Source organism: Agrobacterium sp. NPDC090273, assembly GCF_044772305.1.
GTDB lineage: Bacteria > Pseudomonadota > Alphaproteobacteria > Rhizobiales > Rhizobiaceae > Agrobacterium.
This window is the reverse complement of record NZ_JBIVYN010000007.1, coordinates 228,777-343,019: the sequence shown is the minus strand read 5'-3', so window position 1 is coordinate 343,019 and position 114,243 is coordinate 228,777. Positions and strand designations below refer to the sequence as shown.

The following is a 114,243-nucleotide window of genomic DNA, read 5'->3' as shown; positions in this document are numbered from 1 at the left end:
CCGCCTGTTGCGTATGCTGGAAGCCACCCAGGCTGCTCTGGTGTTGGCAGAGCGGCTGATCGGCGACTTCGAGGATCTGAAAAAGCAACGAAGTCAGCTCGATTTCGAGGATCTGATCGAAAGGGCCGCCAATCTCCTGAACCGGGATACGGCTGGCGCCTGGGTTCACTACAAGCTGGATCAGGGCATTGACCATATTCTCGTCGACGAGGCGCAGGACACCAGCCCGGTGCAATGGTCCATCATTCAGTCGCTTGCGGCAGATTTCTTTAGCGGCGAGAGTGCCCGCAAGGGCCAGCGCACCCTGTTTGCAGTGGGTGACGAGAAGCAGTCGATCTACTCGTTTCAGGGGGCGCGGCCGGAGCGTTTCTCGCAGGAGCGCGAAGAGACCAAACGACGCGTGGATGCCGTGGAACAGCAGTTTCATCGTATCCGGCTACCGCTCTCCTTCCGATCCACCGAAGATGTCTTGGCTGCTGTCGACCAGGTATTTGCCAACCCCGACAACGCCAGCGGTTTGAGTGCCGACAAGGAGCCGGTCGAACACCGATCCAACCGGGCCGGACAGCCTGGAACGGTTGAAGTCTGGGACATGGTGGTGCCAGAAATCACCGAAAACGAAGAGGATTGGACTGCGCCCTTTGATGCGCTGCGAGAGAGCGCTCCCCCTGCGATCGTCGCACGCCGGATAGCTGCGCGCATCGCGGAGATGATCGGCAAGGAGACGATTGCCGAGAAAGGTGTCGAGCGGGCAATCGAGCCGGGTGACATTCTCGTGCTGGTGCGAAAACGCCATGCCTTCGTTAATGCGCTGACCCGCGAGTTGAAGCAGCGCAAGAACATTCCTGTTGCCGGTGCCGACCGTCTTCGGCTGACCGATCACATCGCCGTCCAGGATCTGCTGGCACTTGGCCGGTTCGTGGTGCTGCCGCAGGACGATCTTTCGCTTGCTGCACTGCTGAAAAGCCCACTTTTCAACCTGACCGAGGACGATGTTTTCGCGGTCTGTGCCGAACGCGTAGATACCGAAAGTGCCTGGCAACGGCTGATACACCTTGCCGAAAACGACAGCCGTCTCGGGATGGTTCGGCAGAAACTGCAAAGTTTCATCTCGCTTTCCAAGACAGCAACGGTGCATGATTTCTTCGCTGCCGTTCTGACCCTGTTTGATGGTCGAAAACAGTTTCTCGGCCGATTGGGCAACGAGGCCAGTGACGTTCTGGACGAGTTTCTTTCTTTCGCGCTGGATCACGAAAAGGCCGGCATGCCCGGCCTTCAGGCATTCATATCGGTTCTGGAAACCGATTCTCCTGAGGTGAAGCGCGAGCAGGACAAGGATCGTGGCGAAGTACGCATCATGACTGTGCATGCTTCAAAGGGGCTTGAGGCGCCGGTCGTGTTTGTCGTTGATGGCGGTTCAAAGGCTTTCAACCACAGCCATCTGCCAAGCCTGCGTTTTATTGAAAAGCCCGACACCGCCTTCCCGGTCTGGTTACCCGGCAGTGGTTTTTCCAACAGTCTGGTGGAAGCGGATAAAGACAGGTTGAAGGATGCGGCCGAAGAAGAATACCGGCGCCTGCTTTATGTGGCAATGACGCGCGCCGCCGACCACCTGATTGTTTGCGGGTATCGAGGCCCGACGGAAAACCCTGAATGCTGGCACGCAATTGTCAAAACCGCCCTCTCCGACCATCCAGAGCGTTCGAAGCCACAACAGTTCTCTGCCGGAGGCGAGGAGTGGGACGGCGTGCTGTGGCGATCCTCGGACGTGCGTTCGGTCCAACACACGCAGGCAACGGCGGACATCGCGGATGAGCAGGAAATCCATCTTCCTGCCGGGCTGCTGACGCCTTTGCCACCGCTGCCTTCACTTCCGCGACCCCTTAGCCCCTCGGGCGTCGGTATGATCGTCGACGACGGGGCCGACGACCTGATCGTATCCTCGCGGCTTTTTACGCAGAAGACGGTGGGGTCGACGCTAGCCCTCCAACGCGGAAGGCTAGTGCATCGCATGTTGCAAACCTTGCCGGATTTTCCTGATGATGCGCGCGAAGCGGCAGCCCGGCGTTATGCCGATCGCGCAACGCAATTCTGGCCTTCGTCCGAGCGTGAATCATTGATCGATGCGGTGTTGCGCGTGATTTCAGAGCCCGCCATTCAATGCGCTTTTTCACCGAACAGCAGGGCAGAAGTTTCTGTCATGGGTACCATGACACTCGGCAGGCAGGATTATGCCGTTTCCGGCCGCATCGACCGACTGGCGGTCGATGGCGACCGCGTTATTCTGGTCGATTACAAGACCAACCGGGCTCCGCCTCGCGCCGCCAATGAAATTCCTTTTGCGCATATTGCGCAGCTTGCCATCTATCGGGAAATCCTGACCCCGCTATATCCGGACAAGACCTTTGTCTGCGCACTGGTTTATACGGAAAACGCGTCTTTCGTGACGCTTGGAAACGATGCGATGACGCAGGCCCTTGCCGCAATAAAAACAAAGTGAGATACCGGGGCATTGAAATTCTCCCCTGCCCGCATCACATCGATAGCGGAAAAAGATTCACTGAAAGGAGAGCCAGATATGGCTACCGTAAAAGTCGATGCCGCCAACTTCCAGTCCGAAGTTCTCGAATCCGCTGAACCCGTTGTCGTGGACTTCTGGGCTGAATGGTGCGGCCCGTGCAAGATGATCGCCCCCAGCCTTGAAGAAATCTCTTCTGAGCTTGCTGGCAAGGTCAAGGTTGCCAAGCTGAACATCGACGAAAACCCCGAACTGGCCGCCCAGTTTGGCGTTCGCTCCATTCCGACCCTTGCTATGTTCAAGGGTGGCGAAGTGGCAGACATCAAGGTTGGTGCAGCTCCCAAGACTGCGCTTTCCGCCTGGATTTCCGGCGCTGCCTGAGATTATAGAATGTTGAGATGAAAAAAGCCCCGGTCAACCGGGGCTTTTTTTATTGAGGTATTGTTCCGTTCAGAGCCAACGCGTTGCCGGCGAGATAGAGCGAACCGCCGATCAGAATACGCGGCGGCGGCGCCTCAGGATCGAGATGGCGGACCAACTCTTCCAATGCCTCGGAGATGGAAGATGTGGGAGCAGCCACCAGACCTGCATCAAAAGCCGCATGGGCAAGCACCACCGGATCAATCGCCGCATCGGTACCCGTTATCGGAACGGTGAAGACATATTCGGCGATATCAGCGAACGCCTTGAAATAACCGACGGGATCTTTGGTGTTGATCATTCCCGCGATGATAAACAGTGGTCGGGGTTTCTTTTCCTCGAAACCAGCCATGGCTTCAGCGATGACTTCGCCGGCGCCAGGATTGTGGCCACCGTCGACCCAGATTTCTGAACCCTCGGGCGCCAGATCGGCGATATTGCCGTCCTGAATGCGCTGTAGTCGACCAGGCCATTCGACGGACGCCATCGCCTTTTCAACCATACGCTCCGTCACCTCGAAACCGGCAGCCTTGACGGCGCGGATAGCAGCGGCAGCATTGGCCAGTTGATGACGGCCGGGAAGTCTGGGAAGCGGCGCATCCGTCAACCCGAACTCGTCCTGATAGACCATTCGGCCAAATTCTTCATGCGCAGCAAAATCCTGTCCGTAGACAGTGACCGGACAGCCGAGCCGCTCCGCTGTGTTGACCAGAACATCAAGCGCGGCATCGTATTCCTGGTGACCAATCACCACCGGGAAACCGCTCTTCATGATGCCCGCCTTTTCCGCGGCAATCAGCTCGACACGATCGCCCAGATAGGCCTGATGATCGAGCGATATGGGCATGATGACGGATACGGCAGGGTTGTTGATGACGTTGGTCGCATCGAAGCGGCCACCAAGCCCAACCTCGACAATGGCTGCATCAGCGGGCTGTTCCGAAAACAGCAGGAACATCACCGCTGTCAAAATCTCGAAAACCGTAATCATCTGCCCGTCGTTGGCATCTGCCACGCGCCGCAAAGCATCGGCGAACAGGCCATCTTCGACATAGCGGCCCTTGGCGCCGGAGACGCCAATACGGTAGCGCTCATGCCAGTTGACCAGATGCGGCGACGTATGCACGTGTACGGAAAGGCCTGCCGCTTCGAGCAAGGCGCGACAGAAGGCCGTAACAGACCCTTTGCCGTTCGTGCCGGCAACATGGATAACAGGCGGCAATCGCTTCTGCGGATTACCGAGTTTTTCAAGAAGGCGGGAAATTCTGTCGAGCGAGAGATCGAAGCCTTTCGGATGCAATTGCATCAGCTCTTCGATGATCTGCTCGGCCTCGCTTATTGCGGGCTTCGTCATGTCTTCTAACCGCCTTTCAGGCGCTGATCCGGTCATCTGTCCGCCGCATTGGAGGGTGTTGTCCTGCGTCGGTGTATCATCGTCCCGAAGCCGGCGCGCGGCCTCGGGCGACATTCTTTGTTCTTCAGGCCGATGCTGCGAGCGCAACCGGGTTCTGTTCAGCGACATCAGCCGGAGCCTTCGTCATGATCTTCAGGAGATTGGCCAGCGTATCGGGGATATCGTGGCGATCGACCACCATGTCCACCATGCCATGCTCCAGCAGATATTCCGACGTCTGGAAGCCCTCGGGGAGCTTTTCACGGATGGTCTGCTCGATAACGCGCTTGCCCGCGAAGCAGATTTCTGCACCCGGCTCGGCAATGTGGACGTCACCCAGCATTGCATAGGATGCCGTGACGCCGCCTGTGGTCGGGTTCGTCAGAACCACGATGTAAGGCATGCCGGCTTCTTTTAGCATGTTGACGGCAACGGTCGTACGCGGCAACTGCATCAGCGAAAGAATGCCTTCCTGCATGCGGGCGCCACCGGAAGCCGGGAACATGACCAGCGGGCAACGCTCGGAAATGGCACGTTCGAATGCCTTGACGATTGCCTCACCGGCCGCAATGCCCAGCGAACCGCCCATGAACTGGAATTCATGCACGACGGCAACGATCTTCAAGCCTTTGAGGTTGCCCACACCGGCAAGGATCGTGTCTTCCTGATCCGTCTTGATGCGACTGTCGCGCAGACGGTCGGTGTATTTTTTTGAATCGCGGAACTTCAGAGGGTCCTGAGCAACCTTCGGCTGCGGAAGCGCTTCGAACACGCCGCCATCAAAAAGGGTCGCAAGCCGGGCTTTCGCCGGCATCTTCATATGGTAGCCGGAGGCCGGGATCACCCACAGGTTCTCCTCGAGATCCTTGTGGAAGACCATTTCGCCAGTTTCCGGGCATTTGATCCAGAGGTTTTCCGGAACATCGTTGCGACGGCCGAGCATGGAATTGATCCGCGGCCGAACATAGTTGGTAATCCAGTTCACTTGAATACTCCTGTGACTGACTGCGCTTAACCGAACAAGATTATTCGGCAGCAGCAAGGCGCGATGCACGCACGCCCGTTGAAAGTCCCTTTACCAGTGTCGTGACAGACGAAACGGTGTCGGCTGTCGCTTTTCCATCTGCGCTAAGGCTGCCTGCAACCTGCGCAACAATTGCCGAACCGACCACAACACCATCAGCCATGGCGCCAATCGTCCGGGCGTGATCTGCAGTCTTTACGCCAAAACCGACGCATACCGGAAGATCGGTGTGGGCCTTAATACGTCCGACAGCCTTGGAGATCAATGCGGGATCTGGCAGAGCCGAACCGGTAATACCGTTCATCGACACGTAATAAACGAAGCCGGACGTATGGTTGAGAACGGTTGGCAAGCGTTTTTCATCTGTCGTCGGCGTGGTCAGACGAATGAAGTTAATGCCGTACTTGAGCGCGGGAATGCAAAGCTCATCATCCATCTCCGCCGGCAGATCAACAACGATCAGTCCATCGATCCCTGCATCGAGTGCATCGGCCAGGAACTTTTCAACGCCGTAGATATAGATGGGATTGTAGTAACCCATCAGAACGATCGGGGTTGCGTCGTCATCCTTGCGGAATTCTCGGGCGATATCGAGTGTGCCCTTCAGCGTCTGACCGCTCTTCAATGCGCGCTGACCGGCCATCTGGATTGCCGGGCCATCGGCCATAGGATCAGAAAACGGCATGCCGAGTTCGATCACGTCCGCACCAGCTTCCGGCAAGGCCTTCATGATGGCAAGCGATGTGTCAAAATCCGGATCGCCGCCCATGAAGTAGGTAATCAGGGCCGGGCGATTTTGGGCGCGCAGATCGGCGAAGCGTTTGTCCATACGTGCGGTCATGATCTTATACATCCATTCCAAGGAACTTGCTGACGGTGTGGACATCCTTGTCGCCACGTCCGGAGAGGTTCATCAGGATGATCTCGTCCTTACCCATTTTCGGCGCGCGCTTGATGACTTCAGCCAGAGCATGGCTCGGTTCGAGAGCGGGAATGATGCCTTCGAGACGCGTCAGCATCTGGAACGCGTCGAGCGCTTCATGGTCCATGATCGGCACATATTCCACGCGGCCGATATCGTTCAGCCAGGAATGCTCCGGACCGATACCAGGATAATCGAGGCCGGCGGAGATCGAGTGGCCTTCCTTGATCTGACCGTCTTCGTCCTGAAGCAGATACGTGCGGTTGCCGTGCAGAACGCCAGGCGATCCCGCTGTGATGGATGCGCAATGCTCATCGCCGGAAAGGCCCTTGCCACCCGCTTCAACGCCAACAATCTTGACGCTCTCGTCATCGAGGAACGGATGGAAAATACCGATCGCGTTAGATCCGCCACCAACGGCAGCGATAACGACGTCAGGCAAGCGGCCTTCAGCCTCCAGCATCTGCGCCTTTGCTTCCTGACCGATCACAGCCTGAAAATCGCGAACCATTTCGGGATAGGGATGCGGACCAGCAGCGGTGCCAATCAGGTAATAGGTGTCGTCGACATTGGTGACCCAGTCGCGCAGCGCTTCGTTCATGGCATCCTTGAGGGTACCATGGCCGGCCGACACCGGCTTCACTTCGGCGCCCAGCAGCTTCATGCGAAATACGTTCGGCGCCTGACGGGCAACGTCGGTCGCGCCCATGTAAACGACACAAGGCAGGCCGAAGCGCGCCGCAACCGTTGCGGATGCAACGCCATGCTGACCGGCACCGGTCTCGGCGATGATGCGGGTCTTGCCCATGCGCTTGGCGAGAAGGATTTGGCCAAGGCAGTTGTTGATCTTGTGCGAGCCGGTATGGTTCAGCTCTTCGCGTTTGAAATAGATCTTGGCGCCACCAAGTTCAGCCGTCAGACGCTCAGCGAAATACAACGGGCTCGGGCGGCCGGTGTAGTGAGCACCGAGGTGCTTCAGTTCAGCCTGAAACTCCGGATCGGTCTTCGCCTTCTCCCATTCAGCCTGCAAATCCAGAATAAGCGGCATCAGCGTTTCGGCAACGAAGCGGCCTCCGTAAATGCCGAAGCGTCCGTCCTCATCGGGACCAGCGCGGAAAGAATTGGGTTTTGGCGTGTCGTTCACTTCAAGCTCCCTTTGGGCCAGTCGACCGATTGTTCACGGCATCGAAAAATGTATCGATCATGACCGGATCTTTCACTCCCGGCGCACTTTCCACGCCGGACGATATATCTATTCCCCTCGCCCCGGTCTCAGCCAGAGCGCCTGCGACGTTATCCTTGTTCAGCCCTCCGGAAAGCATGTAATCAATGCTGCCGTCAAGAGAGCGAAGAAGCGTCCAGTCAAAGGACACACCATTGCCACCAGGCAAGTCCGATCCAGCCGGCGGCTTGGCGTCGAGCAGGAAGCGGTCAACGATGCCAACATAAGGGTCAATTTTGGCAAGATCAGCGGCGTCCCGAATGGAAACTGCCTTCATCACAGGCAGACCATACAGCGCCTTGACGTTCAGCACACGTTCCGGCGTTTCATTGCCGTGCAACTGAAGGATATCGGGTTTCAGAAGATCGACGATCTCGTCCAGTTCGTCATTGTCAGCGTTGACGGTGACGGCAACGACCTTCACGCTGCCACGAACGGTGTCAGCCAGCTTGCCGGCAATATCGGGTTCGATATTGCGCGGGCTTTTTTCAAAGAAGATGAAGCCGATATGGGACGCGCCTCGTCTGACCGCGCGTTCCACCGCTTCCGGCGTCTTCAATCCGCAAATCTTGATATCCGGTTTCATACCTGCGACCTGACACGAAATGTCGAAAGAGTCGAGTATAAAGCGCAGGGAATGCCGCCTATCCGCCACTGCGTTTGGGGCCAACGATGCGCTTTAGTATCGATTGTTTCACGTGAATCCAGAAATAGTCATTAACTGTACCGTCTTCAATCGAAGTCGACGGCGTGAAGCTGTGAACCGTGACGCTTCAGCCAGGCTTTCGCTTCCTCAGTGTGCGGGCAAAGCTTTTCACACAGCGCCCAGAATTTCGGGCCATGATTCATCTCCGCCAGATGGGCCACTTCGTGAGCTGCAAGATAATCGATGACCTTTTCGGGCGCCATGACGATCCGCCACGAAAAGCTCAAATTGCCGTCGTGCGAACATGAACCCCAACGGCTGCGCGTATCCTTCATGGTGATCGAACGAACCGGCCGCCCTACGCTTCTCGCGTGGTGCATCACCAGTTTTTCGAGATCCGCCTTGGCTTCTTTTTTCAAGAATGCCGAAATCCGTCGCCCGAGATGTTCGGGGAGACCACTGACGGAGAGAATTGCCACTCCATCCGCACCTTCGGACATACGGGTTATACCGCGCACACTCCCAGTGTGTTCTATCCGGTGTGGCACACCACGGATCTCGATCGTTGCTCCGGGGCGCAGGCCGTTATCGGGACCAATCTTGCCAAGCTTGCCTTCAAGCCAGCCGTGGTGCCGTTCCAGAAAATCGTCCACCTGCCCGTGATGCAGCCCGAACGGTATCGTGAGCTTCAAAGCTCTTCCACCGGGTTCTATCCGCAAAGTGATGCGCGTCGCGCGTGGATTTTCCTTCACGGTAATCGGCAGACTACGGCCAGCCACTTCGACTGTGCGCTGGCTTTGCACGGCCCTTTTGGGCGCCGTTGACTTCACGGATTTTCTGAGAAGCGAAAACATGCCGTTTTCATAGCCGATTCGAACCCCGATTGACCATGAAAATACGGTGCTAGCGCCCCCGTCTCCCTAGGCTTTTGCGTGTTGATGCATGAACGCGAGCATGCGCGGCACGATCTCCTTGCGGAACCGCGAACCGTTGAACACGCCGTAATGGCCGACATCCGGCTGCATGTAATGTGCGCGTTTATCCTCGGAAATGTTGCGGCAGATATCGTGAGCCGCCTTTGTCTGGCCCACACCTGAAATATCGTCGTTTTCACCTTCCACGGTGAAAAGAGCAACATTGCGGATGGCGGACGGATCAACCGCGCGGCTCCGATGCATCATCGTACCTTTCGGCAGCGCATGTTCGATGAACACGGCCTCAACCGTCTGGAGATAAAATTCAGCGGTCAGATCCATGACAGCCAGGTACTCATCGTAAAAATCGCGATGCTTTTCGGCGGAATCCCCGTCGTTCTTCACGAGGTTCAGATAAAAATCCTTGTGCGCCGTCATATGTTTGTCGAGGTTCATCGACATGAATCCGGACAATTGCAGAAAACCTGGATAGACGGAGCGGCCGAAAGCTGGCTGCGGCCAGGGAACGTCCATGATGACATTGTCGCGGAACCACTCGATCGGCTTTGCCTTGGCAAGTCCGTTGACGGCAGTGGGATTGATACGCGTATCGATCGGCCCACCCATCAGGGTCATGGATGCGGGAGCAAAACGATCTTGCTCTGCTTCCATCAGCGAAACGGCAGCGAGAACCGGCACGGAGGGTTGGCAGACAGCAACCACATGCGCTCCCTCCCCTATATGTTGCAACATTTCGGTGACGTAGCTGATGTAATCATCCAGATCGAATTTCCCGTCAGTTACGGGAACCATGCGGGCGTCGATCCAGTCGGTAATGTAGAGGTCGGCCGATGGCAGTAGCGCCTCGACCGTTCCCCGCAACAGTGTCGCATAGTGCCCGGACATCGGGGCGACAAGCAGGACCTTGGGATCGGGTCGATCTTTCGTTTCAGCAGCCCGCGCGAAATGAATGAGATTGCAGAATGGCCGCGACCAGACAATCTCCTGCGTCACCTCAACGCTATTTCCACCAATAACAGTTTCGGAAAGGCCGAATTCAGGTTTGCCGTAGCGACGTGTCAGACGCTCGAAGACCTCAAAACCGGCATCAAGGCTTCTGCCGAACGCTGTGCTTGAAAGCGGATTAAACGGGTTATTGCATGCCTGACGCATCATATCAGCACCGGCGCGCAACGGCACCATCGCAGCATGGTTCATTTCATAAAGGTGGTAGAACACTGATTACGCCTCCCTCGCAAATCACGCTCTTTTTTTCACCATAGCAGCTTTTCGCAGTTGCACAAATTTGAAGGCGCCAGCGGTTTCCCGCCGGCGCCTTCTCATTTCCAGGTGAAAAACAGATCAGATGTCGGCGACGAAGGTCTGCTTCTGGGAACCGAGGCCTTCAATGCCGAGTTCAACGACGTCACCAGCCTTAAGGTAGCGCGGCGGCTTCAGGCCCATGCCAACGCCGGGCGGCGTGCCAGTGGAAATGACATCGCCCGGCTGAAGCGACATGAACTGGCTGAGATAGGAAACAACGTGAGCCACGCCGTAAACCATCGTCTTGCTGGAGCCGTCCTGCATCGTCTGGCCGTTGACCTTCAGCCACATGCCGAGATTCTGCGGATCGGTGATCTCGTCCTTCGTGACCAGCCATGGACCAATCGGGCCAAAGGTGTCGCAGGACTTACCCTTGGTCCACTGTCCCGCACGCTCCGTCTGGAAAGCACGCTCGGAGACATCATGCGAAACGCAGTAGCCGGCCACATAGTCCAGAGCATCGGCTTCCGAGACGTATTTCGCAGTCTTGCCAATAACCACGCCAAGTTCGACTTCCCAGTCGGTCTTTTCAGAACCGCGTGGAATGACAACGTTGTCGTTCGGTCCAACTATGGCGGAGGTCGCCTTCATGAAGATGACGGGTTCCGGCGGTACGGTTGCACCGGTTTCAGCCGCATGGTCCGAGAAATTCAGGCCGATGCAGATGAACTTGCCAGTGCCCGCAACGCAAGCGCCAATACGATCCTCATTGAGAACAGGGAGCGTCGTAACATCGATCGCAGCGATCTTTTTCAGACCTTCTGGCGAAATGGCGTCACCGCCAATGTCCTTCACATGAGCGGACAGATCGCGGACTTTACCCTCAGCGTCGAGGATTGCGGGTTTTTCCTGGCCGGGCTTTCCGACGCGCATCAATTTCATGGAACTCTCTCCCAGTTGTCAGACAAGGTGATGCATATATGAACGATGCATTTATACTTGTCACCCCTTGACCGACCTAAGTTTTGAAAAATACCTTTTCCACTCCGTCAACCACAAGGATCCGATCGTGACGAACAGCAATACAAGACAATCCGAATTTCCCGTCGATCCGCTTTTTCTTGATCGCTGGTCGCCGCGCGCTTTTGATGGAAAGGCGATGCCGCACGAAGACCTGCTGACGATCCTGGATGCGGCCCATTGGGCTCCATCCGCTTCCAATCAACAACCCTGGCGATTTGTCTATGCTCAACGAGACAGCAAGGATTGGCCACTCTTCCTGGAACTGCTGATGGAGGGAAACCAACGCTGGGCGAAGAAAGCGTCGGCGCTGCTGTTCGTCATTTCCCGAAGCTACAACCTATCGCGCGAAGGAGAGAAAAAGCCATCCGCTACTCACGCCTTTGACGCGGGCGCAGCCTGGTTCTCACTGGCAATGCAGTCCCATCTGCTTGGATATCACGCGCATGGCATGGCGGGTATCTTCAAGGACCAGATCGTCGAGAAACTCAATGTTCCCGAAGGTTATGTCGTCAATGCGGCCGTGGCTATCGGCACTTTGACGGACAAAAATACCTTGCCTGATGATCTGGCGGAACGTGAGGTTCCGAGCAAACGTCTTCCCCTCACCGAGGTGGCTTTTGAGGGGAAATTTACCGGAAAGGCCGACTAAGTAGCAATAAGCAAAAGGCCCGACAATCACTGCCGGGCCTTTTGTTAATTTTCTGTTTCACGTGAATCGTGGATGCAGACGCGTCCGCAGATCAGATATCGAGGTTGGCAACGCTCAGCGCATTTTCCTGAATGAAGTCGCGACGAGGCTCAACCTCATCCCCCATCAGGCGAGCAAACAGGCCATCTGCATCTGTTGCGTCGCTGATCTTCACCTGCAACAGAGAGCGGACATTGGCGTCCAGCGTGGTTTCCCAGAGCTGCTCGGCATTCATTTCGCCCAGGCCCTTATAACGCTGCATGGACAGGCCCTTGCGCCCCGCTGCAAAAATCGCATCGAGAAGCGCACGCGGACCAGAGAGTTCCAGCGTCCCTTCCTTGCGCTGCAGGGTCGGAGGCGTCGCATAGACATCGCGGGTACGCACAGCGAGCTGGTCGATATGACGCGCATCGGCCGAACCAAGCAGACCCATATCGAGTGTCGAGACTTCCTTGACGCCGCGCACCATGCGCTCAAACCGTAGTCCGCCGTCTTCGAGAACCGTGCCGATCCAACCGCGTTCGGTCTCTTCGGCAATCATGTCCAGACGACGCGCAACCTCTGCAACGGTTTCTGCAGCACGCGAGGCATTCGCCGAAAGTTCGGGGTTGAGCGCGCCGGCAATGGCAGCTTGTTCGACAACCGAGCGGTTATAACGGGAATGAAGGCCATCGATCATCGAACGCATGCGTACCGCGTCGAGAATAACCTCGCGCAGATCCTCACCCACACGAACCTCACCGGAGCCCAGCGTCAGCGACGCTTCTTCGATACCCATCGAAATCAGGTAATCTTCCAGTGCCTTTTCGTCCTTGAGGTACTGGATCGACTTGCCGCGCGTGACCTTATAAAGCGGCGGCTGGGCGATATAAAGGTGCCCTCGTTCGATCAGTTCCGGCATCTGACGGAAGAAGAAAGTCAAAAGCAGCGTACGGATGTGGGCGCCGTCGACGTCAGCATCCGTCATGATAATGATCTTGTGATAACGCAGCTTGTCCGCGTTGAACTCGTCCTTGCCGATGGACGTGCCAAGCGCCGTAATCAGCGTACCGATTTCCTGGCTGGACAGCATCTTGTCGAAACGGGCGCGCTCGACGTTCAGAATCTTACCGCGCAACGGCAGAATGGCCTGGGTCTCGCGCGAACGGCCCTGCTTGGCAGAACCACCTGCAGAGTCACCCTCGACGAGGAACAGTTCGGACTTGGCCGGATCGCGTTCAGAGCAATCTGCGAGCTTGCCGGGCAACGACGCGATATCAAGCGCACCCTTGCGGCGCGTCAGTTCACGTGCCTTGCGTGCTGCTTCGCGGGCAACAGCCGCTTCAACAACCTTGCCAACCAGGATTTTTGCTTCGGTCGGATGTTCCTCGAACCATGTGCTCAAGGCCTCGTTGACGAGGTTTTCGACAACCGGGCGAACTTCGGACGAAACAAGCTTGTCCTTGGTCTGCGACGAGAACTTCGGATCGGGAACCTTCACCGAAAGAACGGCTGTCAGGCCTTCGCGGCAATCTTCACCCTGAAGGCTGACTTTTTCCTTCTTGGTAATGCCGGAGCTGTCCGCATAGGAGGTAACCTGGCGCGTCAATGCCGCGCGGAAACCGGCCATATGCGTGCCGCCATCGCGCTGTGGGATGTTGTTGGTGAAGCAAAGTACGTTTTCGTGGTAGCTGTCGTTCCACCACATTGCGACTTCAACGGTAATACCGTCCTTTTCACCACGAATGGCAACCGGCTTGTCAACCAGTGGCTTCTTTGAGCGGTCCAGATAACGCACGAACGCCTCGAGGCCGCCGTCATAAAGCAGTTCTTCCTGCTTGACGTCGGAATGACGCTTGTCGGTCAGCAAAATACGAACACCGGAATTCAGGAACGCCAGTTCGCGCAAACGGTGTTCGAGCGTGTTGTAATCGTATTCGGTCATCGTGAAGGTTTCAGGGCTCGCCAGGAAGGTCACTTCCGTGCCGGAGCGTCCTTCATACTCGCCGATAACCGAAAGCGGCGCATCTGCAACGCCGTGCGTAAAACCGATTTCATGCAGCTTGCCACTGCGACGAATGCGCAGTTTCAGCCAGACCGAAAGTGCGTTTACGACCGACACGCCCACGCCATGCAGACCGCCCGAGACCTTGTAGGAGTTCTGGTCGAACTTTCCACCAGCGTGCAGCTGCGTCATGATCACTTCCGCAGCCGATACACCTTCGGAGGAATGGATATCGGTCGGGATGCCGCGACCGTTGTCCGTTACCGTGACGGAGCCATCGGCATTCAACGTCACTGTCACCAGATCGGCATGGCCGGCCAGCGCTTCATCGATGGCGTTGTCCACCACCTCATAGACCATATGGTGCAGACCGGAACCGTCATCGGTATCACCGATATACATGCCGGGCCGCTTACGCACGGCATCAAGGCCCTTGAGAACCTTGATCGAATCGGCTCCATATTCCGTGTTCGTGCCGACTTCGCTTGACGATGTTTCGGTCATAAGTACTCTTTCCAAAGTTTTCCCGGCCAAGTTTTTCTGAGAGGCTTAAGCCAGCGAATCACTCAAATTCCGACATACGACTATAGAAATTCCCAGCCAATATCCAAAGGCCGCATGTCCCAACCGCTGCATAAAGCAGGGGATATAAGGCTTTCAATCGCAAGAACGGCTTTTTTGCAGCACCGCCGTCAGTTCTTCTATCATAGTCGGCGACAGCTTGCGTATATCACGCGCGAGCTGATTGGCCAAAGCGGTATATTGTGGCGGCAAACCGGCCGTGTCGATGACAATGCGGGGATGCGACGATCCGGCCAGAAAAAACAGATCCTCCGCCTCGTCCCAAATGATATTGAAGTAACCGGCGATGCGCTGAAGAAGATCGAAGCTCGGTCGGCCGCGTTTTCCATGTTCCAATGCAGAAAGATAAGCAGGCGAAACGCCGATGGCTGCCGCCATCTCCTTCTGCGTCACACCCTTGCGTTCCCGAAGCATGCGAACGGCTTCTGCAAAGGGCGTCATGATCTCTCACCGCGGCGTCTTGCCAACCGGACGTACAGGGCACCTTCTCCACCGTGGTTGATCGAGGCATCCTCGTAGGATGAAATCAAATAGCGGTATTCCGGTTTCGAGAACCACATGGGGACAGCACGCTTCAAGGCGCCATCGCTGCCCATTGAACGCCCCTTCCCGGTGATAACGAGAACATGACGCAGGCCGCGTTCATGCGCCTGCATCAGAAAATCCAAGAGAACGGCATGTGCTTCGCTCTGTATCATGCCGTGCAGATCGATACGTCCTTCCAACGGCAATCGTCCGCGCGTCAGCTTGCGCTTGACGGGCTTTTCGAGCGGGTGATGAATTCTCTGCTTTGCCGGTGCTGCATTGGGCGGAGTTTCAGCATTTTCCACCAGCATGCGGGGGAAACCGAGCTTGCTCTTTTCCACCACAACAGGCTTAGGCGCCTCCTCCTCGATATCATCAAAAGCCAGCAAATCTTCGAGCTTTCCTGAGATAGGCCGAGTGGTTTTTGCCACTCTCCCCCACAGAATCCGCTCATCCTTGCCGAGCTTCCGACTGCCTTTCATCCCCGATACCTCTCCGCTGCCGCGCGTGGCATCAATATATAAAAATCGGCGTCGTTACGCACCGTTCCAGCCAGCTCACCCGCATCAAAGCCGGAACCCGTGAAAATATCCCCGCGGGCCGGACCGACAATTGCCGATCCCGTATCGAGCGCCAGCATTAGCCGCGCAAAGGGTTTCTCAGCATCGAGGTGCGTCAACGTGGGCGCATGAATGTAAAACGGAAACCCGAACGTATGGATTAGCCGGTCGACAGCGAGCGAGCGGCCAGCAACGAGTGGAACCTTTGCAGCAGCAACCGGCCCCAGATCGACGTCGGTCACATCGGCTTCGCGGAAGAAGATGTAGGACCGGTTATGCCATAGCACCTCGTCAACCTGATCAGGATGATCGGCGAGCCATGCCCGGATTGTCTGCATCGAGATGGTTTTCGGATCCAGCTCTCCCCGATCGAGGAGAAGTCTTCCGATCGGCGAGAACGGATGTCCGGCCTTTGCGGCATAGGTCACGCGCCTTATCTGTCCGTCGGGATATACCAGCCGTGCAGCGCCCTGGACGTGGACAAAAAAAAGGTCGACCTTGGATTTCGCCCAGGCAATCTCAAGTCCCCGCCCCTCAAGACACCCTTCATCGATCGCCCGGCGATCGGCAAAATAGGAAATACCGCCGCCATCCTGATGCCCGAAGGCGTAATAAGGATCGAAACCTTCCGGGCGATTTTTGTCGTCAATGTCAATGAGATCGGCCGGTCTGCGATATACCGGATATTTCCAGACGTCATCCGGGACAGCCGAAACCTGCAGCTCGGGCTCGTAAAATGCAGTTACGAACCCTGTCTTTCCGCCGTTTTGCGAAATGCGAAACGGTCGACAATTGTCTTCGAAAAACCGGCGCGCTTCACTGGCATCTTTTGGATCAGCATCTTCGGCTGTTTCCAATAAAGCAATGAGGTCATCAGCCGAAAGGCCAAGTTCTCCCGTCCGGTAAGGTTTCGCGGTCCGCAGGTACCCGAGAATTCTGCGCATCGCAGAAAAAAGTTCGCGCGGATCGTCATTCTGCCATTGCGGCAGATCGCCGAAAGAGACCTCCTCGACGGAAAACTCGGCCGATGGCGTTTTCATTGTTCGGATTCAGTCGCGATGAGTTTCCAGTTCGGGTCACGAGAACGCGTGTCGCGCGAGAACGTCCAGATGTCATCCACCTCGGCAACACTTTCCGGATCACCGTCCGTCAGCTTTCCATCCTTGTCATAGGTGGCCGAAATAAGCTGGCTGACGATACGAATGGTGATCTGTGCCTCGGAATCACGAACAAGAGCCTGCGTGATATCAGCTTTCTCAATGCCGACGAAGGTAGACTTGACCACCTCTCCGCGTGCTTCCCGTTCGGAGATGGCGGCATCGAAGCCTTCGAACACCTCTTTCGACAGCAAGTTTTTCAGAGTCTTGCGATCGCCATCGGCAAAAGCCATGACAATCATCTCATAGGCCATACGCGCCCCGTTGAGGAACTCCTTGGGGCTGAAGGATGCATCCTTGCCCATCAAGTCACGCAAAGCCGAATTCAGCGCAGATCCAGCCGGCGCCATGGCGTCCACTTCGGAGAAGCGGGTTTCCTCATCACCTTCTCCGCGCTTCGGCAAGGTCACGACCTTGTTATCGTCGGAAGTAGCGCCCTTTGCGACATCACGCGGGCTATAGGGGTCGAACGGTGGCTTTTCATTGCCTGTCCGGCGACCAAGAACGCTGCGCAACTGAAGAAAGATCAGCACCGCTGCCACGAGGAAAAACAAAGTGATAAAGTCGCTAAAGTTCATCTTTTACCGAGGCCGCCATTTAAATCCGAAATCTTGAACATCATATAGTCTGCATCTTATCATCATTCAAACATGCAGATTCAATCATCGGTGTCCTTAAGGCACACAATCTGCCCAAGACGCACACGCAAGGCTAGAATATGCGTTTTTCCTTCCTCCCCGTCATCGTTCTGATGATGCCGATCCTTGAGATTGCCGGTTTTATTATCGTCGGCAAGGCCATCGGCCTTTGGCTCACTTTGGCGCTTATCGTTTTTACGTCATTTCTCGGCTTGCTTATCCTGCGTCTGGGCGGGCTCAGCATGGTCAGAAACCTTCAAGATGCCGGACGCGCTGGTCGGCAGCCGGCCGATGAACTGGTGAATGGTGCCATGCGCGTCATCGCTGGCATATTGCTTTTCCTTCCCGGTTTCATCACCGACATTATCGGCTTGCTTCTTCTGTCTCCCGCAATCAGACGGTTTTTCTGGAAGACGTTTGGACCGCGCGTCGTTGTCGCCGGATCTTTTCGTCAATCCGGTTTTGAAGCAGGAGCACAATCCGGTTTCCGCAATGAGCCGAGAGACGCGGGCGGCTCGAAGGTCGTCGATCTGGGCGAAGAGGAATTTCATCGCGATGGCCCGAACAATTCTCCCTGGTCAAACAAACCCGATGATCGTGATCTGCCCAAACCTTAACAGACCGGGCAAATGGTAGGGTTGTAAGGCTCCGGGTGAAATGATAGACCGCCTCCCACAAATTCATGCCGCGAGGAAATAGCATGACCGCTGAAAATGGTGCACAGGGCGCAGCAAGCCCTTCTCTCAACATTCTTGCCCAGTACATCAAGGATCTCTCCTTCGAAAATCCGGGTGCTCCTCGTTCGCTTCAAGGTCGTGAAAATGCGCCCTCGATCAACATCAATGTCAACGTCAATGCAAACCCGATCTCCGGCTCGGACTTCGACGTTGTGCTGACGCTGAACGCAGAAGCGAAGGACGGCGATAAGGTATTGTTTGCTGCCGAGCTGGTTTATGGCGGTGTTTTCCGGATTGCAGGTTTCCCGCAGGAACACATGCTGCCGGTTCTCTTCATTGAGTGCCCACGTCTCCTCTTCCCGTTTGCACGCCAGATCATTGCCGACGTGACGCGCAATGGTGGCTTCCCGCCGCTGATGATCGATCCGATTGACTTCGCACAGATGTTTGCACAGCGCGTTGCCGAAGAGCAGGCCAGAGCCAAGGTTCAGGCTGTTCCGAACTGATCGAAATAAGACGCATAAAAGAACCGGGCTCTTCAGCCCGGTTTTTTGTTGGGATATTTTCGACAAACGCCGAGCGCTTTCCAGAAACTGTATCAGTTCTGATAGCGATTCCAGATTGCCTTGTCGCCCATTGCCAGAACAAGCTTTCCGTGAGCTGCCGCGGCATCTGCATCCAGCCTTTGAGGCAGGGGGTGAACGCGATGCATTGCCTCGATCGGTCCCTCTTCTTCGACAACCACCGTTTCTTCTTTGACGACAGATCCGAAACCGAGAGCGGTCTGGCGGCCGCCAATCATCTCGATGTAAACTTCGGCCAGCAGTTCGGAGTCGAGAAGAGCACCGTGTTTCGTTCGATGTGAATTGTCGATGCCGTAACGTCGGCAAAGAGCATCGAGCGAGTTTGGCCCCATCGGATTTTTTCGTCGTGCCAGTGATAACGTATCCGTCACCAGCTCCGGCGCGACCGGCGGGATGCCCAGGCGCGCAAATTCCGCGTTGATAAATCCCATATCGAATGTCGCATTGTGCGCGACCCAGCGGGCGCCTTCGAAGAAGTCGCGGATCTGATCGACGACCTCAGCGAATTTCGGCTTGTCCAGAAGAGACTCGTCGGTAATTCCGTGGACGGCCAAGGCGTCCGGGTGAACCTTGCGATCCTCCGGATTGATATAAAGATGCAGTGTCCTTCCCGTAGGGAAGTGATTGATAAGTTCGACGCCACCGATTTCAATCACGCGATCCAGCTTTGATTCCAGTCCAGTGGTTTCGGTATCGAAGATAATCTCACGCATCTTTTTTTCCCGCGTCTCTTTTTTCAGCCAAATCGCTCAGGATTTCTTTTACCCTGCCGTGTGCTGCTTCGATACCATGACCAGCGTCGATGATGAAATCAGCACGGCGGCGCTTTTCAGCATCTGGCATTTGTCTACTCAGGATCAGTTCAAACTTTTCTGGCGTCATGCCTGGTCGGGACAGCACGCGTTCTCGCTGGACATCAGCGTCACAGGTGGTAACGACGACGGTGTCGACCCTTCGCTCAGCCCCGGTTTCAAACAACAGGGGAATATCGAGAAGGGCAAATTCTCTGCCTTGATCTCGCGAGGACTGGAGAAACTCCTGCTGCTTCTTTTGAACAAGCGGATGTACGATGTTTTCCAGCTTCTTAAAATTAGCCGGATTCTCCTTTAATAATTCACCGAGTCTCACCCGATCAACTCCGCCCTCTCCCGTCGATCCCGGAAAGGCCGCCTCGATCAAAGCAACTGCTTCGTCTCGATAAAGATCGTGCACCACCCTATCGGAATCGAGAACTGCGACACCCTCTCTAGCAAAAAGGCCGGCGGTCGTTGTCTTGCCCATTCCGATAGAGCCGGTAAGACCGATAACCAACATCAATGTTTCTCCATATCCTCGATAATCATGGAGCGGAGCGTTTGATCAACCTCGGGTATTTTTCCGAACCATTTTTCAAAACCCGGCTTTGCCTGATGAAGAAGCATGCCCAAGCCATCTACAGTCGCAATTCCCTGCTCTTCGGCCATGCGCAGAATAGGTGTCTTCAACGGCACGTAAACAATATCGGTCACCACAGCACCGTCGGACAAGCGCGAGAAATCAAAATGCGGTGCTTCCGTCCCATCCATTCCCAACGACGTTGTGTTCACGAACAGGCCCGCGCCCTGCATCACTTCGCCCAAGGCAGACATGGAATGGGAAAAAACCTGTTTTCCGAAGCGGTCGGCAAGCTCCCGTGCCCGTTCCTCTGTTCGGTTGAGAACGTGTATTTCAGCAATGCCGCGATTTCTCAGGGACTGGATGATGGCGCGGCTTGCGCCGCCCGCTCCAAGGACAACAGCACTTTGTATTTTGTCCCAGCCAGAGTGGCGATCATCGAGATTGGAGACAAAGCCATACCCATCCGTGTTGGTCGCACAGAGTTTTCCGTTCTCGAACCAGAGCGTGTTGGCAGCGCCCAGTTCTTCGGCCAGCGTGTCCGGCCGGTCCGCCAGCTTAAAGGCGGCCTCCTTGTGAGGTATTGTGACGTTGCCGCCGACGAAACCGTCAGACCGTTGTTTCTTAAGATGGGATATGAAGGCCGCGAATGCGTCAGGCGAGACTTCCACCGAACGGTACGTACCGTCGATGCCGAATGTTTTCAGCCAATGAGAATGGATGATGGGTGATCGGGAGTGTTTGATTGGGTAGCCGACAACGAAGGCGTTCATGGTTAATGTTTCACGTGAATCAGCCATCGATGACACCAAGTTCCCTTAACTTTTCCAGAAGCGGCAGAAGCGAAAGACCGAGAATGGTGAAATAGTCACCTTCGATGGAGGTGAATAGCTGGATTCCCTCTCCCTCAAGCTGATAGGCACCCACGCTCGTAAGCGCCTTCGTCCCGACCTTTTCCAGATGCCTTGTCACAAAATCGTCCGTCAATGTGCGGACTGTCAAATCAGCGGTCGTGACGATCTGCCAGATCGTCTCGCCGTCTTTCATCAAGACGGCAGCACTGTTCAACCGGTGCGTCTTTCCCGAGAGAGACATCAGATGGGAATGTGCCTCATCCATGTCCTTCGGTTTATGATAAACCCTGCTGCCGAGCGCCATGGTCTGGTCGCAGCCAAGCACTATCGCGGCGGGGTGCAGTTTGCTGACAGCACATGCCTTGGCCTTCGCCAGTTCAAGTGCAACCTCTTGCGGAGAGACGCCGCTTTTTTCCAGCCTCTCGTCAATCGCTCTTTCATCGATGTCGGCCGGAATTGCCGAAAACACCAGTCCCGCGTTGCGCATCAACATTTGCCTGGGCGCACTGGACGAGGCAAGGATCAGGTCTTGTTTCATGGATCAACTGCTCCGAAAATCGAAAACCGAATTATCGTGTCCGTGGGCGAAGGGCAAGAATTGCCGCTGCCGTTTCCTCGATTGAGCGACGCGTGACATCGATCAGGGGCCAGTTGTTGCGAGCACAGAGCGCGCGGGCATATTTCAGTTCTTCCATAATCGTGGCGCGGTCGGTGTACCGCCCCTGGTCAAATCCGCCTGTTGCACCAAGTTCTCTGTTTTCACGAACCTGCGAGATGCGGTCTGATGTCGCGACCAGTCCCACGATGAGCGGACGTGTTGCCCTGTAAAGGCTTTCTGGTAGCGGCACGTTTGGCACCACGGGAATGTTGGCTGTTTTTATGCCACGGTTGGCGAGATAGATGCTCGTCGGCGTTTTCGATGTTCGGCTGATACCAATAATGACGATGTCGGCATCGTCGTAGGTCTCGGGCATCTGTCCGTCATCGTGGTCCATGGCGAAATTCAGCGCTTCGATCCGCGCAAAATAATCGGCATTCAACGCGTGTTGCGCTCCGACCCGTCGCCTCGATGGTGCACCGAGATAAGTTTGAAAAATGCCTATGATAGGTTCTAGGACGTTGACGCTTGGAACACCGATCGCATGGCAGCGCAGATCCAGAAACTCCGCCAACTGCTGGTCAACAATCGTGTAGAGGACAATGCCCGGCTCCTGATCGATCAGATCCAGAACACGCGCCAGCTGTTTCTGATTTCTGATCATCGGATAGACATGTTCCACAGGCATGGAAGCATGAAACTGCGCGGAGACGGCGCGGCCGGCGGACATGAGAGTCTCTCCCGTTGAGTCCGAAATCAAATGCAAATGGAAGAAACTTTTTTTGTTCTCCACGCTGTTTTTCTCCCGCTGTTGATAACGCTGGACAAACTCGGGAAATGTTCCCTGGCAGAACCGGCGGTGCGAATAAGGTTCCCTTTTTCCACAATCCGCAAGTGACTTTGTTTCGAAAAACCGGGCTTGTGAATTTCGTGAACAAGATTTCCATCGAGAGATTTTATCAACAGACTATCCACAACATGACGGGGCTTAACTGATAATTCAAGCTACTGATAAATATGGATTAAATTGGTTATCCCGCTCTCAGGGCGTACAGGGCACGTGTTTTATCCACGCCGACAGACAAATGTCCCGAGATGCGGCATTTCGACTGGAAAGATTTTAATCCTTGATACCCACCGACTCTAAGAAATAGAAAATCTTTTAAATCTCTTTGATTTTAGATTTGGAAAAGTAGGATGCCATGACAGAGCGTAAGGTGATGAGAGTGTTGAGCGGAGAGACGGTCACACCACCGCCCGTTTGGCTGATGCGACAAGCTGGTCGCTATCTCCCCGAGTATCGGGAAACGCGCAGGCAGGCAGGAAGTTTCCTTGATCTCTGTTATAACCCGGAACTGGCGACCGAAGTGACGTTGCAACCGATCCGTCGCTTTGGTCTCGATGCAGCCATTCTCTTTTCCGATATTCTGGTGATACCAGATGGCCTCAACCGGAATGTCACTTTCAGCGAAGGCAAGGGACCAGCAATGGACCCGATCGACGCGGCTGGCATTGACAAGCTGGATGCGGGGAATGTGCTCTCCCATCTTTCGCCGGTGTTTGAGACGGTGTCACGCTTGCGCAAGGCGCTCCCTGGCGAGACGACCCTTCTTGGCTTTTGCGGTGCTCCCTGGACAGTGGCAACCTACATGATCGCCGGCCACGGAACGCCAGACCAGGCCCCGGCGCGTCTCTTCGGCTATCAGGAGCGCGGGGCAATGGAAAAGCTGCTTGCCCTCCTCGCCGATATCTCTGCCGATTATCTCGTTGAGCAGATCGATGCAGGTGCAGACGCCGTCCAGATATTCGATTCCTGGGCCGGGGTTCTTGGCGAGAGGGAATTTGAGGAATATGCGATAAAACCCGTTGCGCGGATCGTCTCTTCGGTTCGGGCAAGACGCCCCTCGGCAAAGATTATCGCATTTGCCAAAGGTGCAGGCTATCTCCTCAAGGATTACCGGCAAAAAACCGGAGCTGATGCGATTGGACTAGATTGGTCAGTTCCCCTCAGCTTTGCTCGTGAGCTGCAGAAAGACGGTCCGGTGCAAGGCAACCTCGATCCGATGCTGATGATTGCCGGAGGCAAGTCACTGGATGACGGAATTGATGCTGTGTTGCAGGCGCTGGGCCAGGGACCACTGATTTTCAATCTTGGGCACGGGATCACACCACAGGCGGACCCGGAAAACGTTGGGCGTCTCGTGAAACGCGTTCACGGTTTTGGGGACAGGGGATGAGCGAGGAAAAACAGACTTCCGTTCGTGCCGGCAGCAGGGCGGCCTTTCGTGCCGCAACAGCCCTCTGTCTGTTCGGAATTGCCGTCGCTCTGATTTTCTTTTCGGACCCCGCCGATCTCTATCTGTGGATCAAGGCGCTGCACATCATCGCGGTGATTTCCTGGATGGCGGCGATTTTCTATCTGCCGCGCCTGTTCATCTACCATACGGATGCGCCTGTAGGTTCGCAGCAATCCGAAACGTTCAAGGTCATGGAGCAGCGGCTCGTCAAGATCATCATGAACCCTGCGATGATGATTTCGTGGGCGCTTGGACTTTACCTTGCCTGGTCGGTCTATGGATTTTCCGGTGGCTGGCTGCATGCCAAAATCGGATTGGTCGTGCTTCTGACGGTCACCCATGTTTATTTCACTCGCAGCGCCAAGCGCTTCTCCAGAGACGAGAACACCCGTTCGGCCCGTCACTGGCGGTTGATGAATGAAGTTCCGACCCTGTTGATGATTGCGATTGTCATACTTGTGGTTGTGAAACCCTTCGTGTAGGGAGCCATCGCGATAAATTTCGCGGAATTCGTGCTTCCCCCTTGCGGTGAAGAGGTTCACTCGCTATTTTCACCGCACTCATCTTCGTGGCATGTGAATTATTCAGTCACCTGGGGTATTTCCCACAGTATCTGATTCGCGAACACGCCCTCCCCCGACATAACATTACTAAACGGTCTTCTCTTCATGGCTGAAATGAAGCTTCAGGAACTCAAGAGCAAATCGCCTACCGACTTGCTGACTTTTGCCGAATCCCTGGAAGTTGAAAATGCGAGCACCATGCGCAAGCAGGAACTCATGTTCGCGATCCTCAAGGTTCTCGCAAGTCAGGACATCGAAATTATCGGTGAAGGCGTTGTCGAGGTCCTTCAGGATGGCTTCGGCTTCCTGCGCTCCGCCAATGCAAACTATCTGCCGGGCCCGGACGATATTTACATTTCGCCCTCGCAGATCCGCCGCTTTTCGCTGAAAACAGGTGATACGGTTGAAGGACCCATCCGTGGTCCGAAAGAAGGCGAGCGTTATTTCGCCCTTCTCAAAGTCAACACGATCAATTTCGACGATCCCGAAAAGATCCGTCACAAGGTTCACTTCGACAACCTGACGCCGCTTTATCCAAACGAGCGCTTCAAGATGGAACTTGATGTTCCGACCTCGAAGGATCTTTCCTCTCGTGTGATCGATCTGGTGGCGCCACTCGGTAAAGGTCAACGCGGTCTGATCGTTGCTCCACCGCGCACGGGTAAAACTGTTCTCCTGCAGAACATTGCCCATTCGATCACAGCGAATCACCCGGAATGTTACCTGATCGTTCTTCTGATCGACGAACGTCCCGAAGAAGTGACGGATATGCAGCGTTCGGTGAAGGGCGAAGTTGTTTCTTCCACCTTCGACGAACCGGCCGTTCGCCACGTTCAGGTTGCCGAGATGGTAATCGAAAAGGCCAAGCGTCTTGTTGAACACGGTCGTGACGTTGTGATCCTGCTCGACTCGATCACGCGTCTTGGCCGCGCATACAACACTGTCGTGCCGTCTTCGGGTAAGGTTTTGACGGGTGGTGTGGATGCGAACGCCCTGCAGCGCCCGAAGCGCTTCTTCGGTGCTGCGCGTAACATCGAAGAAGGCGGTTCTCTGACGATCATTGCAACGGCGCTGATCGACACCGGCAGCCGTATGGATGAAGTGATCTTCGAAGAATTCAAGGGTACAGGTAACTCGGAAATCGTTCTTGATCGCAAGGTCGCTGATAAGCGTATTTTCCCGGCACTGGATATCCTTAAGTCTGGTACCCGTAAGGAAGATCTCCTGGTTCCGCGTCAGGATCTCCAGAAGATCTTCGTTCTCCGCCGGATTCTTGCACCGATGGGAACGATGGACGCAATCGAGTTCCTGATCGACAAGCTCAAGCAGACAAAGAACAATTCGGATTTCTTCGAATCAATGAATACCTGATCCTTATCCGGATTCATTTCAGTATTACAAAAGCCGCGTCCGTTTCCAACGGGTGCGGCTTCCCTTTTTGGATCACAGGTGTGAAATGACCTCTTCCAATGACACGATCTTCGCTCTTTCCAGCGGTGCGCTTCCGGCTGGTGTGGCGGTGCTCAGAGTAAGCGGCTCGATTGCGTTCACTGCCCTTTCGGCATTGATTGGTGATTTATCTGTGCCGCCTAGAAAGGCCACGCTGCGTTCGATTCGTAACCGAAACGCTGACGTGATTGATCAGGCGCTGGTCATGGTCTTTCCTGGGCCGAACTCCTTCACGGGTGAGGATTGCGTCGAGATACAATGCCACGGCAGTCGCGCAGTCGTTGCTTCGATTTTTGAGGAACTGCAACGACACCAAGGCGTTCGCCCTGCAGAAGCGGGTGAATTCTCGCGGCGCGCCTTTGAGAACGGAAAGATGGATCTGGTCGAGGTAGAGGGTCTGGCCGATCTTCTGCAGGCCGAGACCGAAATGCAGCGTCGGCTCGCTGTGGAACAGAGCACAGGCCGTCTCTCCGCTCTCTATGATGGCTGGGCCATGCGCCTGACACGTGCTCGCGCATTCATCGAAGCGGAACTTGATTTTGCCGACGAGGAGGACGTGCCAGGTTCTGTTGCAGATCAGGTCTGGGTCAACGTCGCGCAGCTCAAACGTGAAATATCCGAACATCTCGAGCGTGGGCAAGGCAGCGAAATCATACGCGACGGATTTAGGATCGCTTTGGTTGGCGAGCCAAATGCTGGAAAGTCGACGCTTCTGAATGCATTGAGCGGACGAGACGTTGCTATTGTGACGGATATCGCTGGGACAACGCGTGACGTTCTGACGGTCGATATGAACATCGATGGTTATTTGGTCAAAATGTTCGATACGGCAGGATTGCGTGAAACCGCAGACGTTGTCGAACAGGAAGGTGTCCGGCGGGCTGTTTCCACGGCGGCATCCGCTGACCTTATCCTTGCATTGCATGACAACGATTCGGTATCGAAACAATTTGACGATCGGTTTAAGGATGTTCCGTGCCTGAATGTTCGAACGAAACTCGATCTTCTTACGCAGATAGACAAGAATGAATTTGACCTATCGATTTCTGCTAAAAATGGTCGCGGTCTGGATGACCTTCGGTCGCGAATTAAGTTTGAGATCGAAAAACGAACTGGATCATCGCATACGCTGGCGCCGGCAAGGGCGCGGCATAAAAAACGACTTGAAGAGACGCTGAACTATGTTAGTGATGCGCTCAATTCCGAAGCTGCGGACCTGGCGATCCGGTCCGAATACCTTAGGCTGGCGGCGACATCACTTGGGCGGATTACCGGACGAGTAGATGTCGAAGAATTGCTCGGCGTCATATTTTCGGAATTCTGCATCGGTAAATGATTCACGTGAAACATCGCAGACAAATTGTCTGTTGTTGGATATGAGGCTAAGTGCATGGATCAGTCTTTCGACGTCATCGTTATTGGTGGTGGCCACGCCGGCAGTGAGGCCGCCGCAGCGGCCGCCCGTTTTGGTGCTCGAACGGCGCTGGTCACGCACAAGCGTGATACGATCGGAGTGATGTCCTGTAACCCGGCGATTGGCGGTTTGGGAAAAGGTCACCTGGTACGCGAAGTTGACGCTTTGGACGGGCTGATGGGTCGTGTTGCCGACGCAGGTGGAATTCAGTTTCGCATGCTCAATCGCAAGAAGGGACCGGCCGTTCGTGGTCCGAGAACGCAAGCGGACCGCCGTCTATACAGAGAGGCGATGCAACGCGAAATCTCCGCTATTGCGAACCTGACCGTGATTGAAGGGGATGCTTTCGACATAGACATGACGGGTGGACGAGTGTCGGCCGTTGTCATGGCAAACGGTAGCCGGATTCTATGTGGCGCTGTTGTTCTGACCAGCGGAACGTTTTTGCGCGGCCTCATTCATATCGGTTCCGAAAAGATACCGGCCGGTCGCGTCGGTGAAAAGCCGTCTCTGGGACTCTCCCAGACCCTATCGCGGCTTGGTCTTAACATGGGGCGTTTGAAAACCGGTACTCCAGCCAGGCTCGATGGACGCAGCATCAATTGGGATGCAGTTGACCGTCAGGGCGCGGACGAGGAACCTGTTCCCTTTTCATTCATGACAGATCGAATCGTCAACCCACAGATCGAATGTGGCGTGACAAGAACGACGCCGGCAGGGCACAAGATCATTCAAGACAATATACATCTGTCAGCGATGTACTCGGGCCAGATCGAGGGCGTAGGTCCGCGTTACTGCCCGTCGATCGAGGACAAGATCACCCGTTTTGGAGAGAGAGATGGCCATCAAATCTTTCTCGAGCCGGAAGGGCTGGATGATCACACAATTTACCCGAATGGAATCTCGACATCCCTGCCCGCCTCGGTACAGGAACAGTTCATTCGTACCATTCCCGGCCTGGAAAACGTGACTATCCTTCAACCGGGTTACGCAATTGAGTATGACTATGTTGACCCGAGAGAACTGAAGCCATCTTTGGAATGCCGGAAAATCCCCGGTCTCTTCCTGGCTGGGCAGATTAACGGTACGACAGGATATGAAGAGGCTGCAGCGCAGGGACTTGTCGCTGGATTGAATGCTTCGCGCCTCGCAAGTGACGCTGAGCCAGTGTATTTCAGCCGCACGGAATCGTATATCGGTGTGATGATCGATGATCTCACATCGAAAGGCGTCACCGAACCCTACCGCATGTTCACGTCCAGAGCCGAGTACCGCTTATCCCTTCGCGTTGACAATGCGGATCTTCGGCTAACTCCTCAAGGCATGGCTGCCGGCATCGTTCAAAAAGAGCGTTCAGAGCGATACGCGCATTTCGTTGACGACCTTGATCGTGGGCGCGAGTTGATGAAGGAGCTGTCGATCAGCCCCTCGCAAGCTGCTAAGCAGGGATTGAAACTCAACCAGGACGGACAGCGTCGATCGGTTTATGAATTGCTCGCTTACCCCGATATCTCGCTCAGCGATCTCAAGCAGCATTGGCCTGAATTGAACAGCGTGTCGTCGAAAGCTGCCGAAATTCTGGAAATCGAGGCGAGCTACGCGGTTTATATGCAGCGTCAAAGCGCTGACATCATCGACATAAAACGCGACGAAGACAGAAAGATACCTGCAGATTTCGATTTTCAGTCTTTATCCGGCCTTTCTAACGAACTGAAACAAAAGCTGGAAAAAGCGCGCCCGGAGAATATTGCACAGGCGGCTCGTGTTGACGGAATGACGCCGGCTGCGATATCGCTGCTGCTCGCCCTTTTGCGGAAGTCCTCGGACGCGCAAAGCCAGAAGTTGCGTTTGCACCAATAGCGAGTCTGATGATGGAGATAAACGGCCAAAGTGTTTCACGTGAAACACAGGAGCGGCTTGAGCTTTTTATCGAGCTTTTCAAGAAATGGAACAAAACCACCAATCTTGTCGCCCCGTCGACCCTGACCGAGCTCTGGAGCCGGCACGTGGCGGACAGTGCTCAGATTTTCCAGTTGTCTCCTGAACCGAAAAGATGGGTAGACCTAGGAAGCGGCGGTGGCTTTCCCGGCGTTATCACTGCGATATTTCTTGCAGAGCTGAATGACGGCTGGGTCGATCTCGTTGAGAGCAACAACAAAAAAGCTGCCTTTCTGCGGATCGCTCTCAAAGAAACGGGTGCACGGGGCGCTGTTCATCCGGTTCGGATTGAAAAAGCTCCAGAAACCATTCAACGTTGCGACGTCATATCCGCGCGTGCACTCGCTGAGCTCGATCTGCTGTTTGATTATATTCATCCATGGGCGTCGCGGAATCCAAATTTACGCGCATATTTGAATAAAGGCCGGGATTACGATTCAGAAGTGCAGAAAGCGCGTAGTCGCTGGCAATTCGATCTGGTAAAACACCGTAGTGCCATTGAGGCAGATTCTGTTGTGCTTGAGATCAGCAACCTCGCTTTGAAGGGCTGACAACCAAGGCAGGTGCGGTATGATTTTCGATAAAAACCGGATTATTGCAGTCGCAAATCAGAAGGGTGGCGTTGGAAAAACAACCACTGCTATCAATCTCGCGACGGCATTGGCAGCCATCGGGGAACGAGTTCTGATTGTTGATCTCGATCCACAGGGAAACGCCAGCACGGGTCTCGGTATTGATCGTAAGGAGCGCAAACTATCCTCTTACGATCTTCTCGTTGGTGATAACTCCGTTGCCGAAGTTGCTGTTCCTACGGCTGTTCCCAATCTGGATATTATTCCATCAACGATGGACTTGCTTGGTTTTGAAATGCAGGTGGCGAATGCAGCAAACCGCGTTTTCCTTTTGCGGACCGCACTGGAAACGCAAGAGGCAAAAGGATACTCCTACATCCTTCTGGATTGCCCGCCTTCTTTCAACTTGCTGACAATGAACGCGATGTCCGCGGCGCATTCCGTGCTTGTGCCATTGCAATGCGAGTTCTTTGCCCTTGAGGGTCTCAGCCAGTTGCTCGACACTGTCAGTCAGATCCGCAGTTCGGTAAATCCGGGACTTGATATTCAGGGTATTGTGCTGACGATGTTTGATGCGCGCAACAATCTTGCTCAGCAGGTTGTGAGCGATGTCCGCACGCATCTCGGGGAAAAAGTCTACCATACGCTCATCCCCCGCAATGTCCGTGTGTCTGAGGCGCCGTCATATGGCAAGCCCGCGATCCTTTACGACCTCAAATGCGCTGGCAGCCAGGCTTATCTGCAGTTGGCGTCCGAGGTGATTCAGAGAGAGCGTTTGCGCAAGGCAGCGTAAGCTTTCGACGGAATGTATGGAGTAAGTTTCTATGAGTGATGATCTTTCCAAACGCCGCCTCGGCCGCGGCCTCGCCGCCTTGATCGGAGAAATGGATCAGCCGGTGCCGGTTGGCGAGCTGCAGCGTGCAGTGAGCGCCGATCGGACAATTCCGATCGAGTTTATCGCTCGTAGCCAGCGAAACCCGCGACGTCATTTCGATGAAAATGAACTGCAGGATCTGGCGTCGTCCATTCGCCAGCACGGTATTGTTCAGCCGGTCGTTGTTCGTACCGTTTCGGCCAACCGTTATGAAATCATCGCTGGTGAGCGCCGCTGGCGTGCCGCACAACTGGCTGGATTTACCGAAGTTCCGGTTATCATTCGCGATGTCGATGATCGTACTGCTCTTGAACTGGCGATTGTTGAAAACGTTCAGCGCTCAGACCTCAATCCGCTTGAAGAGGCGATGGGTTATGAGCAACTGATTGCGGAACATGGTTATACCCAGAACGATCTTGGCGAAATCATCGGCAAAAGCAGAAGCCATGTCGCCAATAGCCTTCGCCTTCTGAAGCTGCCTGACCCGGTTCGAGACATGCTTTCGGATGGATCGTTGTCCGCTGGCCACGCACGCGCGCTCGTTTCGACGTCGGACCCCGCAGCTTTGGCAAGAACGATTGTATCGAAAGGCCTTTCTGTTCGCGACGCGGAGCGTCTGGCGCAAAACGATATCAAGTCGCAAGGTGAGCCTCAGGAAAAACGTTCCTCGGGCGAGAAGGATTCCGATACGATTGCTCTTGAACGTAGCCTGTCGGATGCGCTTGGCCTGGATGTCAAGATCAACCACAAGGGAGGTGCAGGTCAAATTAAGATCAGCTACCGTACTCTTGAGCAGCTGGAAGCCGTGTGTCGGCTTCTCGAGCAGAAATAAGTCTAACTATATGATTTAAATGTTAAATCCCGCTTCTAGCGGGATTTTTTATTTGGTTCCGTTTTGGCGATCTCAGAAGTCGATTGCTCGGCCGTTGATTTCGTAGTCACCAAATCGAACGGGTTCAGCACCGCCGCGCCCTCCGGTTTCAGGAGGCAATTGCATTTCAGCCTGTTGCTTGCGTCGTTCCTCGGCTTCCTGGAGGGCTCGTTCTGCCGCGGGTGAAAGCTTCTTGCCCACGTGTGTGCTATTGTCGTTGTCGGCGCTCTGCATGGATTTCCTTCCCAATGACGGGATATTGAAATGCTTCGATTACCCACCAGATTATATAATGAAACGGGTTTGATAAACCCCGGTATGTCTTTGTTGCCTCAGAAGGAGAATTAAACGGATGAACATGATGCGCACGGCAATGCTTCTGGCGTTTATGACCGCGTTGTTCATGGGTGTCGGTTTTCTGATCGGTGGAAAAGGCGGCATGATGATCGCGCTGCTTATCGCTGCCGGTATGAACCTGTTTTCTTACTGGAACTCGGACAAGATGGTTCTTTCAGCCTATCGCGCCCAGGAGGTAGATGAGCGAAATGCGCCTGAATTTTTCCATATGATCCGCGACCTGTCGCACAACGCTGGCCTGCCCATGCCGAAGGTCTATATTTATGACAGCGCGCAGCCCAACGCCTTTGCAACAGGTCGAAATCCTGAAAATGCTGCCGTCGCCGCCTCGACGGGATTGCTGGAGCGTTTGACGCCAGAGGAAGTCGCCGGCGTGATGGCACATGAACTGGCCCACGTTCAAAACCGCGACACGTTGACGATGACGATTACCGCCACATTGGCCGGTGCTATTTCGATGCTTGGTAATTTTGCTTTCCTGTTTGGTGGAAATCGCGAGAACAACAACAATCCGTTGGGTTTCATCGGTGTAATCGTGGCGATGATCGTCGCGCCTTTGGCAGCCATGCTTGTTCAGATGGCGATCAGCCGTACACGCGAATATTCAGCTGATCGCCGGGGTGCAGAGATTTGCGGCAATCCGCTCTGGCTGGCATCTGCGCTACAGAAGATCGCGGGCATGGCCCAGCGCATTCATAACGACGATGCCGAACGTAATCCAGCAACAGCGCATATGTTCATCATCAATCCGTTATCCGGCGAAAGAATGGATAACCTTTTTTCGACCCACCCGAACACCGAAAACCGCGTTGCTGCCCTGAATGCGATGGCACAAGAGTTTGGTACGCGAGGATCGACTGCACCGGCGTCCAGTGATAAGCCGTTGCGCAAATCACGTTCTGTGCCGACCACAGGTTGGGGGCGCGGTAATGAAAACGAGCGTAAGGGACCCTGGTCTTGACATCTGACGTAGAAAAAAAGCCGGCGCGGCGTAACAAAGCAAGACCGGCAGGTTTCGGGGGCCGTGAAGACGGCCCTTCGTCTTTCCAGGATAAGCCGGGCCTTTCCGCTCGTATCGCAGCAACCCGTATCCTTGCAGCCGTTCTTGAAAAAAAGACATCGCTGGATGGAATGCTGGATTCTGAAAATGGCAATCCGGTCTATCGCTCTTTGTCCATAGCAGACCGCGCTCTGGTCCGTGCAATCGTCAACAGTGCTCTCCGTCACCTCCCGCGTATCGAGGCGGCTCTTTCCATGTTGCTGGACGGGCCACTCCCCCAGGGCGCTCGTTCCCTGCATCATGTGCTTGTGGTTGGGGCAGCGCAGATGCTTTATCTCGACGTACCGGATCATTCCGCCGTCGATCTCGCTGTCGAGCAAGCACACCGAGATCCCCGCAACAAGCGTTTCGTCAAGCTCGTGAATGCGGTCCTGAGACGGCTTGGCAGAGAGAAGTCGGAAATCATCGAAGCCATCTCCGAAGTCCCTGTCCTGCCGAAATGGTTCTTCCAGAGGCTTGTCGAGGCTTATGGTTCCGAAGTTGCGGCGCGGATCTCCGAGGCGCAATTGACGCCCTCCTCCATCGACCTGACGGTCAAGAGTGATCCTGCACTATGGGCGGAGAAGCTCGGTGGGACGGTCCTTCCCAATGGCAGCGTTCGCCTTGGCGAATTCGAGGGGCAGATACCGTCTCTCGAGGGATTTTCTGATGGTCAATGGTGGGTTCAGGACCTGGCAGCGAGCTTGCCCGTCAAGCTTATGGGGGACATTGCCGGTAAGCGCGTCGCCGATCTGTGTGCGGCGCCTGGTGGCAAGACTGCGCAACTGGCATTGGCGGGCGCGCACGTAACGGCGCTCGATCAATCCGCCAATCGCTTAAAGCGCCTGAAAGAAAATCTCACACGACTGGGCCTCACGGCCGAAACCGTAGAAGCCAACATGCTGAAGTTCAACCCGGAGGATCGCTTCGATGCGGTTCTGCTGGACGCTCCGTGCTCGTCGACTGGTACCTTGCGCAAACATCCTGACGTTTGCTGGACCAAGGATGAGGCCGATATTGCAAAACTGGCATCGCTTCAGGGGCAGATGCTTCGTCATGCGCTGACACTGGTAAATTCCGGCGGTCTCGTCGCCTTTTCAAACTGCTCTCTCGATCCTTCGGAGGGAGAGGCCATGGTTGAGGCGGTCCTTGCAGAAAATCCGGATTTTGAGCGTGTACCTGCGCGCAAGGAAGACTGGCCTGGAATGGAGCTGGCCATCACCGCCAATGGGGATTTGCGTACAACCCCAGATATGTTCGGTGGAGTAGACGGGTTTTTTAGCAGCGTCTTGCGTAAAAAGTAGAAACGCGCCAAGCTTTTGGCGAATCATTTTAAAATCGTAGATAGCGTTCCGGTCGTCGCGGTTCACTGACAAAAATAAAACATGTGAAACGGGAAACACAGCTTGTTAGGGTCTTTTGCAGGTGGCATGAGCGCCGCCGGTCTCGTTTCGCGCATGATATATCGTCGTGTGTGCATCGGTCTTGCGCCGTTGCATATCCACACATCGCGTCTGGCAAATGGCAGTCCTGATGGTCTTGTGGCGGCACCAACCGATCTTCGCGCAATTGATCCATATTTCGCCGAAGAGTTGTTGCATGGCCGGATTGGTCTTGCGGGACGTGTTCTGGAAACTGGCGGTGCCTCGCCCTTCCAGCTCGAGTGCCCCTCAATTGTTTTCGAAGAGCGGTTGAACGCTTTCAGTTGGTTGCGACACGTGCGGGCCAGTAAGTCTGGTGAAGCATGTGCAAGAGCGCGCCGGATCGTCTCTGACTGGATGTCGGTCAGCGGGAAGCGGACAAGTGGGATTGCCTGGTCACCGGATATTGCTGCACAGCGGTTGATCGCCTGGCTCTCGCATTCTCCTGTTGTCCTCAATGAGGCCGATGCCGGTTTTTATAGACGCTTTCTGAAAAGCCTGTCGTTCCACGTTCGATATCTCGATCGCATCGCCAAGCACGTGCCCGATGGCGAAATCAGGCTGCGAATAAGAATAGCTCTGGCCATGGCTTCGATCACCATTCCCACGCGAGCGTCGAAAATTGCGCGCAGTGGAAGGAAGCTCGCTCAGGAACTGGAGCGGCAGATCCTTCCCGATGGCGGACATGTTTCACGCAATCCGCGGGTGATGCTGGATCTGTTGCTCGACCTTCTGCCGCTTCGCCAAAGCTATATCAATCTGGGCCATGATCTGCCGCCCGGCCTGGTTCCTGCAGTGGATCGCATGTTTCCGGCTATCCGGTTCTTCCGCCATCAGGGCGGCGACCTTGCGCTGTTTAACGGAGCAACGGCGACACTCGCGAATGAACTTGTCTCTGTATTGCGCTATGACGAGACATCGGGAAAACCCTCAAAACTCCTCCCTGACGTCGCCTATCATCGGCTTGCAGAAGACGAGACGGTGATCATCGTCGATACCGGTTATCCCGGATCATCGGAGTTGTCACGCAATGCCCATGCCGGTTGTCTGTCGTTCGAGATGTCCTGCGGCCGGAACCGCTTTATCGTCAATTCAGGTTTTCCAAGGAACGCTGCACCCGAGTTTCAGGCCGCCAGCCGTTCGACTGCCGCCCATTCGACGGTCACACTCGCAGACACGTCATCGTGCCGCCTGTCACGGTCGCGTCTGCTTGGCCCCATCATGGTATCTGGCGTCAGCCATGTTGAAACGCTGCGCAGCAAGGCGAACGGCAATGACGTTCTACGGGCATCGCATGACGGATATCTGAAGTCCTTCGGACTGTTTCACGAGCGCGAAATTGAGCTCAACCCGACAGGTACAAAAATCAAAGGTCGGGATGCGCTGCGGCTTGAAGATGATGCGGCGAGAATGCCGAGCATCGCCGCCGTGTCGAGGTTCCATATTCATCCGCATATACAGCTTCATCAGGAAGACGAGGAATCCGTCTATATGCAGGCAGCGGATGGTACGACGTGGCTATTGACTGCTCCAGGTCTGGAGCTCTTCGTGTCTGGCGACATTTTCATGGCAGACGCGTCCGGTATCCGCCCCTCACAGCAGATTGAAATTGCCTTCAACCTTGCGAAAACCAGCGAAATTCGCTGGATCATCGAACGAAAGGCTTAGTGCTGTTTATTAATCCGGCAAGCTGTGTTAACGCGGCGGCAACCGCCGGATAATCGCCCTCCGGCCTGTCCTCCACCCATCACGGAGTAAGCCCGATGGCCGTCGCTTCCAAAAAAATCCCCGCCCCCGATAAGGTGAAAATTCGCACCGCACTTCTTTCCGTTTCGGACAAGACAGACATCATCGAACTGGCGGGCGCACTCGTCAAACTTGGTGTGAAGCTTTTGTCGACAGGCGGAACATCCAAAGCCATCGCTGAAGCTGGCCTGCCTGTCACGGATGTGTCGGATATTACCAAGTTCCCGGAGATCATGGACGGTCGCGTCAAGACGCTGCACCCGAATGTTCATGGTGGCCTTCTTGCCATTCGCGACGACGCCGACCATGTGGAAGCCATGCGCGCGCACGGCATCGAAGGTATCGATCTTTCCGTTATCAATCTCTATCCGTTCGAGGAGGTTCGCGCCAAGGGCGGCGATTACCCGACGACGGTTGAAAACATCGACATTGGCGGTCCGGCGATGATCCGTGCCTCGGCCAAGAACCACGCTTATGTGACTGTTGTAACAGACCCCAGCGATTACCCGGAACTTCTGGAAGCGTTGCAGGCGGATGATGGTCAGACCTGCTATGCATTGCGCCAGAAATTTGCAGCAAAGGCCTATGCCCGTACCGCCGCTTACGATGCTGTCATTTCCAACTGGTTTGCTGAGGCTCTGTCGATCGAGACACCGCACTACCGCGCAGTCGGCGGTGTTCTGAAAGAAAAGATGCGCTATGGGGAAAACCCGCACCAGAGCGCTGGTTTCTATCTGACCGGCGAGAAACGTCCGGGTGTTGCAACGGCAACGCTTCTCCAGGGCAAGCAGCTTTCCTACAACAATATCAACGATACCGATGCAGCTTATGAGCTCGTTGCGGAGTTTCTGCCGGAAACCGCGCCCGCAGTGGCCATCATCAAGCACGCCAATCCTTGTGGCGTTGCGACCGGCTCTACGCTCCTCGACGCCTACAAGCGCGCGCTGGCATGCGACCCCGTCTCTGCATTCGGTGGCGTGATCGCGCTCAACCGCACGCTCGATGCCGAAACGGCGGAAGAGATCATCCAGCTTTTCACCGAGGTGATTATCGCACCCGACGTCACCGAAGAGGCAAAGGCCATCGTTGCAAGAAAGCCGAACCTGCGCCTCCTGTCGGCAGGCGGCCTGCCGGATGCTCGCGCGCCTGGTATTACGGCAAAAACCGTATCTGGGGGTCTTCTGGTTCAGAGCCGCGACAATGGCATGGTCGAAGATCTGGATCTGAAGGTCGTTACCAAGCGCGCGCCGACGCCACAGGAACTTGAAGACATGAAGTTTGCCTTCAAGATCGCCAAGCACGTGAAGTCGAACGCTGTCATCTACGCGAAAGACGGTCAGACGGCGGGTATCGGCGCAGGCCAGATGAGCCGTATTGATTCCGCCCGTATCGCTGCGCAGAAGGCAGAAGATGCTGCTAAGGCCATGGGTCTTGTCGAGCCGCTGACCAAGGGTTCGGCAGTCGCCTCGGAAGCCTTCTATCCATTTGCAGACGGCCTTCTGGCCGCCATCGCTGCAGGGGCAACAGCGGTTATCCAGCCGGGTGGCTCGATGCGCGATCAGGAAGTCATCGACGCCGCAAATGAGCACAATGTGACGATGGTATTCACTGGCATGCGCCACTTCCGTCACTAAGCATTGATACCCAAAATGAAAACGGCCCGGAGATCGCTCTTCGGGCCTTTTTTATGGTCAGTGTTTCACATGAAACGTTATGTCACGGCACCGACCTGCCACGGCACGAATTCATTGTCGCCGTAATCATAAATCTCGCTGACGGTTTTCTCGCCGGAGGCCACTGCGATGATATGTTCGAAAATTCGTTTGCCGGATTCTTCAATGGTCTCAGCACCCGTCACGATCTCTCCGCAGTTCAGATCCATGTCTTCCTTCATGTGTTCGTACATTTCGGAATTGGTTGCGATCTTGATGCAGGGTGACGGTTTGAAGCCGGAGACGGAGCCACGTCCAGTAGTGAAACAGATGACGTTGCAGCCGCCTGCCACCTGGCCTGTTACGGCCACAGGATCATAACCGGGCGTGTCCATGAAGACGAAACCTTGCTCAGTCACGGTTTCCGCGAATTCATAGACGGCTTTCAATGGCATGGAGCCGCCTTTCGCGACAGCACCCAGTGACTTTTCAAGAATGGTGGTCAGGCCGCCCAGCTTGTTGCCGTGGGACGGATTGTTGTTCAGCTCATCACCGTTCCGTGCCGTGTAGTCACGCCACCAGTCAATCCGCTGCAACAGCTTTTCGGCAACGGCCGGCGTGACAGCCCGGCGTGTCAGAAGGTGCTCGGCACCATAAATCTCAGGCGTCTCAGACAGCACGGTGGTACCACCGTTGCGTACGATCAGATCGGAGGCGTATCCCAGCGCCGGATTGGCGGAAATGCCGGAATAACCATCGGAGCCGCCACACTCCAGCGCCACCTTCAGTTTCGATAGCGGCTGTTCGGTGCGTTTTGCGGCATTGACGATCGGCAGCATCGCCTTGATCTCGGAAATCGCTGCGTCAATCGTCTTGCGCGTGCCGCCATGCTGCTGGATTGTCATGGTCCGCAGCCGCTCGCCCTCCTCCATCTTGTAATGTTCAAGGATCGGAGCGATCTGGTTGGTTTCACAGCCAAGGCCAATCAGAAGAATACCGCCGAAATTCGGATGGCGAGCATATCCCTGAATGGTGCGGATCAGCAGGCGGTAGCCTTCGGATTTGGTATTGAGTGCGCAGCCGCCACCGTGGGTCAAGGCAACGACACCATCTACATTGTCGAAACCGTCCAGCCCGCCCTGCTTGTTGAAATAATCAGCGATGTAACGGGACACCGTGGCGGAACAGTTCACGGAAGCTATCACGCCAATGTAATTGCGCGTACCGACACCACCCAGACCGCGATCGTAACCCAGAAAGGTGCGGCGACCGGCTTCGGGCAGCATGCCCTTCTCTTCGATATCGACGCTGAACTGGTGAGCGTGCTCGGACGGAACCATCGCAAGGTTATGAAGATGTACGTGCCGCCCGGGCTCGATGTCCTGGGTCGCGATACCGATGACCTGTCCGTACTTCAGGACCTCTTCGCCTGACCGGATGAATTTCAGCGCGACCTTGTGCCCTCGCCCGATCAGATCAAGTGCTTTTAAGTCACCTCGCCCTGTCACGCCGCCGGCCGGTATAGAGCGGCGCGCCACTGCGACATTGTCGCCAGCGTTTAGCAAGATGGTTGCCTCGGAACTTTCACTCACGGGTTTTCCTCCTCCCGATATGCAATGCCTTCAATGTTTGGTGATGTCAGTCGTCTACCCAGCGTCGCTTGGAACTTTCCAGATGCCCGTGCATGGCGGCTTGCGCTAGCAGTGGGTCCCTTGCCTCAAGGGCTGCGAGAATGGTCTCATGCTCCTGCAGCGCATGCGCCCAGGTGTCACGATCTTCAAATTTGACGCGAAGCTGCGCAGAAATAGGGCTGTGCCGTTCATCGAACAGGTTTGCGACAAGCCGGGCTAAAACACTGTTTCCGGATTGTTCGGCAATTGTGACGTGGAACAGGCGATCCTGGTCGAGTGGTTTGCGGCCTGCTTCGATTTCCTTGCGCATGGCCGCGAGAATTCGACGGAGATTTGTAATGGTTTCATCCGTCATACGGCTTGCAGCAAGCACGATCGTTGCCCCTTCGACGGCTGCGCGTGCCTGCATCAGTTCAGACGGACTGTCGCCGAGCGATTTTGTGTGGTGCCGGGGCTGCAAGGGTTCTGCAGAGACGTAGACACCGGAGCCCATCCGGATTTCAACGGTATTGTCGATTTCAAGTGCGATCAGCGCTTCACGAAGTGACGGACGCGATACACCGAGTTTCTGGGCGAGTTCTCGTTCTGCAGGAAGACGGGCTCCAGGCTGAAACTCACCTGCTTCAATCAATTCCCGGATCTGGTCTGCGATCTGCTGGTAGAGCCTGCGTGGCTCTAGTATTTTGGCCTGACCATTCATGTGCGTTTTGCCGAAACCTTTTTTGATCGGTTATTTGGCCTTACCGTATCTTTATTGAATTCAATAGGCAAGTTGATGTTTATGCGACTGAAAATAATGAATTTTTTATGTTATCCCAGATAGTGTTATGGATCCTCATGCGACTCTGCATTGAGAATTTGGATAAATTGGCTTGACCATATCTCGAAACCGGCCTAACCATTCCGCCAATTCGCTGTCTCCCGACGGAGCGGGCGCGCGATTGGGAGGATGGGATGCAGCAGGGTGCATCGACGATTGAGGGCGGCTCTTCGCCTGAAGGTGTTGCGGCTGGAAAGGGCGAGACCCTTTTGCGGCTCGACAATATCAGCAAGGAATTTCCAGGCGTCAAAGCCTTGTCGGATGTGCATTTCGATCTGCGCTCTGGTGAGGTCCATGCGGTCTGCGGAGAAAATGGTGCTGGCAAATCAACGCTGATGAAGATCATTAGCGGCGTCTATCAGCCAACCTCCGGAACGATTGTCTACAAAGGCAACAAGGTTCAATATGCCTCGCCGCTGGAATCGGAAGCGGCGGGCATTGCCATCATTCACCAGGAACTCAATCTCGTTCCCCACCTCAGTGTCGCGGAAAACATCTATCTGGCGCGCGAGCCGCGCCGTGGTTTTCTTGTCGACCGCAAGAAATTGAGAGCTGATGCGAAACGCTGTCTCGATCGGCTGGGTGTCGATATCGATCCCGATCAACTTGTCCGTGGTCTTTCCGTCGCGCAGTGTCAGATGGTGGAAATCGCCAAGGCGCTTTCGCTTGATGCGGAAGTCCTCATCATGGACGAGCCGACCTCATCGCTGACCGAACAGGAAACCCGTCTGCTGTTCCAGGTCATTCGTGACCTCAAGACGGCCGGTGTTGGTATCGTCTACATATCGCACCGGCTTGATGAAATGGCGGAGATTGTTGATCGCGTCACCGTTCTGCGGGATGGTCGTTATATCTCGACGGACGATTTCCGAGCAATCACGGTCGACGATATCGTTACGCGCATGGTTGGCCGCTCCCTGGAAGACAAATTCCCTGAGCGCACCTCACAACCTTCAGACGATATCATTTTCTCGGTCGAGGGGCTCAGCCGCGCTGGCGTGTTCCAGGACGTCAGTTTTTCCCTGCGTCGAGGCGAAATTCTCGGTTTCGCCGGTTTGATGGGGGCTGGACGTACGGAAGTGGCGCGGGCGATTTTCGGTGCCGATGCGCTGGATGCGGGAAAAATAGTGTTCAACGGGCACGAGCTTTCCATTTCATCGCCACAGGACGCAATCGAAGAAGGCATCGCCTATCTTTCGGAAGACCGCAAAAGCGATGGGTTGGCGATCAAGATGTCGGTTGCGGCCAATACAACGCTTGCCAACATGAAAGAGGTTTCGAACCGTTTCGGCCTCATTGACTTCAAGAAGCACGATATGGTCGCGAAAAAATACGTCGACCTTCTGAATGTCCGTACGCCATCGATCGGACAGACCGTGCGACTTCTCTCGGGCGGCAACCAGCAGAAGATCATTATCGGCAAATGGCTGTTTCGTCAGTCTAAGGTTCTGTTTTTCGACGAGCCGACCCGCGGTATCGACGTGGGCGCCAAGTTTGCCATCTACAAGATCATGGATGAGCTGGCTGCTCAGGGCATCGGCGTCATTCTTATCAGTTCCGAGTTGCCGGAGGTTCTCGGGCTGACGGACCGTATTGCTGTTTTCCATGAAGGCAGGATTACCGGCGTGCTCGAAACCGCCAAGACCAATCAGGAAGAAATCATGCGCTATGCATCCGGCTACAGCCGACCGGTGCAGTGAGGAAACACATGTCGAATATTGCAGAACCCCAGAAGAGCTTCACGTTCAGCGACCGGCAGAAGGATATCATCCAGAAGTTTGCGGCGCTCGGCAGTCTCGTGGCGTTGACAATGGTATTTTCCGCCACCAGCAGCGCATTCTTCTCCGTCAACAATGCCATGACGATCGCGCTTCAGGTGACGTCTATTGCCCTTCTCGGCATAGGCGCCACCTGTGTCATCATCACCGGCGGTATCGATCTTTCGGTGGGCTCGGTTCTGGCACTTGCCGGCGTCGTTGCCGCACTCGCCGTGAAGGAACTCGGCATGCCGGTTCCGATTGGCATGTTGCTCGGCATTCTGACGGGATCGTTGTGTGGTTTCATCAACGGTCTTCTCGTGACGCGCTTCAAGTTGCCACCGTTTATCGCGACACTCGGCATGATGTTGATCGCCCGTGGCGTTGCCCTGCAGATTACCGGCGCACGTGCTGTGTCTGGTCTTGGAGAATCCTTCGGTGAACTCGGCAATGGTGCCCTCTTCCGCATCGTGACGATTGGCGATGACGGGTTTCCCAACGTGGTTTTCCCAGGCATCCCCTACCCCGTCATTTTGATGGTGGTGATTGCCTTTGCCGTTTCGTTCATGCTCAACCGTTCGATCCTCGGACGTCATATTTATGCTGTCGGTTCGAATGCGGAAGCCGCCCGTCTCTCCGGTGTGAACGTCGCCCGCGTCACCAACTTCACCTACATCCTGTCCGGTACACTGGCGGGTCTGACGGGTTGTGTGCTGATGTCGCGTCTCGTCACCGCACAGCCGAATGAAGGCGTGATGTACGAACTCGATGCCATCGCCAGCGCGGTCATTGGTGGCACGTCGTTGATTGGCGGTGTCGGTACGATTTCCGGCACGGCGATTGGCGCCTTCGTTATCGGCATTCTGCGCAATGGTCTCAACATGAACGGCGTTTCTGCCTTCACGCAACAGATTATCATCGGCCTCGTCATTCTGGTCACCGTCTGGATAGACCAGCTTCGCAATCGTCGCTGATGAAAAGGGGCTGCGGACCCTTTCCGCAAACAAGAACGGCATGGGGGAGGCCCGGCGTGCCGACAAAATGGAGGAAAAAATGAAAAAAATCGCGACTGCCCTTCTGACATCCGCAATCGCCCTGTGGAGCGTTTCCACCGTGCAGGCCGGTGAAATTGCCGTTATCGTCAAGACCGTCAACTCCACCTTCTGGCAGAACGTCCAGAAAGGCGCGGATGAAGCGATCAAGAACGCCTCCGGTCACACTATGACCTTCCAGGGTCCGGCATCGGAATCGGCCATTGCCGATCAGGTCAACATGGTTGAGAACGCCGTCAACCGTAAGGTTGCAGGCATCGTTCTGGCCCCTTCGGATCCGGATGCGCTGGTTCCCGCTGTCAAGAAGGCTTGGGAAGCCCGTATTCCGGTGGTGATTGTCGACTCCCAGCTCGCCAAGGGTGCGGAGCAATATTACCAGTCCTTCCTCGCAACCGACAACAAAAAGGCCGGTGAACTTGCTGCCCAGGCGCTGATCGAAAAGGTTGGCAAGGAAGGCAAGATTGCCGTGATGTCCTATGTTGCAGGTGCAGGTTCTGAAATCGGCCGCGTCGGCGGTTTCACTGACTACATCAAGGCCAACTCCAAGCTTGAAATCGTCGGTCCGTTCTATTCGCAGTCGCAGATGGCAACGGCGCTGAACCAGACCACCGACGTTCTGGCCGCAAATGCCGACCTCAAGGGTATCTTCGGTGCCAACGAGCCGACAGCCATTGGTGTTGGTCGCGCACTGGCTCAGTCCGGCAAGGCTGGCAAGGTTGTCGCTATCGGCTTTGACGGTAACCAGGATCTGCAGAGCTTCGTCAAGGACGGCACGCTTGCTGGTATCGTCGTTCAGGGGTCTTACCAGATGGGCGAAAAGGGCGTTGAAACCGTCGCGAAGCTTATCGGCAAGGAAAAGGCCGACAAGTTCGTGGATACCGGTGTGGTTGTCGTGACCAAGGACAACATCGACAAGCCGGAAGCGAAGAACGTTCTCTACTGATTGTCTGAACTCAGGATGGGTGCCGCTCGTGCGGCGCTCATCCGCCCAAGTCCCGTGTATTTTCGAAAGTGCCCGCAATGAAAGTCTCCGACACACGCAAGCTGCCTCGTCGCAATGTCGATGTTACCCTGATGGGTCTTGGCTGTGCCCAGATGGGTAATCTCTATCGGATTACGCCTTATGCGGAATCGAAGGGCGCTTTCGACAAGGCATGGGAAAGCGGTATCCGCTATTTTGATACTGCACCATTTTACGGCTACACCCGTTCCGAACGCCGCCTCGGCACGATGGTGACGGAGCACGATCGTAACGACTATACGCTGAGCACCAAGGTCGGGCGCGTCATGGTGCCTGACGAAACAGTTGGACCGGAAGAGGATGCCTATGTCGCGCCTCTGCCGTTCCGCCCGGTCTATGATTATTCCCATGACGGTATCCTGCGCTCGTTCGAAGCAAGCCAGCAGCGGCTCGGTGTCCTGAAGCCGGATATTCTCTATATTCACGATATCGGCCCTTACACGCACGGCGACAGACACCAGCATTACTGGGAGCAGTTGACGTCGGGCGGTGGTTTCAAGGCACTTGGCAGGCTGCGCGAAGAAGGTTCGACAGGTGCTGTCGGGCTTGGCGTCAACGAATGGGAGATCGTTCGTGATGCCATGGAAGTCTTTGACATAGACGTTGCGATGTTGGCCGGCCGTTATACGTTGCTGGAACAGCAGAGCCTGTCGTTCATGAATGCCTGCGCGGAAAAGGGTGTCGGCATCGTTGTCGCGGGCGCATTCAATTCCGGCATTCTCGCCGGTAACCGCAAGTTCAACTATGCTGACGCGCCTCAGGAGATATTGTCCCGCGTCGACGCGCTTCATGATGTCTGCGAGGAGCTTGGTGTTTCACTGCAGGCTGCTGCGCTGCAGTTCCCGCTCGCCCATGCTGCAGCCGTTACCGTTGTATCCGGTGCACGCAATGCCGAACAGCTTTCTTCCAACATCGGCTGGTTCGAACAGGAAATTCCGCATGAATTCTGGTCAGAGCTGCACCGTCGCGGTTTGATTGCTGAGGGTTCGCCGGTGCCGGGTGGAAAGGCCTGATAAAATGGTCATCGATGCCCACCAGCATTTCTGGCTGTTGAAGGATCGTGCAGGTCAATGGCCGCCACCCTCCCTGGAAGCCATCTACCGTGATTTTCTTCCCGAGGATCTTTTTCCCCTGATGCGAAAGGCGGGTGTGACCGGCACCGTTCTCGTGCAGACGATGGAAAACGCTGCCGATACCGACTTCATGCTGGCGCAGGCGGAGAAGAATGACTTCATCAAGGCCGTGGTCGGTTGGCTGGATCTGAAGGCCGACAATGCTCCTGCCATGATTGCAGGCAGGGCGGCGCATCCAGCCTTTAAAGGTGTCCGCCCCATGTTGCAGGACATTGCCAACATTGACTGGATCGATGACGTTGCATTGGAGCCTGCAGTTAAAGCCCTGATCGATCATGGGCTGGTATTTGATGCATTGGTTTTACCGCCGCACCTGCCGCATCTTCTGAGCTTTGCGCGCCGTTATCCCGCTTTGCCCGTCGTCATCGATCATGGTGCAAAGCCGTTGATCGCCAAGGGTATCTATGCCGGCTGGCGTGCCGATATGGCCGCATTGGCAGCGCTTCCCAATGTGCACTGCAAGCTTTCCGGTCTGCTGACCGAACGGGGAGAACAAAAGCCCGAGGCAGTACGTCCTTATGCCGAGACCATTCTTGAGCTTTTTGGTCCGGCAAGGGTGATCTTTGGTAGTGACTGGCCGGTCCTGCGGCTTGCTGGCGACTACCAGCAGTGGATCGATTTCTGCCATGAGATCATACCCCCCACAGACCACGCAGCTGTATTCGGCGGCAATGCCGCCCGTTTCTACAGACTTTCCGACAGGTGACCCATGCTGGCAATTTTCTGTGATACACCCGGTCAATTGAGCGCGCGCGAACTGCCTAAACCGGCGCGCGGCGAAGGTGAGGTGCTGGTGCGCATCCGTCGTATCGGCGTCTGCGGGACAGATTTGCATATCTTTACCGGCAATCAACCTTATCTATCATATCCGCGTGTCATGGGACACGAGCTCTCCGGTACGGTCGAAGAAGCGCCCGATGGAAGTGTGCTGTCGCACGGGGATGTCGTCACCATCATTCCCTACATGTCCTGTGGTCATTGCAGCGCATGCCTGAAAGGCAAGAGCAATTGCTGCCGCAATATCGGTGTTCTGGGCGTCCATCGCGATGGCGGGATGGTCGAATATCTGAGTGTGCCGCAACAGTTCGTGCTGAAGGCCGAAGGGCTGACGCTGGATCAGGCTGCGATGACCGAGTTCCTGGCCATCGGTGCGCATGCCGTGCGACGCGGAGCTGTTGAACAAGACCAGCAGGTTCTGATCGTCGGCGCCGGACCGATCGGTATGGCAGTGGCTGTTTTTGCTGTTTTGAACAGCGCTGTGGTGACGATGATCGATAGTCGCGCGGACCGGCTGGATTTCTGCAAGACGCATCTCGGTGTGGCGCATGTCGTCCCGCTCGGTGAAGGCGACAAGGATCAACTCTCGGATATCACGAGCGGCGATTTCTTTGATGTTGTCTTCGATGCGACAGGCAATCCGAAAGCCATGGAGCGCGGTTTCTCCTTCGTGGGGCACGGTGGCTCTTATGTTCTTGTTTCCATCGTTGCCAGCGACATCAGCTTCAATGATCCGGAGTTTCACAAACGTGAAACCACCTTGCTGGGCAGCCGCAACGCGACGCCTGATGATTTTGAGCGGGTGCTGGAAGCGTTACGCGCCGGGAAGGTGCCGGAAGCACTGATTACTCATCGTATGGCTCTCTCCGAGGTGCCGTCGAAATTCGCCGGTCTCACCGATCCGAAGGCTGGCGTCATCAAGGGCATGGTGGAGGTCGCATGACGATCGACACCCCGATCCTGCAATTCGGCACCAGTCGTTTCCTGCTGGCACACGCGGATTTTTTCATTTCGGAGGCTCTCGCCACAGGTAAGGCGATTGGACGTATTGCGGTTGTACAGACTACCAGCAGTGCGGAAAGCGCCAAGCGCATTGCAGCGCTTGGTTCTGACAAAGGCTATCCTGTTCGTATCCGGGGTTTGCAGGGTGGCGAGGTTATCGATCAAGAATATATGGGTGGCGCCGTTATCAGGTCTTTGACTGCGGCGAATGACTGGGGCGACGTTCGTGATATCGCGATGAAAGCCGATGTCATTTTATCCAACACCGGTGATCGCGGTTACGATCTCGATGCTGGCGACGGGCCTCATCTGGCGGCGGATTTCACGTCGGTTCCGAGGAGTTTTCCAGCGAAGCTTTGCATGCTGCTTCTGGAGCGATTTCAGAAAAATCCGGAGGTTCCGGTTTCGATATTTCCGTGCGAACTCGTTCCTCGTAATGGCGACAGGCTAAAATCCATTCTGCGCGACCTGGCGAATGCCTGGCAGTTACCGGCCGGATTTTCCTTCTATCTCAACGAGAAGTGCCGTTTCGCCAACAGTCTGGTCGATCGTATCGTTTCCGAAGCCATCGACCCGGTTGGAGCGGTGGCGGAGCCCTACGCTCTCTGGGCGATCGAAAAACAGGAAGGGCTGACGTTGCCCTGCCGCCATCCGGCGATTGTGCTGACGGATGACCTCAATCGATATGAGACGCTGAAACTGTTTCTGCTTAATCTCGGACATTCCTATCTCGCCGAGCGCTGGCAGCAGGATGGTCGTGCGCCGGATGAAACGGTACGCGAAGCGATGCAGGACAAGGGCCTTTCGGCCGATCTTGAAGCTGTCTGGCGTGGCGAGGTTTTGCCCGTCTTTGCCGCTGCCGGGATGGGCGATGAGGCGCCAGCCTATGTCGACGAGGTGCGCGAACGCTTCATGAATCCGTTTTTGGCGCACAGGCTTGCCGATATTGCCAGCAATCACGACGAAAAAAAACGTCGACGTTTCGCTCCGGTCATTGCCTGGGCCGAACGTCTGCAACTCTCCCTGCCGCAACCGAAGCTTCGTGCCGGCTTGGCGACTATCAATAACGGGATATGACGATGCAACGTATGGGAATGCTCATCGGCGTGAAGCCGGAGATGATTGCGGAATACAAACGGCTGCATGCTGCCGTATGGCCGGAGGTTCTGGCGCTCATCAGCGACTGCAACATCCGCAACTATACGATTTTCCTGCGTGAACCAGAAAACCTGTTGTTTGGCACCTGGGAATATCACGGCACGGACTTCGATGCGGACATTGCCAAGATGGCCGCCAGTGAAAAGAACCGGGAATGGTGGGCCTTCACGATTCCCTGCCAGCAGCCGCTCGAAAGTCGCAAGGATGGCGAGTGGTGGGCAATGATGGAGAACGTTTTCCACCACGATTAGGCTTTGGACAGAAAGACAGTCCGAAGCCGAAACAACGAGAGAGCGATGGATAACATTCTGCATTTTATTCCCACGCTCTAACCTATTAGTGACCCCTGACCGCGAGTGAACGGCATGACCAAGATTACAGATTTGCGCGTTTTCGATCTGCGCTTTCCCACGTCTCAAAGCCTTGATGGCTCCGATGCGATGAATCCAGACCCTGATTATTCCGCAGCCTATGTCATTCTCGACACGGACGAACCTGGTTTAAAAGGCCATGGACTGACCTTCACCATTGGTCGCGGCAACGACATTTGCTGCATGGCAATCGAGGCAATGCATCATCTGGTCGTTGGTACTGATCTTGCGACGGTTCTTGAAAATCCTGGCAAATACTGGCGCCATCTGACCAGCGACAGCCAGCTTCGCTGGATCGGTCCAGACAAGGGCGCCATGCATCTTGCCACCGGTGCAGTGGTCAACGCCGTCTGGGACCTGCTGGCCAAAAAGGCGGGCAAGCCTGTCTGGCAGCTTGTCGCGGATATGAGCGCCGAAGAAATCGCCGATATCGTCGACTACCGTTATCTTACCGATGTGCTGACCCGCGACGAAGCACTGGCGATTCTGAAAAAAGCCGAGGGTGGCAAAAAGGAGCGTATCGAGACGCTGAAGGCCGAGGGATATGCCTGCTATACGACGTCGGCTGGTTGGCTCGGTTACGACGATGCCAAGCTGCGCCGTCTCTGCCAGGAGGCAATCGATGCCGGCTTCAACCACGTCAAGATGAAGGTTGGCCGTGATCTGGAAGACGATATTCGCCGCCTTACCATCGCTCGTGAGGTGATTGGTCCGGATCGTTATCTGATGATCGATGCCAATCAGGTATGGGAAGTGGATCAGGCGATCGACTGGGTTAAAAAACTCGCTTTCGCCAAGCCGTTCTTCATCGAAGAGCCGACAAGCCCGGATGATATTGCTGGCCATCGCAAGATCCGTGAAGCCATCGGTCCGGTTAAGGTTGCAACCGGTGAAATGTGCCAGAACCGCATCATGTTCAAGCAGTTCATTGCCGAAGGTGCAATCGATGTGGTGCAGATCGATTCCTGCCGCATGGGCGGACTGAATGAAGTTCTGGCCGTTCTGCTGATCGCCGCAAAATATGGTCTTCCGGTCTGGCCGCATGCCGGTGGCGTAGGTCTTTGCGAATACGTGCAGCACCTTTCCATGATCGACTACCTCGTCGTTTCCGGGACCAAGGAAGGCCGAGTGATCGAATATGTTGATCACCTGCACGAGCACTTCATCGAACCCTGCGAAATTCGCAATGCGGCCTACATGCCACCAAGGCTACCGGGCTTCTCAATCGAGATGAAGCAGGAGTCGATCGAGACCTATACGTTCGAAGGATAATCGAATGTGCGCAGCGCGTCTTCGAGGCGCTGCCATTCTTCCTCGGTTGCGGGAAGGCCGAAACGAACATCATTCGGCCTTTCGTCAAACACGCGCACCAATATGCCGCTTTGACCAAGGTGGTCGAAAAGGCGTGGCGCGCGCTCATCTCTCGCCAATCTGAATAGCGACGTTCCCCCGACGATCGGCAAGTTGGCCTTTCGAAGAAGGGTATCCAGACGACCCGCCTGCATCGTTAGCCGGAGTCGTATGGCGTCCTGCCACGTCCGGTCAGCGAGCGCTTCCGTTGCGATATGCAGGGCCGGTCCCGATACAGCCCATGGACCAAGCCGGGATTCCAGGTCGGCGGCGATATCGGGATGGGCGACTGCAAAACCCAAGCGCACGCCCGCCATGCCGTAGAATTTTCCGAAAGATCGCAGCACGACAAGTGCATCCTCGTTTGTGATGCTGGCGAGACTTTCTGCAGTTCCGGTTTCAATGAAGGCCTCATCGACGACCAGCAGGCCGCCTTTGTGTCTCATTGAAGTGGCGATTGCCGACAGCGCGTCTCGATCCATGACGCGTCCATCGGGATTGTTGGGATTGACGATCGTCGCGTAGTCACAGGCCAGGAGGTCGTTGACGTACTGGACTTCCGTCATTGGCAAGCCTGCCATTCGGGCCGTTCGGGCGTGTTCGGCATAGGCGGGCGCAAGGACACCCCCTCGCCGTGCACCGCGATCGAGCGCCAGCTGTGCCAGGAGCGGCATCAGCATCTGCGTGCCTGGCGAGGCAACGATATGATCCTCGGAAGGTGCGCCAAAACTCTCTGCTGCCCGCTTCTTCAGTGCTGAAAGGGTGTCGGGTTCAGGCAGGCGGGCAAATGCGCTGGCGGGAATGGGCGAATGCGGATAGGAGTGCGGATTGATCCCGGTCGAAAGGTCGATCCATGGTTCAGGTGCCAGAGGAAACAACCGACGTGCCCGACCGAGATTACCGCCGTGACGGATCGCAGGTTGCGCCTTTTCTGGTACGTTGTCGCCCATGTTCCTTGCTCTCGCTTTTTTATCGCTCGTGATTGAACGTCTGACGGGATACCCGGACTGGCTTTTCAAGCGCGTCGGTCATCCCGTCACCTGGATGGGTTCGCTTATCGCCCTCCTCGACAAAAAATGGAACCGGGAAGAAGACGCATTTTCACAGCGCAAGATGGCGGGTTTGATGGCGTTGGCCGTTTTCCTCGGTAGCACGATGCTTGTCGCATGGATTGCCCAGTCGACCTTGTTACTTATGCCGCTTGGTCTTTTGCTTGTTGCGATCGTGGGTGCATCCCTTCCCGCGCAAAAGAGCCTTGAGCAGCATGTCGCAGCCGTTGCGACAGCCCTTGAGCAAGAGGGGCTTGAAGGTGGGCGCAAGGCCGTTTCGATGATTGTCGGGCGTGATCCCGAGAAGCTGGATGAGGCAGCGGTATGCCGTGCAGCGATTGAAAGCCTGGCAGAAAACTTTTCGGATGGTGTTGTGGCTCCCGCCTTCTGGCTTGCCATGCTCGGCTTGCCGGGCGGGGCGGGATACAAGGCGATCAATACGGCAGACAGTATGATCGGGCATCGATCCTCACGCCATGAAGCATTCGGCTGGGCGTCAGCCCGGCTAGACGATCTCGTCAACTTGCCAGCCTCACGACTGAGCGGCCTTCTGTTTGTCGTGGCTGCATTTTTTGTGAAAGGTGCCTCGCCTCGCCAGGCGATCCGTGCTGTTTTCCGCGATGCTCGCCATCATCGTTCTCCCAATGCCGGGTGGCCGGAGGCCGCGCTTGCCGGTGCGCTCGGTTTTGCGCTTGCCGGGCCACGTTCCTATGGGGGGCAGATGATCGAGGCTCGCTTCATGGGCGACGGCGGGAGACGTGATCTGACAGCGTCGGATATTCGCCAGGCTCTGCTTTTGGCTCGCATTGCGGATGGACTGTTGATCAGCCTGTTTGGCGTGCTTGCGCTTGCTATCGCGCTATAGCAAGCAATGCGTCGAGATCGAGATGGGTTTCCATGTGCTCAGCCAGCCGGTCGAGCACCGCATCGACGTCGGCTTCGTAGTTCAAGTGGGAACTTTCCGTTCCCAATCGCTGCAGCCAGACACTTCTTTGTGCATCATCGGCAAAAAGACCGTGAATATAGGTGCCGAAGACCCGTCCATCAGATGAGATTGCACCTTCGGTATGATTGCCGATTTTCGAAAAAGACCGTGTGCAGTCGGCTCCATATGTTTGTCCGACATGCATTTCATAGCCGGTGAACGATGTTCCATCGAAGCTGGTCCCTTGCACGGACACCAATCTCTTGTCGTCGGTAAGGGTCGTTGCGACATCAAGCAATCCAAGACCCTCGACCGTGGCCGGAGGGCCTTCGATGCCGTCAGGGTCTGAGACCATTTTGCCGAGCATCTGATAGCCACCGCACAGCCCAAGCACCATGCCGCCACGGCGCAGATGAGCCCTGATGTCGATATCAAGCCCGGATGTCTTCAGAGCGTTCAGGTCTGCGATGGTGGATTTTGACCCACAGAGCAGGACTAGCGCGCAGTCGCCGGGAATTGCTTGGCCCGGCCGGATGCGGACCAGTTCGACATCCGGCTCCATGTCCAGGGGGTCGAGATCGTCGAAGTTTGAAATATGCGGCAGGATCGGAACCGCAACGCGGATTTTTGCACCGTTTTTGGCGGTCTGGACATTGGAGAGGCCGAGCGCATCTTCCGCCGGCAGACGAGCGGCGTCGGGAAAATGCGGAAGAAGGCCGACGGTTTGCCATCCCGTTTTGGCAGCGATGATCCGCATGCCTTCGTCGAACAATGAAGGATCGCCGCGAAAACGGTTGACAATGAAGCCTTCTATCATCGCGGCATCGGCGTCATCCAGCACCGCACTGGTGCCGACCAAGCTCGCGATGACGCCACCCCGGTCAATGTCGCCGATCAGGATGACCGGTACATCGGCGGCACGGGAAAAACCCATATTTGCAATGTCGTTGGCACGCAGATTGATTTCTGAAGCGCTGCCGGCACCTTCCACCAGAACCAGATCGGCTTTTTGCTTCAGCAACTCGAAACTTTCCAGGACCTTCGGCATCAAACCCGCCTTGAGGCCCTGATATTCTGCGGCTTTTGCGTTGCCGGCGATCTTCCCTTGCACGATTACCTGCGCCCCGGTCTCGCTTTGCGGTTTCAGCAGGACGGGGTTCATGTGAACCGACAGCGCGACGCCCGCGGCACGCGCTTGCAGGGCCTGCGCACGGCCGATTTCACCGCCATCCGCCGTAACTGCCGCATTGTTTGACATGTTCTGCGGCTTGAAGGGCATGACGCTCAGGCCGCGCTTGACGAAGGCACGTGCCAGCCCCGCCACCATCAGCGATTTCCCGACATCGGAGCCGGTTCCCTGAAACATAAGGGCGCGTGCAGTCATGGATCAGAACTCGATTCCCGCCTGCGCCTTCACGCCCGCCTTGAAGTGATGTTTGACGAGGCTCATTTCCGTGACCATATCGGCGGCCTCGATCAGGGCTGGCTTGGCGTTACGGCCGGTGACGATGACATGCAAATCAGTCCGGCGTTTCTCAAGCGTTGCAATGACCTCTTCCAGAGGCAGGTAGTCGTAGCGCAGTGCGATGTTGAGTTCATCCAGGATCAAAAGACCGATGCTTTCATCGGCCATCAGGGTCTTGGCCTCTTCCCATGCCTTGGTTGCCGCGGCGACATCGCGCTTCAGATCCTGCGTGTCCCATGTGAAACCTTCGCCCATGGTTCGCCACTCCACCTTGTCGCCAAACAGGCTCAGTGCTTGCTGCTCACCGGTCGACCATGCGCCCTTGATGAACTGCACGACGCCGACACGCCTGCCATTTCCGAGCATGCGCAAGGCGAGCCCGAACGCCGCCGTCGATTTACCCTTGCCGGGGCCGGTATTGACCATCAGCAGACCTTTTTCGACCGTCTTTTCAGCAACTTCGGCATCCTGCACCGCTTTACGGTTCACCATCTTCTGCCGGTGTCGCTCGGCTTCGGCGTCGTTGATTTCGCGGTTCATCATGCATGTCCCTGTTTTTCGGCAGCGCGTGTGAACACCTCGCCGTGGAAGCGGCGACTATACCCAATTTGCCGCACCCGGCAATCCGCTGGCAGGGACAGCATGGCATTGACCGCAAAAGGCGTTCAGCCTAAGTGTATCGAGCAAACGGTCTTTTTCCGGCAACGGGGAAAGCTAAGAGGGAACACGGTTCAAGCCCCGTTGGGTCAATCCGTGGCTGCCCCCGCAACTGTAAGCGGTAAGCCCACACCGTGAAGCCACTGGACCGAACATGTCCGGGAAGGCGGTGTCAAACGGGTATCGATCAAGCCGCGAGCCAGGAGACCTGCCGTTCACGCAAAAACGTCTGCCGGGCGGGGTGCTCCGGCCAGCCGCTGAAATCGAACGAGCCGCCTTGCCTGGCAAGCGTGCCGTTTTCGAGATGCGCACCCCGAAAAGTTTTAAGGCGCGGAAAGCGAAAACGGTTTGGATATCGCAGTCACATCCTCATGCACCAAAGATGGGTTGGAAAACGATGACGTTTCCGGCGTGGTCGTGTTTGTGTGCCGCAGTTGTCGTGATGCCAGCGATCCAGATCTCGATCCCCGTCCCGGTTCCATCCTGGCGGAACGTGCAGCCGAAAAGGCGCACAACGCGGGTATCGAGGTGCGAAGCGTCAATTGTCTTGCCAATTGCAAGCGTGGGCTGAGCGCTGTTTTACGTGGCGCCGATGGCTGGTCTTATGTGTTTGGCGGACTGACGCCCGACAATGCCGAGGATTTGCTTGTTGGCGCTCGCCTGCTGGCCACTGCGCCGGACGGGCTGATGCCCTGGCGCGGCCGTCCAGATAGTTTGAAGCGCGGCATGGTCGCGCGTATTCCCCCATTCGATTTTACCGAGGAGATGAAATGAGCACCCTTCTGGATCGCGTTCCCTGCACCATCGTTACCGGTTTTCTGGGGGCCGGAAAAACAACGCTTCTGCGTGGCCTTCTCGAAAAACTCGACGGGAAACGTCTTGCCATTATCGTCAATGAATTCGGTGATGTCGGCATCGATGGCGAAATTCTCAAGGGTTGCGGTATCGAGAGCTGCCCGGAAGAAAACATTGTCGAACTGGCCAATGGCTGCATCTGCTGCACAGTGGCCGATGACTTCCAGCCAGCGATCGAGCAGATTCTCAGCCGCCAGCCGAAGGTCGAGCACATTCTGATCGAGACTTCGGGTCTGGCACTGCCAAAGCCGCTTGTTCAGGCTTTCCAGTGGCCGGCGATCAAAAGCCGTGTCACGGTTGATGCCGTTATTGCTGTCGTGGACGGCGCAGCTCTGGCTGAAGGCCAGGTCGCACACGACATGGAGGCTCTTTCCGCACAGCGGCAGGCCGATGAAGCGCTTGATCACGATGATCCCGTTGAAGAGGTTTTCGAAGATCAGGTTGCCTGTGCCGATCTCATCGTCATGACCAAGGCCGATCTGCTTGACGCTGCCGGTCTTGAAAAGGCCAAAGCCCACGTCTCGGAACATCTGCCGAAGGCTGCTAAGATCGTCGTCGCGTCGAACGGCGCCGTTGATCCTGCCGTGCTGATTGGCCTCGGCCTTGCGGTTGAAGAGGATATCGAAAACCGTCATACGCATCACGATGAAGAACACGATCACGATCACGACGATTTCGACAGTTTCGTTATCGACCTGCCTGCGGTGACCGATCCGGAAGCCCTCGCCGTCCGCATCGCCGAAACGGCTGCAGCGGAAAACGTCCTTCGTATCAAAGGCTTCATCGAGGTTTCGGCCAAGCCGATGCGTCTTCAGGTGCAGGCGGTCGGAAGCCGCGTCAATCACTACTACGACCGGCCGTGGGCGCCCGGTGAGACGCGGCGCAGCCGACTGGTCGTCATCGGTGAAAAAGGCCTGAACCGCGAGAAGATCGAACAGATGCTGGCTGCCTGACAATGCATATCCTTGCCACGACATCGTCGTCTCTGGACGACCTGATCGAGCCGGTTGATCTCAACCAGCCGCAGGCAGATGTCGTGGTTTTGTCCTTTTCGGCCAGCGATCTCGCTTGTCTGGAACGGGCATGGCGGGAGGATCAGGCACGCCCTATTCTCGTTACCGCCAATCTTTCGGAGCTTCGCCACCCCATGTCGGTCGATCTTTGGATCGAGAAGACCGCAGAACACGCAAAGCTTATCCTTATCCGGATTCTGGGTGGTGCGTATCGCTGGCGGTATGGCGTGGATCAGCTTGCGCAGATGGCGCGACGGCGCGGTGTGAAGCTTGCGCTTCTGCCCGGCGAATGCAGCGAGCGCGACGAAAAGCTGGAAGCGGCTTCAACGATCGACCAGTCGACACTTGCTGCGATCCTCTCCTTCTTCCGCGAAGGAGGGTCGGAGAACATGGAGCGTCTCGCCAGCGGATTGGCGGCGCTCTCAGGCGGTTACAACTGGCCGCAAGTTGAACCTGTTCCCCTGCCAAAGACCGGCTTTTATCGGCCGGGTGAGGGCTTCGTTGCTGAAAAACGGGCGACGGAGGATTTTGGCGTCAATGCTCCAGTCCTGCCCATCCTGTTTTATCGCTCAATGCTGCTGGCGTCCGATGTCGCGCCCATCGACGCATTGTTTGCATCCTTGAAGGCGCGGGGTTTCGCGCCGTTGCCAATCTTTGTCAGCGGTCTGAAGGATGCGGATGCGGCGGGTTTTCTGGAGCGTGTGCTTCCCGGCTTGAAACCGGCTGCCATTATTGCTGCTACGGCGTTTGCCAGTCAGGTCGATGACCATGGAAAAACCCTGTTCGATCGATTGGGATTGCCGGTCTTTCAGGTCATCATGGCAACAACCCGGCGTGACGGTTGGGCGGACAATAGCCGTGGCCTAAACCCTTCCGATCTTGCCATGCACGTCGTGCTCCCGGAGCTGGATGGCCGGATTCTTGCCGGTGTGATCTCATTCAAGCAGCCCGGTACGCAGGGTAACTCAGCCCTCATCAATGTGCCTGAGTCAGACCGCATCCTGCAGGTGACGAACCGCATTGCAGCCTTCCTGCGATTGAAACAGACACCGCGTCAGGAGCGTCGTATTGTTGTTCTGATGCCCGATTATCCAGGTGCGGCACCCGGACGAACCGGATATGCCGTCGGGCTCGATGTGCCACAAAGCGTTCTGGAAATGCTGCGCGACCTGAATGCTGCGGGATATTCGGTCTCGGAAATTCCAGAAACGGCGCGTGCCTTGCTCGATCGCGTCGAACAGGGGCATGTGCAGATCGATTGTTCTGCCTACGCGGATTTTCGCGCTGCATTTCCGGCAGAGGTGAGTGATGCACTGGAGGCGACGTGGGGTCCTGCCGAGGAGGACGATGCTGTCCGCGCGGGGGCATTCCGCTTTCGTGCCGCGACGTTTGGTTCCGTCACGGTGGCTCTCGCCCCTGATCGCGGCCGTAACGAAGATCGCCGCGTGGATTATCACGATCCTGCACTGCCACCGCGTCATGCACTGGCGGCATTCGGTGCGTGGATGCAAAGGGAAGTCGATGCCCACGCCGTCGTCCATGTCGGCGCGCATGGCACACTGGAATGGCTTCCCGGCAAGACGGTTGCTCTGTCGCGAGCCTGCTTTCCGGAGGTCGTTGCCGGGGCTTTGCCAGTCATCTATCCGTTTATCGTTTCCAATCCCGGCGAGGCGGCGGTCGCCAAACGCCGTATCGCCGCTGTTACCATCGGTCACATCCCGCCGGTGCTTGTTGATGCCGGCCTCTCGGCGGATCAGACGGCACTCGAACAGCTTGTGGATGAATATGCCCAGGCGGACGGGCTGGATCGCCGCCGCCGTGATCGATTGGCGAAACTGATTGTGGAGAAAGCACGTGAGACAGGTCTGGCGGCCGACGCAGGCGTCGGTACTCAAGACGACGCAGACACTGCCCTGTCTCGTATTGACGCCTTTCTCTGTGACCTGAAGGATTTTGCCATCAAGGATGGCCAGCATGTTTTCGGACGCAGTGCTGCGGGTGATGTTGATCCTTTGAGGCTACAAAGTGCCGCGTCGGAAAAGACGGCACTGCTTGCAGCTCTGGATGGTCTACACATTCCTCCGGGCCCTTCCGGTGCGCCAGCGCGCGGACGTCTGGACGTCCTGCCCACGGGGCGCAATCTCTATGCGGCCGATCCCCGGACAATGCCGACGCCAACGGCTTTCGAATTGGGCCGCATGGCAGGAGAGGAAGTGCTTCGGCATTACCTCCAGAGCCACGGTGACTGGCCAAAGCACTTGGTTTTCGACCTTTGGGGCTCGGCATCGTTGCGCAATGGCGGTGAGGATGTCGCGCAGGCACTCCATCTGATGGGCGCGAGACCGGTTTACGATCCAGCTACTGGTCGGGTCACCGGTATCGAGGTTTTGCCCCCTGCGGCGCTCGGTCGGCCGCGTGTCGATGTGACCTTCCGCATTTCCGGTCTTTTTCGCGATATGTTTCCGGCGCTTATCGCGCTTCTCGATGCTGCGGCCAAGGCGATTGCGCGGCGTGAGGAAGCCCAAGGTGACAATCCGTTGGGAGAGGAAGCGTCCACGCTCGGGTTTATCCCGGCACGTATTTTCGGATCTGCCCCCGGCACCTATGGCGCGGGGATCGAAGAAAAGCTGGCAAATGGGGCCTGGGAGGAACGACAAGAACTTGGTCGTACCTATCTCGATGCCGCAAACCACGCCTTCGGTGGCGCAGATGGTCTCGAGATGTCTGAAAATGCCGGCTTTGCCGCACAGGTCGAGAAGGCCGAGTTGCTCGTCCATACAGGCGATGACCCCGGACGCGATCTGCTCGACGGATCGTCCGACGTGGCATTTATCGGTGGTTTTGCCGCTGCCAAGGCGCTGCTCGGGCAAGCCGCCGATGTCGTGGCACTGGACACCACCAATCCCGGTCGCCCGCGCGCCCGATCAATCGCAGAGGCCCTGACACGTGTCGTGCGCGCCCGCGCCGTGAATCCACGCTTCATTGCCGGCCAGATGCGGCACGGTCCGCGTGGTGCTGCGGAATTTGCGGAAACCGTGGACCGGTTGATCGGTTTTGCAGAAACCACACACGCCGTTTCCTCGTCTTTGATCGAAGCGCTCTACGATGCCTATTTCGGCGATGAAGCTGTGCGTACGTTCATCCTTCGGGAAAACCCGCAGGCGGCAGAGGTCATGGCCCGACGTTTTCTCTCGGCGCGGCATCGTAACCTGTGGCATAGTCGCCGCAATGCGGTGGATGCGGAACTGGAAATGCTGATCGTTCCGCATTCCGAGAGGGTAAGCGTATGAACGCGGCGCACCTCGATCCTGTCCAGCCGTTTTCCCGACGTGGTGTTTGTCCTGCCTTGTCGGCGCCGATGCAGACGGGTGACGGACTTTTGTCCCGTGTCGCTTTCACCGACGATATATCACCGCAGGATCTTGCAAATCTTTGCGAGCTGGCTGCCCGCCATGGCAACGGGTTGATTGATGTGACGGCGCGAGGTGGCTTGCAGTTTCGTGGTTTGACATCACCAAGCGCCTGTCTCCTGGAAAACGATGTTCTTGCGCTTGCTCTGCCGGTTCGAGAAGGATTGGCGGTGGAAACTTCGCCTCTTGGCGGGCGTGATGTGACAGAAACAAGCAGTCCGCTTGCCCTTGCAAGGTGCATTCACGAAAAGTGTCTCGAACTCCGTTTGCACGAGCGTGTTGCCGCAAAAATGTCCGTTGTGGTCGATGGCGGTGGCCAGATTCGCATGAGCGATCTTCTCGCGGATGTTCGATTGAAGGCGGTGCAGCGCCACGGTCAGATCTTCTGGCAAGTGATGCTGGGAGGAACGGAAGACAAGGCATTTTATGCCGGTGTCCTTCATCCAGAACACGCTGCCGACGCTGTCATGGCGCTTCTGTGCCACCTGGCTGAACAGGGCCAAACTGCGCGTGGGCGCGATTTGGACCGTGATGCGGTGAACGCCATTTGCGGCGATGTGCTGTTGGAGCAATTGGCGCCCGATTTGTCGGAGACATTAAAATCTCCTTACGGTTTGATCGCCTTGGGTGACGATGGTTTTGCGGCTGGCATCGTACCTGCCTTTGGGCAGATTGCGACGGCGTCGCTCTCCTCGTTGTGCCGCACTGCGCTCAGCGTCGGCATCCATGCAATGCGGCCGGGGCCGGCGCACGGGCTATTTTTTTTCGGTACTCGCACTCAATGTGAGGTGCTGATTGCCTATGCCAAGTCATCCGGCCTGATCGTTGCGGGAAACGACCCAAGATCGTCTCTCGCAACCTGTTCCGGTGCTCCGGCTTGCGCGTCAGCCCTCCTGCCAACCCACGAACTTGCCGATTTCGCGGCAAAGCAGTGCGCGTCGTTGCTGGATGGCTCTTTGACACTGCATGTGTCCGGTTGTGGGAAAGGCTGTGCGCACCCCTCTCCGTCCCTCCTTGCCATTTCAGGCTCTCCGGAAGGACTGGCGTTTTCGCTGTCAGGCCGCGTTTCCGACGCACCGGATCTTGTTTTGCCGTCTGATGAACAAAAGGCCGTGCTTTCGCGGCTTGCCCGACTTTACGAAAAAGAACATAAGCCCGGAGAAAATGCCCGCACCCTGTTTGTCCGCCTGGGCAAAGACAGGGTCAGCGCGGCGCTCCGACAGGATGACCGATGACCAACTATGACTATATCCGCAACGGCGATGCGATCTATGAGCGCTCCTTCGCCATCATCCGTGAAGAAGCCGATCTTTCGGTTTTCACGCCAGAGCAGGCGGATATAGCCATCCGTATGATCCACGCCTGCGGGCAAGTGGAAGCGACGCGTCATTTCCGCTTCTCGCCCGATTTCGTTTCGGCAGCGCGTGGTGCGCTTGCTGCGGGAAAACCCATCCTCTGCGATGCGGAGATGGTTGCGCATGGCGTTACCCGTGCCCGCTTGCCGGCCAATAATGAGGTTATCTGCACCTTGCGCGATCCGCGCACACCTGAACTTGCCAAGGCAATTGGCAATACGCGCTCCGCTGCTGCTCTCGATCTCTGGATCGAGAAGATGGAAGGCGCGGTTGTTGCTATCGGCAATGCGCCCACCGCTCTGTTCTATCTTCTGGAAATGCTGGAAAAAGGCGCTCCTCGTCCCGCCGCGATCATCGGGATGCCCGTCGGTTTTGTTGGCGCCATGGAATCAAAGGATGCACTCGAGGAAACCTCGCTTGGTATTCCCTACGCCATCGTCAAAGGACGTATGGGTGGCTCTGCAATGACGGCCGCTGCCGTCAACGCTATCGCGAGGGCGGGTCTATGAGTGCTGCTTTGTTGGAGCCGACACAGGAAAAGATGCTGAAGGGCAAGCTGATCGGCGTTGGTACGGGTCCCGGCGATCCGGAATTGCTGACACTAAAAGCCGTCAGGGCCATCGACACAGCCGATGTCGTGGCGTTTTTCTGCAAAAAGGGCAGCACGGGTAACGGACGTCGTATCGTCGAAGCCTTCATTCGTCCCGGCACGCTGGAAATGCCGCTTGTTTATCCTGTCACTGTTGAGAGCGACAAAAACGGTGACGACTATCGCGGCGCCATTGCCGCATTTTTCGACCAGTCGGCGAAGGATATTGCTGCTCACCTCGACGCCGGGCGCAATGTTGCGGTTCTGTCGGAAGGCGATCCGCTGTTTTATGGTTCGTATATGCATCTGCATCTGCGTCTTGCTCCATCCTATCCGGCGGAAGTCGTGGCAGGCATAACCGCGATGTCCGGGTGCTGGTCGATGGCCGGCCTGCCACTGGTTCAGGGTGACGACATCCTGAGCATTCTTCCGGGAACGCTCGACGAGGCAATCCTGGAAACGCGGCTTTCGGGAACAGATGGTGCCGTCATTATGAAGGTTGGCCGCAACCTGCCGAAAATCCGCCGTGCTCTTGAAAAGGCTGGAAAACTGGAAAATGCGCTCTACGTCGAGCGCGGCACCATGGAAAACGGTCAAGCCATGCGGCTGGCCGAGCGAGACGGTTCGCCAGCACCTTATTTCTCGCTGGTGCTGGTTCCCGGATGGAAGGACAGGCCTTCGAACGAGGATGCACAATGACCGGCAAGCTGACGGTCGTTGGCCTTGGCCCTGGAAATACCGGGCAGATTACGCCTGAGGCATTGGCCGCAGTCGAAGCGGCGGTGGATTTCTTCGGATACATTCCCTATCTCGACAGGCTGTCGCTGCGTCCAGATCAGCGTCGCCATGCTTCCGACAATCGCGAGGAGATTTCGCGGGCCGGACAGGCGCTTCGACTTGCGGCATCAGGCGGCAATGTGTGTGTCGTTTCCGGCGGTGATCCCGGTGTTTTCGCCATGGCTGCCGCCGTGTGTGAAGCCATGGAAGATGGCCCTGCCGAATGGCGGGATATCGAATTCTCAGTCGTGCCAGGGGTGACAGCCATGCTTGCTGTTGCCGCACGTGCCGGAGCACCACTTGGCCATGATTTTTGTGCCATCTCCCTTTCGGACAACCTGAAACCCTGGGCCATTATTGAAAAGCGCTTGATTGCGGCGGCGGAAGCCGGTTTCGTCATGGCTTTCTACAATCCCGTCAGCAAGGCCCGTCCACATCAGTTGACGACGGCATTCGATATCCTGCGTAATCATTTGCCGGGGTCGGTGCCGGTGATTTTCGGCCGGGCGGCGGGTCGACAGGATGAGCGCATGCGCGTTGTGCCGTTGTCTGAAGCGCAGAGTGACATGGCCGACATGGCCACCTGCATTATCGTCGGATCGGTCGAAACCCGGATCATTGACCGCAAAAACCAACCGTCACTGGTTTACTCGCCGCGTTTCTCGGCAAGGGAAAACTGATGACGGATAGCGGCCAACGCAGTGTCTATATCGGGCACCGTCGCCACGTCGGGACGTTCCGGCCGTTCGATCATAATGACGGGAATGCCGAGCTGTCGTGCCGCTTCGATCTTTCCATAGGAGGCATTGCCGCCGGAGTTCTTGGATACCACGATCTCAATGCCGTTGTCGTTCAGCATGGCGATTTCGTCATCCAGAACAAAAGGTCCACGTGCCGTTATGTAGCGAATGTCCGGCAGCTTGAGTGGCGGCTCGACCGGATCGACACTGCGGACCAGGTAGGAATGTTGCGGAGCCATTTCGAATGGCAAAAGCTCTTGTCGCCCCAGCGCAAGGAATACGTGTCTGGGGGCGGTGCCAAGTACGGTTACCGCGTCATGCGTCGTCATCACCCTTTGCCATCGATCGCCCTGTTGCTGTCGCCACGCCGGGCGGTCGAGCGCAATCAGCGGAGTATCAGCCAACAAGGCGGCTTCTGCAGCGTTACGCGAAATACGCGCCGCAAAGGGGTGGGTCGCGTCCACCAGAATATCAAATTTCTCGTTTCGGATGAATTCTGCAAGTCCGGCCGATCCGCCAAAACCGCCGGTTCTGGTGGGTACCGGTTGTTTAACCGGGTCTCGTGTACGTCCAGCCATGGACAGCAGAATGCGGAAGCCGGAGTCCTCGGCCAGCTTTCCGGCGAGAAGGCGGGCGTCCGTTGTGCCGCCAAGGATCAGGATGGAGCGTGTCATGGTCTCTGAATATGCTGGAACGGATGAAGCTGCCACTGAAAAGGCAAAAAAGCCGTGGCTTTCGATCGTGGGGATCGGCGAGGATGGATTGTCCGGACTTGGCGAAAACGCTCGTCGTGCCATTGAAAGTGCGGCGGTTGTTTTCGGCGGTGTGCGCCACCTGGAGCTTGCGGCATCCGCAATCAAGGGTGAGGCGAGGTCCTGGCCTACACCATTTGATGTCGAGATGTCCGAAGTCGTGGCACTACGCGGCCATAAAGTCTGTGTTCTCGTATCTGGCGATCCGTTCTTCTACGGCGTCGGGGTAACGCTGCTGAGAAAGATTGCCGCCGAAGAGACGGTTTCCCATCCGTCGCCGTCCGCATTTTCTCTTGCGGCATCACGTCTGGGTTGGGCTCTGCAATCCGTTGAATGCGTGTCTTTGCACGGCCGTTCCATTGATCTCATTCGGCCGCACCTGCATCAAGGTGCAAAGATCATCGCACTGACCTCCGATGCCCAAGCGCCAACTCTTATCGCAAAATTGCTTTCGGAGACGGGGTTCGGGCATTCGACGTTTCTCTTGCTGGAAGCGCTCGGTGGGCAACGTGAGCGGTTGCGTCACGCCAAGGCTCAGGATTTCTCTCTAGAGAACATCGATCCCCTGAACGTCGTGGCGATTGATATCGTCGCTGACGCAAACGCGCGTATCTTATCCTACACCAGCGGACTTGATGACGCGTTGTTTGAACATGATGGGCAGATTACCAAACGCGAGATACGTGCGGTCACTTTGTCGTCGCTTGCCCCGCGCCATGGTGAACTTTTATGGGATATCGGCGCTGGCTCCGGGTCGATCGGGATCGAATGGATGCTTTCGCACCCTTCGCTCAAAGTCATCGCGATTGAACAGCACAGTCAGCGTGCCGAGCGTATCGCGCGCAATGCAGAAGCCTTCGGCGTTCCCGGACTTGAAATTCTGATTGGCAGGGCACCGGAAGCTTTTGAAGGTCTACCTCGCCCAGATGCGATTTTCATTGGTGGAGGTGGCAGCGAAAAGGGCGTTCTGGACGGTGCGATCGAGGCTCTGAAGCCAGGTGGCCGGCTTATCGCCAATGCCGTGACGCTGGAAATGGAAGCGATGCTACTCGCCGCGCAGGCGCGCCTTGGCGGTTCCCTCATCCGGCTCGACGTCTCACGTGCGTCGGCGGTCGGGTCGATGTCGGGCTGGAAACCGGCGATGCCCGTCACGCAGTGGAGCTGGACCAAATCACGGGATGAGGAAACGTGATCGTTGCGGGAATAGGATGCCGTAAAGGCGTCGGCGGAGACGCTATCGTGGCGGCATTGCGCGCTGCACAGGAGGCGTTTGACGTAAACGCGGATTGTCTCGCCACGGCGCCAATCAAGGCTGATGAGCCGGGTATAAAAAGTGCGGCGCGGCAACTTGGAATGCGGTTAGTCGTGGCCGATCAGGTGAGCCTCGATGCTGCGGCGGCGAGTGTGCTGACGATTTCGGAAGTCAGCCTCACTCACGCAAGATCGCCCAGTGTCAGCGAAGCCTCAGCCCTCGCCGTTGCTGGCAAGAATTCGAAACTGGTCGCACCGCGTTTCGTGGTTGGCGATATCACGGTGGCCTTTGCCACTTCTGGAGAAGAAACATGACGGTTCATTTTATCGGCGCAGGCCCGGGTGCTGCCGACCTGATCACGGTGCGCGGGCGCGACCTGATCGCCGCCTGCCCTGTCTGCCTTTATGCCGGTTCGCTGGTGCCGAAAGCGCTCATCGACTACTGCCCGCCGGGCGCGCGCATTGTTGACACCTCTTCCTTGTCGTTGGACGAGATCGAGGCTGAGTTCGTCGCAGCAGCGAAAGCGGGTAAGGATGTGGCCCGCCTGCATTCTGGTGATCTTTCCGTCTGGAGCGCCATGGGCGAACAGATCCGCCGCCTCGAGCGATTGGGTCTCGACTATACTGTCACGCCTGGGGTTCCATCCTTTGCGGCCGCTGCTGCAACGCTCAAGCGCGAGTTGACGGTTCCCGAGGTTGCGCAAAGCCTGGTTCTGACTCGTGTTTCCGGACGCGCTTCGAAAATGCCCGAGACCGAGACCTTGAAGGCTTTCGGTGCGACCGGTGCGACGCTCGCCATCCATCTTGCCATTCATGCCATCGGCAAGGTGGTCGAGGAACTGACACCGCTCTACGGAGCCGATTGCCCGGTTGCGATCGTCGTTCGTGCATCCTGGCCCGAGGAACGGGTCATTCGTGGTACATTGACCGATATCGAAGGCAAGCTCGCTGCCGAACCTGTGGAGCGAACAGCGCTGATTTTTGTCGGGCGTGGACTTGCGTCCGAGGATTTCCGCGAAAGCGCGCTTTACAGCGCCGATTATGTCCGTCGGTTCCGCTCTTCGAAGGAGAATGCTGAAGGGTGATCGGACGGCGTGAAGGCGGTGCGGCCTTTCAGATTGCCCTGCCGGTCGAATACCAGAATATCGAGCGAGACAGCCGGATCTTTCAATGCGGCGGCGGCGGTGACCCAGGCTTTCTCAGCAACGATATTGCCCAGATTAATTCCTGCGGCTTCAGCCAGTTGAAAAGCGTGTGCCACCATATTGGCCTGCCGGATTTCACTGGCAAGCACGTCGTCCGCACCGGCTCCGATGGCCAGTTCGGCAAGGGCTTCGAGATCAGCAAGACCGCGTTTGGAGTGAACATCCAGCATGCCCTGCGCCAGCTTGGTCATCTTGGCGACACCGCCGGCAATGGTGACCCGTTCGACCGGATGGCTGCGCAGGTATTTGAGCATGCCGCCGATGAAATCGCCCATGTCGATCAAGGCCGTTTCAGGCAACTCATACAGCGCCTGTCCTGCCTTCTCCGACGTGTTGCCGGTGGCGCCAAGCAGGTGGGTAAGACCGGTCGCACGGGCGACATCGATGCCGCGCCAGATCGAGTGAATCCATGCCGAACAGGAAAAAGGAATAACCACCCCGGTCGTCCCGAGAATGGAAATGCCGCCGATAATTCCAAGCCGGCCGTTCAGCGTTTTCTCAGCCATTTTTTCGCCGTCGCGAACCGAGATTTCCACCTCGAAATCCCTGTTATCACCGGCAACCTCACGAATTGCAGTTTCGATCATGCGGCGAGGAACGGGGTTGATTGCGGGTTCGCCGGGGGGCAAGGGCAGGCCTGGTCGGGTGATTGTGCCGACCCCCTTGCCAGCCTTGAAAACGATGCCGCTTCCGTGTTTTCCCAACCGCACGGTGCTTTCAATCAGCGCACCATGCGTGACATCCGGATCGTCTCCAGCATCCTTGATGACGCCGGCCCGGGCAAATTTTTCACCCTTTTCCTGGGTCGCAAGCGAAAATGCCGGTCGCGCCCCGCTTGGAAGTTCAACCTCGACAGGGTAAGGAAATTCGCCGGTCAGAAGGGCGGCGCAGGCCGCCTTCGTGGCGGCTGCCGCGCAGGTGCCCGTGGTCCAGCCGCGGCGAAGGGTCTTTCCATCCGTTTCCATTTGAATTCCTATAGCCGGGACGGCTTTATCCGTCATCGTTAAAGAGCAAGCAGCAAGTATGTCGATATCGCAAATTCTGGATAACATCGCCCAAAAAGGACCGGCATTCGAAGCCGGTCATGTCTGGCTGGCCGGAGCCGGGCCAGGTGATGTGCGTTATCTCACACTGGATGTCGCTCTTGCGCTGGGACAAGCAGACATCATCGTGCGCGACGCTCTTGTTAGCGATGAGGTTCTTGCCCTGGGTGCGCAGGCGGAGATCGTTTTTGCCGGTAAACGGGGCGGCAAGCCTTCTGCCGTGCAGGATGATATTACAGCGTCGTTGATCGACTTTGCTCGAAAAGGGAAAAAGGTGTTGCGCCTGAAAGGTGGCGATCCCTTCATTTTCGGCCGGGGGGGCGAAGAAATCGAAGCGCTGCGCGAGGCTGGCATCTCATTTCGCGTGCTGCCGGGTATGACGTCCTCGTTTACGGCCCTGGCGGCGGCTGGTATTCCAGCGACGATGCGAGGCATCAGCCGGGCCATAACGCTCGCGACAGGCCATGCGGCAGGTACCGAGGACGATCTTGACTGGCTGGCGCTCGCCAAGACGAAGGAACCGATCGTCGTCTATATGGGCCTGAAGAACATCGGTACCATCGCTGGTCTCTTGATGACAGGCGGGCGGTCTGGCGACACGCCGGTTGCCATCATAATGGCTGCGACGACTGCGCAGGAACGAATTTTCATCGGATCACTGAAAAACATAGCCGACGATGCAAAGCGTGAGAATTTCGAGGCGCCAGCCCTGATCGTCATTGGTGATATTGTTTCCATGCGACATCGTCTCGGAATATCCTGATCATGACAACACGGGCAATCATCATTGGCGCACCACGCTCCGGCTCCGGCAAAACCAGTGTGACGATCGGCCTGCTGCGCGCGTTCGCCCGACGTGGTGTCAATGTGCGTGGTATCAAGACCGGCCCGGATTACATCGACCCCGGCTTTCATGCGTTTGCGGCCGGTTCCGCTGGTCTCAATCTCGACAGTTGGGCCATGCAGCCCGATCTGTTGCGATATCTCTTTCTGGAGCAGGCCGCCGGCGCCGACCTCGTCATCATCGAAAGTGCCATGGGTCTTTTCGATGGTATCCCTGTTGCAGAACACCGTAGCGGGTCGGCTGCTGATCTGGCGCGGCTTTTCGGCATACCCGTGCTTCTCGTTCTCGATGTTTCCGGTCAGTCGCAGACGGCTGCGGCGATTGCACATGGTTTCGCGCATTACGATCCGGCAGTCCGCATGGGTGCTGTTGTCCTTAATCGTGCTGGCAGCGAAAGGCACCGTACGCTTTGTTCCGAGGCAATCGAAAATATTGGCCTTCCCGTTGTCGGTTGCGTCTTGCGCGATCCTTCACTTTTTCTGCCGGAACGGCATCTGGGATTGGTTCAAGCCAGTGAACACTCGGAAATCGATGCCCATATCGAACGGCTGGCAGACACGATGGAAAAGTCCATCGATCTTGATGTGCTGCTCTCGTTGGCCACTCCTGTCGAGGTCCCATCTGGCTCCTTAGAGGCGGCAATTGCTCCTCCCGGTCAGCGCATCGCGCTTGCGGAGGATGCCGCTTTTACCTTCCTTTATCCGCATCTCAAAAGTCATTGGCGCGCAGTGGGAGCGGAGATCGTACCGTTTTCGCCACTCGCCGACCAAGCGCCCGATGAGACGTGCGATGTTTGCTGGCTGCCAGGCGGATATCCTGAACTCCATGCCGGTACGCTTGCAGATGCTGCGAATTTCAAAGCCGGTCTTGCTCGCTTTGCCGCAAAAAAACCTGTTCACGGCGAGTGCGGTGGCTACATGGTGCTGGGTGAGGCACTGGAAGATGCAGATGGCGTGACACATGCTATGACGGGGCTTTTGTCGCACGCTACCAGTTTCGCCAAGCGCAAGATGAACCTTGGTTATCGACAGGCGACGATTACCGTTGATGGTCCGCTTGGCAAGGCGGGCGAGGTTTTGCGCGGCCATGAATTCCATTATGCGCGTGTGACCGATCCGGGCCGGGATGAACCTTTTGCGGAGATTGCCGATGGGCAAGGCCGTGTACTCGGACCTTCCGGTGGAAGACGCGGACCTGTTTCCGGCAGCTTCTTTCATGCGATTGCAAAAGGGACGTGACCTTCCCTGCTGCGACAAACTGGAGAGTGCTGTGAAAGTTTGTGGGCGCAGAACATGTGAAGTGGTATAAGGCGGGCATTAATCGCGCATTTTCCTGAAGCGTGCCGTACCGATGACCAGACCCGGATATATCACCTCTATCGTTCTTGCTTCCATCTTCGCCATGGCGCCTGTGAGAGCGGGCCTGGAGAGCCTGCAAGCGCACGGCGGTGAAGATTATGCGACGCTCGAGAAACTGGGCGCGGCCCTCTTCGACGATCCCAACATATCGATGAACCGGACGATGGCATGTTCCACCTGCCATATGCAGGCTGCCGGTTTTTCGGATGCGCGCGAGGCGGACAAGGTTGGCCGCGACGTTTCTTTGGGCGATGACGGTTTTTCGCTTGGCGATCGAAATGCGCCGACTGCGGCCTATACGAAATTCTCGCCACCTTTCGGCAAAAATGACGCGGGCGAATATGTCGGCGGGCAGTTCTGGGATGGGCGGGCCGGCTCACTGGAGGATCAGGCCGCTGGCCCTCCTCTCAATCCGATAGAAATGGGCATGCCGGACAAGGCCGCTGTTGTTCAGCGGCTGAAAGAAAATCCGGATTATGTCGCCGCATTCGGCACGCAGTTCGGCGGGGATGTCTTTCAGGATGATGAGACAGCTTTTGCAGCCATGACAAAGGCGCTGGCCAGTTTCGAGCGCTCAGATCAGTTTTCCACCTTTGACTCGAAATATGATCGCTTTTTGCGGGGGGAGGAAAAACTAACAGATCAGGAAGAGCTTGGACGGGTGCTGATGTCATCGACACAGTTCACCAATTGCAATCTCTGCCACGAAATACGTGGTTCGAAGGGACTGGAAAACGGGCTCTTCACCAACCACAAATATTTCAATATCGGCGTCCCCGCCAACAAGGCGGTGCGTGCGGCGAATGGGTCGAAAGCAGATACGGTCGATCTTGGTCTGGCACAGAACCCGCTTGTCGCGGGTGACCCGTCTGCACGTGGCAAATTCAAGGTGCCGACATTGCGCAATGTTGCCGTCACCGCGCCTTACATGCACAACGGGGTGTTCAAGGATCTGCGCACCGCCGTGCTGTTTTACGTGAAATACAAAAGCAAGAAGCCGAGCCGTCAGATCAACCCGGAAACCGGCGAAAAATGGGATGCGCCGGAAGTGCCTGATAATATCGCCATGGAGGAATTGACCTCGGCGCCGGCACTGGACGACAAGCGCGTGGACGCCATAGTCGCGTTTTTGAAGACGCTGACCGACAAGCGGTACGAACACCTTCTACCAAAAGACGCTGGGCAGGCAACGGTGCCACCTGCCCAGCCAATCGCTGTGTCGGTTACGCCGAAAGCGCCTTGAATTCGGCGAGAACCGCATCACCCATTTCGGTCGTGCTGACCTGGCGCGAACCCTCGGCCATGATATCGGCCGTGCGGATACCCTTGTCGAGCACGTTGGCGATGGCGGTTTCGAGCTTTGTGGCTTCTTCGACCATGTTGAACGAGTAACGCAGGCACATAGCGAAAGACGCGATCATGGCGATCGGGTTGGCGATACCCTTGCCGGCGATATCGGGTGCCGAGCCATGCACTGGCTCGTACATGGCCTTGCGTTTGCCGGTCTTGGCGTCTGGTGCACCCAGCGAAGCCGAAGGCAGCATGCCGAGTGAACCAGTCAGCATGGCGGCAACGTCGGACAGCATGTCGCCAAACAGGTTGTCGGTCACGATGACATCGAACTGCTTGGGCTTGCGAACAAGCTGCATGCCGCCGGCATCTGCCAGCATGTGCTCAAGCTGAACGTCCTTGTACTTTGCCGCATGCGTTTCAGTGACAACCTGGTTCCACAGTACGCCCGATTTCATGACGTTGCGCTTTTCCATGGAGCAAACGCGGTTGTCGCGGGTGCGCGCGAGCTCGAAAGCGACGCTTGCAATGCGTTCGATCTCGAAGGTGTCGTAGATCTGCGTGTCGATGCCACGCTTCTGGCCATTGCCCAGATCGATGATCTGCTTGGGTTCGCCGAAATAGACGCCGCCGGTCAATTCGCGGACGATGAGAATGTCGAGGCCTTCAACCAGTTCGGGCTTCAACGAAGAGGCGGCGGCGAGTGCCGGGTAGCAGATTGCCGGACGCAGATTGGCGAACAGTTCGAGATCCTTGCGAAGACGTAGCAAACCGGCTTCCGGGCGATGTTCGTAGGGGACGCCGTCCCATTTCGGCCCGCCGACTGCACCGAATAGGATGGCATCTGCCGCCAGGGCCTTTTCCATGTCAGTGTCGGAGATCGCGACGCCATGTGCGTCATAGGCGGAACCGCCGACCAGGCCTTCCTCGATCTTGAAGCCGGCGTTCTTCTCGTCATTCATGTAGGCGATCAGCTTGCGGACTTCGGCCATGGCTTCGGGGCCGATACCGTCACCGGGCAGCAGGAAAAGCGTGCGAACTGTCATCAAAACCTCCTTGGCGACACACCGGAAAACATCGCAAAGCGTTTTCGAGAATGGCGGACGCAGCATGAAACTCGTTTTCCATCGGTTGCCGCATATTCGACGGTGTGGATGGGGTGGGGCTTCTTATCGCTGGTGGAGGGGCTTTTCAAGCAAAGCAAAAGCCGATCCGGTACGCTTTTATGTGACAGGATCGGCTTTCATCATAAGCAGCTTAGATTTACGCCCAGGGACGGACAGATGTGTTGGCTTTTTCGAAGGTGTCGATTGCACCTGAGTGTTCGAGCGTAAGGCCGATGTCATCGAGACCGTTCAACATGCAGTGGCGCTTGAATGCGTCGATCTCGAAGCCAATCGTGCCGCCATCCGGTCCGCTGATTTCCTGGCGCTCAAGATCGATCGACAAGACCGCGTTGGAACCGCGCGATGCGTCGTCCAACAGCTTCTCAAGGTTCTCCGGGCTGACCACGATCGGCAGAACGCCGTTCTTGAAACAGTTGTTATAGAAGATATCGGCGAAGCTGGTGGAAATCACGCAGCGAATGCCAAAATCAAGAAGCGCCCACGGCGCATGCTCACGCGACGATCCGCAGCCGAAATTGTCGCCGGCGACGAGAATCTGCGCGTTCTGATAGGCGGGCTTGTTCAGCACGAAGTCAGGGTTCGGCGAACCATCTTCGAGGTAACGCGATTCCGCGAAAAGACCCTTGCCAAGACCGGTACGCTTGATGGTCTTCAGATAGTCTTTCGGAATAATCATGTCGGTGTCGATGTTGACGACCGGCATAGGGGCGGCCACGCCCGTCAGCTTGGTGAACTTTTCCATCTGTCGCTCCGGAATTCTTTTAACAGAACAGCAGCGCCAAGGCCTGCTTCAGGTTCCCTGTGGGAAATACTGCAAAACACATGGGTTTTGAAGCACAAACACGCCCAATTCGGTACGCTTTTGTCAGTACCGTGGCGTTTTACCCTGCTGCGCGGGGCTTAGAGATCGATGATCGTGCCCTTGCCGTCGTTCCATACGCGCATGTCGCGTTGCTGACCGCGGGTTTTCACCGGAATTGGCGCTGGCTTGAGACGGGCGGAGACAAGGCGCGCGAGGCTGAGAACAGCGAGCGCGCCCACAAACGCCACCGTCAGCGAAGCGGTGAAGAGAGCGGCCATAGCCAGAATTGCGATGCCGGATGCGGCGATGAAAAACGAACGGATGCCTTGCATGATCCAAACCTTTCTTTCCAAATGAATGTGGGCCTTCTTCATCCGGCTTGCAAGAGGATTCAGTGGATTGTCAGCTTGCAGATGTCATAAAAGGTTGACACAAGTGCGGCATGGCTAATTTTTTGCATCACAACATCGTCAGCCCTCGTCGTTCGTTGCTCTCTGTTCCCGCAATAAACACTCGAGCGCTCGACAAGATTCACGATCTTGATTGCGATGGGGTGATCTTCGACCTGGAAGATTCTGTTGCGCCTGATATGAAAGAGAAGGCGCGGGACAATCTTAGGGCATTCTTTCAGGATCGCCCGCTTGCTGCGCGTGAAGCAATTATCCGCATAAATCCCTTCGAAACGACGGAGGGAAAAGCGGATCTGGAGCTTGTCCTTTTCTGTCGTCCCGATGCCGTTCTCCTGCCGAAAGTGGACACCCCGTCCGATATTCATCAGGTGGCCGATCTTCTCTCGGAGAGCGATGCTCCCGCGGATCTGAAAATCTGGGCGATGATCGAAACGCCACGCGGCGTTCTCAATGCTGCCGCAATTGCCGAAGCGGCCCATACGGCTGACGCGCGGCTGTCCGCCTTTGTTGTCGGGCTGAACGATTTGCGTAAGGAAACAAGAGTTCCTGCCCTGCCCGGTCGCGCTTATCTGGTTCCATGGTTGATGCAGGTTGTGCTGGCTGCCCGCGCGTATGGACTGGATGTCATCGACAGCGTGTCGAACGATTTTCGCGATCTCGGCAGTTTCGATCTCGAATGCGAACAGGGGCGCCATATGGGGTTTGATGGCAAGATGCTGATCCACCCTGCCCAGATCGAGGCGGCAAACCGCCGGTTTGCTCCGGAAGAGGCCGAGGTTGCCGAAGCTCGGGATATCATTGCTGCTTTTGCCCAACCCGAATCCGCTGGATTGAATGTTATCAACAAAAACGGGCGCATGGTCGAACGACTGCATGTTGGCCAAGCCGAAAGGCTTGTGGCGCTCGCTGACGCCATCGCTCATGGCGCCGCAAAAAACAGAATCTAGTTGGGGCCTCGCGCAATCTGACCAGGTTCAGATTGTTCGCCCCGTTTCTCCAGAAAGGCAGGAAAAGTGAAAGTCTATCGTTTTATCACAGGTCCGGACGACTCGAAGTTTTGCCATCGCGTTACCGAGGCTCTCAACAAGGGCTGGGAGCTTGCAGGTTCGCCGACCTATGCCTTCAATGCCGCAGCCGGTGTGATGCACTGCGGCCAAGCCGTGACCAAGACGGTCGATGGCAAGGAATATCACCCGGACATGAAGCTCGGCGAACAGTGATGATGTGATTGGTGTGGACCGGATTACCGGTCCACGGCAGCCTCGGCGCTTTCTTCTATACGCTCCATGTCGTCGTCCGAGAGGCCAAAATGGTGGCCGATTTCATGGATGAGGACATGGGTGATGATATCGCCCAGCGTTTCGTCATTCTCCGCCCAATAGTCGAGAATGGGACGACGATAGAGCGTGATCCGGTTCGGCATTTCGCCGGTTTCCATGGTAAAGCGCTCTGAAATGCCGCGGCCCTCAAATAGTCCGAGCAGATCAAACGGTGTTTCAAGCGCCATATCTTCAAAGACTTCGTCAGTCGGAAAATCGGCGATCTCGATAATGAGGTCCTTGGTCAGCGCGCGGAATTCTTCCGGCAGGTGGCCATAGGCCTCGATGGCCAGCGATTCAAATGCTGAAATTGTCGGCGCGTGGCGGTCCCGCCAATCGTCGGTCTGGTCAATGCGGGCCATTTCTGCTCCTTATTTACGCGCCATATATACACTTGCGATGCAAATTTCGAGGGGGGACTGCAAGAAGAGCCGAAATCGCCTGAAATTCTTGGCGTTACGGTTACTTTTCAAAGCTTCATTGTCTTGACACAAGCCGGAGTCTCGCGTATCCCCGCACCCAAATTGATGGCGTATTGCGCCTTCTGTTTATGTCACGCCTATCGGGGTGGCTTCACCGGCAGAGTTTAGAAGGGCATTCAGCCCGGACGAAATTCCGCTCATCCGACTGATAAAAAGACGGCCAGCACGCGTTTGCGGGCAGAGCCGGAACGAACATGAAAGGATAAAAAATGTTCGCAGTCATCAAGACCGGCGGTAAGCAGTACCGCGTAGCGGCCAACGACGTGCTGACCATCGAAAAGCTGGAAGCAGAAGCTGGCGCAACTGTAGAATTCACCGAAGTTCTCGTGATCGGCGTTGGCGCTGACGCAAAGTTCGGCGCTCCTTTCGTTGCTGGTGCAACGGTCAAGGCTGAAGTTGTCGAGCACAACCGCGGCAAGAAGGTTATCGCCTTCAAGAAGCGTCGTCGTCAGAACTCCAAGCGTTCGCGCGGCCATCGTCAGCATCACACTGTCGTCCGCATCACGGACATCGTTGCTGCCTGATCGGCGCGACACGGGAAACTAGGTTTAAAGGAGCAATCCAATGGCACACAAAAAAGCTGGCGGTTCTTCGCGTAACGGTCGCGATTCGAATTCCAAGCGCCTTGGCGTAAAGAAGTTCGGCGGCGAAGCTGTCATTCCAGGCAACATTATTCTGCGTCAGCGCGGTACGCAGTGGCATCCGGGCGCCAACGTTGGCATCGGCAAGGACCACACGATTTTCGCACTGACGGCAGGCAACGTGAGCTTCCGCACGAAGGCTAACGGCCGCGTGTTCGTATCCGTCGCGCCGAAAGCCGAAGCCGCAGAATAAGCCGGCAGCGTCATATGCAGCCGGTGTCCCAACGACCCGGCTGAGACGCATCAGGTTCAGTCATAAAAAAGGGGAGTTGGGGCACCACCCAACTCCCCTTTTTCTTTAACCTCATGGAGGGACTGAACCATGCAAGCTGAATTGTTAAGGGTCGACCAATCACGGTCACCCCAAGAACGGCCGAGGCCCGATCGGTCAAGGAGCGATTGCCCCGTTTTGTTGTCGCAGAGGCTGGTATTGCGCAAGCCTCACGAAGAAGACATCGACGCCCTTGCCCATCTTGCCAACAACGCCAATATCGCGACCATGGTGTCGCGTATGCCGCATCCGTACACGGCGAAAGACGCCGTGGACTTCGTGCGACGCACCAAAGCTGGCGAGATTGGCAAGTGCGTCTATGCGATTACGCGCATGGACAATGGCGAGTTTATGGGATGCTGCGGCCTCGAGCCCCAGGAAGATGAAAAGACCCTGGAAATCGGTTATTGGCTGGGGGAACCCTACTGGAACCGTGGCTACATGACCGAAGCGGCACATGCGTTGATCGATATGGCGTTCCGAACCCGCGAGATCGACCAGATCGATGCGCGGTGCCGGGTCACCAATATCGCCTCACGGCGGGTTATTCAGAAGTGCGGTTTTCAGTTCCAGAGTTCCGGCATGGTCGGTTCACTGGCGCTTGGTGGCATGGTGCCGGTTGAATGGTACCGTCTGGATCGCAAGACCTGGGTTTCGCTGAAGAGCTGGGGGGACATGGGATGAGTGCACTGGAACTGACCCGTCGTCGCGTTAATACCGCGTCACCGCCCGGCCCCTGCCCTACTCTCGAAACGCGCCGTCTGGTGCTGCGCCCTCAGCGTTTGTCAGACGCCGGCAGCATTGCCGAATCCTTGAGCGATTTCGAGGTCACGCGGATGTTGGCACGCGTTCCGGCGCCCTACCATCGTCAGGATGCGCTGGAATGGCTGATCCTTCGCACATCCGGGACTTTGCCGGATTGGGACTTTGCCATTACCAATGGAGATGACACCCTCATCGGCGTCGTCTCCGTGGAATTGCGGCATGGCGAATGGCATCTCGGTTACTGGCTCAACCGCTTCTATTGGGGCAAGGGCTACATGACTGAAGCGGTCGCTGCTGTAGGTGAACGGTTCTTCCGCCGTATGCCTGGTACTGTGCTGCATTCTGGTGTGTTCGCCGACAATCCGGCATCCCTCAGGGTGCAGGAAAAGCTCGGCTTTCGCGTTACCGGGTGCCATCAGATCTATGCGACCGCGCGTGCCGCCATGGTCGCGCATATAGATACGGTCCTGACCGAGGACGGACTTGTGCGTCCAAAGCCGAGACACTGAAATAAACAAGGCCGGTTTTGCCGCAAACCGGCCTTGTTGTCCGGGCGCTTTCCCACGATAGTCTTTGACGTTCAGGGTAAGCGCCTGTATTCGAAGCGGCAGAACCTTTGTTTGAAGCGCGATGGCAATATGCTTGCCGCAATTGCGCATAAAGCTGACAGAACGGCAGTCTGATGAAATTTCTCGATGAAGCAAAAGTCTATATCAAGTCAGGTGATGGCGGCGCGGGTGCCGTATCGTTCCGGCGCGAAAAATTCATCGAGTTCGGTGGACCGGATGGTGGTGATGGCGGCCGCGGTGGCGACGTCTGGATCGAGGTCGTCAATGGTCTCAACACCCTGATCGATTTCCGTTTTCAGCAACACTTCAAGGCCTCGATCGGCCAGCACGGCATGGGCAAGACGCGTACCGGCGCCAAGGGCGCCGATGTGACGCTGAGGGTACCTGTCGGCACGCAGATCTTTGAAGAAGACAATGAAACGCTGATCGTTGACCTGACAAAGGAAGGCCAGCGTTTTCGTATTGCCGCCGGCGGCAATGGCGGCTTCGGTAATGCCTATTTCAAATCATCGACCAACCAGGCACCGACCCATGCCAACCCCGGTCTGGCAGGCGAAGAAAAGACGATCTGGTTGCGGCTCAAGCTGATTGCCGATGCCGGTCTCGTTGGTCTGCCGAATGCAGGCAAGTCGACATTCCTGGCAACGGTTACGCGGGCGCGGCCGAAGATCGCCAACTACCCCTTTACGACGCTGCACCCCAATCTCGGCGTTGCCACCATCGACGGTCGCGAGTTCGTGCTTGCCGACATTCCAGGTCTGATCGAAGGCGCGCATGAGGGTGTGGGTATCGGTGACCGGTTCCTCGGTCACGTCGAGCGCACCCGTGTTCTGCTGCATCTGGTTTCCGCACAGGAAGAAAAAGTCGGCAAGGCGTATAAAACCGTCAAGGCTGAGCTGGACGCCTATGGTGGCGGTTTGACCGACAAGCCGGAAATCGTCGCGCTCTCCCAGATCGACGTGCTCGACGAAAAAGAGCTGAAAAAGAAGGCCAAGGAGCTTGAAAAGGCCTGCGGTCGTCCGCCGCTGCTTTTGTCGGCCGCTGCCCATATCGGTATGACGGAGGCCCTTCGCGCCCTTCGCGACATTATCGTTTCGGCCAGCGACGGTGGTGAAACGGCCCTGCCCGACCGATCCATGCCGATCGAGGAAATCGAGGATGGGGACGACCGGCTATGACGTCGACCTTGGCGCGAAAACCTCTCGGCAATCATAATCGGATCGTCATCAAGATCGGTTCCGCGCTGCTGGTCGATCGAAAGAGCGGACTGAAAAAGGATTGGCTCGATGCCATCTGCGAAGATATCGCAGCCCTGAAGAAGAGCGGTGTGGATGTTCAGGTGGTCTCTTCAGGCGCTATCGCGCTTGGCCGCACCGTGCTTGGGCTTCCTTCCGGTGCGTTGAAGCTTGAGGAAAGCCAGGCGGCTGCGGCCGTCGGACAGATCGCGCTGGCGCGCGCCTGGTCCGAAAGCCTGTCGCGGCATGAGATCGTTGCGGGACAAATCCTGCTGACATTGTCCGATACGGAAGAGCGCCGTCGTTATCTCAACGCGCGTGCGACGATCAGCCAGCTTCTGAAAATCGGTGCGATCCCGATCATCAACGAAAACGATACGGTGGCCACTACCGAGATCCGTTATGGCGACAATGATCGCCTGGCGGCGCGCGTCGCGACAATGACGGGTGCGGATCTTCTCGTGCTGCTGTCGGACATCGACGGTCTTTACACCGCGCCACCGCATCTCGATCCGGATGCCAGGTTCCTCGAGACGATCTCTGACATCACGCCCGAAATCGAAGCCATGGCAGGCGGGGCGGCTTCAGAACTGTCGCGCGGCGGCATGCGCACGAAGATGGACGCGGGCAAGATCGCGACGGCTGCCGGTTGCGGCATGATTATCGCCTCTGGCAAGACGCTCAATCCTTTGAAAGCCATTGAGAGTGGTGCGCGCTCGTCCTGGTTTGCCCCCTCGGGCACGCCCGTCACTGCGCGCAAGACCTGGATTGCCGGGCAGTTGCAGCCCGCTGGCGAAGTGCATGTGGATGCAGGTGCGGAGAAAGCGCTGCAGGCGGGCAAGAGCCTGCTTCCCGCTGGCGTACGTCAGGTCAAAGGAAACTTCGGTCGCGGTGATGCCGTTGCCATCATCGGATCTGAGGGACGTGAAATTGCTCGTGGCCTTGCGGGTTACGATGCTGACGAAGCGCGTCAGATCTATGGCCACAAGTCCAATGAAATCGAGGCAATTCTCGGTTATGTCGGACGCGCGGCCATGATCCATCGTGACGATCTGGTCATGACGGGGCCTGCGGTCAAAGTGAAAACCACGAAGAAGGATGAAGTCGATGCCTGAACAGGCCGTGAAGCAGAGCCATGATATCGATGCGCTGATGACAGCCATCGGCACACAGGCGAAAGCTGCTGCACGACCGTTGTCGATCGCGTCGACTGAACAGAAAAACCGTGCGCTCCTGGCGATGGCCGCAGCCATTGAGGCAGCGAAAGACAAGATTCTTGCTGCCAATGCCAAGGATCTGACGGCCGCTGAAGGCGCCGGTATTGCTGCATCTTTCATTGATCGGCTGACATTGAACGAGGCGCGGATCGACGGAATTGCCGAAGGCATTCGCTCGATTGCCGCCCTTCCCGATCCGGTTGGTGAAGTTATCGCCGCCTGGGACCGGCCAAACGGGCTGCACATCGAGCGCGTTCGCACGCCACTTGGCGTTATCGGTGTCATCTATGAAAGCCGCCCGAATGTCACAGCGGATGCCGGCGCGCTTTGCCTCAAGGCTGGTAACGCGGTCATTCTTCGCGGCGGTTCCGACTCGCAATATTCATCGCGTGCTATCCATGCCTGCCTCGTCGAAGGCTTGAAGATTGCCGGCCTTCCAGAGCATTCTATCCAACTCGTTCCTGTAACGGATCGTGCTGCGGTTGGTGCGCTTCTCGGTGGATTGAATGGTACCGTTGACGTAATCGTGCCGCGCGGTGGCAAAAGCCTGGTGGCCCGCGTTCAATCCGAAGCGCGCGTACCGGTCTTTGCGCATCTCGAAGGGCTTTGCCACATCTATGTCGATCAGTCCGCCGATCTCGACATGGCGAAAAAAATCGTCGTGAATGCCAAGATGCGCCGAACCGGTATTTGCGGCGCGGCCGAAACCCTGCTGGTCGATAAAGCTGTGGCGTCGACGCATCTTGAACCGCTGGTGAAAGCGTTGGTCGATGCCGGTTGTGAGGTTCGCGGTTCGCAGGCGGTCCGCGATGTCGTTGCAGGGACAGTATCCGCAACGGAAGAGGATTGGCGTACCGAGTATCTCGATGCGATCATTTCCGTTACCGTCGTTGATGGTATTTCTGGTGCGATTGACCATATCGGCACCTACTCGTCCAATCATACCGAGGCCGTGATTGCGGAAGATCCGTCAGTTGTCGAGCGCTTCTTCAACGAAATCGATTCCGCCATTCTCCTGCATAACGCGTCGACACAATTCGCCGACGGTGGCGAATTCGGCATGGGGGCAGAAATCGGCATCGCGACGGGCAAAATGCACGCGAGGGGACCGGTCGGCGTCGAGCAACTTACCTCGTTTAAGTACCGCGTGCATGGCACCGGCCAGACACGGACCTGATATTTGGTAGCCGAAGTACGGATCGACAGGCGTTACCTCACCATGCCGCATGCAGAGCGCGGCATGGTCATCGGGCTTTTCGGCGGGTCCTTCAATCCGCCGCATGCCGGACATGCGCTGGTGGCGGAAATCGCGCTTCGAAGGCTCGGGCTTGACCAGCTCTGGTGGATGGTGACGCCGGGAAATCCGCTTAAAAGTCGCGCAGACCTTGCACCGCTGGAAGATCGCATTGCCGCCTGTGAAAGGCTGGTGAGCGATCCGCGCATCAAGGTTACGGCGTTCGAAAAGTCGCTTGGCATCAGCTATACGGCCAACACGCTTGCCAAGGTAAAGGCGAAAAATCCTCATGTCCGTTTTATCTGGGTTATGGGGGCCGACAATCTGAAGAGCTTTCACCGCTGGCAGAAATGGCGACAGATCGCTGAAACCTTTCCGATCGCCGTGATCGACCGGCCTGGTTCGACGCTGGCCTATCTGTCTTCCACCATGGCGCAAGCCTTCAGCCATGCGCGGGTCGATGAGGATGATGCGGGTGTTTTGTGGAAAAAAACCGCGCCAGCTTGGGTGTTCATTCATGGCCCGCGTTCGACGCTCAGTTCCACGGCTCTTCGTAACGGTCACAAATGATGTATGGCCGGTGGCCTTCAGGGGCCATATCTTGAAAAGTTAATGCTTTGATGCCACCTTCATTGTGTGACGTAGAGAATCACGTCGCGCAGTGCCTGTTTTGTCATTCTTGGGAAAGGAAAACCTCTGACAACAGTTCACGCCAAGGGAAGAGCACATGTTGCTATCCCGAAGGGCCAGGACAGTGGCGCCGATGCCGCCGACCATGCCCTTGAAACCGTCCTCGCGAGTCTTGAGGACTCCAAGGCTGAAGATATCGTATCTCTCAACATTGCCGGAAAATCGGCGCTTGCGGACTACATGGTGGTGGTCTCCGGGCGATCGAACAGGCATGTTTCGGCGATCTGCGAGCATCTTCTCAAAGATATGAAGGATGAGGGCTTCGGAAACGCCCGCGTCGAAGGTCTTGAGACCGGCGACTGGGTGCTGATCGATACAGGCGATATCATCGTTCATGTTTTCCGCCCGGAAATCCGTGAATTCTACAACATCGAAAAGATGTGGGCGACGCCGGATATGCCGGAGGAAACGCTGCATTGATGCGGTTCTGATATCGGCCTGAGAGCTGGCTGCATAGGAATTCGCGGAGGATGCTGTTATGAGCGTAACCCGATTGGGTTGCGACAGGGCGGTTTTGAATGCGTATTTCGATTTTTGCGGTGGGACGGTTGAAATCCGGCCCCGAAAAGGATCTTGCGGCCCGCTATCTCGAGCGTCTCGCAAAAACCGGTCCAGCGATCGGTCTGGAATTTTCACGCGTCATTGAAGTCGCCGAAAGTCGTGCATCGAACTCGGAGACACGCAAGCGCGAAGAAGCGGCGATGCTTGAGAAGTATCTGGCCGATGGAGCGGCTCTGGTGTTGCTCGATGAACGCGGCAAGGCGCTGGACAGTCCCGCGTTTGCCGAGTTTTTTGGTAACCTGCGCGACAGCGGTCGACGTGATCTGATTATCGCCATTGGCGGGGCAGATGGGCTTGATCCGTCGCTTTACGAGAAGGCCGTCGCGGTTCTCAATCTCGGAAAACTCACCTGGCCGCATCAACTCGTGCGCATTTTGATTGCCGAACAGCTTTACCGCGCCGTCACCATTCTTTCCGGCCACCCCTATCATCGCGTCTGAAGAGCCCTCTTCGGCGAATTGGTGTCTCAATTTCAACACGAAAATTCCCGAACACCGCACGGTGTGGATCGGCTTTGGCGGTTGCCTCTTGGTGAATTGTGGCGAAGCAGCGTAATGTCGTTCATTGCGCTTCGGCATCAAAGAAAGTTCAAATGGACAAAGGACGGCAGAAAAAGGGGCAGATGGCTGTTGCAGGCGCGGTGATCGCTGCCTTGGCCCTCGGTCTTTTTCCCGCTGGCTTTACCGTCGCGCGCGATGATGCGGGCGCGGCCAGCGCGGATGCCACCAATGCCCCGCCTGATGATCTGCAGGCGCTTGAAAAGCGCCGCGACGAAAACCGTCAGGATCTCGAGGAACTGGTCGACAGCATTGGGCTTTCCGAAGACAAGACCCGACAACTTGAAGAGAGCATCGCCGCGCTTGACCAGGACAGCACGCGTATCCGCCAGGAACTGATCGATTCGGCGGCGCGGCGTAAGGATCTCGAAACAAAAATCAGCGATGGCGAAGACCGGCTGGCAAAACTCGGTGTGCGCGAAGATGGCGTGAAGGCTTCTCTGCGCGAGAGGCGTGGTGTGTTGGCCGAGGTTCTGGCGGCACTGCAGCGCATGGGGCGCAACCCGCCGCCTGCCCTGCTTGTCTCGCCGGAAGATGCGCTTGCTTCGGTTCGTAGCGCCATTCTACTCGGCGCCGTTGTTCCTGGAATTCGCGCCGAGACTGACAAGCTCGTTGCCGCTCTCAAAGAATTGACCGATCTGCAGCAGGCAATCGCTCGCGAAAAAGGCGATCTTACGGGTATGATGACGGCCAGTCTGGAAGAGGAAAAACGCCTCGACCTTTTGCTGGCAGAGAATGATCGTCGCAATACGCAGACTGCGTCTGAACTGGAGGCAGAACGCAAGCGTTCGGAAGAACTTGCCGGCAAGGCAACGAGTCTGGAAGGCCTTGTAAGTTCTCTTGAAACCGAGATCAGTTCGGTGCGTGAGGCGATGGAAAAGGCGCGGGCGGAAGAGCAACGTCTGGCGCGTCTTTCCGAGGCAGAACGAGAGAAAGAGAGAGCCGGCGCAGAGGCGGGAACGCCCGATAAAAACCGTATTGCGCCAGCATATCCTTTCGCAAGTTTGAAGGGTAAGCTGGACATGCCGGTGGCTGGCGACGTTCTGCGTCGCTTTGGAGACGCCGACGGAACAGGTCACTTTTCCAGAGGTCTCGTGGTTGCAACGGGCCCCGAGGCGCTGGTGACGGCCCCTGCAGACGGTTTTGTGGTTTTTGCGGGCGATTTCCGCAGTTATGGCCGCATGATCATCCTCAATACCGGGGATGGTTATCATGTGGTTCTGACGGGCATGGACAATGTAAGGACAAGGCAGGGAATGTTTGTATTCTCTGGCGAGCCCATCGCTTCGATGGGTGCAAAAAGAGTAGCAAGTGCAGCAGCATTGGCGCTGGAAACGGACAGGCCAACGCTCTACATTGAGTTCAGGAAAGACGGCGTGCCGGTTGATTCTCAACCGTGGTGGACCGCAAAAAATACCGGAAGGGCGCACAATGATTCGTAAGGTTTCGCTTCTCCTTATCGGTGGGCTTATGGGCGCCACGGCGATGAGTGTGATTTATTCGGCGAGCATGCCGGCACAGGCCGCCGGACCTTCGACTTATAAGGAACTGTCGATTTTTGGTGACGTGTTCGAGCGCGTCCGCGCCCAATATGTAACGCCACCAGATGATGAGAAGCTGGTCGAAAATGCCATCAACGGCATGCTCAGCTCGCTTGATCCGCATTCGAGCTTCATGAATGCGCAGGACGCCAACGACATGCGCACCCAGACCAAGGGTGAGTTTGGCGGTCTCGGCATCGAAGTGACCATGGAAAATGAACTGGTCAAGGTTATCACGCCCATCGACGATACGCCCGCATCTCGCGCCGGCATCCTCGCTGGCGACTTCATTTCGGAAATTGACGGAACACCGGTTCGTGGCTTGAAGCTGGAGCAGGCCGTTGAAAAGATGCGCGGCGCCGTCAAGACGCCGATCAAACTGACGATCATCCGTCAGGGCGCGGACAAGCCACTCGAATTCACTGTGATGCGTGACATCATTGCCGTGCGTGCGGTCAAATCCCGCGTTGAAGGCGATGTCGGTTATCTTCGTGTCATCTCCTTCACGGAGAAGACCTATGATGACCTCGAAAAGGCGATCAAGAAAATCAAGGCGGACGTTCCTGCCGACAAGCTCAAGGGCTATGTGCTCGACCTCCGCCTCAACCCAGGCGGTCTGCTTGATCAGGCGATCAACGTTTCCGACGCCTTCCTAGAGCGTGGTGAGGTCGTTTCGACCCGTGGCCGCAATCCGGATGAAACCCGCCGCTTCAACGCGACGGCAGGCGATCTGACCGATGGAAAGCCGGTAATCGTGCTTGTCAACGGCGGTTCGGCTTCGGCATCTGAAATCGTAGCTGGTGCTCTGCAGGATCTTCGCCGTGCGACGGTTGTCGGTACGCGCTCGTTCGGCAAGGGCTCCGTCCAGACGATCATTCCGCTTGGCGAAGCAGGCGCACTGCGCCTGACCACGGCGCTCTATTACACCCCGTCTGGCAAGTCGATCCAGGGTACGGGTATTCAGCCTGACATCAAGGTTGAACAGCCGCTGCCACCGGAATTGCAGGGTAAGGTCACAAGCGAAGGTGAATCGGGTCTGACCGGTCACATCAAGGGACAGAGCGAAACCGAAGAAGGTTCTGGTTCTTCCGCTTATGTTCCGCCGGAAGCAAAGGACGACATTCAGCTCAACTATGCGCTGGATCTTCTGCGCGGCAACAAGACCGATCCGTCCTTCCCGCCGAACCCGGAAAAGGCTGTGGTCAACAAGCAGTAAGACGAAAAGCGCCGTTTGACGGCGCTTTTTTCCCTTTTGCCGCATCAGTCGAGTGGACCCTTCATTGCCTTCGGACCTGCGAAAACCGCTCATGGGCCGCAATAAAAAAAGCGCCGGTTTCAACCGGCGCTTTTCGGCAATTATGGGCCTTGCCGGTGTCGCTGTGCTGACGATTGGCGGCTTGTCGATCTATACGGCGCTATATCCGGATAACCTCCAGCGAACGACCGCGAATACGCAAGCTGCTGCGACGCCTTCTGAGAAGGATCAGGAACAGCCGGCCGATATAGCAGGAAATGCTGAGACCACAGGTCTGCAGCCGGAAAGCGGGCGCTCCGGCGCAAACATCAATCGCTCGACGATGGCCGATGGTAACATCGTATCCGTCTATTCCCCTCGGACGCGGGATAATGATGGGCCGGTTTTGATGAGTGGTCAGACCTATGGTCAGGACCCTCGTATGGCCACCAGGCCCAATGACGCCTTGCTGGAAGAGACTGCATTCGGTCGCTTGCCGATCGTCGCGGCGGATGGTCTGCGTTCGGTGGAACAATATGCCAGGCCGTGGTCAGGCGCGCGCGGGACGCGTGTTGCCATCGTTGTTGGTGGCCTGGGTTTGAGCCAGACTGGCTCCCAGAAGGCCATTCGTGATCTTCCTGCAGAGGTGACGCTGGGCTTCGCGGCAAGCGGTAACAGCCTGCAACGCTGGATGCAGGAAGCGCGTCGCGAAGGTCATGAGATTTTGCTGCAGGTTCCGCTTGAACCCTTTGGTTATCCGGGAACCAATCCTGGGCCCGATACCTTGCTGGCGGGTGACCCGGCCAAGGTCAACATTGATCGCCTGCATCGTTCCATGGCGAAAATCACCAATTACACCGGTGTGATGAACTATCTCGGGGGACGCTTTCTCGCCGATCAAAAGGCGCTGGAACCTGTGATGCGTGATATCGGCAAGCGCGGACTGCTGTTTCTCGATGATGGCTCATCCGCTCAGTCTTTAAGTGGCAACATCGGCAAGGCGATATCCGCACCTCATGGCTTCGCCGACGTTCAACTCGACAATGAGGTCAACGAAGGTGCCATCCTGCGCAAGCTCGACGAACTGGAACGGATAGCGCGCCGCAACGGTTCTGCGATCGGAGTGGCGTCGGCATTTGACGAAAGCATCGCTGCCATCGCGAAGTGGTCGCCGGAGGCGTCGGCGCGAGGCATTGAGATCGTTGGCGTTTCTGCGCTTGTCTCGGGACAGGCAGGACAGTAAACCTTTGATCGGTTTCTCTCCCTGCGCCTTAATGGGCGCGCAAAGCCAGCGGGTTTTTGATGACTATCAAAGCAGAAGATTTGCCTTATCGCCCTTGCGCCGGAATCATGGTGCTCAACAGCAAAGGCCTTGTCTGGGCTGGACGGCGTATCAAGGAGGGTAACTCCGAATATGACGGTTCTCCGCATCTATGGCAGATGCCGCAAGGTGGCATCGACGACGGCGAGCAGCCGCTGAAAGCTGCCGTTCGTGAACTTTATGAAGAGACGGGCATGAAGACCGTTACGCTGCTTGCGGAAGCGCGTGACTGGATTCACTACGACTTGCCGCCGGAATTGATCGGTATCGGTCTTCGCGGCAAATATCGTGGGCAGGCGCAGCGCTGGTTTGCGTTCCGCTTTGACGGTGACGAGAGCGAAATCCAGATTGATCCGCCGCCTACAGGCCATGAGGCGGAATTCGATGCGTGGGACTGGAAGCCGATGGAAAGCCTGCCTGAATTGATCGTCCCCTTCAAACGGGGCGTTTATGAGCAGGTGGTCGCCGAGTTTCGGCATCTGGCTGGTCAGTAAAAACGCAAAAAGGCGGCACCGGTGCCGCCTTTTTCATATTCATGAAGGTCCGATTATTCGGATTCGACGGCATCCGCAGAGTCAGCGTTGAGCTGGCCGTATTTGTTTTCACCGATCTTGTTGAGAAGGTCGAGCTGCGTCTCCAGGAAGTCGATGTGACCTTCCTCGTCGATGAGCAGCGTTTCGAACAGCTTCATCGACACGTAGTCGCCGGCGTCATGACAGATGTCACGCGACTTCTTGTAGGCGGTACGTGCGTCGTATTCGCCCGCGAGATCAGCTTCCAGCACTTCCTTGACGTTCTGGCCGATACGCAGAGGAGCGACGGTCTGAAGGTTCGGGTGACCTTCAAGGAAGATGATGCGGTCGATGATCTTGTCGGCGTGCTGCATCTCTTCGATGGACTCAGCACGTTCCTTCTTGGCAAGCTTTGTGAAGCCCCAATCATTCAGCAGACGGTAATGGAGCCAATACTGGTTGACTGCACCGAGTTCGAGGAACAGCGCCTCGTTAAGCTGCTCGATGACTTTTTTGTCGCCTTTCAATGTCCGCTCTCCTGTTCTCTTCGTGGAATCGCTTCAGGCGGGACATAAAATCAAAAACCTCGGCTTCCGTCGAGTGGCGACGGGCGTGATAGTCCTCGGTCGTTTTGATGATGAGGTCGACTACAGTCGGAAAACAGCCGCAACAGCGGCCACGTTTTGCCATGGCATGATAGACTTTTGCCGGGACAATAAGCTGCCAACAGTCCTCGTCCAGCAACTCAATGATGACGTCGCGGATGTCGTTGTCGGTAATGTAATTGCAGCTGCAAACCAGCATGACTAACTGCCTGTATGACGCAACACGTTGTTTTCGCTCTTAAACCAAAACAGGATAGTCAGTGTCAAGAAAAACATGGTTTCTGAGTCATCAGTATAATTTAGAGTCTTTCTAAACCATACAAAAAGAGTCGCCTTTTCATCTGGTTAGCTTCTATTTCCATAGGCGTTTTTCTGACTCAAGTTTTTGTGCGACACCTCCGCCGACGAGGCGTTATCACGAAAAGTTTACTGACGTGGGGTCCTGTCGGCCGGAAGTCTGCCAATGCCTGTCAGGCGAAATATTGTCCGCCGTTGGCCGTAAGGGTGGAGCCTGTGATAAATCCCGCCTGGTCGGAGACGAGGAACAGAACACAACGAGCGATCTCTTCGGGTTCGCCAAGCCGTCCCACCGGGATCTGCGGTATGATGCGCTCTGACAGGACCTGTTCGGGAATGGCTCTGACCATCTCCGTGCCGATATATCCGGGGCATATCGCGTTGACCGTGATATTGCGGCTCGCGCCTTCCTGGGCGAGGGCTTTGGTAAAGCCGATATCTCCCGCCTTGGAGGCGGAGTAGTTCGCCTGCCCCGCCTGCCCCTTCTGACCGTTGATCGAGGATATGTTGACGATACGTCCAAATCCCCGCTCCCGCATGCCCGGCCAGACGGGATGGGTCATGTTGAACACACCGGTGAGGTTTGTATCGATTACCTCACGCCATTGCTGGGGTGACATCTTGTGAAACATCGCGTCGCGGGTGATGCCGGCATTGTTCACAAGAACCTCGATTGGGCCCAATGTTGCCTCGACTTGGGCGATGCCCGCAAGGCAGGCGTCGTAGTCGCGTACGTCCCACTGAAACGCCGGTATGCCGGTTTCCTTCTGGAACGCCGCTGCACGATCGGTCGTGAAGGCGTAGTTGACAGCCACCTTGTAGCCGGCGGCCTGTAATGCACGCGCAATTGCTGCCCCGATTCCGCTCGTTCCGCCTGAAATCAACGCAACCCGGCTCATGCTGGCCTCCATGACCTGTAAAAGATGGTGTTCAACGGCCACATAAATGCGGCCAATGGGAGGCTGCTTCTACAGCATTGCTTCTGAAACCAAAATGGTTTTCAGAGGGCCTCCACACACATCGCAACGCCCATGCCGCCACCGATGCACAGCGTCGCAAGACCCCTGGAGACATTGCGGCGGCGCATTTCGAACAGAAGCGTGTTAAGGACGCGTGCGCCGGACGCACCAATGGGATGGCCGATCGCGATAGCGCCACCGTTGACGTTGACGATTGACGGATCAAGACCAAGATCACGAACCACGGCACAGGACTGTGCCGCAAAGGCCTCATTTGCTTCCACCAGGCCAATATCGCCGATTGACCAGCCCGCCTTGGCAAGCGCCTTGCGAGAGGCAGGAATGGGACCTGTTCCCATAATTTGCGGATCGACACCCGCTGTTGCCCAGGAGACAATGCGCGCCAATGGCGTAATACCGCGTCGGGAAGCTTCCTGTTCGGTCATCAGCAAGGTTGCAGCGGCGCCGTCGTTCAGGCCGGAAGCGTTACCGGCCGTAACGGTGCCTTCCTTGTCGAAGGCGGGACGGAGTTTAGCCATCGTTTCAATTGAGGTACCGGCGCGAATGTGCTCATCGGTATCAACAATGATGTCGGCCTTTCGGCCCTTTATTGTGAAAGGCACGATTTCGTCCTGGAATCGTCCTGCGCTTTGTGCCGCTTCCGCCTTGTTCTGGGAGGCGACGGCAAACTGGTCCTGATCGTCACGGCTGAGCTGCCATTGCCGGGCAATGTTCTCGGCTGTGATGCCCATGTGATAACCGTAGAACGCGTCAGTGAGGCCATCTTTCAACATCGTGTCGATCATTTTGAAGTCGCCCATTTTTACGCCGCCGCGCAAATGTGCGCAGTGGGGCGCCACGGACATGGACTCCTGACCACCGGCGACAACGATTGCCGCGTCACCCGTTGCAATCTGCTGCATGCCAAGCGCTACAGCGCGCAGACCTGATCCACAGAGTTGGTTGATACCAAAAGACGTCGCTTCCTGCGGAATGCCAGCCTTCATGGCTGCCTGTCGTGCCGGGTTCTGCCCCTCGCCAGCCGTCAGAACCTGCCCCAGAAGCACCTCATCGACTTCACCTGCCTCGACACCCGCACGCTCCAGAACGGCGCGAATGACCGTAGCACCAAGTTCATGGGCCGGGATGTTGGCAAAGCTTCCATTGAACGAACCAACGGCAGTGCGGGCCGCACTGGCGATCACGATTGAAGGCAAAGTCATAAGGTTCCTCCTCACTTTCGGGCGGGAGACTGGCAAAGGTTTTCATCCAAGTCAAACGGTGTCGGGCGCTTTGAAAGATGTTGCGAAAGCAATGCGATATATTGCCAAAAATTGCTGCGCAAAAAACAAACTGTTGCATTGCACAAAACATTTGTCACAGGGCTGGTTTTGCGCTTACACTTCACAACGGGAAGAGCAATAACACCAAAAAACAAAAAAATACCAGCATCGCGAGGAGGCGAGGATGGCAAAGCACGACGGCGAAACGATTATCAAAAAATACGCCAATCGGCGGCTCTACAATACGGGCACGAGCACCTATGTGACGCTTGATGACCTGGCGCAGATGGTCAAGCGTGGTGAGGACTTCAAGGTTCAGGACGCCAAGACATCCGAAGACATTACCCATGCAGTGCTGACGCAGATCATCGTCGAGCAGGAAGCCAAGACTGGCAACACGCTTCTGCCGACGGCTTTTCTCAGGCAGTTGATTTCCTATTATGGCGATCAGATGCAGATGGTGGTGCCGACGTTTCTCGAGCACTCGATGAAGACCTTTTCCGATCAGCAGAGCCAGATGCAGGAGCATATGGCCAAGGCCTTCGGCGACGGTTCGCTTGCCCGGAATTTCCAGGCACCGCTTCAGATGATGGAAGAGCAGATCCGCCGCAACACGGAACTTTTCCGTCAGGCCATGCAGGGGTTCGCGCCTTTTTCGATGCCGCAGGCTCCGAAGGAGACGCGTAAGCCGAATGCTTCTGAAATTGACGAGCTGAAAGAGCAACTGCGCGCATTGCAGCAAAAACTCGACCAGCTTTGAAAACCTGCTGCGACCGGCCTTGGCCGGTCCGCCTGTCACTTCTTGTCTTCGGATTGGGGTGCTGTGCGTTCGGGAACGCGCAGTAACAGCAGAAATCCGGCTCCCAGGAAAACGATCAAGGTTGCCATGCCGATATGGGCTGAGCCGGTCATGGCGGTTGCGACCGAAAAGCTCAGCGTTGCCATGAAACTGGTAGCGCGTCCCGATAGTGCGTAAATCCCAAAATAACGGCCTGCTTCCGCCACCGTGATATTGCGCGCCAGGTAGGAGCGTGACGAGGCCTGCACGGGACCGAAAGCCAGGCCGATCAGCACACCGTAGACGAGATAGGCTTTCTCTGCGCCCGTCGCGAATATACCGCCATCATCAGTGGTCGATAGCGCCATCCAGCCAAAGAGGGTCGAGCCACGTTCCGTGGATACAATGCCGATGGTCGCAATCAACAGAAGCACGAGGCTGATGAGGATTGTCGTGCGAGAGCCGAGGCGATGGTCTATGCGGCCGGCAACAAAACAGCCCGCAATGGCAACGACATTCAGAAGAATGCCGAACAGCCCGATCTCCATTGTCGCCCATCCGAACATACCGGCTGCAAAAGCACCACCGAGAATGAGGACGCCGTTGACGCCATCCTGATAGAGCATACGGGCGATCAAAAACCGCAGCAGGACAGGGCGACCACGAAGCTCTCGCAGCGTTGCCCGCAATTCCGTCAGTCCAGAGCGGATGGCTGACTTGAATGGCAAGCCCTTGTCACTGTCGGGAGTGAAGAGAAACATCGGCAGGATAAAGACGAGGTACCACAGCGCGGCGATCGGCCCTGTTATTCGAGCGTCTTCTCCGGTGACAGGATTTAACCCGAAAAGCGGCGTGATGCCGGCAATCGTACGGCCAGTTTGCGGGTTGGCGGCGAGGAGCGTCACAACAGCAATCAATACCACCATGCCACCGAGATAACCGAGCCCCCAGGCAAGGTTGGAAATTCGGCCGACATTTTGCGGATTGGTCAATCTCGGCATCATGGAATCGTTGAAAACGATGGAAAACTCCGCCGCGATCGAGGCAAAGATCATGCAGACGACCGGAAGGACGATTGGAGAGCCGGGTGCAGCAAACCACAGGAGCGACAGGCTGACGATCTTTATGACGGCAAAAAAGGCGATCCACGGCTTGCGTGATCCGGACTGATCGGCAATCGAACCGAGGATCGGGGAAAAAATGGCAATGACGATGGAGGATATCGTCGCCATGTTGCTCCAGACCGTCTGCGCCGAGACTGGATCTTCCGTCAGGCGTGAAACGAAATAGGGGCCGAAAATGAAAGTGGTGACGACCGTGAAGAACGGTTGCGCCGCCCAGTCGAACATGACCCAACCCCAGATACCCCGTTTTGCAATCTTCGTTTCGGCGGGTGGGGAGGAAGCGGTCATTCGGTATCCTGTAGCAGAAGGACGTCTGGGAGGAGAAAGCGACGCTTTTGTCTGACTACCCGTGCAGGTGCCCGGGTAGTCGTTTTGCGTATTGGAGCGGCTTTACTGCTCTGCTGATCTGGAACTCAGTCGATCTCAGCGAGCCAGAACGATGTCGGCCAGCAATCCGGCTGCGACCGTCAGTCGTGCAAGATTGATTTCGCCGCTATCGCTCAACGCAGCCAGTTCCGAGACGATACGATTGACGCGAACGCGGTCAGCAGCATACCAGGCCTGTACCGGGTCCTTCTCCTTTGCGTATTCCGTCAGAGCAGACACGACGATCTTGCGTCTCGCCGAAGAAATCTGATCCTGATTGCGCAGGAGTGCCAGACTTTCATAGTAGTCGGCAGGCGAAATGCGCTGGCTTGCTTCCAGCAACCTTGCCACACGGAACGTCGCGGAGACTGTCGCATAGCTTTCTGCTGCACGCGCAAGAGACGTCGAGGCGCTGTCGGCGATAAGCATGATCTCCGGAACGTAAACCAGGAGCGACAGAGTATCGAGTTCCTGGAGCAGGCCGGATGGCACCCCTTCAAGTTCCGTGGCACCGAGTTGCTGGCGATACTTCGCTGCCGCCGGAGCCAGGGATTTCACGGCGCTTTTCAGGCGCTCGATCTCGTCCGCCATCGCATTTGTGCCAGCACTCGCACCGCGCGCTTGCAGATAAAGCCTGCTTACCTCGGAGAATATGCGGGTGATCCGTGCGTAGAGTTCATTCTGGATGTTGCCGCTGATCTTTCCGTCAAGTGCATCGACCTCAGACCAGAGGCGCTTCAGACCGAAACCGTCTTCGACAATCATGGCCGCCTTGACGACATCGGCAGGCAAAAGGCCGCTGGCATCGGCAAGCTTCTGTACGAAGCCCGGGCCGCCACGGTTCACGACCGTATTGGCAAGTGCGGTCGCAACGATCTCGCGGTGCAGCCGGTGGCTTGTGATATCCGCTGCATAGGTCTTCTGCATTTTGACGGGGAAGTAATCCACCAGCAGATGCTGGAGATAGGGTTCGTCCGGCAAAGCGCTTGCCACCAGTGCATCAAACAGCGTCAGCTTTGCATAGGAGAGCAGAACACCGATTTCAGGGCGGGTCAGTGGTTTTCCGCTGGCATAACGTTCGGTGAATTCGGCGTCGTTCGGCAGGGTTTCGACCTTGCGGTTCAATTGCCCGGCTGCTTCCAGTGCACTCATCAACCGGCCGAGTTCTTCGCGGTTACCGGTACCCAGTCGCTCTGTCAGTGAAATCGCCAGCGACTGCAGGTAGTTGTTGCGCAGCACCAGGTGTGCCACTTCCGGCGTCATGGACGCAAGAAGCTGGTTCCGCTTTGGCAGGGTCAGACGACCGCTGTTAACGGCAGATGCCAGCGCAATCTTGATGTTGACCTCAACGTCCGAGGAGTTGACGCCTGCAGAGTTGTCGATGGCGTCAGAGTTGCAACGTCCACCAGCCAGAGAATAGGCAATACGGCCCTTCTGGGTGATGCCGAGATTGGCGCCTTCACCAATCACCTTGGCCCGAACTTCCGTGGCATTGACGCGGATCGGATCATTGGCCCTGTCACCAACTTCGGCGTTGGTTTCGACTGCCGCCTTGATGTAGGTGCCGATGCCGCCGAACCACAGCAGATCGACAGGCGATTTCAGGATGGCCGTCATGATTTCAAACGGCGTGGCAACGGTTTTGTCGATACCAATGGCTGCCGCCGCCTCAGGTGTCAGCGTGACCGATTTTTCCGCACGGGAAATAATCATCGCGCCCTTTGAAAGCAGCGAGCGATTATAGTCCTGCCAGCTGGAGCGCGGCAATTCGAAGATACGCTTGCGCTCGGCAAAGGACTGATCCGTGTCGGGGTCTGGATCGATGAAGATGTCGCGGTGATCGAAGGCTGCGATCAGTCTGATCTTTTCAGACAGCAGCATGCCGTTGCCGAAAACGTCGCCGGACATATCGCCGACGCCAGCCACCGTGAACGGCGTCGTCTGGATATAGGTATCCATTTCACGGAAGTGGCGTTTTACGGTTTCCCACGCGCCGCGGGCGGTAATGCCCATTTTCTTGTGGTCGTAACCGGCCGATCCGCCGGACGCAAAAGCATCGTCGAGCCAGAAGTTCGCTTCGCGGGCAAGCCCATTGGCCGTGTCGGAGAAGGTTGCCGTTCCCTTGTCGGCTGCGACGACGAAATAGGGGTCATCTCCGTCCAGTCGCAAGGTGTCGGCCGGTGCGACAATGTCATCGCCGATGATATTGTCGGTGATCGACAACAGCGTGCGAATGTAGGTCTTGTAGGCTTCGCGACCGGCATTGAAGACTTCGTCGCGTGTGCCGCCGGCCGGTAGTGCTTTCGGGAAGAAGCCGCCCTTTGCACCCACAGGTACGATCACGGCATTCTTGACCTGCTGCGCCTTGACGAGACCGAGCACCTCGGTGCGATAGTCCTGACCGCGATCCGACCAGCGCAGACCGCCGCGAGCGACCTTTCCAAAGCGCAGGTGCACACCTTCGACCTCGGTTCCGTAGACGAAGATTTCGCGGAAGGGGCGGGGATCGGGAAGGCCGTCGAGATGCTTCGGATCAAACTTGAAGGCCAGCACTTCGCGCGGTGTACCATCCTCGTTTTTCTGGAAGTAGTTGGTCCGCAATGTCGCGTCGATGGCATTGACGTAACGTCTCAATGTCCGGTCCTCATCAAGGTTCGGAACGCCGGTGAGGGCTGTCTCGATCGCCTTGTGCAGCTCGGAGAGCTTTTTGACGCGGGTCTTTTCGGCGATTGCCGGATCGAAATCTGTCGTAAACAGATCGAACAGTTTGCGGGTGATGGCCGGGTATTTGAACAGAGTTTCGGAGATATGCTCCTGCGAATACACGATCCCGGTCTGTCGCAGATAACGGGCGTAGGCGCGGAGCACGGAGGCTTCCCGCACCGTCACACCAGCGGCGAGGATAAGGCGGTTGAAATTGTCGTTGTCAACCTTGCCCGCAAATGCGGCCAGGAATGCGTCTTCAAGACGCGGCCCGTAGACGGCGAGATCAAGTGCAGCACCGGTCGCAATTGCCAGCTCCATGTCATGCAGCACGATATCCTGACGATCGCCTTCTGACAGGATACCGATATCAAAGGTACGTTCGCTGATAACGTTGAAGCCGAGATTTTCAAGCAACGGCACGCGGCGCGACAGCGGCAGGTGGCCGTCGCGGTGGAAGATTTTGAGGGACAGCCTGTCCTGTGGTTGATCGTCCTGGCGATAGAACTCGATCCGAACCGCCTCACCCTTTGCTGTCGCGACGATGTCGCGCATGTCGCCGACAGCCTCTTCCGGCGTAAAGGCTTCCTGATAGGCCTGATCCACATCCAGCAGTGGTGCTCCGGCTTCGGAGAGCGCAACGAAATGGTCTATCCAGCGCGCGGCGATATCGCTGACTGCATCTTCCAGCTTGTCCTGAGCAATGCGTGGAGTCTTTCCGTCCGTACGACCGACGATGAAATGCACGCGGGCAACGGCCCCTTCGGGGAAGGCCGGATAGTAGGCCGAGATGTGGCCGTTATAGACCTTGCTCAGATAGTCGCCGATCTTCTCGCGGACGTAGGAATTGTATTCCTCGCGCGGCACGAAAATGATGGCGGAGACAAAACGGTCGAAGCGATCGATGCGGGCAAGCACGCGCACGCGCGGGCGATCGCTGAGTTCCATGATCTGCTCGACAAAGCGGATCAGCAGATCCTCTTCGATCTGGAAGAGGTCGTCACGTGGATAGGCCTCAAGTGTATTGTGAAGAATTCGGCCGGAGTGACTGTTCGGATCGAAACCGAAATGGCGTTCAACCTCTGCCACCTTGGCGCGGAGCAGGGGAATTTGCCTGACGGGGCGCGTGTAAGCGGTGGCGGTAAAGAGGCCGACGATGCGCAACTCGCCGGTGACGTTGCCATCTTCATCGAAGCGCTTGATGCCGATGTAGTCCATATAGGCGCGGCGGTGGACGATGGATTTCACATTGGCTTTGGTGACGATCAGGAAGTCGGGGCCATCAAGGAATGCCAGGATCTCCGGGGTCGTTGTGACCGCATCCTTGCCAAGACGCAGAACACGAACGTCCGGATCGCTCAAAATACCAAGGCCCACGCCATCACCGCGCTCGATGCGGGCGTTCTTCCCCTTGCCGGAATAGGTATAGTCGCGCATGCCGAGGAAGGTGAAGTTGTCGTTGCGCAGCCAGTTGAGGAATTCGACCGCTTCCGTGCGTTCGGTCTTGCGTCTTGCAGATCCACGTTCCGACAGTTCCGCAAGCGCGTCGTCCAGCTTGGCAAGCATGGGCTTCCAGTCGCTATAGGCGGAGTGGACCTGGGCGAGTACGAAGCGCAGCCGTTCTTCGAGGGTGGCGGCAGCCTGTGGCGTCAGAGGTGCGATATGCAGTTGAATGAGGCTGATGTTTTGGCCCGGATCATCTTCTGCTTCGGCAAGGCGGTAGCCCGCTTCTGATTTTTCGTCGTGAACGAGAATAGGGTGCACAGCAAGATAGAGACCACGGAAGCTGCTGGTCACTTCTCCCATCACGGAATCGTAGAGGAACGGCATGTTCCGCCCGATGATGGTCAAGACTGTAACGGGAATATCCTTCGGTGTTACACCTTCGACCGACGATATGCTGATATAGGGTTTCTCGCCTTTCGAACGCGCCAGCGCCTCATAGGTATGCGCGGCACTAGTGGCCAGCATTTCGGCGGAATAATATTCTATGTCGTCAGGGCTTGCGCGCCCGTAAAGAATGCCTGGATCGAGAAATGGCGCTGTCTGGGTGCTTGCGAGATTTCGTGCTTTTTCGATCTGTTTTTCACGTTTTGGATTGTTTCTGTAGCCCATTTTGCGCGGATTCCTCCAAAAAATCACACTTTAAAGAGAAAAAGCATCGTGAAAGTCACGATTTTGCCTTCTCGGTCGAATCGGATATTGGCGTGTAATTGCGAAGAGTTTAAGAGGCATTTGCGTTTCTGACGCTTGGCAGTGAAAATTTATTGCTTTTGCCGATTTTGTCGAGCCATAGAAGCAAAACAGCGGTATTTTGGGAGCCGTTTTCAGACGCGGTTAACCGACCGTTGTGTGCTGCTGTGGCCACGATGGAAGCAAATTATTGATTCGCGCCTATTTTTGTGGTACACCACGGACACTGATCCACAGCGCGGCATTTGTGTGCCCAAAAACACCACGAAAGCAACTCTTCTTTTGCACGCGGTTCCCGTGACATATCGAGCGTTTACGCTCTCGAAACCCGAGTTGCGAGAAGGGATGTTTTTGCGCGCACAGTTGGACCAGGGCGGAGTCACCTGACGGTTTCCCCCGTCTCATCAGGGCCTGACCGACCCAACCCGCTACAACGGGTATGTAACAGGGAGTTTTTAGAACGAATGACGACCCAGCAGAAGAAATCTCCAGCACGTCACGGTTTCAAGACCGGTGAAGCGATCGTGTATCCCGCTCATGGTGTCGGTACCATTTCTGCAATCGAGGAACAAGAAGTTGCCGGCATGAAGCTCGAGCTTTTTGTGATCGATTTCGAAAAAGACAAGATGCGCCTCAAGGTTCCTGTAGCCAAGGCAGTCAGCATCGGCATGCGCAAGCTCTCCGAAGGAGATTTCGTTGAGCGCGCACTGAAAGTTGTTCAGGGCAAAGCGCGCGTGAAGCGTACCATGTGGTCGCGTCGCGCCCAGGAATATGATGCCAAGATCAATTCCGGCGACCTGATCGCCATCGCAGAAGTGGTGCGTGATCTGTATCGTGCAGAAAACCAGCCGGAGCAGTCCTACTCCGAGCGTCAGCTTTACGAAGCAGCACTCGACCGTATGGCTCGCGAAATTGCGGCCGTTAACAAGATGTCCGAAACCGAAGCAGTTCGCCTGGTTGAGACCAATCTCAGCAAGGGTCCAAAGCGTGGCAAGGCTGTCGAAGAAGACGATTCTCAGGACGAAGCCGCATAATTTACGGCTTTTCCTTCTAAAAAAGCCCGCCAGTGATGGCGGGTTTTTTGTTTGCATCAAAAGATACGGATACGGCTGCCTTTGCGCACACTGGTGAGAATTCGCTGCATGTCCCGAGGCCGAACCGCAACGCATCCTGCCGTCGGTTCGAAGCCGGGACGGATCAGATGCATAAAAATCGCCGAACCACGATGGCGTCGACGTGAAGAGATGTTCCAGTCCAGGACCAGACACACATCGTAAAGGCCGTCGGTGCGGGTCATTTCTTCATGGCTTGATACAAAGGGCGCTTTGACGAGACGATTGTAGTTCGGGTCGGAAGGGGCGTCGCACCACAGCATTGATTTGCGGATGCGCGTCATTGGTAAGGCGGTCATTGCCTTTCCGGCGCGGTCGCCACGATAAAACCCGTGCAGCAGGCGCATCGTGGAAATCGGTGATTTTCCATCACCTTCGCGCTTCATGGACGTTCTTCCGTTGCGGCCTATCGCTGCCGGGAAGGTGAGATGACCGAGCTGGACGATGGCGCGATTGATTTTCGACGGCGCCTGCCGAACCACCAGCGTCGACGTGCGTTTATGTTGTTTAACAGGCGGTCTGGCGATTGGTTTCACGAGATTTTGCTTTGAAGGTTATTCAACGTGAAGTCATAGCACGTCGTTATATGATGGCAATGGGTTGACGTTTTACCGGCAAACCGCTGAATTGGCTCACGATTAAAGCAAAGAAAGGCTGAGAATCCGAATGACGGCCCGCACTATACTTCTCGTAGACGACGATGACGATCTTCGGGAGACGCTGACCGAGCAACTGTCTCCTTATGAGGAATTCTCGATTCTGAGTGGCGCCAATGCGGCGCAGGCTACACAAATCGCCAAATCGTCCCAAGTCGACCTTTTGATTATGGACGTTGGTCTTCCCGATATGGACGGTCGTGAAGCTGTCAAGCTCTTGCGCAAGGGTGGCTTCAAGGCGCCGATTATCATGCTCACCGGGCATGATACGGACTCCGACACCATTCTCGGCCTTGAGGCTGGCGCAAACGACTACGTGACGAAACCATTCCGGTTTGCCGTCTTGCTGGCTCGCATCCGTGCGCAGCTTCGGCAATATGAGCAGAGCGAAGACGCGGTTTTCACGGTTGGTCCCTACCAGTTCAAGCCGAGCCAGAAGCTGCTGACGACCGAAGATGGCAAGAAAATCCGCCTCACCGAGAAAGAAGCGGCCATCATCCGTTACCTCTATCGCGCTGGCAGCACGGTCGTCACTCGTGACGTCCTGCTTGAGGAGGTCTGGGGATACAATTCCGGGGTAACGACGCACACGCTTGAAACGCATGTCTATCGCCTGCGTCAGAAGATCGAACGTGATCCGTCCAACGCCGAGATTTTGGTCACAGAGAACGGCGGTTACAAAATCGTCCCCTGAACAAACCTTGTTTCGGGTGGTCGTGCCTTGTTTTCCTCGCGCCGATAACGGAAAACCGCTCTATAATAGAATGAGCGGTTTTCTGGAGCTGGGATCGATATGGCCTTAACGGACGACATCATGCTGCTGGGGCAGGTTCCGTTGTTTGCGGGCTTCAGTGACGACCAGTTGCGTCTGATTGCCTTCGGGGCAGAGCGTCGCAAGGTTTCGTCCGGGCAGACCCTGTTTCGCGAGCACTCTCCTGCCGAATGCGCATTTGCAGTCACCACCGGCCGCTTCGAACTATTCAGTGCGGGCCGTGATGGCAAACCCGTGCTGCAGGCAACGCCCGGTCGAGGCGCGTTGTTATCGGAGTTCGCGCTTTTTACGTTGTGTGAGCGAAAATTCACGGCCATTGCGGCGGAGGACTCTGAAGTCATCCGTATCACGCGCATCCTCTTTCATCGTCTGGTCGAAGAGTTTCCTGAGGTCGCGGATATCGTTACCGCGCGTATTCGCGATAACATCGCCTCACTCGCTGCAGGCACGGCGCGGTTGCAAAACCGCTTCGCCTGACCGAATACCGGATCTAGAAGCGGAAATGGGCGGTGACGGGAACGTGGTCGGAAGGACGGTTCCAGCCACGCGCTTCACGCAGGATATCGATTTTTTCAAGCGAAGCGCCCAAATCCTGTGACGACCAGATGTGATCCAGACGCCGTCCGCGGTCGGCTGCTTCCCAATCCTTAGCGCGATAACTCCACCACGTGTAAATTTTCTCGCTGTCCGGCACGTTCAGCCGCATCAGATCAAGCCAGTCGCCTTGTTTCATCGCATCCAGCAGCCCTTCCGTCTCGACAGGCGTGTGACTGACGATCTTGAGGAGTTGCTTATGCGACCAGACGTCGTTTTCAAGCGGTGCGATGTTGAGATCGCCCACCAGGATCGACGAGGTGCCGGGTAGGCCATTCGCACGCAAGGCTTTCATTTCTTCGATGAAATCGAGCTTGTGGCCGAATTTCGGGTTGATCGATCGATCAGGTTCGTCGCCACCTGCGGGAACGTAAAAATTGTGAAGCCGAATGCGACGCGATCCCACTTCGACCACGGCGGAGATATGTCGGGCATCGCCGATGCCGCAATAGTCCTGACGATGATCCTCGACGAGTGGGATCTTCGAGGCAATAGCGACGCCGTGGTAGCCCTTCTGGCCGTGAATTACGACATGCTCGTAGCCTAGTGCTCTCAACGGCTTCATCGGAAATTCGCCGTTTGGGCACTTGGTTTCCTGCAGGCAAAGAATATCCGGTTTGTAACGAACCAGGAATTGTTCAACGAGTGGCATGCGCAGTCGCACCGAGTTGATGTTCCAGGTGGTTATCGAAAATGTCATGAAATGTGCCCCGCTGTTGCTGCCCTAAATCCTGCAGCCGCTCTTGATCCAGTCCGTCGCAAAGCCGAAGGCTTATAACATCGCGGAGCAAACGGGAACGTGTTTTCGCGGTAAAATAGAAAAGGCGGCCGATGGCCGCCTTTCCTTAATTACTGTGCGAAATACAGCGTCAGCCGCGCTTGCGGACTTCTTCATAGTTGATGTTGAAGACGCGCTCGTCGAAATTTACGCCGGTCTGGACGTTGAAGATCATAACCGTCGTATCCTTGTTCTGCGCGTCGGTAGTGGTCCACTGGCGCAGATCGAAGGTTTTCGGGTCGAACATCAAGGTGATGGTGGAGTCACCGAAAACACTCTTGTCACCGAGTACGATGGTGGTCAGGTCGGACTCTTCCTTGACATCACGTACCTTCTGGTTGCTCAGATCGATCTTGTTCGAGAGCAGCAGGCTGAGCGGTGTTTTCGATAGCGGGTACAAATCCCAGGTTTTCAGCTTGGCGTTACCAATCACGACATTCTTGCCGTCAGCGATGACACGCATCGGTGACGGATCTTCGTAATTGAAGCGTAGCTTGCCGGGACGCTCGATGTAGAATTTGCCACCCGTCTGTTCCCCGCGCGGGCCGAATTGGACGAATTCTCCCATCATGGTTTTGACAGACGAGAAGTGGTTGGCAATCTTCTGTGCCGTAGCGTTTTCGCCGGATGACTGCGCAAGAGCATGCAACGGCGACAAACCGGCCAATGCCGCTGCCATCGAAAATACGGTGAGTACGCCGCGTCGTGACATGCCGTTTTGCGATGATGTTGCCGACACAGTCTTGCCGGTCATGAGATGGTCCATTCTATTCTCCTTCATCGCATCGATTTTCCGCACAAACGCGGCGGCTTCATGACGCTGCAAGCGACGAATAACGCTTACATGGCCTGTCTGGTTGCGCGTCTATCGTTCGATGATGTCTGCTTCTGTCGGGACGAGTATTTCGCGCTTTCCGGCGTGATTTGCGGGGCCGATGATCCCCTCCTGCTCCATCCGCTCGATCAGCGATGCGGCGCGGTTGTAACCAATGCCGAGGCGTCGCTGGACATAGGAGGTAGATGCCTTTCCATCACGCAATACGACGGCAACTGCCTGATCGTAGGGATCGTCGGACTCGGACAGATTGCCGGTGCCCGCAGGGCCATCGCCATCCTCGTCATCGTCTTCCTCGGTGATTGCCTCGAGATATTCTGGTGCGCCCTGCGTCTTGAGATAGGCGACAATTTCTTCGACTTCATTGTCAGACACGAAGGGGCCATGAACGCGCTGAATGCGACCGCCGCCAGCCATGTAGAGCATGTCGCCCATGCCGAGCAGCTGTTCTGCACCCTGTTCGCCAAGAATGGTGCGGCTGTCGATCTTCGAGGTCACCTGGAACGAGATACGGGTCGGGAAGTTCGCCTTGATCGTGCCGGTGATTACGTCGACCGAAGGACGCTGTGTCGCCATGATGACGTGGATGCCTGCGGCACGCGCCATCTGCGCCAGACGCTGAACCGCACCTTCGATGTCCTTGCCGGCAACCATCATGAGGTCAGCCATTTCGTCGATGATAACGACGATATAGGGTAGGGGCTTCAGGTCGAACTCTTCCGTTTCGTACATCGCCTCACCGGTCTGGCGGTCGAAGCCGGTCTGTACTGTACGGGTAAGGATTTCACCCTTGTCGATGGCCTGCTGGACACGGCTGTTGAAGCCGTCGATGTTGCGGACGCCGATCTTCGACATCTTTTTGTAGCGCTCTTCCATCTCGCGCACGGTCCACTTCAAGGCAACGACTGCCTTTTTCGGGTCCGTGACAACGGGAGAGAGCAGATGCGGGATGCCATCATAGATGGACAGCTCAAGCATCTTGGGGTCGATCATGATAAGCCGGCACTGTTCCGGCGACATGCGGTAAAGCAGCGACAGGATCATGGTGTTGATCGCGACCGATTTACCTGAGCCTGTTGTACCCGCAACGAGCAGATGCGGCATCTTGGCGAGATCGGCAATGACCGGCTCTCCACCAATGGTCTTGCCAAGCGCCATCGCAAGTTTCGCCTTGCTGTTTTCGAAGTCGCGGCTGCCGATCAGTTCACGCAGGAACACGGTTTCGCGGCTCTGGTTGGGCAATTCGATACCGATGGCGTTGCGGCCAGGAACAACTGCGACACGCGCCGCGATCGCGCTCATCGAACGGGCAATGTCGTCGGCCAGGCCGATAACGCGCGACGATTTGATGCCCGGCGCAGGCTCCAGTTCGTAAAGGGTGACGACAGGGCCGGGGCGCACATGGATGATCTCACCCTTGACGCCGAAATCTTCGAGAACGCCTTCAAGAAGGCGCGCATTCTGCTCCAGCACTTCCTCGCTCAGCGTATTGTCGCGAACGACGTTTTTGGGCTCTGCCAGAAGATGAACGGTCGGGAGCTGGAAGCCATCGGGCGCGATGAAAGAGGATTGAGCTTCGCGCACCCCGCGCTCGCTGGGCTTTGGGCGTGCCGAAGGTGCAGTAATGCGGGTCTGGCCACGCCCTGCCGGCTGCCGGTTGGTGAACTTGGCATCGGCGTCATCTTCGTCGCCTGAGAGGATGCCATCGGGAAGGCGGCGCTCGTCCATATCAAACGGCGGATCGTCGTCATGTTCGTCGCCGTGGTCGAGGGAAATTGGCGGGGGCGACATCTGGCGGCGGGCTGCCCGTTCTTCGAACGAGGGCTCGGCGCGCTGATCCAGGCGATTGATCGCTGTCTTCAGGCGCGATGGTTCATTCAGTGTGCCGAATTCATATTCGTTGAAATCGTAAGGCTGTTCGAATTCGTCGTGCAGGGATTTCGACTTCAGTCCGAAAAGACGACGGAACCGTGCCTGTGTGATGTACCAGTAGTGAGCGAGCAGACCGAGAGGCAGGATGCGGGCAAGGAAACCCTCGCCATCATCGTCCTCGTCCTCTTCTTCCTGGCGCACGGAGCGTGCCTTGCTCTGGGTGGGCGCGACCGGTTCGACGTAGTCTTCTTCATCCGGCGTTCCGAGAAGACCTGCGGCGAACAACATCAGCCATGCGGCTGGCAGAGCAAACAGGACACCAAGGACAGTAGCGACCGTGCCGGTTGGATAGGCACCGATAAACAGCGCGGGAAAGCGCAGAATCATATCGCCGATCACGCCACCGATGCCGTTGGGAAGTGGCCATGTTACCGGTGCGGGAAAACAGCCGAGTGACGCGGCGCCAACAAAAGCACCTGCGACCCAGGCAACCAGACGTGCCGGAACCCTGTTGAATTTACGCCCGGCAATCAGGATGATCGCCCATGCCAGAACTGGCAAAAGCGACACGATCGACGAAAGGCCGAAGAACTGCATCATGAGATCGGCGAAAATCGCGCCGCTATGGCCCAGAAGATTGGTTGGCTCGTTTGCCGTCGCGTAGGACAGGCTTGGGTCGGCAACATTCCATGTCGCAAGTGATGCGATACCAAGTGCGATCAGGGCAAGAAGCGTAAAGCCGCCTAGGGCCATAATCTGCCGCATGAAAAAGGCCGTCAGCACAAACCTGTTGTGACGACCATCGAATGTCGGAGAATTGGCTCTGCCCATGTCCTGAACCCGTTGCTTTTCTGGTTTTGGCAAGATTCGACAGATCGCCGAATCCCGGATTGACAGGGAAAACTAACCGCCTGCTGGTTAATACGATGTTAACCATGCGGTTTTTCGCTGCCTGGACTGACGTAAGCGGCAAATATTTCACAAAAAAAGGCCCGTCGAGACGGGCCTTTCATTTTCCGATCGGGTCCTAAGGACCTCTTGTCGTTTCTTAGGAGTGGTAAGCGGCTTCGCCGTGGGTTGCGAGGTCGAGACCTTCGCGCTCGGCTTCGACCGGTACACGCAGACCAACGATGACGTCGACGATCTTGTAGAGGATTGCGGAGACGATAGCGCACCAGACGATGGTGATGGCGACAGCGATGAACTGCGTCGAGACCTGCGAAGCGATCGAGAAGTCTTCCTTGCCGGTGCCGCCCAGCAGCGGCGAGGTGAAGATACCGGTGCCGAGGGCGCCGATGATGCCGCCGATGCCGTGAACGCCGAAGACGTCAGCGGTATCGTCGTAGCCGAACTTGTTCTTCACGACGGACACGAAGAAGTAGCAGACCGGCGAAACGATCAGGCCGAGTACGATTGCGCCCATCGGGCCAACGGAACCAGCAGCCGGCGTTACGGCAACCAGGCCAGCGATCATACCCGAAGCTGCGCCCAGCATGGATGCCTTGCCACGGGTGAAGCTTTCAACCACAGACCAGGAAACGACAGCAGCGGCCGTTGCGAGGAAGGTGTTCATGGTTGCGAGAACCGCACCGCCGGAAGCTTCGAGGTTGGAGCCAGCGTTAAAGCCGAACCAGCCGAACCACAGCATCGCAGCGCCGACGAGCGTCAGGGTCATGGAGTGCGGGGCCATCATGTCCTTGCCATAGCCGGTACGCTTGCCAACCATGATCGCGCCGATAAGACCGGCAACACCTGCGTTGATGTGAACGACCGTGCCGCCAGCGAAGTCAAGGGCGCCCATGCCGAAGATCAGGCCGTTTGCGTCCCAAACCATGTGCGCGACCGGGAAGTAGACAAACGTTGCCCACAGAACGGTGAAGAGGATGACAGCGGAGAACTTGATGCGTTCTGCGAATGCACCAACGATCAGGGCCGGTGTAATGGCCGCGAAGGTCATCTGGAAGGCGATGAAGGTGTATTCGTAGATAACGACGCCTTCAGAGAAGGTTGCCGAGGTGCTGTCAAGCGTTACACCCGAGAGGAACAGTTTGCCGAAGCCGCCGAAATAAGGGCCGGTGCCGCCGCCAAAGGCGAATGAGTAACCATAGATCACCCATACGAGCATCATGACTGCGGTGACGACCGTGCACTGCATCAGAACGGAGAGCATGTTCTTGGTGCGGACGAGACCGCCGTAGAACAAAGCGAGGCCGGGCAGGATCATGAACAGAACGAGGATCGTGCCGAGGAACATGAATGCGGTGTCGGCCTTTTCCGGGACCGGCGCTGCAGCGGCAGCGGCTGCGGGCGCAGCATCCTGGGCGAAAGCAATGGCAGGGGCCATCAGGGCCGTCGCACCGGCGCCCAAACGGCCAAGCGTGGAAAATTTGTTGAATTGCATGGTTGGAAGACTCCCCTGTCAGCCGTGCTTAAAGCGCTTCTGTGTTGGTTTCGCCGGTACGGATGCGCACGGCCTGTTCGATAGAGTAGACAAAGATCTTGCCGTCGCCGATCTGACCGGTCTTGGCAGCGGACGCGATTGCTTCGACGGCCTTGTCCACTACGTCCGAGGCGACAGCGATCTCGATCTTCAGTTTGGGAAGAAAGCTCACTGCATATTCCGTGCCGCGATAAATTTCGGTGTGCCCCTTCTGGCGTCCGTAACCCTTCACTTCGGTCACGGTCAGGCCCTGGATGCCGACAGCGGTAAGGGCTTCGCGCACCTCGTCCAGCTTGAACGGCTTAATAATGGCCATCACAATTTTCATCTGGTTTCCCATCCTTTGTTTGTCCTCGGCACGGAGCCGACTCTCCTTGCCGCTGGCAGATCAGTAACAGCGACTAACGACATACATTCAAAGGGCGTGCCAGTTTTAGTGGTATAGGTAAGTTATTGAAATATAAAAATTATATGACGTACGTCTGAAAAAGCGGCATTTGATGCCGCATTTTGCGTCTATAAAATGTGCGATTTTGAGAAAAAGCACATTATTTAATCATTTGCTCTTTTGCGAATCAGACCCTCTTGGGCGACCGATGCGATCAGCTCACCCGTTCGGGTGAAAATGCTGCCGCGGGTAAGGCCTCTCGCACCTGATGTGCTGGGGCTGTCTTGTGTATAGAGAAGCCAATCGTCCAGTTTGGTCGGACGATGAAACCACATGGCATGATCGAGGCTTGCCACCTGGATTGCCGGGTCAAAAATCGTTGTACCATGTGCGTAGAGCGACGTGTCGAGCAGTGTCATGTCTGAGAGATAGGCAAGAATGGCTGACTGAAAATGCGGGTTATCGGGGACGCTACCAACCGCACGGACCCAGATATCCTGGTGCGGCTCCAGTTTTTCCCTGGAGATGTAATGGGTCAGGGAAACCGGTCTGATTTCGATCGGCCTCTTGTTCGCCCAGTATTTGCGAATCGATGCCGGCGCCTTGGCAAGGAATGCTGCCTGCATCTGCTCTTCGCTCATCAGTTTTTCCGGCGGCGTCACGTCCGGCATTTTGATCTGATGGGTGAAGCCATCTTCGTAAATCTGGAATGAAGCGGACATGGAGAAGATTGCCTTTCCATGCTGCACGGCGACCACCCGGCGCGTACAGAAGCTCGATCCGTCGCGGATGCGTTCGACCTGATAGACGATGGGCACAAGCGGATCGCCAGGCCGCATGAAATAGGCATGCAAGGAATGAATGAAGCGATCTTCATCAACCGTCCTCTGAGCCGCGATCAGCGCCTGAGCAATAACCTGGCCGCCGAAAACACGCTGCCATCCGATCTGAGGGCTCTCGCCTCTAAAAAGGTTTTCCTCCAGCTTCTCGAGGTCGAGTGTGGCGATCAGGTTTTCCATGGGATCTGACGTTTGCGAAGGATGCGACATTTTTTCGGCCTGCTCCGGCTGTAGGAATACGTCACATCGTCTATAGTGTGACCATGATGTGTGCACAAGGATTTGAGGAGAAGCGCAATGCTTGACGTGGTGATAGCCGGAGGCGGGTATGTCGGACTTTCCGTTGCTGTCGCAATAAAGCAGGCTGCGCCACATCTTGGTGTGCAGGTGGTCGAGGCGGCGCCGGAGGATGTCTGGAAGAAGGATTTCCGGGCTTCCGCCATTATCGCGGCGGCAACACGCATGCTCGATGTGTTCGGTATCTGGGATGAAATCGCACCCGAAGCGCAACCGATCCACAAGATGATCGTGACCGATTCAAAGACGGCTGATCCGGTTCGTCCGGTGTTTCTGACCTTTGATGGTGCCGTCGAAGAAGGCAAGCCATTTGCCCACATGATCCCGAATGTTGCGATGGTTGGAGCGCTGCGCGGTCTGTGTCAACGCCTTGGCGTCGAAATCCGTCATGGTCTTAGCGTTTCTGGTTTTTCTGCTGGCCCACAGTCAACGTCGGTGACGTTGTCGGATGGTACATCCGTAGACACGAAGCTTCTGGTTGCCTGTGACGGTGTTCGCTCCGCGCTGCGCGATATGGCAGGCATAAAAACGGTTCACTGGGGATATGACCAGTCCGGCATCGTTACCACGGTCGAGCATGAACGCCCGCATAACGGCTGCGCCGAGGAGCATTTCCTGCCGGCTGGTCCTTTTGCCATTCTGCCACTCAAGGGCAATCGTTCGTCGCTGGTCTGGACTGAACGGACGGCGGATGCCAACCGCCTGATTGCATCCGACGACCTTGTCTTCGAGGAAGAGCTCGAACGTCGCTTCGGGCATAAACTCGGTTCTATCCGTCCTGTGGGTGGGCGGAACGCATTTCCGCTGGGACTGACGCTTTCGCGGGCCTTCATCGCTCCGCGCTTGGCTCTGGCGGGCGATGCTGCCCACGGTATCCACCCCATTTCCGGCCAGGGGCTCAATCTTGGTTTCAAGGATGTCGCCGCACTTGCCGAAACGGTCATTGAAGCGGACCGGCTGGGGCTAGATATCGGCTCTGTCAATGTTCTGGAACGCTACCAGGCCTGGCGACGTTTCGATACGTTGCGCATGGGGATAACGACGGATGTTCTCAACCGGCTTTTCTCGAATGACGTCGGTCCTATTCGCGTCGCGCGCGATTTCGGTCTTGGTGTTGTTGATCGCCTGCCGGGGCTGAAATCCTACTTCATTGGACAGGCCGCTGGCACCACCGATAAAAACGCACCGCGCCTGCTCGCCGGGCAGGCGCTTTAAGGCGGCTCTTTCGTCACGTTTGACGGGGATGTCGAAGAGGCGCTTGACAGCCCGAATCCCGGATTCGATACTTAAAGTACCCTTCGGAATGCGCGCACTTATCCGGATTCACAATCTGGTATGCCGTTTTCGATTCCTGTCCATATGTTGCCGTGAACAAAAAATGAATCAGCTCGAGTCAGCGATTCGTATTCGATTCGTTCTCAAACTGTTCCGTACCCGAATCAAAAGAGTGCGTCGCCGGATTCTTTTTTTGTAATAAGTGTATGAATTTATTATGGAAAATTAACAGGCGTTGCACGTTCCGCGACTTCATTGATGACGGGCTATTGCCTTTCGCCGTCGCTGTTGCCATGTGTGTTTCAGTGCAGTCGCATCCTTGGTAACGAGGCGTGCGGCGGACAATAGCAGTCGATTTCGCGGACAGTACGTTGAATTTTCGCCCCATGATCCTGAGCGGCCGCGGTGTCACGGCCGTTCTCGGCCCCACCAATACCGGTAAGACGCATTACGCCATCGAGCGTATGGTCGCGCATGGTAGTGGTGTCATCGGTCTTCCACTGCGATTGCTGGCGCGGGAAGTCTATACGCGCCTGGTTGAAAAAGTGGGCGCGGTCAATGTCGCGCTGATTACCGGCGAAGAAAAGATCGCTCCCCCCAAGGCAAAATATTCTGTCTGTACCGTCGAGGCGATGCCGCGCGAGACAAATGCTGCCTTCGTAGCGATCGATGAGGTCCAGCTCGCCGGTGATCTGGAGCGTGGACACATTTTCACCGATCGGGTGCTTCATCTGCGGGGGCGGGAAGAAACACTGCTTCTGGGCGCCGGTACGATGCGCCCGATACTGGAAAAACTGCTGCCGGGCATTGTTGTGGTCGAGCGCCCGCGCTTGTCGCAACTTTTTTATGCGGGTCAGAAAAAGATCACCCGTTTGCCGCAACGCACGGCCATCGTGGCGTTTTCCGCCGATGAGGTCTATGCGATTGCCGAACTGGTGCGCCGGCAGCGCGGCGGCGCGGCCGTTGTTCTCGGCGCGCTTTCACCGCGTACGCGCAACGCGCAGGTTGGTCTCTATCAATCCGGCGACGTCGAATATCTCGTTGCGACCGACGCTATCGGCATGGGGCTCAATCTTGATGTCGATCACGTCGCTTTTGCGCAGGATCGCAAATTCGACGGTTATCAGTTTCGCAATCTCAATCCGGCTGAAATGGGTCAGATCGCCGGTCGTGCCGGTCGCCATCTCCGGGATGGGACCTTTGGCGTTACCGGCCGTGTCGATCCTTTCGATGATGAACTAGTGGAGCGCATTGAGACGCATCAGTTCGATGCCGTCAAAGTGCTGCAATGGCGAACCAAGAATTTCGATTTTTCGTCGATCGGCAATCTGCGTTTGAGCCTGGATGCCGCGCCGACCATTCAGGGACTGTCGCGTGCGCTCCCAGCCATTGACCAGCAGGCACTTGAGTATCTGTCGCGATATCCCGAGATCATCGAAGTTACGACCAGCCCCGAACGGGTGGAAAAGTTGTGGGAGGCCTGCGCGCTTCCGGACTATCGTCGCATTGCGCCTGCCCAGCACGCCGATCTGATCTCGACACTCTATTTCGACCTCGTCAAACGCGGTACTGTGAATGAAGATTTCATGGCCGAACAGGTGCGCCGGGCGGACCGCACTGATGGAGAGATCGATACGCTGTCTGCGAGGATTGCGCAGATCAGAACATGGACTTATGTATCGAACCGCCCAGGATGGCTTGCCGATCCGACACACTGGCAAGAAAAGACTCGGGAAATCGAAGATCGATTGTCCGATGCGCTACATGAAAGGTTGACGAAACGCTTTGTTGATCGCAGGACATCTGTGCTCATGAGGCGCCTGAGAGAGAATGCGATGCTTGAAGCTGAAATCAGTGTGAATGGTGATGTCTTCGTAGAAGGTCATCACGTCGGCCAGTTGGCCGGGTTCCGGTTTACGCCGGCACCGGGAACGGAAGGGCCGGATCAGAAGGCCGTACAGTCTGCGGCGCAAAAGGCGCTTGCGCTAGAATTCGAGGCGCGTGCTGCGCGTCTGCATGCCAGCGGCAATGGCGACCTTGCTTTAAGCTCCGATGGCCTCGTGCGCTGGTTGGGCGAGCCGGTGGCGCGTCTTGCTGCGGGCGACAATATCATGAAGCCGCGGGTCATCCTGCTGGCTGACGATCAGTTGACCGGTAATGCCCGTGACCATGCGGTGGCGCGTGTCGAACGTTTCGTCAATCATCAGATTGCGACCGTGCTGAAGCCGCTCGACGATATCTCCCGCGCCGAAGACCTTCAGGGTCTGGCAAAGGGACTGGCGTTCCAGCTCGTTGAAAATCTTGGCGTACTGTTCCGCCGTGATGTCGCCGAAGAGGTGAAGTCGCTGGACCAGGACATGCGCGCCTCAATGCGCCGCTACGGTGTGCGTTTCGGTGCGTACCACGTTTTCCTGCCGGCGCTTCTCAAGCCCGCACCGGCAGAACTGGTGACGCTGCTCTGGGCCTTGAAGAATGATGGATTGGGCAAGCCTGGTTATGGCGACCTGATCCCTGTTCTGGCTGCAGGCCGTACCTCCGTTGTTACCGACCCGAGCTTCGAACGCATGTTCTACAAGCTTGCTGGCTTCCGTTTCCTTGGAAAGCGTGCGGTTCGTATCGATATTCTTGAGCGTCTGGCGGACCTCATCCGTCCGTTGCTGCAGTGGAAGCCGGGCCAGCAGTCGCGGCCGGAGGGTGCCTATGACGGTCGCCGTTTCACAACGACGACGGCCATGCTGTCCATTCTCGGTGCAACGCTCGACGATATGGAAGAGATCCTGAAGGGTCTTGGCTACCGTGCTGATCAGGTGACGGCGGAAGAAGCGCAGGCGTTCCTCGCAAGTCAGAGCGGTGAGCCTGCCAAGGCCGACGACGCTGGTGCAGTGGATGCAGCCGAGGCTGCCCACGACGACGCCGATCCGCAGGATGCATCCGAGGGTGAAGCTGTTGCCGAAGCACCGGCGGCAGAGGTTGCCGTTGCGGAAGCCCCTGCAGCCGATGCATCGGCTGGCGAAGTTGCCGAGCCGAAGCCTGTGTTGTTGTGGCGTCCAGGTGGCCGCAACGAAAACCAGCGTGGCGAGAATCGCCGTCCGGGTAATCGTGGCCAGGGGCGCGAACAGGGTGGACGTGAGCAGGGCGAGCGTCGTGGCGAAGGCCGTCGCGACAACCGTGAGGCAGCCAATCGTGGTGACGGCGAGCGTAAGCGCGATGGTGGTCGTCCTGATCGCGGCAACCGCAACGATCGTAATGATCGCGGCGAGCGTAAGGACAGGCCGGATCGCAACGATCGTGGTGGCAAGCCCCAGCAGGGCCAGCGTTTCGAGGCCAAGCCGCCGCGTAAGGAAAAGCCGCTTGATCCGGATTCACCCTTTGCAAAGCTCGCTGCTCTCAAGGAGCAGCTGAAGAAGTAAGTCTATGGGAAGCAAGGAACAGTCACCGGAAAGTACGCGCCAGCGTCTGGATAAGTGGCTGTTCTTTGCTCGCATGGCCAAATCCCGATCGGTTGCACAGGGCTATATCCAGTCCGGTCTGGTACGGGTAAACGATACGGTCATCCGTCAGTCCAGTCACATGGTCAAGGCGGGCGACAGGCTGGACATTCGCTTCGAGCGGATGGATCGCGTGCTGATCGTGAAAGGTGGCGGAGAGCGCCGTGGGCCTTTCGAGGAAGCAAAGCTCCTTTACGACGACATCACGCCGCCGCGCGAGCCGGGAGAGCGGATAACGCATCTCGAGCAGGCAATGCGACTGCCGGGCTCCGGGCGCCCGACGAAAAAAGAGCGCCGTGCGCTCGACAAGTTCATTTCAGACGCTGGCGAAGACCGCGATTAGAATAAGCGTCTACGTACGCTCCCAATTCAGAACTGTTTATCCTTGCCATTGGGTGACAAACGCATTACGTCACATGCGAAAATGCCCTGTCTGAAAATCCGGGCGACGGCTTGTGTTCCGAAGCCCAATGACCCGGCCTGCATATTCTGGAGTTCATCATGACGTATGTCGTGACCGATAATTGCATCCGCTGCAAATATACCGACTGTGTTGAAGTCTGCCCCGTCGATTGTTTCTACGAAGGCGAAAACTTCCTTGCCATCAATCCTGACGAATGCATCGACTGCGGCGTGTGCGAACCGGAATGTCCCGCCGAGGCCATCAAGCCCGATACGGAGCCAGGTCTCGACAAGTGGTTGAAGCTGAACGCCGAATATGCCGCCGTCTGGCCCAACATCACCGTCAAGCGCGATCCCATGCCGGAAGCCAAGGAAATGGATGGCGTGGAAGGCAAGCTGGAGCTTTACTTCTCCGCTGAAGCCGGTCAGGGCGACTAAGCACCACATCAGATGATTTCAGAAGCTCCGGTCTTGATGCCGGGGCTTTTGTTTTATCCGGATCGACCCGATTGCAGCGTCGTTGCGAGCAGCGTCAGCAAGGCCACGCTTTCCTCCAGGCTTTGTCGCTGGCGGCTTTGCAGGATAGCCGCCTGCAAACGGTTCATTTCCCTGGCGATCGCCGCTGGTTGCCACGTGCGCAGCGCTCTTTCGATCACCGGTTTACGACGAAAATGAATGTGCCGTCCAAGTGTCTGCATGACCTGTCCGGCCTGCAGTTTTTTCTCATCCATTTCCGCGCGCATCTGGTCCAGAAGCTGAAACTGTTTCAGGCAGCCTTGAAGGACAAGGAAAATTGGCGTTTTCGACGCAATGATCTTCTGCGTCGCATGGAAAAAGGCGTTTCGATCACCTTTCAGGATGGCATCGACGGCATCGTCGGTCGAAATCGCGCTGGCATCGCCGATGATGGCCATCACGTCGTCTTCCTCAATCACCTCCATGCCACGGCCGTAAAGTGCGAGCTTGCGGATCTCATTGCGGGAGGCAATGCGGTCGCCGCCGAGCGATTCAATGAGGCGCTGGCGTGCAGCGGGTGCGATGCGCAGATTGTCTCCGGACAGTTCCTGGTCGATCAGCGCATTAAGAGCACGGGCATCGTCGGCGTAGCAGGGGATCGCGGCGATCGACCGGGCGGGCTCGGCGATCTTGCGCAGTCCCGTTCCCTTCTTGAGGTCGCCCGCTTCAATAATCAGGAAGCTTGCCTCCGGCGGTGTTTCGGCAAGAACCTGAAGCGCATCAACGAGCGCTTTTTCGGCCGCCGCGTTCTTGACCCAGACGAGTTTCTCTCCG

At 56.5% G+C, this 114,243-nt stretch carries 107 protein-coding genes, 1 pseudogene and 1 riboswitch (2 of these 109 running past the window's edge); of the genes and pseudogenes, 64 read left to right on the top strand and 44 right to left on the bottom strand.

All coding sequences use genetic code 11. The features are described 5' to 3' along the window. Nucleotides 1-2,500, top strand: the 3' portion of a protein-coding gene (addA, locus tag ACIQT8_RS19920; RefSeq protein ID WP_400968666.1) for a double-strand break repair helicase AddA. Its footprint begins 1,055 nt before the window's first position; only the last 2,500 of its 3,555 coding nucleotides appear in the window; its start codon lies off the left edge, out of view; it ends in the stop codon at nt 2,498-2,500. Between the two features lie 78 nt (nt 2,501-2,578). Then, nucleotides 2,579-2,899 (top strand): thioredoxin, encoded by a 321-nt coding sequence (gene trxA, locus ACIQT8_RS19915; protein WP_003505361.1) that lies wholly within the window; start codon nt 2,579-2,581, stop codon nt 2,897-2,899. 49 nt (nt 2,900-2,948) lie between these two features. Here trxA and ACIQT8_RS19910 read toward each other — a convergent pair whose 3' ends face one another. The 8 genes from ACIQT8_RS19910 to ACIQT8_RS19875 form a co-directional block, all read right to left on the bottom strand. Continuing rightward, nucleotides 2,949-4,328, bottom strand: a complete 1,380-nt coding sequence (locus ACIQT8_RS19910; RefSeq protein WP_400968744.1) for a bifunctional folylpolyglutamate synthase/dihydrofolate synthase — start codon at nt 4,326-4,328, stop codon at nt 2,949-2,951. A gap of 88 nt (nt 4,329-4,416) precedes the next feature. After that, nucleotides 4,417-5,316, bottom strand: coding sequence for an acetyl-CoA carboxylase, carboxyltransferase subunit beta (gene accD, locus ACIQT8_RS19905; protein WP_400968662.1), 900 nt, complete (start codon nt 5,314-5,316; stop codon nt 4,417-4,419). Nucleotides 5,317-5,356: 40 nt separating this feature from the next. After that, nucleotides 5,357-6,196 (bottom strand): tryptophan synthase subunit alpha, encoded by an 840-nt coding sequence (gene trpA, locus ACIQT8_RS19900; RefSeq protein WP_138795113.1) that lies wholly within the window; start codon nt 6,194-6,196, stop codon nt 5,357-5,359. Between the two features lie 4 nt (nt 6,197-6,200). Further along, the gene (gene trpB, locus ACIQT8_RS19895) at nt 6,201-7,421 is read right to left on the bottom strand and encodes a tryptophan synthase subunit beta (RefSeq protein ID WP_138795114.1); all 1,221 of its coding nucleotides are present in this window, start codon (nt 7,419-7,421) and stop codon (nt 6,201-6,203) included. A 1-nt stretch (nt 7,422) separates the two neighbouring features. After that, nucleotides 7,423-8,085 (bottom strand): phosphoribosylanthranilate isomerase, encoded by a 663-nt coding sequence (locus ACIQT8_RS19890; RefSeq protein WP_400968658.1) that lies wholly within the window; start codon nt 8,083-8,085, stop codon nt 7,423-7,425. A gap of 146 nt (nt 8,086-8,231) precedes the next feature. Next, nucleotides 8,232-8,999, bottom strand: coding sequence for a M48 family metallopeptidase (locus ACIQT8_RS19885; RefSeq protein ID WP_400968655.1), 768 nt, complete (start codon nt 8,997-8,999; stop codon nt 8,232-8,234). A 66-nt stretch (nt 9,000-9,065) separates the two neighbouring features. After that, nucleotides 9,066-10,298 carry a polyhydroxyalkanoate depolymerase gene (locus ACIQT8_RS19880; RefSeq protein ID WP_400968652.1) on the bottom strand — a complete coding sequence of 411 codons (1,233 nt, stop codon included), beginning with the start codon at nt 10,296-10,298 and terminating at the stop codon, nt 9,066-9,068. A 123-nt stretch (nt 10,299-10,421) separates the two neighbouring features. Then, complete coding sequence (locus ACIQT8_RS19875) at nt 10,422-11,264, bottom strand: fumarylacetoacetate hydrolase family protein (RefSeq protein ID WP_400968649.1); 843 nt, start codon at nt 11,262-11,264, stop codon at nt 10,422-10,424. Between the two features lie 127 nt (nt 11,265-11,391). Between ACIQT8_RS19875 and ACIQT8_RS19870 the strand changes: the two genes are divergently transcribed. Beyond that, complete coding sequence (locus ACIQT8_RS19870) at nt 11,392-11,994, top strand: nitroreductase family protein (RefSeq protein WP_400968646.1); 603 nt, start codon at nt 11,392-11,394, stop codon at nt 11,992-11,994. Nucleotides 11,995-12,085: 91 nt separating this feature from the next. On the opposite strand, the gene gyrB is transcribed toward ACIQT8_RS19870, so the two are convergent. From gyrB to ACIQT8_RS19845, 5 genes are all read right to left on the bottom strand, one after another. Then, the gene (gyrB, locus tag ACIQT8_RS19865) at nt 12,086-14,521 is read right to left on the bottom strand and encodes a DNA topoisomerase (ATP-hydrolyzing) subunit B (protein ID WP_138795120.1); all 2,436 of its coding nucleotides are present in this window, start codon (nt 14,519-14,521) and stop codon (nt 12,086-12,088) included. 153 nt (nt 14,522-14,674) lie between these two features. After that, nucleotides 14,675-15,040 (bottom strand): helix-turn-helix domain-containing protein, encoded by a 366-nt coding sequence (locus ACIQT8_RS19860; RefSeq protein WP_138795121.1) that lies wholly within the window; start codon nt 15,038-15,040, stop codon nt 14,675-14,677. After that, on the bottom strand, nt 15,037-15,606 hold the full coding sequence (locus ACIQT8_RS19855) for a Smr/MutS family protein (RefSeq protein ID WP_400968641.1): 570 nt from the start codon (nt 15,604-15,606) through the stop codon (nt 15,037-15,039). The genes ACIQT8_RS19860 and ACIQT8_RS19855 overlap by 4 nt, the downstream gene beginning before the upstream one ends. Then, entirely contained in the window at nt 15,603-16,724 is a 1,122-nt protein-coding gene (locus tag ACIQT8_RS19850; RefSeq protein WP_400968638.1) for a murein transglycosylase A, read from the bottom strand. Before ACIQT8_RS19850 ends, ACIQT8_RS19855 begins: the two co-directional genes overlap by 4 nt. Beyond that, entirely contained in the window at nt 16,721-17,419 is a 699-nt protein-coding gene (locus ACIQT8_RS19845; protein ID WP_138795124.1) for a Tim44/TimA family putative adaptor protein, read from the bottom strand. The genes ACIQT8_RS19850 and ACIQT8_RS19845 overlap by 4 nt, the downstream gene beginning before the upstream one ends. A gap of 140 nt (nt 17,420-17,559) precedes the next feature. Between ACIQT8_RS19845 and ACIQT8_RS19840 the strand changes: the two genes are divergently transcribed. Together ACIQT8_RS19840 and secB are read left to right on the top strand one after the other, a co-directional pair. Next, nucleotides 17,560-18,096 carry an FxsA family protein gene (locus ACIQT8_RS19840; protein ID WP_400968635.1) on the top strand — a complete coding sequence of 179 codons (537 nt, stop codon included), beginning with the start codon at nt 17,560-17,562 and terminating at the stop codon, nt 18,094-18,096. An 83-nt stretch (nt 18,097-18,179) separates the two neighbouring features. Then, entirely contained in the window at nt 18,180-18,662 is a 483-nt protein-coding gene (gene secB, locus ACIQT8_RS19835; RefSeq protein ID WP_138795126.1) for a protein-export chaperone SecB, read from the top strand. A gap of 92 nt (nt 18,663-18,754) precedes the next feature. Here the strand turns inward: secB and dnaQ are convergent, their stop codons facing one another. The 5 genes from dnaQ to ACIQT8_RS19810 are packed head-to-tail and all read right to left on the bottom strand — an operon-like array spanning nt 18,755 to nt 22,359. Next, nucleotides 18,755-19,453: a DNA polymerase III subunit epsilon gene (dnaQ, locus tag ACIQT8_RS19830; RefSeq protein ID WP_400968632.1), complete on the bottom strand. Its 699-nt coding sequence runs from the start codon at nt 19,451-19,453 to the stop codon at nt 18,755-18,757. After that, on the bottom strand, nt 19,446-20,054 hold the full coding sequence (gene coaE, locus ACIQT8_RS19825; protein ID WP_400968629.1) for a dephospho-CoA kinase: 609 nt from the start codon (nt 20,052-20,054) through the stop codon (nt 19,446-19,448). The genes dnaQ and coaE overlap by 8 nt, the downstream gene beginning before the upstream one ends. Next, complete coding sequence (locus ACIQT8_RS19820) at nt 20,054-20,914, bottom strand: shikimate dehydrogenase (protein WP_400968626.1); 861 nt, start codon at nt 20,912-20,914, stop codon at nt 20,054-20,056. The genes coaE and ACIQT8_RS19820 overlap by 1 nt, the downstream gene beginning before the upstream one ends. Then, entirely contained in the window at nt 20,907-21,506 is a 600-nt protein-coding gene (locus tag ACIQT8_RS19815) for a Maf-like protein (RefSeq protein WP_400968623.1), read from the bottom strand. The genes ACIQT8_RS19820 and ACIQT8_RS19815 overlap by 8 nt, the downstream gene beginning before the upstream one ends. Nucleotides 21,507-21,537: 31 nt before the next feature. Next, on the bottom strand, nt 21,538-22,359 hold the full coding sequence (locus ACIQT8_RS19810; RefSeq protein WP_138795131.1) for a pyruvate, water dikinase regulatory protein: 822 nt from the start codon (nt 22,357-22,359) through the stop codon (nt 21,538-21,540). A 409-nt stretch (nt 22,360-22,768) separates the two neighbouring features. Between ACIQT8_RS19810 and hemE the strand changes: the two genes are divergently transcribed. The 8 genes from hemE (at nt 22,769) to ACIQT8_RS19770 (ending at nt 31,505) form a co-directional block, all read left to right on the top strand. Beyond that, the gene (hemE, locus tag ACIQT8_RS19805) at nt 22,769-23,803 is read left to right on the top strand and encodes a uroporphyrinogen decarboxylase (protein WP_400968619.1); all 1,035 of its coding nucleotides are present in this window, start codon (nt 22,769-22,771) and stop codon (nt 23,801-23,803) included. Further along, nucleotides 23,800-24,345, top strand: a complete 546-nt coding sequence (gene hemJ / locus ACIQT8_RS19800; RefSeq protein ID WP_400968616.1) for a protoporphyrinogen oxidase HemJ — start codon at nt 23,800-23,802, stop codon at nt 24,343-24,345. The genes hemE and hemJ overlap by 4 nt, the downstream gene beginning before the upstream one ends. Nucleotides 24,346-24,531: 186 nt before the next feature. Further along, the gene (gene rho, locus ACIQT8_RS19795; RefSeq protein ID WP_004444236.1) at nt 24,532-25,797 is read left to right on the top strand and encodes a transcription termination factor Rho; all 1,266 of its coding nucleotides are present in this window, start codon (nt 24,532-24,534) and stop codon (nt 25,795-25,797) included. Between the two features lie 85 nt (nt 25,798-25,882). Beyond that, nucleotides 25,883-27,211, top strand: coding sequence for a tRNA uridine-5-carboxymethylaminomethyl(34) synthesis GTPase MnmE (gene mnmE / locus ACIQT8_RS19790; protein WP_400968614.1), 1,329 nt, complete (start codon nt 25,883-25,885; stop codon nt 27,209-27,211). Between the two features lie 54 nt (nt 27,212-27,265). Beyond that, the gene (gene mnmG, locus ACIQT8_RS19785) at nt 27,266-29,149 is read left to right on the top strand and encodes a tRNA uridine-5-carboxymethylaminomethyl(34) synthesis enzyme MnmG (protein WP_400968611.1); all 1,884 of its coding nucleotides are present in this window, start codon (nt 27,266-27,268) and stop codon (nt 29,147-29,149) included. An 11-nt stretch (nt 29,150-29,160) separates the two neighbouring features. Beyond that, a complete protein-coding gene (gene rsmG / locus ACIQT8_RS19780) occupies nt 29,161-29,778 on the top strand; it encodes a 16S rRNA (guanine(527)-N(7))-methyltransferase RsmG (RefSeq protein WP_262526203.1) in 618 nt (205 codons plus the stop codon). Between the two features lie 19 nt (nt 29,779-29,797). Continuing rightward, a complete protein-coding gene (locus tag ACIQT8_RS19775) occupies nt 29,798-30,592 on the top strand; it encodes a ParA family protein (protein WP_138795136.1) in 795 nt (264 codons plus the stop codon). 31 nt (nt 30,593-30,623) lie between these two features. Beyond that, nucleotides 30,624-31,505 carry a ParB/RepB/Spo0J family partition protein gene (locus ACIQT8_RS19770; RefSeq protein ID WP_400968606.1) on the top strand — a complete coding sequence of 294 codons (882 nt, stop codon included), beginning with the start codon at nt 30,624-30,626 and terminating at the stop codon, nt 31,503-31,505. A gap of 72 nt (nt 31,506-31,577) precedes the next feature. On the opposite strand, the gene ACIQT8_RS19765 is transcribed toward ACIQT8_RS19770, so the two are convergent. After that, on the bottom strand, nt 31,578-31,778 hold the full coding sequence (locus ACIQT8_RS19765) for a DUF1674 domain-containing protein (RefSeq protein ID WP_138795138.1): 201 nt from the start codon (nt 31,776-31,778) through the stop codon (nt 31,578-31,580). Between the two features lie 118 nt (nt 31,779-31,896). On the opposite strand from ACIQT8_RS19765, the gene htpX reads away from it, so the two are divergent. From htpX to purH, 4 genes are all read left to right on the top strand, one after another. Continuing rightward, a complete protein-coding gene (gene htpX / locus ACIQT8_RS19760) occupies nt 31,897-32,862 on the top strand; it encodes a zinc metalloprotease HtpX (RefSeq protein ID WP_400968602.1) in 966 nt (321 codons plus the stop codon). After that, complete coding sequence (locus tag ACIQT8_RS19755) at nt 32,859-34,244, top strand: RsmB/NOP family class I SAM-dependent RNA methyltransferase (protein ID WP_138795140.1); 1,386 nt, start codon at nt 32,859-32,861, stop codon at nt 34,242-34,244. Before htpX ends, ACIQT8_RS19755 begins: the two co-directional genes overlap by 4 nt. Before the next feature lie 126 nt (nt 34,245-34,370). Next, nucleotides 34,371-36,029 carry a heparinase II/III family protein gene (locus ACIQT8_RS19750; protein ID WP_400968598.1) on the top strand — a complete coding sequence of 553 codons (1,659 nt, stop codon included), beginning with the start codon at nt 34,371-34,373 and terminating at the stop codon, nt 36,027-36,029. 95 nt (nt 36,030-36,124) lie between these two features. Beyond that, complete coding sequence (gene purH / locus ACIQT8_RS19745; RefSeq protein ID WP_400968595.1) at nt 36,125-37,741, top strand: bifunctional phosphoribosylaminoimidazolecarboxamide formyltransferase/IMP cyclohydrolase; 1,617 nt, start codon at nt 36,125-36,127, stop codon at nt 37,739-37,741. Nucleotides 37,742-37,818: 77 nt separating this feature from the next. On the opposite strand, the gene ACIQT8_RS19740 is transcribed toward purH, so the two are convergent. Continuing rightward, nucleotides 37,819-39,351, bottom strand: a complete 1,533-nt coding sequence (locus ACIQT8_RS19740) for a UxaA family hydrolase (protein WP_400968592.1) — start codon at nt 39,349-39,351, stop codon at nt 37,819-37,821. Nucleotides 39,352-39,397: 46 nt separating this feature from the next. Further along, nucleotides 39,398-40,090, bottom strand: a complete 693-nt coding sequence (locus ACIQT8_RS19735) for a FadR/GntR family transcriptional regulator (protein ID WP_400968589.1) — start codon at nt 40,088-40,090, stop codon at nt 39,398-39,400. 254 nt (nt 40,091-40,344) lie between these two features. On the opposite strand from ACIQT8_RS19735, the gene ACIQT8_RS19730 reads away from it, so the two are divergent. The 9 genes from ACIQT8_RS19730 to ACIQT8_RS19690 all read left to right on the top strand — a co-directional run bounded on the left by ACIQT8_RS19730 (nt 40,345) and on the right by ACIQT8_RS19690 (nt 49,753). Next, nucleotides 40,345-41,910, top strand: a complete 1,566-nt coding sequence (locus tag ACIQT8_RS19730; RefSeq protein WP_400968586.1) for a sugar ABC transporter ATP-binding protein — start codon at nt 40,345-40,347, stop codon at nt 41,908-41,910. 8 nt (nt 41,911-41,918) lie between these two features. Continuing rightward, nucleotides 41,919-42,941, top strand: a complete 1,023-nt coding sequence (locus ACIQT8_RS19725; RefSeq protein WP_262523543.1) for an ABC transporter permease — start codon at nt 41,919-41,921, stop codon at nt 42,939-42,941. Between the two features lie 79 nt (nt 42,942-43,020). Beyond that, nucleotides 43,021-43,962, top strand: coding sequence for an ABC transporter substrate-binding protein (locus tag ACIQT8_RS19720; RefSeq protein ID WP_400968582.1), 942 nt, complete (start codon nt 43,021-43,023; stop codon nt 43,960-43,962). Nucleotides 43,963-44,039: 77 nt separating this feature from the next. Continuing rightward, a complete protein-coding gene (locus ACIQT8_RS19715; RefSeq protein WP_138795146.1) occupies nt 44,040-45,053 on the top strand; it encodes an aldo/keto reductase in 1,014 nt (337 codons plus the stop codon). A 4-nt stretch (nt 45,054-45,057) separates the two neighbouring features. Beyond that, nucleotides 45,058-45,879 (top strand): amidohydrolase family protein, encoded by an 822-nt coding sequence (locus ACIQT8_RS19710; protein WP_400968579.1) that lies wholly within the window; start codon nt 45,058-45,060, stop codon nt 45,877-45,879. Nucleotides 45,880-45,882: 3 nt separating this feature from the next. Then, nucleotides 45,883-46,893, top strand: coding sequence for a zinc-binding alcohol dehydrogenase family protein (locus tag ACIQT8_RS19705; protein WP_400968576.1), 1,011 nt, complete (start codon nt 45,883-45,885; stop codon nt 46,891-46,893). Beyond that, nucleotides 46,890-48,029, top strand: coding sequence for a mannitol dehydrogenase family protein (locus tag ACIQT8_RS19700; RefSeq protein ID WP_400968573.1), 1,140 nt, complete (start codon nt 46,890-46,892; stop codon nt 48,027-48,029). The genes ACIQT8_RS19705 and ACIQT8_RS19700 overlap by 4 nt, the downstream gene beginning before the upstream one ends. A gap of 2 nt (nt 48,030-48,031) precedes the next feature. Then, complete coding sequence (locus ACIQT8_RS19695; RefSeq protein WP_400968570.1) at nt 48,032-48,361, top strand: L-rhamnose mutarotase; 330 nt, start codon at nt 48,032-48,034, stop codon at nt 48,359-48,361. A 114-nt stretch (nt 48,362-48,475) separates the two neighbouring features. Continuing rightward, nucleotides 48,476-49,753, top strand: a complete 1,278-nt coding sequence (locus tag ACIQT8_RS19690) for an L-fuconate dehydratase (RefSeq protein ID WP_262523531.1) — start codon at nt 48,476-48,478, stop codon at nt 49,751-49,753. On the opposite strand, the gene cobD is transcribed toward ACIQT8_RS19690, so the two are convergent. Then, the gene (gene cobD, locus ACIQT8_RS19685; RefSeq protein ID WP_400968566.1) at nt 49,735-50,781 is read right to left on the bottom strand and encodes a threonine-phosphate decarboxylase CobD; all 1,047 of its coding nucleotides are present in this window, start codon (nt 50,779-50,781) and stop codon (nt 49,735-49,737) included. The genes ACIQT8_RS19690 and cobD overlap by 19 nt on opposite strands. On the opposite strand from cobD, the gene cbiB reads away from it, so the two are divergent. Next, entirely contained in the window at nt 50,780-51,745 is a 966-nt protein-coding gene (gene cbiB, locus ACIQT8_RS19680) for an adenosylcobinamide-phosphate synthase CbiB (protein ID WP_400968563.1), read from the top strand. The genes cobD and cbiB overlap by 2 nt on opposite strands. On the opposite strand, the gene ACIQT8_RS19675 is transcribed toward cbiB, so the two are convergent. Further along, nucleotides 51,732-53,189 (bottom strand): cobyric acid synthase, encoded by a 1,458-nt coding sequence (locus tag ACIQT8_RS19675; protein ID WP_400968560.1) that lies wholly within the window; start codon nt 53,187-53,189, stop codon nt 51,732-51,734. The two genes, cbiB and ACIQT8_RS19675, sit on opposite strands and share 14 nt — an antisense overlap. Before the next feature lie 3 nt (nt 53,190-53,192). Further along, complete coding sequence (gene cobO / locus ACIQT8_RS19670) at nt 53,193-53,810, bottom strand: cob(I)yrinic acid a,c-diamide adenosyltransferase (protein WP_400968740.1); 618 nt, start codon at nt 53,808-53,810, stop codon at nt 53,193-53,195. A 131-nt stretch (nt 53,811-53,941) separates the two neighbouring features. Beyond that, nucleotides 53,942-54,158: riboswitch (cobalamin riboswitch) on the top strand. Nucleotides 54,159-54,314: 156 nt separating this feature from the next. Here cobO and ACIQT8_RS19665 point away from each other — a divergent pair. The 7 genes from ACIQT8_RS19665 to ACIQT8_RS19635 are packed head-to-tail and all read left to right on the top strand — an operon-like array spanning nt 54,315 to nt 62,606. Then, the gene (locus tag ACIQT8_RS19665; protein WP_400968557.1) at nt 54,315-54,701 is read left to right on the top strand and encodes a DUF1636 family protein; all 387 of its coding nucleotides are present in this window, start codon (nt 54,315-54,317) and stop codon (nt 54,699-54,701) included. Then, nucleotides 54,698-55,735, top strand: a complete 1,038-nt coding sequence (cobW, locus tag ACIQT8_RS19660; RefSeq protein WP_138795156.1) for a cobalamin biosynthesis protein CobW — start codon at nt 54,698-54,700, stop codon at nt 55,733-55,735. The genes ACIQT8_RS19665 and cobW overlap by 4 nt, the downstream gene beginning before the upstream one ends. Nucleotides 55,736-55,737: 2 nt before the next feature. Further along, entirely contained in the window at nt 55,738-59,085 is a 3,348-nt protein-coding gene (gene cobN, locus ACIQT8_RS19655; protein ID WP_400968553.1) for a cobaltochelatase subunit CobN, read from the top strand. Further along, nucleotides 59,082-60,440, top strand: coding sequence for a precorrin-3B synthase (gene cobG, locus ACIQT8_RS19650; protein WP_400968550.1), 1,359 nt, complete (start codon nt 59,082-59,084; stop codon nt 60,438-60,440). The genes cobN and cobG overlap by 4 nt, the downstream gene beginning before the upstream one ends. Then, nucleotides 60,437-61,069 (top strand): precorrin-8X methylmutase, encoded by a 633-nt coding sequence (locus ACIQT8_RS19645; RefSeq protein WP_400968547.1) that lies wholly within the window; start codon nt 60,437-60,439, stop codon nt 61,067-61,069. The genes cobG and ACIQT8_RS19645 overlap by 4 nt, the downstream gene beginning before the upstream one ends. Further along, entirely contained in the window at nt 61,066-61,848 is a 783-nt protein-coding gene (locus ACIQT8_RS19640) for a precorrin-2 C(20)-methyltransferase (RefSeq protein WP_262523517.1), read from the top strand. The genes ACIQT8_RS19645 and ACIQT8_RS19640 overlap by 4 nt, the downstream gene beginning before the upstream one ends. After that, nucleotides 61,845-62,606: a precorrin-3B C(17)-methyltransferase gene (locus ACIQT8_RS19635; RefSeq protein ID WP_138795161.1), complete on the top strand. Its 762-nt coding sequence runs from the start codon at nt 61,845-61,847 to the stop codon at nt 62,604-62,606. The genes ACIQT8_RS19640 and ACIQT8_RS19635 overlap by 4 nt, the downstream gene beginning before the upstream one ends. Here the strand turns inward: ACIQT8_RS19635 and ACIQT8_RS19630 are convergent. Next, nucleotides 62,573-63,340 carry a cobalt-precorrin-6A reductase gene (locus tag ACIQT8_RS19630; RefSeq protein WP_400968544.1) on the bottom strand — a complete coding sequence of 256 codons (768 nt, stop codon included), beginning with the start codon at nt 63,338-63,340 and terminating at the stop codon, nt 62,573-62,575. The genes ACIQT8_RS19635 and ACIQT8_RS19630 overlap by 34 nt on opposite strands. Between ACIQT8_RS19630 and cbiE the strand changes: the two genes are divergently transcribed. Genes cbiE through cobM form a run of 3 tightly spaced genes read left to right on the top strand, consistent with a single transcriptional unit; the run spans nt 63,339 to nt 65,754 of the window. Further along, entirely contained in the window at nt 63,339-64,610 is a 1,272-nt protein-coding gene (cbiE, locus tag ACIQT8_RS19625) for a precorrin-6y C5,15-methyltransferase (decarboxylating) subunit CbiE (protein ID WP_400968541.1), read from the top strand. The two genes, ACIQT8_RS19630 and cbiE, sit on opposite strands and share 2 nt — an antisense overlap. Then, on the top strand, nt 64,607-64,984 hold the full coding sequence (locus tag ACIQT8_RS19620) for a cobalamin biosynthesis protein (RefSeq protein WP_400968538.1): 378 nt from the start codon (nt 64,607-64,609) through the stop codon (nt 64,982-64,984). Before cbiE ends, ACIQT8_RS19620 begins: the two co-directional genes overlap by 4 nt. Next, entirely contained in the window at nt 64,981-65,754 is a 774-nt protein-coding gene (gene cobM / locus ACIQT8_RS19615) for a precorrin-4 C(11)-methyltransferase (RefSeq protein WP_400968535.1), read from the top strand. Before ACIQT8_RS19620 ends, cobM begins: the two co-directional genes overlap by 4 nt. Here cobM and ACIQT8_RS19610 read toward each other — a convergent pair. Further along, nucleotides 65,709-66,839, bottom strand: coding sequence for a cobalt-precorrin-5B (C(1))-methyltransferase (locus ACIQT8_RS19610; RefSeq protein ID WP_400968533.1), 1,131 nt, complete (start codon nt 66,837-66,839; stop codon nt 65,709-65,711). The genes cobM and ACIQT8_RS19610 overlap by 46 nt on opposite strands. A 58-nt stretch (nt 66,840-66,897) precedes the next feature. Here ACIQT8_RS19610 and cobA point away from each other — a divergent pair, with 58 nt between their 5' ends. From cobA to ACIQT8_RS19595, 3 genes are all read left to right on the top strand, one after another. Beyond that, complete coding sequence (gene cobA / locus ACIQT8_RS19605) at nt 66,898-67,680, top strand: uroporphyrinogen-III C-methyltransferase (RefSeq protein WP_400968531.1); 783 nt, start codon at nt 66,898-66,900, stop codon at nt 67,678-67,680. 2 nt (nt 67,681-67,682) lie between these two features. Further along, complete coding sequence (locus ACIQT8_RS19600; RefSeq protein ID WP_400968529.1) at nt 67,683-68,999, top strand: cobyrinate a,c-diamide synthase; 1,317 nt, start codon at nt 67,683-67,685, stop codon at nt 68,997-68,999. Nucleotides 69,000-69,111: 112 nt separating this feature from the next. After that, nucleotides 69,112-70,362: a cytochrome-c peroxidase gene (locus ACIQT8_RS19595; protein WP_400968527.1), complete on the top strand. Its 1,251-nt coding sequence runs from the start codon at nt 69,112-69,114 to the stop codon at nt 70,360-70,362. Here ACIQT8_RS19595 and leuB read toward each other — a convergent pair. The 3 genes from leuB to ACIQT8_RS19580 form a co-directional block, all read right to left on the bottom strand. Beyond that, entirely contained in the window at nt 70,343-71,455 is a 1,113-nt protein-coding gene (gene leuB, locus ACIQT8_RS19590) for a 3-isopropylmalate dehydrogenase (protein WP_400968525.1), read from the bottom strand. The two genes, ACIQT8_RS19595 and leuB, sit on opposite strands and share 20 nt — an antisense overlap. A gap of 217 nt (nt 71,456-71,672) precedes the next feature. Beyond that, nucleotides 71,673-72,278, bottom strand: coding sequence for a 3-isopropylmalate dehydratase small subunit (gene leuD / locus ACIQT8_RS19585; RefSeq protein WP_400968523.1), 606 nt, complete (start codon nt 72,276-72,278; stop codon nt 71,673-71,675). 158 nt (nt 72,279-72,436) lie between these two features. Then, nucleotides 72,437-72,670 (bottom strand): hypothetical protein, encoded by a 234-nt coding sequence (locus ACIQT8_RS19580; RefSeq protein WP_400968521.1) that lies wholly within the window; start codon nt 72,668-72,670, stop codon nt 72,437-72,439. Between the two features lie 110 nt (nt 72,671-72,780). On the opposite strand from ACIQT8_RS19580, the gene ACIQT8_RS19575 reads away from it, so the two are divergent. Next, nucleotides 72,781-73,695: an HpcH/HpaI aldolase/citrate lyase family protein gene (locus ACIQT8_RS19575; RefSeq protein WP_400968519.1), complete on the top strand. Its 915-nt coding sequence runs from the start codon at nt 72,781-72,783 to the stop codon at nt 73,693-73,695. Between the two features lie 66 nt (nt 73,696-73,761). Further along, nucleotides 73,762-73,968: a DUF1737 domain-containing protein gene (locus ACIQT8_RS19570; RefSeq protein ID WP_262523494.1), complete on the top strand. Its 207-nt coding sequence runs from the start codon at nt 73,762-73,764 to the stop codon at nt 73,966-73,968. 23 nt (nt 73,969-73,991) lie between these two features. Here ACIQT8_RS19570 and ACIQT8_RS19565 read toward each other — a convergent pair whose 3' ends face one another. Beyond that, on the bottom strand, nt 73,992-74,429 hold the full coding sequence (locus ACIQT8_RS19565) for a metallopeptidase family protein (RefSeq protein ID WP_138795173.1): 438 nt from the start codon (nt 74,427-74,429) through the stop codon (nt 73,992-73,994). 329 nt (nt 74,430-74,758) lie between these two features. Here ACIQT8_RS19565 and rplU point away from each other — a divergent pair, with 329 nt between their 5' ends. The 14 genes and pseudogenes from rplU to ACIQT8_RS19495 all read left to right on the top strand — a co-directional run bounded on the left by rplU (nt 74,759) and on the right by ACIQT8_RS19495 (nt 86,879). Beyond that, nucleotides 74,759-75,073, top strand: coding sequence for a 50S ribosomal protein L21 (gene rplU / locus ACIQT8_RS19560; protein ID WP_138795174.1), 315 nt, complete (start codon nt 74,759-74,761; stop codon nt 75,071-75,073). Between the two features lie 40 nt (nt 75,074-75,113). Next, on the top strand, nt 75,114-75,383 hold the full coding sequence (gene rpmA, locus ACIQT8_RS19555) for a 50S ribosomal protein L27 (protein ID WP_138795175.1): 270 nt from the start codon (nt 75,114-75,116) through the stop codon (nt 75,381-75,383). 129 nt (nt 75,384-75,512) lie between these two features. Continuing rightward, on the top strand, nt 75,513-76,145 hold the full coding sequence (locus tag ACIQT8_RS19550) for a GNAT family N-acetyltransferase (RefSeq protein ID WP_138795176.1): 633 nt from the start codon (nt 75,513-75,515) through the stop codon (nt 76,143-76,145). Next, nucleotides 76,142-76,735: a GNAT family N-acetyltransferase gene (locus tag ACIQT8_RS19545; protein ID WP_138795177.1), complete on the top strand. Its 594-nt coding sequence runs from the start codon at nt 76,142-76,144 to the stop codon at nt 76,733-76,735. The genes ACIQT8_RS19550 and ACIQT8_RS19545 overlap by 4 nt, the downstream gene beginning before the upstream one ends. 173 nt (nt 76,736-76,908) lie before the next feature. Continuing rightward, nucleotides 76,909-77,973: a GTPase ObgE gene (obgE, locus tag ACIQT8_RS19540; RefSeq protein WP_138795178.1), complete on the top strand. Its 1,065-nt coding sequence runs from the start codon at nt 76,909-76,911 to the stop codon at nt 77,971-77,973. Beyond that, nucleotides 77,970-79,145 carry a glutamate 5-kinase gene (proB, locus tag ACIQT8_RS19535; RefSeq protein ID WP_400968514.1) on the top strand — a complete coding sequence of 392 codons (1,176 nt, stop codon included), beginning with the start codon at nt 77,970-77,972 and terminating at the stop codon, nt 79,143-79,145. The genes obgE and proB overlap by 4 nt, the downstream gene beginning before the upstream one ends. Continuing rightward, nucleotides 79,138-80,424 (top strand): glutamate-5-semialdehyde dehydrogenase, encoded by a 1,287-nt coding sequence (locus tag ACIQT8_RS19530; RefSeq protein ID WP_400968512.1) that lies wholly within the window; start codon nt 79,138-79,140, stop codon nt 80,422-80,424. Before proB ends, ACIQT8_RS19530 begins: the two co-directional genes overlap by 8 nt. A 42-nt stretch (nt 80,425-80,466) precedes the next feature. Then, the gene (locus tag ACIQT8_RS19525) at nt 80,467-81,051 is read left to right on the top strand and encodes a nicotinate-nucleotide adenylyltransferase (RefSeq protein WP_400968738.1); all 585 of its coding nucleotides are present in this window, start codon (nt 80,467-80,469) and stop codon (nt 81,049-81,051) included. Between the two features lie 50 nt (nt 81,052-81,101). Then, a pseudogene (gene rsfS, locus ACIQT8_RS19520) lies at nt 81,102-81,591 on the top strand (ribosome silencing factor). A 98-nt stretch (nt 81,592-81,689) separates the two neighbouring features. After that, the gene (rlmH, locus tag ACIQT8_RS19515) at nt 81,690-82,172 is read left to right on the top strand and encodes a 23S rRNA (pseudouridine(1915)-N(3))-methyltransferase RlmH (protein WP_400968510.1); all 483 of its coding nucleotides are present in this window, start codon (nt 81,690-81,692) and stop codon (nt 82,170-82,172) included. Between the two features lie 152 nt (nt 82,173-82,324). Then, the gene (locus ACIQT8_RS19510; protein ID WP_400968507.1) at nt 82,325-83,731 is read left to right on the top strand and encodes a murein hydrolase activator EnvC family protein; all 1,407 of its coding nucleotides are present in this window, start codon (nt 82,325-82,327) and stop codon (nt 83,729-83,731) included. Next, nucleotides 83,721-85,046, top strand: coding sequence for a S41 family peptidase (locus ACIQT8_RS19505; RefSeq protein WP_138795183.1), 1,326 nt, complete (start codon nt 83,721-83,723; stop codon nt 85,044-85,046). The genes ACIQT8_RS19510 and ACIQT8_RS19505 overlap by 11 nt, the downstream gene beginning before the upstream one ends. 64 nt (nt 85,047-85,110) lie before the next feature. After that, nucleotides 85,111-86,307, top strand: coding sequence for a divergent polysaccharide deacetylase family protein (locus ACIQT8_RS19500; protein ID WP_400968505.1), 1,197 nt, complete (start codon nt 85,111-85,113; stop codon nt 86,305-86,307). 59 nt (nt 86,308-86,366) lie between these two features. Continuing rightward, nucleotides 86,367-86,879: an RNA pyrophosphohydrolase gene (locus ACIQT8_RS19495; protein WP_138795185.1), complete on the top strand. Its 513-nt coding sequence runs from the start codon at nt 86,367-86,369 to the stop codon at nt 86,877-86,879. A 53-nt stretch (nt 86,880-86,932) separates the two neighbouring features. Here ACIQT8_RS19495 and bfr read toward each other — a convergent pair whose 3' ends face one another. The 4 genes from bfr to ACIQT8_RS19475 form a co-directional block, all read right to left on the bottom strand. After that, nucleotides 86,933-87,424 (bottom strand): bacterioferritin, encoded by a 492-nt coding sequence (bfr, locus tag ACIQT8_RS19490; protein WP_138795186.1) that lies wholly within the window; start codon nt 87,422-87,424, stop codon nt 86,933-86,935. Continuing rightward, nucleotides 87,390-87,701, bottom strand: a complete 312-nt coding sequence (locus tag ACIQT8_RS19485; RefSeq protein ID WP_400968502.1) for a bacterioferritin-associated ferredoxin — start codon at nt 87,699-87,701, stop codon at nt 87,390-87,392. The genes bfr and ACIQT8_RS19485 overlap by 35 nt, the downstream gene beginning before the upstream one ends. A gap of 271 nt (nt 87,702-87,972) precedes the next feature. Further along, nucleotides 87,973-88,698 carry an acetoacetyl-CoA reductase gene (gene phbB / locus ACIQT8_RS19480; RefSeq protein WP_138795188.1) on the bottom strand — a complete coding sequence of 242 codons (726 nt, stop codon included), beginning with the start codon at nt 88,696-88,698 and terminating at the stop codon, nt 87,973-87,975. 101 nt (nt 88,699-88,799) lie between these two features. Further along, nucleotides 88,800-89,981 carry an acetyl-CoA C-acetyltransferase gene (locus ACIQT8_RS19475; protein WP_400968500.1) on the bottom strand — a complete coding sequence of 394 codons (1,182 nt, stop codon included), beginning with the start codon at nt 89,979-89,981 and terminating at the stop codon, nt 88,800-88,802. A 244-nt stretch (nt 89,982-90,225) separates the two neighbouring features. On the opposite strand from ACIQT8_RS19475, the gene phaR reads away from it, so the two are divergent. After that, nucleotides 90,226-90,801, top strand: a complete 576-nt coding sequence (gene phaR / locus ACIQT8_RS19470; protein WP_138795190.1) for a polyhydroxyalkanoate synthesis repressor PhaR — start codon at nt 90,226-90,228, stop codon at nt 90,799-90,801. 35 nt (nt 90,802-90,836) lie between these two features. On the opposite strand, the gene ACIQT8_RS19465 is transcribed toward phaR, so the two are convergent. Further along, entirely contained in the window at nt 90,837-92,231 is a 1,395-nt protein-coding gene (locus ACIQT8_RS19465; RefSeq protein WP_400968497.1) for an MFS transporter, read from the bottom strand. Between the two features lie 135 nt (nt 92,232-92,366). After that, on the bottom strand, nt 92,367-97,127 hold the full coding sequence (locus tag ACIQT8_RS19460; RefSeq protein ID WP_400968494.1) for an NAD-glutamate dehydrogenase: 4,761 nt from the start codon (nt 97,125-97,127) through the stop codon (nt 92,367-92,369). Nucleotides 97,128-97,669: 542 nt separating this feature from the next. On the opposite strand from ACIQT8_RS19460, the gene ACIQT8_RS19455 reads away from it, so the two are divergent. Beyond that, on the top strand, nt 97,670-98,239 hold the full coding sequence (locus ACIQT8_RS19455) for a CarD family transcriptional regulator (protein ID WP_138795193.1): 570 nt from the start codon (nt 97,670-97,672) through the stop codon (nt 98,237-98,239). A 56-nt stretch (nt 98,240-98,295) separates the two neighbouring features. On the opposite strand, the gene ACIQT8_RS19450 is transcribed toward ACIQT8_RS19455, so the two are convergent. Continuing rightward, a complete protein-coding gene (locus tag ACIQT8_RS19450; RefSeq protein ID WP_400968735.1) occupies nt 98,296-98,799 on the bottom strand; it encodes a L,D-transpeptidase in 504 nt (167 codons plus the stop codon). Nucleotides 98,800-98,983: 184 nt separating this feature from the next. Here ACIQT8_RS19450 and ACIQT8_RS19445 point away from each other — a divergent pair, with 184 nt between their 5' ends. Beyond that, nucleotides 98,984-99,667 carry a response regulator transcription factor gene (locus ACIQT8_RS19445; protein ID WP_138795194.1) on the top strand — a complete coding sequence of 228 codons (684 nt, stop codon included), beginning with the start codon at nt 98,984-98,986 and terminating at the stop codon, nt 99,665-99,667. A gap of 99 nt (nt 99,668-99,766) precedes the next feature. Continuing rightward, the gene (locus tag ACIQT8_RS19440) at nt 99,767-100,222 is read left to right on the top strand and encodes a cyclic nucleotide-binding domain-containing protein (RefSeq protein WP_400968490.1); all 456 of its coding nucleotides are present in this window, start codon (nt 99,767-99,769) and stop codon (nt 100,220-100,222) included. Nucleotides 100,223-100,235: 13 nt separating this feature from the next. Here the strand turns inward: ACIQT8_RS19440 and ACIQT8_RS19435 are convergent, their stop codons facing one another. The 6 genes from ACIQT8_RS19435 to tesB all read right to left on the bottom strand — a co-directional run bounded on the left by ACIQT8_RS19435 (nt 100,236) and on the right by tesB (nt 107,701). Continuing rightward, nucleotides 100,236-101,039 (bottom strand): exodeoxyribonuclease III, encoded by an 804-nt coding sequence (locus ACIQT8_RS19435; RefSeq protein ID WP_400968487.1) that lies wholly within the window; start codon nt 101,037-101,039, stop codon nt 100,236-100,238. A 169-nt stretch (nt 101,040-101,208) separates the two neighbouring features. After that, nucleotides 101,209-101,883, bottom strand: a complete 675-nt coding sequence (locus ACIQT8_RS19430) for an outer membrane lipoprotein carrier protein LolA (protein WP_400968484.1) — start codon at nt 101,881-101,883, stop codon at nt 101,209-101,211. Between the two features lie 99 nt (nt 101,884-101,982). Next, nucleotides 101,983-104,655 carry a DNA translocase FtsK gene (locus ACIQT8_RS19425; protein WP_400968482.1) on the bottom strand — a complete coding sequence of 891 codons (2,673 nt, stop codon included), beginning with the start codon at nt 104,653-104,655 and terminating at the stop codon, nt 101,983-101,985. Between the two features lie 217 nt (nt 104,656-104,872). After that, a complete protein-coding gene (locus ACIQT8_RS19420) occupies nt 104,873-106,225 on the bottom strand; it encodes an ammonium transporter (protein ID WP_400968479.1) in 1,353 nt (450 codons plus the stop codon). A 28-nt stretch (nt 106,226-106,253) separates the two neighbouring features. Beyond that, nucleotides 106,254-106,604, bottom strand: a complete 351-nt coding sequence (locus tag ACIQT8_RS19415) for a P-II family nitrogen regulator (protein WP_178340600.1) — start codon at nt 106,602-106,604, stop codon at nt 106,254-106,256. 212 nt (nt 106,605-106,816) lie between these two features. Beyond that, on the bottom strand, nt 106,817-107,701 hold the full coding sequence (tesB, locus tag ACIQT8_RS19410) for an acyl-CoA thioesterase II (RefSeq protein ID WP_138795201.1): 885 nt from the start codon (nt 107,699-107,701) through the stop codon (nt 106,817-106,819). Between the two features lie 72 nt (nt 107,702-107,773). Here tesB and ACIQT8_RS19405 point away from each other — a divergent pair, with 72 nt between their 5' ends. From ACIQT8_RS19405 to fdxA, 4 genes are all read left to right on the top strand, one after another. Next, a complete protein-coding gene (locus ACIQT8_RS19405) occupies nt 107,774-109,003 on the top strand; it encodes a ubiquinone biosynthesis hydroxylase (RefSeq protein WP_400968474.1) in 1,230 nt (409 codons plus the stop codon). Between the two features lie 446 nt (nt 109,004-109,449). Continuing rightward, nucleotides 109,450-112,473: a helicase-related protein gene (locus ACIQT8_RS19400; RefSeq protein ID WP_400968732.1), complete on the top strand. Its 3,024-nt coding sequence runs from the start codon at nt 109,450-109,452 to the stop codon at nt 112,471-112,473. Nucleotides 112,474-112,477: 4 nt separating this feature from the next. After that, the gene (locus tag ACIQT8_RS19395) at nt 112,478-112,894 is read left to right on the top strand and encodes an RNA-binding S4 domain-containing protein (RefSeq protein ID WP_138795204.1); all 417 of its coding nucleotides are present in this window, start codon (nt 112,478-112,480) and stop codon (nt 112,892-112,894) included. Nucleotides 112,895-113,052: 158 nt separating this feature from the next. Further along, complete coding sequence (fdxA, locus tag ACIQT8_RS19390) at nt 113,053-113,391, top strand: ferredoxin FdxA (RefSeq protein ID WP_262523461.1); 339 nt, start codon at nt 113,053-113,055, stop codon at nt 113,389-113,391. Between the two features lie 53 nt (nt 113,392-113,444). Here fdxA and holA read toward each other — a convergent pair whose 3' ends face one another. After that, nucleotides 113,445-114,243, bottom strand: the 3' portion of a protein-coding gene (holA, locus tag ACIQT8_RS19385; RefSeq protein ID WP_138795206.1) for a DNA polymerase III subunit delta. It continues 239 nt past the right edge of the window; 799 of the gene's 1,038 nt are visible here — the last part of the coding sequence; its start codon lies beyond the right edge, outside the window; its stop codon occupies nt 113,445-113,447.

Excerpts from the sequence above, each read along its gene's own strand:
- ACIQT8_RS19580 (WP_400968521.1), bottom strand. The coding sequence starts at position 72,670 with ATGCAAGGCATCCGTTCGTTTTTCATCGCCGCATCCGGCATCGCAATT.
- ACIQT8_RS19595 (WP_400968527.1), top strand. The coding sequence starts at position 69,112 with ATGACCAGACCCGGATATATCACCTCTATCGTTCTTGCTTCCATCTTC.
- ACIQT8_RS19675 (WP_400968560.1), bottom strand. The coding sequence starts at position 53,189 with ATGACTGCACGCGCCCTTATGTTTCAGGGAACCGGCTCCGATGTCGGG.
- hemE (WP_400968619.1), top strand. The coding sequence starts at position 22,769 with ATGACAGAGCGTAAGGTGATGAGAGTGTTGAGCGGAGAGACGGTCACA.
- rho (WP_004444236.1), top strand. The coding sequence starts at position 24,532 with ATGGCTGAAATGAAGCTTCAGGAACTCAAGAGCAAATCGCCTACCGAC.
- ACIQT8_RS19715 (WP_138795146.1), top strand. The coding sequence starts at position 44,040 with ATGAAAGTCTCCGACACACGCAAGCTGCCTCGTCGCAATGTCGATGTT.
- ACIQT8_RS19510 (WP_400968507.1), top strand. The coding sequence starts at position 82,325 with ATGGACAAAGGACGGCAGAAAAAGGGGCAGATGGCTGTTGCAGGCGCG.
- ACIQT8_RS19820 (WP_400968626.1), bottom strand. The coding sequence starts at position 20,914 with ATGGCTGATTCACGTGAAACATTAACCATGAACGCCTTCGTTGTCGGC.
- ACIQT8_RS19815 (WP_400968623.1), bottom strand. The coding sequence starts at position 21,506 with ATGAAACAAGACCTGATCCTTGCCTCGTCCAGTGCGCCCAGGCAAATG.
- ACIQT8_RS19550 (WP_138795176.1), top strand. The coding sequence starts at position 75,513 with ATGCAAGCTGAATTGTTAAGGGTCGACCAATCACGGTCACCCCAAGAA.
- phbB (WP_138795188.1), bottom strand. The coding sequence starts at position 88,698 with ATGAGCCGGGTTGCGTTGATTTCAGGCGGAACGAGCGGAATCGGGGCA.
- ACIQT8_RS19890 (WP_400968658.1), bottom strand. The coding sequence starts at position 8,085 with ATGAAACCGGATATCAAGATTTGCGGATTGAAGACGCCGGAAGCGGTG.
- ACIQT8_RS19440 (WP_400968490.1), top strand. The coding sequence starts at position 99,767 with ATGGCCTTAACGGACGACATCATGCTGCTGGGGCAGGTTCCGTTGTTT.
- rsmG (WP_262526203.1), top strand. The coding sequence starts at position 29,161 with ATGGAGATAAACGGCCAAAGTGTTTCACGTGAAACACAGGAGCGGCTT.
- ACIQT8_RS19565 (WP_138795173.1), bottom strand. The coding sequence starts at position 74,429 with ATGGCCCGCATTGACCAGACCGACGATTGGCGGGACCGCCACGCGCCG.
- ACIQT8_RS19420 (WP_400968479.1), bottom strand. The coding sequence starts at position 106,225 with ATGCAATTCAACAAATTTTCCACGCTTGGCCGTTTGGGCGCCGGTGCG.
- ACIQT8_RS19425 (WP_400968482.1), bottom strand. The coding sequence starts at position 104,655 with ATGGGCAGAGCCAATTCTCCGACATTCGATGGTCGTCACAACAGGTTT.
- ACIQT8_RS19840 (WP_400968635.1), top strand. The coding sequence starts at position 17,560 with ATGCGTTTTTCCTTCCTCCCCGTCATCGTTCTGATGATGCCGATCCTT.
- ACIQT8_RS19495 (WP_138795185.1), top strand. The coding sequence starts at position 86,367 with ATGACTATCAAAGCAGAAGATTTGCCTTATCGCCCTTGCGCCGGAATC.
- coaE (WP_400968629.1), bottom strand. The coding sequence starts at position 20,054 with ATGTTGGTTATCGGTCTTACCGGCTCTATCGGAATGGGCAAGACAACG.
- ACIQT8_RS19445 (WP_138795194.1), top strand. The coding sequence starts at position 98,984 with ATGACGGCCCGCACTATACTTCTCGTAGACGACGATGACGATCTTCGG.
- cbiE (WP_400968541.1), top strand. The coding sequence starts at position 63,339 with ATGGTCTCTGAATATGCTGGAACGGATGAAGCTGCCACTGAAAAGGCA.
- leuB (WP_400968525.1), bottom strand. The coding sequence starts at position 71,455 with ATGACAGTTCGCACGCTTTTCCTGCTGCCCGGTGACGGTATCGGCCCC.
- ACIQT8_RS19845 (WP_138795124.1), bottom strand. The coding sequence starts at position 17,419 with ATGAACTTTAGCGACTTTATCACTTTGTTTTTCCTCGTGGCAGCGGTG.
- ACIQT8_RS19400 (WP_400968732.1), top strand. The coding sequence starts at position 109,450 with ATGATCCTGAGCGGCCGCGGTGTCACGGCCGTTCTCGGCCCCACCAAT.
- ACIQT8_RS19765 (WP_138795138.1), bottom strand. The coding sequence starts at position 31,778 with ATGCAGAGCGCCGACAACGACAATAGCACACACGTGGGCAAGAAGCTT.
- cbiB (WP_400968563.1), top strand. The coding sequence starts at position 50,780 with ATGTTCCTTGCTCTCGCTTTTTTATCGCTCGTGATTGAACGTCTGACG.
- ACIQT8_RS19770 (WP_400968606.1), top strand. The coding sequence starts at position 30,624 with ATGAGTGATGATCTTTCCAAACGCCGCCTCGGCCGCGGCCTCGCCGCC.
- rplU (WP_138795174.1), top strand. The coding sequence starts at position 74,759 with ATGTTCGCAGTCATCAAGACCGGCGGTAAGCAGTACCGCGTAGCGGCC.
- rpmA (WP_138795175.1), top strand. The coding sequence starts at position 75,114 with ATGGCACACAAAAAAGCTGGCGGTTCTTCGCGTAACGGTCGCGATTCG.
- ACIQT8_RS19395 (WP_138795204.1), top strand. The coding sequence starts at position 112,478 with ATGGGAAGCAAGGAACAGTCACCGGAAAGTACGCGCCAGCGTCTGGAT.
- ACIQT8_RS19485 (WP_400968502.1), bottom strand. The coding sequence starts at position 87,701 with ATGCTGGTTTGCAGCTGCAATTACATTACCGACAACGACATCCGCGAC.
- ACIQT8_RS19575 (WP_400968519.1), top strand. The coding sequence starts at position 72,781 with ATGGCTAATTTTTTGCATCACAACATCGTCAGCCCTCGTCGTTCGTTG.
- cobO (WP_400968740.1), bottom strand. The coding sequence starts at position 53,810 with ATGAACCGCGAAATCAACGACGCCGAAGCCGAGCGACACCGGCAGAAG.
- phaR (WP_138795190.1), top strand. The coding sequence starts at position 90,226 with ATGGCAAAGCACGACGGCGAAACGATTATCAAAAAATACGCCAATCGG.
- ACIQT8_RS19705 (WP_400968576.1), top strand. The coding sequence starts at position 45,883 with ATGCTGGCAATTTTCTGTGATACACCCGGTCAATTGAGCGCGCGCGAA.
- ACIQT8_RS19700 (WP_400968573.1), top strand. The coding sequence starts at position 46,890 with ATGACGATCGACACCCCGATCCTGCAATTCGGCACCAGTCGTTTCCTG.
- ACIQT8_RS19635 (WP_138795161.1), top strand. The coding sequence starts at position 61,845 with ATGACCGGCAAGCTGACGGTCGTTGGCCTTGGCCCTGGAAATACCGGG.
- ACIQT8_RS19465 (WP_400968497.1), bottom strand. The coding sequence starts at position 92,231 with ATGACCGCTTCCTCCCCACCCGCCGAAACGAAGATTGCAAAACGGGGT.
- ACIQT8_RS19640 (WP_262523517.1), top strand. The coding sequence starts at position 61,066 with ATGAGTGCTGCTTTGTTGGAGCCGACACAGGAAAAGATGCTGAAGGGC.
- ACIQT8_RS19455 (WP_138795193.1), top strand. The coding sequence starts at position 97,670 with ATGACGACCCAGCAGAAGAAATCTCCAGCACGTCACGGTTTCAAGACC.
- ACIQT8_RS19460 (WP_400968494.1), bottom strand. The coding sequence starts at position 97,127 with ATGGGCTACAGAAACAATCCAAAACGTGAAAAACAGATCGAAAAAGCA.
- ACIQT8_RS19875 (WP_400968649.1), bottom strand. The coding sequence starts at position 11,264 with ATGAAATTGATGCGCGTCGGAAAGCCCGGCCAGGAAAAACCCGCAATC.
- cobW (WP_138795156.1), top strand. The coding sequence starts at position 54,698 with ATGAGCACCCTTCTGGATCGCGTTCCCTGCACCATCGTTACCGGTTTT.
- ACIQT8_RS19695 (WP_400968570.1), top strand. The coding sequence starts at position 48,032 with ATGCAACGTATGGGAATGCTCATCGGCGTGAAGCCGGAGATGATTGCG.
- gyrB (WP_138795120.1), bottom strand. The coding sequence starts at position 14,521 with ATGACCGAAACATCGTCAAGCGAAGTCGGCACGAACACGGAATATGGA.
- cobN (WP_400968553.1), top strand. The coding sequence starts at position 55,738 with ATGCATATCCTTGCCACGACATCGTCGTCTCTGGACGACCTGATCGAG.
- ACIQT8_RS19415 (WP_178340600.1), bottom strand. The coding sequence starts at position 106,604 with ATGGGAAACCAGATGAAAATTGTGATGGCCATTATTAAGCCGTTCAAG.
- ACIQT8_RS19505 (WP_138795183.1), top strand. The coding sequence starts at position 83,721 with ATGATTCGTAAGGTTTCGCTTCTCCTTATCGGTGGGCTTATGGGCGCC.
- ACIQT8_RS19730 (WP_400968586.1), top strand. The coding sequence starts at position 40,345 with ATGCAGCAGGGTGCATCGACGATTGAGGGCGGCTCTTCGCCTGAAGGT.
- ACIQT8_RS19750 (WP_400968598.1), top strand. The coding sequence starts at position 34,371 with ATGAGCGCCGCCGGTCTCGTTTCGCGCATGATATATCGTCGTGTGTGC.
- cobG (WP_400968550.1), top strand. The coding sequence starts at position 59,082 with ATGAACGCGGCGCACCTCGATCCTGTCCAGCCGTTTTCCCGACGTGGT.
- ACIQT8_RS19860 (WP_138795121.1), bottom strand. The coding sequence starts at position 15,040 with ATGACGCCCTTTGCAGAAGCCGTTCGCATGCTTCGGGAACGCAAGGGT.
- ACIQT8_RS19725 (WP_262523543.1), top strand. The coding sequence starts at position 41,919 with ATGTCGAATATTGCAGAACCCCAGAAGAGCTTCACGTTCAGCGACCGG.
- ACIQT8_RS19525 (WP_400968738.1), top strand. The coding sequence starts at position 80,467 with ATGCCGCATGCAGAGCGCGGCATGGTCATCGGGCTTTTCGGCGGGTCC.
- ACIQT8_RS19545 (WP_138795177.1), top strand. The coding sequence starts at position 76,142 with ATGAGTGCACTGGAACTGACCCGTCGTCGCGTTAATACCGCGTCACCG.
- ACIQT8_RS19600 (WP_400968529.1), top strand. The coding sequence starts at position 67,683 with ATGACAACACGGGCAATCATCATTGGCGCACCACGCTCCGGCTCCGGC.
- ACIQT8_RS19630 (WP_400968544.1), bottom strand. The coding sequence starts at position 63,340 with ATGACACGCTCCATCCTGATCCTTGGCGGCACAACGGACGCCCGCCTT.
- ACIQT8_RS19430 (WP_400968484.1), bottom strand. The coding sequence starts at position 101,883 with ATGGACCATCTCATGACCGGCAAGACTGTGTCGGCAACATCATCGCAA.
- dnaQ (WP_400968632.1), bottom strand. The coding sequence starts at position 19,453 with ATGCGTGAGATTATCTTCGATACCGAAACCACTGGACTGGAATCAAAG.
- ACIQT8_RS19735 (WP_400968589.1), bottom strand. The coding sequence starts at position 40,090 with ATGAATGGTCAGGCCAAAATACTAGAGCCACGCAGGCTCTACCAGCAG.
- trxA (WP_003505361.1), top strand. The coding sequence starts at position 2,579 with ATGGCTACCGTAAAAGTCGATGCCGCCAACTTCCAGTCCGAAGTTCTC.
- mnmG (WP_400968611.1), top strand. The coding sequence starts at position 27,266 with ATGGATCAGTCTTTCGACGTCATCGTTATTGGTGGTGGCCACGCCGGC.
- ACIQT8_RS19690 (WP_262523531.1), top strand. The coding sequence starts at position 48,476 with ATGACCAAGATTACAGATTTGCGCGTTTTCGATCTGCGCTTTCCCACG.
- fdxA (WP_262523461.1), top strand. The coding sequence starts at position 113,053 with ATGACGTATGTCGTGACCGATAATTGCATCCGCTGCAAATATACCGAC.
- cobA (WP_400968531.1), top strand. The coding sequence starts at position 66,898 with ATGTCGATATCGCAAATTCTGGATAACATCGCCCAAAAAGGACCGGCA.
- cobM (WP_400968535.1), top strand. The coding sequence starts at position 64,981 with ATGACGGTTCATTTTATCGGCGCAGGCCCGGGTGCTGCCGACCTGATC.
- ACIQT8_RS19645 (WP_400968547.1), top strand. The coding sequence starts at position 60,437 with ATGACCAACTATGACTATATCCGCAACGGCGATGCGATCTATGAGCGC.
- leuD (WP_400968523.1), bottom strand. The coding sequence starts at position 72,278 with ATGGAAAAGTTCACCAAGCTGACGGGCGTGGCCGCCCCTATGCCGGTC.
- ACIQT8_RS19710 (WP_400968579.1), top strand. The coding sequence starts at position 45,058 with ATGGTCATCGATGCCCACCAGCATTTCTGGCTGTTGAAGGATCGTGCA.
- obgE (WP_138795178.1), top strand. The coding sequence starts at position 76,909 with ATGAAATTTCTCGATGAAGCAAAAGTCTATATCAAGTCAGGTGATGGC.
- rlmH (WP_400968510.1), top strand. The coding sequence starts at position 81,690 with ATGCGTATTTCGATTTTTGCGGTGGGACGGTTGAAATCCGGCCCCGAA.
- proB (WP_400968514.1), top strand. The coding sequence starts at position 77,970 with ATGACGTCGACCTTGGCGCGAAAACCTCTCGGCAATCATAATCGGATC.
- htpX (WP_400968602.1), top strand. The coding sequence starts at position 31,897 with ATGAACATGATGCGCACGGCAATGCTTCTGGCGTTTATGACCGCGTTG.
- ACIQT8_RS19475 (WP_400968500.1), bottom strand. The coding sequence starts at position 89,981 with ATGACTTTGCCTTCAATCGTGATCGCCAGTGCGGCCCGCACTGCCGTT.
- ACIQT8_RS19775 (WP_138795136.1), top strand. The coding sequence starts at position 29,798 with ATGATTTTCGATAAAAACCGGATTATTGCAGTCGCAAATCAGAAGGGT.
- ACIQT8_RS19885 (WP_400968655.1), bottom strand. The coding sequence starts at position 8,999 with ATGTTTTCGCTTCTCAGAAAATCCGTGAAGTCAACGGCGCCCAAAAGG.
- trpA (WP_138795113.1), bottom strand. The coding sequence starts at position 6,196 with ATGACCGCACGTATGGACAAACGCTTCGCCGATCTGCGCGCCCAAAAT.
- ACIQT8_RS19855 (WP_400968641.1), bottom strand. The coding sequence starts at position 15,606 with ATGAAAGGCAGTCGGAAGCTCGGCAAGGATGAGCGGATTCTGTGGGGG.
- ACIQT8_RS19720 (WP_400968582.1), top strand. The coding sequence starts at position 43,021 with ATGAAAAAAATCGCGACTGCCCTTCTGACATCCGCAATCGCCCTGTGG.
- tesB (WP_138795201.1), bottom strand. The coding sequence starts at position 107,701 with ATGTCGCATCCTTCGCAAACGTCAGATCCCATGGAAAACCTGATCGCC.
- mnmE (WP_400968614.1), top strand. The coding sequence starts at position 25,883 with ATGACCTCTTCCAATGACACGATCTTCGCTCTTTCCAGCGGTGCGCTT.
- cobD (WP_400968566.1), bottom strand. The coding sequence starts at position 50,781 with ATGGGCGACAACGTACCAGAAAAGGCGCAACCTGCGATCCGTCACGGC.
- hemJ (WP_400968616.1), top strand. The coding sequence starts at position 23,800 with ATGAGCGAGGAAAAACAGACTTCCGTTCGTGCCGGCAGCAGGGCGGCC.
- ACIQT8_RS19610 (WP_400968533.1), bottom strand. The coding sequence starts at position 66,839 with ATGGAAACGGATGGAAAGACCCTTCGCCGCGGCTGGACCACGGGCACC.
- ACIQT8_RS19530 (WP_400968512.1), top strand. The coding sequence starts at position 79,138 with ATGCCTGAACAGGCCGTGAAGCAGAGCCATGATATCGATGCGCTGATG.
- purH (WP_400968595.1), top strand. The coding sequence starts at position 36,125 with ATGGCCGTCGCTTCCAAAAAAATCCCCGCCCCCGATAAGGTGAAAATT.
- ACIQT8_RS19910 (WP_400968744.1), bottom strand. The coding sequence starts at position 4,328 with ATGACCGGATCAGCGCCTGAAAGGCGGTTAGAAGACATGACGAAGCCC.
- ACIQT8_RS19850 (WP_400968638.1), bottom strand. The coding sequence starts at position 16,724 with ATGAAAACGCCATCGGCCGAGTTTTCCGTCGAGGAGGTCTCTTTCGGC.
- secB (WP_138795126.1), top strand. The coding sequence starts at position 18,180 with ATGACCGCTGAAAATGGTGCACAGGGCGCAGCAAGCCCTTCTCTCAAC.
- ACIQT8_RS19435 (WP_400968487.1), bottom strand. The coding sequence starts at position 101,039 with ATGACATTTTCGATAACCACCTGGAACATCAACTCGGTGCGACTGCGC.